The following is a 115343-nucleotide window of genomic DNA, read 5'->3' on the forward strand; positions in this document are numbered from 1 at the left end:
TGGTACTGGTGGTCCGAGCCGCCGGTGGCGCCGGCGGCGCCGTTGAACAGGAGCGGCTCACCGAAGAGCTGGGTCGCGCCGATGGTGGAGACGACCGTGGTGAACAGGATGGTGGGGCGCAGCGCGGGGACCGTCACATGGCGGAACTGCTGCCACCGCGAGGCCCCGTCGAGCGCCGCCGACTCGTACAGGTCGGCGGGGACCGCCTGCATCGCGGCGAGGTAGATCAGCGCGTTGTAGCCGGTCCAGCGCCATATGACGATGGTGGAGACGGCGAGCTGCGAGGTCCAGGTGCCGTTCTGCCAGTCGACGGGCCCGAATCCGACGAGCCCGAGCGCCCAGTTGATCATTCCGTAGTCGCGCCCGAAGAGCAGCACGAACACCAGGGTCGCGGCCGCCACGCTGGTGGCGTACGGGGTGAGCACGGCGACGCGGAAGAACATCGAGCCGCGCAGCTTGTAGTTGAGCAGGTGCGCGATGCCGAGCGCGACGAGCAGTTGCGGCACGGTGGACAGGACGCCGATGGTGAAGGTGTTGCGCAGCGCGTTCCAGAAGAAGTCGTCGGAGAGCAGCCGCGAGAAGTTGCGCAGCCCCACCCAGGTCATGTCGTTCGGCGCGGTCAGCTCGACCTGGTGCAGCGAGGCCCAGCCCGTGTAGAGGAGCGGGAAGAGGCCGAACGCCGCGAAGAACAGGAAGAAGGGCGCGACGAAGGCGTACGGGCTCCAGCGCGTGTCCCGCCGGTAGCGGCGGCTGCGGCGCGCCTCGGCGCGCTCCCGGGCGGGGGCCGTGCCCTCCTGCCCGGGAGCGGGGGAGGGCACGGCGGCCGTGGTGTCGCTCGCCATCGTCACTGGTCCAGGGCGTTGTCGATCGCCTTCACCGCTGCGTCCCAGCCCTGCTGCGGCGTCTTGCCCTTCTGTTCGACCTGGAGCATGCCGATGTCGGACAGGTTCTGCTGGATGATCTGGTCCTTCGGGCCGAGGATCTGCACCGGGGTGCCCTCGGCGGCCTTCGCGAAGATCTGTCCGATGGGCGCGCCCCCGAAGTAGGCGTGCTTGGCGTCGGCGACGGCGGGCAGCCCGTACGCCGCCTTGGCGCTGGGGAAACTGCCGCGCTTCTCGAACAGGACGGCCTGCTGCGCGGGGGCGGTCAGCCATGCCGCGAGCTTGGCGGCCTCCGCGGTGTGCTTGCCGGCGGAGGGCACGGTCAGGAATGAGCCGCCCCAGTTGGAGGGCTTGGGGGCGGCGGCCACGTCCCACTTGTCCTTGCCGGCGGCGCCCGCCTTGTCCTGGATGTAGCCGAGCATCCAGGCCGGGCAGGAGACGGTGGCGAAGGTGGCGTTGGCGAAGCCCTGGTCCCAGGTCGGCTGGAACTGCTGGAGCTTGGCGCTGAGACCGCCGGTCGCGAACGCGCTCGCCGTGTCCCAGGCCTGCTTGATCGCCGGGTTGTCCTTGTAGACGACCTTGCCGTCGGCGTCGTAGTAGCGCACCGCGCTGGACCCGGTGATCGAGTTGAGCACGCCGGAGGCGGAGTCGACGAACGCGGCGCCCGAGGGGACCTTCGCCTTGAACTGCCGCCCCACCTCCAGGTACTTGTTCCAGTCGCCCGCCCACAGCTTGCCCACGGCGTCCCGGTCGGTGGGCAGACCGGCCTTGGCGAACAGGTCCTTGCGGTAGCAGATGCCGGTCGGGCCGGTGTCGGTGCCGAGGCCCACCGTCTTGCTGTCCTTGGTGGTGGCCTCGGCCCACTTCCACGGAAGGAAGTCGTCCTTGCGCACGCCGGACGCCTTCGACAGGTCCACCAGCTTGCCGCTCTGCGTCGCGGTGACCTCGGCGATGTTGCTGACCTCGACGGCCTGGATGTCGGCGAGCCCGCTGCCGGAGCCGAGGTGGGTGAGGAGCTGCGGGTAGTAGTTCTCGTTCCGCTCGATCGAGGTTTGCTTGATCTCGATGTCGGGGTGGAGCTTCATGTACGCGTCGTAGAGCCCGGCCTCCTTCAGCCCGAAGGCGCCGAAGACGCCGACGGTCAGGGTGGTCTTCGCGCCACCGCCTCCGCCCCCGCCGGAGGAGCCGCCGGCCGCCGTGTCCTTGCCGTCGTCGGCACAGCCGGCGAGCAGGGCGGTGCCGAGCGCGGCCATGGCGGCGAGGGCCGTGAGGCGTCTGGACATACGTGTACGCGTGCGCATGTGCTTCCTCCAACTGTCGTCCGGGCCAGGCCGGTTGAGGCGGTCGGCGCGGGCGGAAGGGATGCGAAAGGTGTAGGGACCTACTACTGTGGGAGCGCTCCCAGCCGTGATGTGTTGAAGGTTCGCGGCTGTCTGTTGGACTGTCAAGGGACCGCGCAATGACAGGGGATGCCGTTCTCCGTCCGGCCGGGGCTGTTACTTTCACCGTCAGTTGCGCGAGTTGGGGAGGCAGACGTGACAACAGCTCGCACGGCCAGGGGCCGGAGCGCGGGGCGGCCCACCCTGGAAGAAGTGGCCGCGCGGGCCGGGGTCGGCCGGGGCACGGTGTCCCGGGTGATCAACGGCTCGCCCCGGGTCAGCGAGGAGACCCGCGCCGCCGTCGAGGCCGCCGTCGCCGAACTCGGCTACGTACCGAACCGGGCGGCCCGCGCGCTCGCCGCCAACCGCACCGACGCGATCGCCCTGGTCGTGCCGGAACCCGAGGCCCGCTTCTTCGCCGAGCCGTACTTCTCCGACATCGTGCGCGGGGTGGGGGCGGCCCTGGCCGACACCGACATGCAGCTCCTGCTCACGCTGGTCGGCGGCGACCGCGAACGCCGCAGGCTCGCCCAGTACCTCGCCTCGCACCGGGTCGACGGCGTGCTGCTGGTCTCGGTCCACGCCGACGACCCACTCCCCGACCTCCTGGAACAGCTCGGCATCCCCGTCGTCATCAGCGGCCGGCGCAGCGAGGACGAGCCGCTCGCCTCGGTCGACTCCGACAACTTCGAGGGCGCCCGCACCGCCGTCGCCCACCTCGTCGCCCGGGGCCGGCGCACCATAGCCACGATCGCCGGGCCCCTCGACGTGTACGGCGCCCGCCGCCGCCTGGACGGCTACCGGGCCGCCCTCGCGGAGGCACACCTGGCCGAACTCACCGCGCACGGCGACTTCACCGAGGAGGGCGGCCGCCGCGCGATGACCGAACTCCTGGCCCGCGCCCCGCACCTCGACGCGGTCTTCGCCGCATCCGACCTGATGGCCTCGGGCGCCCGCCAGGTCCTGCGCGAACACGGCCACCGCATCCCCGAGGACACGGCCCTGATCGGCTTCGACGACTCGTCGATAGCCCGCCACATGGACCCGCCCCTGACGAGCGTGCGCCAGCCGATAGAGGAGATGGGCCGCGCGATGGCCGAACTCCTCCTCGCCGAGATCACCGCCACCGAACCGTCCCGCCCGAGCCTGATCCTGCCGACGGAACTGGTGGTGCGGGCGTCGTCGTAGGAGATCCCACTCCGCGCGGAACGCTCTTCGCGGAGTGGGAAGCGCGCACGCGAAAGAGGGCCCGCTCCGTTTTCACGGAGCGGGCCCTCTTCGTTCAGGGTGAGTAACGGGACTCGAACCCGCGACATCCTGGACCACAACCAGGTGCTCTACCATCTGAGCTATACCCACCATGCATGACCGGACTGTTGTGGTCTTGGGAAGTCCCTGGGGGCTTCCCTACCGGCCGAGAAAAAGTGTACAGGGTCCGAGAGGGTGCTCGCGCACATGTTTCGCGGCACTCTCCCGGAGCCCCTGTTCGGGGCGCCGCACGGCGCACCGCGGAGGGTTACTCCGCAGGCAGGACGTGCTTTGCCGCGATGGACTTCGCCGTGTCCGAGTCCGGGCCCGGCTGCGGTACGAAGACCGCCTCGCGGTAGTAGCGGAGCTCCGCGATGGATTCGCGGATGTCCGCCAGCGCGCGGTGGTTGCCGTTCTTGTCCGGGCTGTTGAAGTAGGCCCGCGGATACCAGCGGCGGGCGAGCTCCTTCACGGAGGACACGTCCACGATCCGGTAGTGGAGGTGGGACTCCAGGCTCGGCATGTCCCGCAGCAGGAAGCCGCGGTCGGTGCCGACCGAGTTCCCGCACAGCGGCGCCTTGCCCGGCTCCTTGACGTGTTCCCGTACGTACGCGAGGACCTGCTCCTCGGCGTCGGCCAGCGTGGTGCCGCCGGCCAGCTCGTCGAGGAGCCCGGAGGCGGTGTGCATGGCGCGCACCACCTCCGGCATGGTCTCCAGCGCGGCGTCCGGGGGACGGATCACGATGTCCACCCCTTCGCCGAGTACGTTCAGCTCCGAGTCGGTGACCAGTGCGGCCACCTCGATGAGTGCGTCGTCCGCCAACGAGAGCCCGGTCATCTCGCAGTCGATCCACACCATGCGGTCGTTCATGCGTCTCACCCTACGGGGCGCTCCGCTGGCCGGGCAGACTCGGACGGCCACCGGTGTACCCGGAGGCGTACAGATCGGAGCCGGGCTTCCCCGGCTCCGGCACCGTGTGCGACGCGGAGGGACCCATCACCGCACTGGCCGCCGCCGTCCGCCTGACCTGGGGGAGCGCCTGGGACGGCACGGTCTCCGGCACCGGAGCGGGCATCGGCACCGCGACGGGACCCGCACTGGGTTCCGGCTGCGGACGCCGCGCCCGGTAGGCCGCCCGGTAGGAGGCCGGGGACGAGCCGAGCTGACGGCGGAAGTGCCCGCGCAGCGCGACGGGGGAGCGGAAGCCGCAGCGGCCCGCCACCTCGTCCACCGAGTAGTCGGACGTCTCCAGCAGGCGCTGGGCCTGCAGGACCCGCTGGGTGATCAGCCACTGGAGGGGGGCCGACCCGGTCAGCGAGCGGAAACGACGGTCGAAGGTGCGGCGGCTCATGTACGCCCGCGCGGCCAGGGTCTCCACGTCGAACTGCTCGTGGAGGTGCTCCAGCGCCCAGGCGACGACCTCGGCCAGCGGGTCGGAGCCGATCTCCTCAGGTAAAGACCTGTCGAGATAGCGCTCCTGTCCGCCGCTCCGGCGGGGCGGCACGACGAGTCTGCGGGCCAGCGCGCCGGCCGCCTCACTGCCGTGGTCCGTCCGCACGATGTGGAGACAGAGATCGATTCCGGCCGCGGTCCCGGCCGAGGTGAGGACGTCCCCGTCGTCGACGAAGAGCTCCCTCGGGTCCACATGGACCGATGGGTACCGCTTGGCCAGTGTCGGCGCGTACATCCAGTGCGTCGTCGCCGGGCGGCCGTCGAGCAGACCGGCCGCGGCGAGCACGAACGCGCCGGTGCACAGCCCGACGATCCTTGCCCCTTCCTCGTGTGCCCGGCGCAGCGCTTCGAGCGCGGCGGCGGGGGGCGGCGAGGTGATGGAACGCCACGCGGGCACCACCACTGTTCCCGCCCTGCTGATCGCCTCCAGGCCGTAGGGCGCGGTGAGTTCGAGTCCCCCTGTGGTCCGCAGGGGTCCTTCCTCACCGGCGCACACCAGCAGGCGGTAACGCGGTACTCCCGCGTCCTGACGGTCGATGCCGAACACGGAGAGCGGAATGGAACTTTCGAAGATGGGGCCGCCACTGAACAGCAGCACGGCGACGACTTCCCGGCGTCGGCGGCCGGCCAGCTTCCTTGCGGTCTCCGGTGATGCGGCAGCGGAGTCCTGGCTCATGGCGCTAAGCCCCCCTCGGTGTTCGCGGCTCCCCGTTCTTGTCGGGCTTGTCGCTCCTGCACTTTTCCCCTCGGTTTTGCACGAGTCCCCAGCCTTCGATACGCAAGATCGAATCTACTGCGTCCCGCGGTGCCGGCGTGACAAATCCGGCACCCAGCGCTATGTCGACAAGGCAACTTGGCGCGAAGCTTTCGATCACGAGCGTTTCACTCGTGAGCCCCGTAGGGGAAGTGCGCCTGCTGGGGATGGCCCGTACCCGTAGGGTGCCGGAGCCCGCATGAACCCTTTCTTCCCTGGTGGCAAGGGGGTTGGCAGGCCATTCGGCCAAGCGATCCGACACCCGGGGAAGTTGGCCGAAAACAGATGGGTCCAGTTGTGCGATCGGCTCACCCTTCGGGTGTACAGCTCCCTCCGTGACGCCCTCCGCGCTGCCCCGCGGGGGCCGCTCGGCCCCGTCGACTCCGCGCCACAACCGACCGCAGTGCCCGTTCTTCGGCGGCCGCCCGCTCGGAGTGCCGCAAGAGCAGGCGGCACACGGCCGTCACGGCCGTGAGGCCCGCCGCGGAACCGGCCGCGCCGGCGAACGAGGACCCGTAGACGACGAGCACCACGGGCACGAGCAGACAGCTGAACACCGCCCAGCGCACGACGTCCCCCGCCGGATCGCCGGAGGGACCTGTGGAGGCGGACCATACTTGTTCTGCGTTCACGGACCGGTTGGTACGTACGGTTTCAGCCGCGAGCGGCGGTCCCGGCGCCCGGTGGCGGGAGCCGGCCGGAGCGGCGGGGGCGGACGGGTGGGCGACCGGGGGAGGGGGCACGAGGGGGTGCTTCCTTGATCGGGATCGGGGTGATCGCGTGGCTAACGCGGAAGCGCCCGCTCCGGTCACTGGAAGATCATCAATATGGAGGCTTCGTCAGGCCGTGGTCAGGCCGTCCGCCAGGCCGTCGTCAGGCCGTCACCAGGGCGCCGGAGGGGGTGCCGGCGGGCGGCGCGGAACCGGCCGGGGCCGGGGTCCCGGGCGGCCCGGGGGGCCGTGCGGGGGACGGCTGTACAGGGCACCGAGCATTGCCATCCGGGGCCGCCTCGTGCATGCTCCCGGGGAACACCGAGTCGGTTCGGCGGCTCTGGGCAGGAGAGGAGTGTCGCCGTACCCTTGGGGGTATGGGGTTGGGAAGATGATTCCCGGACACGGCTCCCCCCGGACACAGCTACGCCGCCGACTCGTTGTTGCTCACCAGTCCCCGCTGTCCCTCGACTGAGGACCTCTTTCGCCGAGACACCCATGGCCGGTCACGAATTCTCCGAACCCGCGGACCGCAAGCAGGTAGCCGACCCCACGTCGGACCTCCAAGCGGCGACAGAACCACGTCATTCCTGCGATCCCGCGTTCCGTCACGGCGTCGTCGTCGGCTTCGACGGCTCGACCTCCAGTGAGCGGGCCCTCGCCTACGCCATCGGCATGGCCAAGCGCTCCGGCTCCGGGCTGATCATCGTGCACGTGGCCAACCGGCTGCCCACCACGGTGTGGGCCGGCTGCGAGCCGCCGGTCTTCGTGGATGTACCGGACCACCGCACCGAGGTCCTCGGCCTCGAACTCGCCTGTGCCGACTACCTCGCCGAGGTCCCCTGGATCCTGGTCGAGCGCGGTGGCGACATCTGCCACGAACTGGAAGAAGTCGGGCGCGAGTACGCGGCGGACGCGATCGTCGTCGGCTCCACGCACGGCCTCGTCGGGCGGATCTTCGGCTCCGTGGCGGGCCGCCTCGCGCGCCGGGCGCAGCGCCCCGTCGTCGTCATCCCGTAATCACACGGTGTCCCGGTCGAGACCGGCGCCGGGTTAGGCTGACGCGACGTCAACTCCCTTGCTCCGTGGCCGAATCTACCCATGCGTAGGGGTGGATTGTGTGCTTGTGAAGGGTAAATAAGGGTCGCTGGGAAGCAGCACAAGCGCACCTGAAGGGAGCCCGCCGTGGACAATGAAGTTCCCGCGGGAAGCATCACTTCCACCCTCGGCCACCTCGCACTCGGCCTCACCCTGCTGGCCTTCGGCATAGGCAACACGCGCGTCGTCCACGGCGTGACGGTGGCCGACTCGGTCTCCGTCGCCACCTACGTCGGCGGCATCGGCCTGTTCGTCCTCGGCGTCCTCGCCTTCCGCGACCAGGACGCGTTCACCGGCACCGCCTTCGCCGGCCTCGGTGCCTTCTGGTTCACCTGGGCGGCCGGGGCCGACACCAAGTTCTCGGCCAACGCGGCCGGCCTCTTCCTCGTCCTGTTCGCGCTGCTCGCGCTGAGCCTCGCCGCGGGCTCGACGGGCGCCGGGATCTTCCGGCAGGGCACGTACGGACTGCTCTTCCTGGCCCTGGTGCTCCTGGCGATCGGCCAGTTCGCGGGGAGTTCGTCGCTCGGCAAGGTGGCCGGCTGGGTCGCCGCGGTCGCGGGCGCCGTGGCCTGGTACGGAGCGACGGCCGCGCTCGCCAAGTGGCCGACCGCCATGCCGCGACGTGCCGCCGGCCGGGGGGTGACGGCCACCGGCTGACCGGCCGCTGCGTGCCGGTGCCGTGGGCAGCACGGGCACGCACGAGGGCGACCCCCGCCGAGGGGCAGGGGTCGCCCTTTTCCGTGCGTACGGCGCGTGCGGCGGCTCATCGGGCCGCGCGCGCCGCGTACGGGCTACTCGACCGTGACCGACTTCGCCAGGTTGCGCGGCTTGTCGATGTCGCGGCCCATCGCCAACGCCGTGTGGTACGCGAAGAGTTGGAGCGGGATGCCCATGAGGATCGGGTCGAGCTCGTCCTCGTTCTTCGGCACGACGATGGTGTGGTCGGCCTTCTCCTGGTTCTGGTGCGCGACCGCGAGGATCCGGCCGCTGCGGGCCTTGATCTCCTCCAGGGCGGCGCGGTTCTTCTCCAGGAGGTCGTCGTCGGGGACGATCGCGACCGTGGGGAGCGCCGGCTCGATCAGGGCGAGCGGGCCGTGCTTCAGCTCGGAGGCCGGGTAGGCCTCGGCGTGGATGTAGGAGATCTCCTTGAGCTTCAAGGAGGCCTCCAGGGCGACCGGGTAGCCGCGAACGCGCCCGATGAACATCATCGACTGGGCGCCCGCGTACTCCTGGGCCAGCTTCTCGATCTCCGGCTCCATGGCCAGGATCTCCTCGATCTGGCCGGGCAGCTTGCGCAGGCCCTCGATGATCCGCTTGCCGTCGGCGACCGACAGATCACGGATGCGGCCGAGGTGCAGGGCGAGCAGCGCGAAGGCGACGACCGTGTTGGTGAAGCACTTGGTGGAGACGACGCAGACCTCGGGGCCGGCGTGCACGTAGGTGCCGCCGTCCGCCTCGCGGGCGATCGCCGAGCCGACCACGTTCACGACGCCGAGGACGCGGGCGCCCTTGCGCTTGAGCTCCTGCACCGCCGCGAGCACGTCGTACGTCTCACCGGACTGCGAGACCGCGATGTACAGGGTGTCGGGGTCCACGACCGGGTTGCGGTAGCGGAACTCGGACGCCGGCTCGGCGTCCGCGGGGATGCGGGCCAGCTCCTCGATGAGGCCGGCGCCGATCATGCCCGCGTGGTACGAGGTGCCGCAGCCGAGGATCTTGATGCGGCGCACACCGCGGGCCTCGCGGGCGTCCAGGTTCAGGCCACCGAGGTGCACGGTGGAGAAGCGGTCGTCGATGCGGCCGCGCAGGACACGGTCGACGGCCTCGGCCTGCTCGCTCATCTCCTTGTGCATGTACGTGTCGTGGCCGCCCATGTCGAAGGAGGCGGCCTCCCACTCGACGGTCTCGGGGGTGGCGTTGGTGACCGTGCCCGACGTCGTGTACGTCCGGAAGTCGTCGGCCTTCAGGGTCGCCATCTCGCCGTCGTTGAGGGTGACGACCTGGCGGGTGTGGGCGATCAGGGCGGCCACGTCGGAGGCGACGAGCATCTCCTTCTCGCCGATGCCGAGGATGACCGGGGAACCGTTGCGGGCGACCACGATGCGGTCGGCGAAGTCGGCGTGCATCACGGCGATGCCGTAGGTGCCCTCGATGACCTTGAGCGCCTCGCGGACCTTCTCCTCCAGGGAGTCGGCCTGGGAGCGGGCGATCAGGTGGGTGATGACCTCGGTGTCGGTCTCGGAGGCGAAGACGACGCCCTCGGCCTCCAGCTTGCCGCGCAGGTCGGCGGCGTTGTCCACGATGCCGTTGTGGACGACGGCGACCTTGTTCTCGGGGTCGAGGTGCGGGTGCGAGTTCACGTCGGACGGGGCGCCGTGGGTGGCCCACCGGGTGTGGGCGATGCCCGTGGTGCCGGCGAAGCGCTTGGGGACGCGGGCCTCCAGGTCGCGGACACGGCCCTTGGCCTTGACCATCTTCAGCGCCCCGGACTTGGGGGTGTTGACGACCATGCCCGCGGAGTCGTAACCCCGGTACTCCAGCCGCGCCAGGCCTTCCAGCAGCAGCGGAGCGACATCACGCTTACCGATATAACCGACGATTCCGCACATAGAGTCTCTGCCCCTCCATCGACGTACAAAGTTCCGGTGTGCCCGGCCGTGCCTCAGCCGTAGACGATGCGGCGCAGCTGCCGGAGCGAGAGCTCCGGTGGCGCCACGGCGCGGTGCGGCAGCTCGGCCGCGATCCGTTCGAAGATCTCCGTGTTCACCGCGCCACCGGACTGCAGTTCACGGTGGCGCCGGCGGACGAACTCCTCGCACGTTTCGTCGAAGTACGCCAGCACATCGAGAACCACCCGGGCCGCTTCACCGCGCGGAAGCGCGGTGCTGCGCACCAGATGATCTACGAGGTCGTCGTGGGACGACGGGCTGCGGCGTTCGAGCACCCGTCGATATTGCGGGCTATCGGGGTCGTACGCAAGAATCCTGCCCGATTTCGGGCAGGATTCACATGATCACGCTCATGGTCTGGACCAGATGGGCCGCCTGGCGGGGCCATCCCGGTGGGGGACCGGCGTCCTACAGCCGCTTCAGGACGGCCTGCTTGGCCAGCGCGAACTCCTCCTCCGTCAGGATCCCGCTCTGCCGCAGCTCGCCGAGTTCCCGCAGCCGGCGCAGCAGGACGTCGTGGTCCTCGGCGGGCGCGGCGGCCGGTGCTTCGAGCGCCTTGGCCGGGGCCGCGGGCTCCAACTGCCGCCGCGGCGCGTGCGGATGGGGCATCCGCGCCACCACGGCCGAGGCGAGCAGCGCCATCAGCGGGTCCTTCTTGAAGCCGTTGAGCTCGACCGCCAGCGGGTCGTTGCCGGGGGCGAGCCGCGGCGCGTTCGGCGTGGTCACGAAGCGCAGATGGCCGTCGACCAGGCCCCGCGCGGGCTGCCAGTGGACCGCTCTGAGGTCGTCCAGATCCAGACTGACCGGCCCGGCCGCGGTCTTCTTGTCATCGGTGTGCCAGGTCCACTCCAGCCGTACCGTGCGCCCGTCGAAGCTGACCGTGGCGTCGCCCGCGCCCACCGTCATCGGCAGCGCGGGACCCGGCAGGAGATAGCGGTCGACCGGGCCCTCCGGCACCTCGTCGAGCAGCAGCGCGGTGCGCACCTCGTCCACCATGTACTCGGCCACCGCCGCCGTCCGCGTCTCCACCGTCAGGACGTACGGGTCCGAGCCGTCCGGCAGCTTGCCCGCGGTGACCTGTATGAGCGGGCACGCGCCGTCCCGCAGCCGCAGTCTGAGCCGCCCGCTCCTGCGCCCCGGCTCGTAGGCGATGCCCGCGAGTGCCTCCAGCGGCACCGCCGTCTCCCCGAGCGTCCTGCGCAGCAGACCGACCGACTTGTCGCTGCCCGGCACGATCCGCAGCGTCGAACCGTCGAACGCCCACGTGCCGTCCTTCTGGATGATTTCCGCCATGGCAGGATTCTTTCACCGCGCGATATGGCGATGATCGACTTACGGACGTCTGCCGTGCGAACCCGCCGCTGCCCACCGGCCGGTCCGCACCTTGACCCCGGACGGGGTAGCCGGGTCCCATGGGAAGTGTTCGGTTGCTCGGCCCCCACAGCTGCGTGCGCCCTTGGAAGGGAACCGCTTGTGAGACAGAGACAGCGCAGGACGTTCGCCCGGCTCTTCGGCTCCCTGGTCCTGGTGGCGGCCGCCGGGCTCACCAGTATCGGAACGTCGGCGGGCCCCGCCGCGGCCGCGGGCCCGCGCCCGCTCGGCCAGATCGTGCCCGCCCCCGCGGAGGTCGCCCCCGGCGGCTCCCCCTACACCATCGGCTCCGCCACCCGGATCAGGATCACCCCGGGCGAGCCCGAGGTCCAGCGGATCGGCGCCTACCTGGCGGGCGTCCTGCGCCCCTCCACCGGGTACGCCCTGCCGGTCACCGGCGCCGCGGGCGGCGACGGGATCCGGCTGCTGCTCGGCGCCGACGACGAGGGCCTCGGCGACGAGGGGTACCGGCTCACCTCGGGCAAGGGCTCCGTCACCGTCGCCGCCAACACCCCGGCGGGCCTCTTCCACGGCGTGCAGACCCTGCGGCAGCTGCTCCCCGCCGACATCGAGAAGAAGTCGAAGCAGGCGGGCCCCTGGAAGATCGCCGGCGGCACCATCACCGACGCGCCGCGCTACGCCTACCGGGGCGCGATGATCGACGTGTCGCGCCACTTCTTCACCGTCGCTCAGGTCGAGCGGTACATCGACCAGCTCGCCCTCTACAAGATCAACGAGCTGCATCTGCACCTCAGCGACGACCAGGGCTGGCGCATCGCCGTCGACTCCTGGCCCCGGCTCGCCACCTACGGCGGCCAGACCCAGGTCGGCGGGGGCAAGGGCGGCTACTACACCAAGGCCGATTACCGGGCGATCCTCGACCACGCCGCCTCCCGCTACATGGAGGTCGTGCCCGAGATCGACACCCCCGGACACATCAACGCGGCGCTCGCCTCCTACGCCGAGCTCAACTGCAACGGCGTCGCGCCCCCGCTCTACACCGGCACCCACGTCGGCTTCAGCTCGCTGTGCGTGCCCAAGGAGGTGACGTACGGCTTCTTCGACGACGTGGTGCGCGAGGTCGCCGCCATGACGCCGGGGCGCTACCTCCACATCGGCGGCGACGAGGCGCAGTCCACCTCGAAGGAGGACTACGACACCTTCATGACCCGGGCGCAACCCGTCGTCCACAAGTACGGCAAGACCGTGATGGCCTGGCACCAGATCGTCGACGCCACCCCGATCCCGGGCGCCGTCGCCCAGTACTGGGGCACCACGGGTGACGAGGCGAACGTGGCCGCCGCGGCGCAGGCCGGCACCAAGCTGGTCATGTCGCCGGCCAACCGCGCCTACCTCGACATGAAGTACGACGCGAACACCAAGCTCGGCACCAACTGGGCCGGCTACGTCGACGTCGACAAGTCCTACGCGTGGGATCCGGACACCTTCGTGAAGGGGGTGCCCGCCGGTGCGGTGCTCGGCGTGGAGGCGCCGATCTGGTCGGAGACGCTCAGCACCAGCGCGCAGATCGAGTACATGGCGTTCCCGAGGCTCCAGGGGGTCGCCGAGCTGGGCTGGTCTCCCGCGTCCACGCACGACTGGACGGCGTACAAGGCGCGGCTCGCGCAGCAGGGTCCCAGGATGACGGCGCTCGGCATCGGCTTCTACCGCTCACCGCTGGTGCCCTGGGTGTGATCGTCCCGCTCGACCAAGGTGCCGGGGCCCGCGAAAAGGGCCCCGGCACCGTCATGTCACCTCGGGACGAGCCGGCTCAGGCGGCCTTCTTGGCCTTCTCGATGGCCTGAGCGAGCGCGTCGACGATGGGCGCGACGCGCTCGTAGGAGTAGATCGGCTCGGTCAGGCGCGGCAGGACCTGCTGGGCCTTGACGGCGGGCAGCTGCGCCCAGGTCGGCTTGGAGCCGAGGTCGGCGGGCTGCAGGGTGCCGGTGCGGTTGTCCATGAGGATCAGGTCGGCCGGGTACTTGCCGACGTTCTCCCAGCTGAGCGACTCGAAGAAGCCCTGCGAGTCGACCTTCGGGGTGACGAACCGGACGCCCAGCTCCTGGAAGTAGCGGGTGTCGCAGCTGCGCTTGGCCTCGGAGACGTAGAAGAGGTCGGGGCTCGCGGAGCCGAGCAGCACGGTGATGCCGGGGTTGGCCTTGGTGGCGGCGCGCAGCCGCGCGGAGGCCTTCTCGAAGGCGGCCTTGGCGTCGGTGGTCCGCTTCGCGCCCAGGTCCGCGCCGAGGGACCCGGCGAGGTCCGCGCGGCGCTGGAGGGCTTGGGGCATGCTCTCGTCGGCGGCCCACAGGGCGACGCTCGGCGCCAGCTTGAGGATCTTGTCCTTGCTGTTGTCCGGCACGTACCAGAGGACGTCCTTCTGCCACATGTCCGTGATCAGCACGTCGGGCTGGAGGGCCGCGTACTTCTCGATGCTGAACTCGCCGTACACGTTGCCGATGATCTCGACCTTGCCGATGTCGAGGCCGCCGGCCTGCACATCGGGCTTGCCGTCCTTGGTCCTGGTCGGCCCGAAGACGCCCTTGACCTCGATGCCGTAGTCATGGAGGGCGGCGGCGGTGCCGGTGAAGGCGACGATGTTCTCCGGCCGCGCCTTGGTCTTCGCGGTCTGCCCGCGGTCATCGGTGAACGACCAGGCCCCGGACGCACCGGCCTTGGTGCCGCCCGCGGCCCCGCTCTCCTTGCCGCCTCCGCCACAAGCGGTCAGCGCGGCGCCTATACCGATCGCGCCGCCCATGGCCAGGAGACCGCGACGGGTGGGCAGGGACGCTCGGGCGTGGGGCATGACGTGTCCGCTTTCATACGTACGTGCCGGGGACCGGCCACCGGCTGAATGAAAGGTAAGCCTACCCTTACTCGCTCCGTGCCTCGGGGTCGGACTCGGCAGCGTGTCCAGGCGAGGCGGGGGCTCAGCCCGGCCGGGATGCGGGCTACCTCAGCAGTGGGACCTGCGGGCGCAGCGGGGCGTACGTGAAGCGGACCTTGTGCGAGGCGCTCGGCTCGTAGGTGCGCAGGCACCCGCCGCAGTGCCAGTGCCAGCGGTCCGCGGCGCCCGGCGCCGTGGTCGAGGTGTCCTTCCACAGGGGTGGACGGCTCGCACAACTGGGGCAGGTCGGGGGATTCACCCTGACAGGGTGCGGCCCCGGGCCCCCACCGCGGCGCCGACGCGAGCGGCACCACTCCATCGGGGGACCCGGGGCCCAAGGAGCGCAAACGTCAGGCGGGCAGCCCCAGTTCGCGGGCGATCAGCATGCGCTGCACCTCGCTCGTGCCCTCGCCGATCTCCAGGATCTTGGAGTCGCGCCACATGCGGGCCACCGGATACTCGTTCATGAAGCCGTAGCCGCCGAAGATCTGGGTGCCCTCACGCGCGTTGTCGACCGCGACCGTCGAGGAGTACAGCTTCGCGAGCGCCGCCTCCTTCTTGAACGGCTCGCCGTGCACCAGCCGGGACGCCGCGTCGCGCCAGCCGACCCGCGCCATGTGCGCCCGCAGTTCCATGTCGGCGATCTTGAACTGGATCGCCTGGTTCTCGCCGATCGGCCGCCCGAACGCGTGGCGCTCCTTGGCGTACTTCAGCGACTCGTCGACACAGCCCTGCGCGAGCCCCGTCGCGAGCGCCGAGATCGCGATGCGGCCCTCGTCCAGGATGCGCAGGAACTGCGCGTAGCCGCGGCCCTCCTCGCCCAGCAGGTTCGCCACCGGCACGCGGACGTCGGAGAAGGACAGCTCCCGCGTGTCCGACGCGTTCCAGCCGACCTTCGAGTACGGCGCCGCCACCGTGAAGCCCGGCGTGCCGGACGGCACGATGATCGAGGAGATCAGCGGGCGGCCGTCGTCCTTGCGGCCGGTGACCGCGGTGACGGTGACCAGGCCCGTGATGTCCGTACCGGAGTTGGTGATGAAGCACTTGGAGCCGTTGATGACCCACTCGTCGCCGTCGCGCACCGCCGTGGTGCGCGTGCCGCCCGCGTCCGAACCGCAGTCGGGCTCGGTCAGGCCGAACGCGCCGAGCATCTCGCCCGAGCACAGCTTCGGCAGCCACTGCCGCTTCTGCTCCTGCGTACCGAACCGGAACACCGGCATCGCGCCGAGCGAGACACCCGCCTCCAGGGTGATGGCCACCGAGGAGTCGACGCGCGCCAGCTCCTCCAGGGCGATGCCGAGCGCGAGGTAGTCGCCGCCCATGCCGCCGTACTCCTCGGGGAAGGGCAGCCCGAACAGGCCCATGCGGCCCATCTCGCGGACGATCTCGTACGGGAACTCGTGGCGCTCGTAGAAGTCGCCGATCTTCGGGGCGACGACGTCGTGGGCGAACTCCTCGACGGTACGGCGGAGTTCCTCGTGCTCGGAGGTGAGACGGTGGTCGAGGGGCATGGCTACGACTCCTGGTGGGAGAGGGCACGTACGGTGCGGGAGGGGCTGGGGCGGCCCAGCTGTCCGGCCATCCACACGCTGGTGGCGGTGAGCAGGCCGAGGTCGACCCCGGTGTCGATACCGAGGCCCTTGAGCATCCACACGAGGTCTTCGGTGGCGAGGTTTCCGGTCGCGGACTTCGCGTAGGGGCAGCCGCCGAGGCCGCCCGCCGACGCGTCCACGGTGCTCACTCCGTGCTGGAGCGCGGCGAGGGTGTTGGCGAGCGCCTGGCCGTAGGTGTCGTGGAAGTGCACCCCGATGGCGCCGGTCGGCACGCCCTCCTCGTTGAGCAGCGCGAGCAGGGCCTTGACCTGGCCGGGCGTGGCGACGCCGATGGTGTCGCCGAGGCTCAGCTCGTCGCAGCCCAGGTCCATGAGGGCCTTGGCGACGCGCGCCACCTGCGGCAGCGGCACCGCGCCTTCCCACGGGTCGCCGAAGCACATCGACAGATAGCCCCGCACGTGCGCCCCCTCGGCCTTCGCGCGGGTCACGACCGGCTCGAACATCGCGAGCGACTCGTCGACCGTGCGGTTCAGATTGGCCTTGGCGAACGACTCGGTGGCGCTGGCGAACACCGCGATGCGGTCGGCGCCGAGCGCGAGCGCCCGGTCGAGACCCCGCTCGTTCGGTACGAGGACGGGCAGCGCCACGCCGTCGAGGTCGCCAAGGAGCGGGAACAGGGCCTCGGCGTCGGCGAGTTGGGGCACCCACTTGGGGTGTACGAAGCTCGTCGCCTCGACGGTGGTCAGGCCGGCCGCGGCGAGCCGGTGCACGAACGCGGCCTTGACCTCGGTCGGCACGACCGACTTCTCGTTCTGCAGTCCGTCGCGCGCGCCCACCTCGTGGATGCGGACGCGGGCCGGCAGGCCGGGCGCAGGGACGGCCATCGGCAGCTCGGTCATGAGGTCTCCTCGGTGGCCGCGGCCTCGGCCGGGGTGACGACGGCCAGGACCTGGTCCATGGCCACGGTCGAGCCGGGCACGACGTCGAGCTCGGTGACCGTGCCCGCGTGCGGCGCGGAGATCACGTGCTCCATCTTCATCGCCTCGACCACCAACAGGCTCTGGCCCGCGTCCACTTCGTCGCCGACCGCGACCTTCACGACGGTGACCGTGCCCGGCATGGGCGCGGCCAGGGTGTCGGCGCCGCCGTGGCTGCGGCCGGACAGAGCGGCCTCCACGGCGTCGTGGTCGGCGACGTGCCAGCTGTCGCCGTCGCGGCCGAGCCAGGCGCCGGCGCGGTGGAAGGTGTGGGTGACGCCGTCGAGCTCCACGGTGACCCGGTCGGCGGTGACCGCCGCCCCGGCGGGCGCGGCCCGCGTGACGGGTTCGAGTCCCGTGACGCGCAGCGGGAAGGCCGGGGGCTTCGGCTCGCCGCCCATGCGCCAGCCGCTCGGCACCGAGAACGGATCGGTCCAGCCGGCGGCCGGTGCGGGCCGCAGCGCGTCCAGCCGGACGGCCGCCGCCGCCGCGTACACCTCGTCGGGCACGCCGTCGGGCACGAGCCCGTCGGCCTCCCGCTCGACCAGGCCGGTGTCCAACTCGCCCGCCACCACGGCCGGGTGGGCCAGGAGGCGGCGCAGGAACCCGGCGTTGGTGGGCACGCCGAGCGTCACCGTGCCGGCGAGCGCGGCCCGCAGCTTGCGCAGCGCGGTCGCCCGGTCCGGCCCGTACGCGATGACCTTCGACAGCATCGGGTCGTAGAGGCTGCCGACCTCGGTGCCCTCGCTCAGCCCCGAGTCGGTGCGCACTCCCTCGCCCTGCGGCTCGCGCAGCGCCAGGACCGTACCGCCGGACGGCAGGAAGCCGCGCGAGGGGTCTTCGGCGCACAGGCGGGCCTCGATGGCGTGGCCGGTGAGGGTGATGTCCTTCTGCTCGTACGGCAGGTGCTCGCCGGACGCGACCCGCAGCTGCCACTCCACCAGGTCGACGCCGGTGATCAGCTCGGTCACCGGGTGCTCGACCTGGAGGCGGGTGTTCATCTCCATGAAGTAGTACGAGGAGGGGTCGCTGCCCGGCACGATGAACTCGACCGTGCCCGCGCCCGAGTAGCCGCACGAGCGGGCCGCCTGGACGGCCGCCTCGCCCATCGCGGCGCGCGTCGCCTCGTCGAGCAGGACGCTGGGCGCCTCCTCGATGATCTTCTGGTGGCGGCGCTGGAGCGAGCACTCGCGCTCGCCGAGGTGGATCACGTTGCCGTGGTTGTCGGCGAGGACCTGGATCTCGATGTGCCGGGGCCGGTCGATCCAGCGTTCGACGAGCAGGGTGTCGTCGCCGAACGAGGCGCGGGCCTCCCGGCGGGCCGCCGCGATCTCGTCGCCGAGCAGCGCCTCGTCGCGGACCAGGCGCATGCCCTTGCCGCCGCCGCCCGCGCTCGGCTTGAGAAGCACCGGCATGCCGATCTCCCGTGCCGCGTCGGCCAGTTGGGCATCGCTCAGGCCGCTGCCCGAGGAGCCGGGCACGACCGGGACGCCGGCCCTCTGCACGGTCTCCTTGGCGCGGATCTTGTCGCCCATCAGGGAGATCGCGCCGGCGGGCGGCCCGATGAAGACCAGGCCCGCGTCGGCGCAGGCCTGGGCGAAGCCCGCGTTCTCCGCGAGGAAGCCGTAGCCCGGGTGGACGGCCTGGGCGCCGGTGCGCAGCGCCGCCTCGATGAGCCGCTCGGGGCGCAGATAGCTCTCGGAGGCGGCCGCCGGGCCGATGCGCACCGCCGTGTCCGCCTCCCGGACGTGGCGCGCGTCGGCGTCCGCGTCGCTGAAGACGGCGACCGAGCGGATGCCGAGCTGCCGCAGGGTGCGGATGACGCGGACCGCGATCTCGCCCCGGTTGGCGACGAGCACTGTCGTGAACATGGGAGCCCTCACCAGGGAAGTCGAGGTGGAAGTCGACGCGGGTGCCGTCGCAGATGTCTCAGCCGTCACGTCGGTCACATCCGGAAGACGCCGAAGGCGGGGTCGGGGAGCGGGGCGTTGGCGCAGGCCGTCAGGGCGAGGCCGAGCACCTGACGGGTGTCGACCGGGTCGATCACGCCGTCGTCCCAGAGCCGGGCCGTCGCGTAGTAGGCGTTGCCCTGCGTCTCGTACTGCTCGCGGACGGGAGCCTTGAAGGCCTCCTCGTCCTCGGCGCTCCAGTCGTCGCCCAGCTGGTCGCGCTTGACGGTCGCGAGGACGGACGCGGCCTGCTCGCCGCCCATCACCGAGATCTTCGCGTTGGGCCACATCCACAGGAAGCGGGGGCTGTAGGCCCGGCCGCACATCGAGTAGTTGCCCGCGCCGTACGAACCGCCGACGACGACCGTCAGTTTCGGCACGCGCGTGCACGCCACCGCCGTCACCATCTTCGCGCCGTGCTTGGCGATGCCGCCCGCCTCGTAGTCCCGGCCCACCATGAAGCCCGAGATGTTCTGGAGGAACACCAGCGGGATGCCGCGCTGGTCGCACAGCTCGATGAAGTGGGCGCCCTTCTGGGCGGATTCGGAGAACAGGATGCCGTTGTTGGCGACGATCCCCACCGGGTGGCCGTGGATCCGCGCGAAGCCGGTGACCAGGGTCTGGCCGAACTCCGCCTTGAACTCCTGGAAGCGCGAACCGTCGACGACCCGGGCGATCACTTCCCGCACGTCGTACGGCGTGCGCGAGTCGACCGGCACCGCGCCGTACAGACCGAACGGGTCGGCCTTCGGCTCCTCGGCCGGCTCGACCGACCACGGGAGCGCGGCCCGGCCGGGCAGGGTGGCCACGATGTTGCGGACGATCCTGAGCGCGTGCGCGTCGTCCTCGGCCAGGTGGTCGGTGACGCCGGAGACCCGCGAGTGGACCTCGCCGCCGCCGAGCTCCTCGGCCGTGACGACCTCGCCCGTCGCCGCCTTCACCAGCGGGGGACCGCCCAGGAAGATCGTGCCCTGGTTGCGGACGATCACGGCCTCGTCGCTCATCGCTGGCACGTACGCCCCGCCCGCCGTGCACGAGCCGAGCACGGCCGCGATCTGCGGGATGCCGGCGCCGGACATCCGGGCCTGGTTGTAGAAGATCCGGCCGAAGTGCTCCCGGTCGGGGAAGACCTCGTCCTGCATCGGCAGGAACGCGCCGCCCGAGTCGACCAGGTAGAGGCAGGGGAGGCGGTTCTCCAGCGCCACTTCCTGGGCGCGCAGGTGCTTCTTCACCGTCATCGGGTAGTACGTGCCGCCCTTGACCGTGGCGTCGTTGGCGACGATCACGCACTCGCGGCCGCTCACCCGGCCGATCCCGGCGATCACGCCCGCGGCCGGCGCCTGCCCGCCGTACATCCCCTCGGCGGCCAGCGGGGCCAGTTCGAGGAAGGGCGAGCCGGGGTCGAGGAGCGTGTCCACCCGGTCCCTCGGCAGCAGCTTGCCGCGCGCCACATGCCGGGCGCGGGACCGCTCACCCCCGCCGAGCCGGGCCGCGGCGAGCCTCGCCCGCAGCTCCTCGCCGAGCGCGTGGTGTGCCGCCTCGTTGGCCCGCCAGGCCTCGGAGGCGGGATCTTCCGCACTCTCCAGGACCGGTGCCTGCTGCATCGTGTCGAGCCCCCTTGCCCGTACGCGGCGATGTCAACGGATGTTAATGGCCGTTAACTCGTTTCGTTCAGGTTAACGAGCGCTAACCCCATTGTCTAGAATGACTTCTCATGAGCACCCGTACCGACGCACCGACCCGCCGCGAGCAGATCCTGCGCGAGGCCGCCCGGCTCTTCGCCGAGCGCGGCTTCCACGGCGTCGGTGTCGACGAGATAGGGGCCGCCGTCGGCATCAGCGGACCCGGCCTGTACCGCCACTTCGCGGGCAAGGACGCGATGCTGGCCGAGCTGCTCGTCGGCATCAGCGGCCGGCTCTACGACGGCGGGCGCAAGCGGGTCGCCGAGGCCGACGGCGACCCCGAGCGGCTGCTCGGCTCGCTCATCGACGGGCACATCGACTTCGCCCTCGACGACCGGGCGCTGATCACCCTGCACGACCGCGAGCTCGACCGGCTGCGCGACAGCGACCGCAAGCTGGTGCGCCAGCTCCAGCGGCAGTACGTCGAGCTGTGGGTCGCCGTGGTGAGCGAGCTGTACCCGCCGGTGCCGCAGGCGGAGGTACGGGGGGCGGTGCACGCGGTGTTCGGCCTGCTCAACTCCACCCCGCACCTCGGGTCGTACGGCACGGGGCTGCCCGGACGCGCCGGCACCGAGGCGCTCCTGCGCCGTCTGGCCCACGGCGCCTTCGCCTCCCTGGACGCGCGCTGAGCCGGTTCCGCCGCCCCGGGCGGCCCGTCCGCGGCTCGGGACGGACCGGCCGTGCGCGGCGCGGGCGGGGCAGAATGGGCGGCATGCCGATACCCAGCCGTGCCGCCCTCGTCGACCACCTAGTCCGCACCCGTATCGCCGGTGACGTCGCCACGCCCCGCGACAACAACCTCGCGCACTACCGCAGGCTCGCCAACGGCGACCGCCACTACTGGCTGGGCCTGGAGCTGGGGGAGCGCTGGACCGACGAGCAGGACGTGCTGGCGGTGATGGCCGAGCGCTGCGGCGTCGTGGACGACCCCGGGCACCGGGTGGGGCAGGACACCATCGACCCCGAGCTCACGGTGGACGGCCTCGACCGGATGGCGGCGCGGCTGCGCAAGGCCGCGGCGGGGCGGGAGCGGGTGCTGTTCGCGACCGGTCACCCGGGCGCGCTCCTGGACGTCCACAGCCGGACCGCGGCGGCGCTGCGGGCGGCGGGGTGCGACATCGTACGCATCCCGGGCGGGCTCACCGCCGACGAGGGGTATGTCGTGCAGTTCGCGGACGTGGCTGTGTTCGAGCGGGGCGCGTCGCTGTGGCACACCCACTCGCCGGAGCCGATGCGGGCGATCCTCGCGGCGCTCGACACCCCGCCGGACCTGGTCGTGGCCGACCACGGGTGGGCGGGGTGCGCGGGGCAGCACGGGGTGGATGCGATGGGGTACGCGGACTCCAACGACCCCGCGCTGTTCCTCGCGGAGGCGGAGGGGTCGCTCCAGGTGACCGTTCCCCTGGACGACCACGTCCTGGACCCCCGCTTCTACGAGCCCATGACGGCCTACCTCCTGGACGCGGCAGGCCTGACCCCCTGACCCCAGGGGCTCCGCCCCAGCCCCCCGTCCGCGCCTTGAGGCCGCTCGTCCTCAATCGCCGGACGGGCTGAGGGGGTGCGTCCGTCCGGCACCGATCCCGCTAGGGGCGCGGGGCTGTGACACGTGCGCGGCTCCGCCGCGGTGGGCGTGACACCGGGTGCCCTACTAGGGGCGCGGGGAACTGCGCGAGACGCGGGCACGGTCCGCAGACGGAGGCGGGGTGTCCTGGGGCTCCGCCCCAGACCCCGGTTCGCGCCTTGAGGGCGCTCGTCCTCAAACGCCGGACGGGCTGAGGGTGTGCGTGCCGCCCGGCATGGGATAGCTAGGGGCGCGGGGAACTGCGCGACCAGCCACGCACGGTCCGCAGACGGAGGCGGGGTTGCTGGGGCTCCGCCCCGGACCCCGTTCGCGCCCGGAAGGCGCTCGTCCTCAAACGCCGGGCGGGCTGAGGGGGGTGCGTGCCGCCCGGTATCGAGTGGCTCAGGGGCGCAGACCTACGCGCGGGGGATGCGGACCACGCCCTCCTGGATCACCGTGATCGCCAGGCGGCCGTCCTGCGTGTAGATGCGGGCCTGGCCAAGACCCCGGCCCCCCGACGCCGACGGGGACTCCTGGTCGTACAGGAGCCACTCGTCCGCCCGGAAGGGCCGGTGGAACCACATCGCGTGGTCCAGTGAGGCACCCACCACGTCCCCCACCGTCCACCCGCCCCGCCCGTGCGCGAGCAGCACCGAGTCGAGCAGCGTCATGTCGGAGACGTACGTCGCGAGGCAGACGTGCAGCAGCGGATCGTCCGCCAGCTTGCCGTTGGTGCGGAACCACACCTGCGAGCGCGGCTCACGCGGGGTGCCGACCGTGCCCCAGGGCGGCGCGTCCACGTACCGGAGGTCGACCGCCGCGCGCGCTTCGAGGAGGCGGTCCACGACACCCGGGTCGTGGAAGACGTGCGCGTGGCGCGGCAGCATCTCCGCCGCCGTCGGCAGCGACTCCGGGTCCGGCGCGGCCGGCATGTCCGCCTGGTGCTCCATGCCGTCCTCGTACCGCTGGAACGACGCCGAGAGGTGGAAGATCGGCTGGCCGTGCTGGATCGCGACGACGCGACGGGTCGTGAAGGACGCGCCGTCGCGGATGCGGTCCACCGTGTAGACGATCGGCGCACCCGGATCGCCCGCCCGCAGGAAGTACGCGTGGAGCGAGTGCGCGAGCCGCTCGGCGGGGACGGTACGCCCCGCCGCGACCAGCGCCTGCGCCGCCACCTGCCCGCCGAAGACGCGGGGGACCACCGCCGAGCGGGAGTGCCCCCGGAAGATGTCCTCCTCGATCCGCTCCAGGTCGAGCAGATCGAGGAGGCTCTCAAGTGCCTGATGCATGAAGGTAGTTGTACCCGACCGCTGTTACAGGCCCATGTTCTTGGCGATGATCGACTTCATGATCTCGCTGGTCCCGCCGTAGATCCGGTTCACGCGGTTGTCCGCGTACAGCCGGGCGATCGGGTACTCGTTCATGAAGCCGTAGCCGCCGTGCAGCTGGAGGCAGCGGTCGATGACGCGGTGCGCGACCTCGGTGCAGAACAGCTTCGCGGACGCGGCCTCGGCCGGCGTCAGCTCGCCCGCGTCCAGCGCCTCCAGGGCGCGGTCGGCGACCGCCTCGGCGGCGTCCACCTCGGCCTGGCAGGCGGCCAGCTCGAACTTGGTGTTCTGGAAGGACGCCACCGTCTTGCCGAAGACCGTGCGGTCCTGCACGTACTCCTTGGCGAACCGCACCGCCGCCTTGGCCTGGGCGTACGCGCCGAACGCGATGCCCCAGCGCTCGGAGGCGAGGTTGTGGCCGAGGTAGTAGAAGCCCTTGTTCTCCTCGCCGAGCAGGTCCTCGACGGGCACCTTGACGTCGACGAACGCCAGCTCGGCGGTGTCGGAGGTCTTCAGGCCCAGCTTGTCGAGCTTGCGGCCGACCGAGTAGCCCTCGGACTTGGTGTCCACCGCGAAGAGCGAGATGCCGTGGCGGCGGTCCTCGGCGGTGGGCGCGTCGGTGCGGGCGCAGACGATCACGCGGTCGGCGTGGACGCCACCGGTGATGAACGTCTTCGCACCGTTGAGGACGTAGTGCGAGCCGTCCTCGGAGAGCTTGGCCGTGGTCTTCATGCCCGCGAGGTCGGAGCCGGTGCCGGGCTCGGTCATCGCGAGCGCCCACATCTCCTCGCCGGTGACGAACTTCGGCAGGAAGCGCTTCTTCTGCTCGTCGGTGGCGAGCATCTTGATGTAGGGCAGGCCGAGCAGCACGTGCACGCCCGAGCCGCCGAACTGGACGCCCGCGCGGGCCGTCTCCTCGTACATCACGGCCTCGAACTTGTACGAGTCGATGCCGGCGCCGCCGAACTCCTCGTCCACGCGGATGCCGAAGATGCCGAGGTCGGCCAGCTTGGAGTAGAACTCGCGCGGCACGATGCCCGCGGCGAACCACTCGTCGTAGGCGGGCACGACCTCGGCCTCGATGAAGGCGCGCAGGGTGTCCCGGAACGCCTCGTGGTCCTCGTCGAAAACGGTACGGCGCACGGACGCCCTCCTCGGGTGGCAGTTTGGCTAAGCGCTTGCTCAGGTTGAATAACGAAGTTACCCGGCAGTCACCGGCACTGTCCAGAGTGAGCCTCGGCACTTCTGAGCGCCAGCCACAGCTCGGTGCGGACGTCCATGTCGTCGAGGTCGGCGCCGAGCAGCGCGGCGCAGCGGCCGATCCGCTGGCGCACGGTGTTGCGGTGCACCCCGAGGGCGACGGCTGTCCGGTCCCAACTGCCGTGCAGAGCGAGCCAGTTGTAGAGGGTGGTGCGCAGGGGCCGGCCGAGCGGGGCGAGCAGCTCCCGGGCGTACGCGGCCGCCTCGGCCGGGTCGACCAGCGCGGCGAACCCGGCGGGGCGGTGCCGGGCGAGCGGGACGCGGGTCGCCTCCGCGCGCTCCAGGGCGCGAGCGGCCTGGATGCCGGCGACCGCGAGCCCCTCCAGCGCGGCGGGGGCGCTGACGCCGAGGGTCCAGCCGGGGTGCGGGGCGACCTCGCGGTCGGCGGGGACGAGGGCGCGCAGGGCCGGTCCCGCCCGGTCGACGAGCGCCCCGAGACCCGGCGGGGAGCCCTCGCCCCGCCCGTGCACGACCACCCAGGGCCCCGCGCCGAGCAGCGCCCCCGCCTCCTGCGGCGCGCCCCCGAGGAGCAGCCGTACGAGCGCGGCGGAGCGCGCCGCGTCCTCGGCGGTGGGCCGTCCGGCGGTGAGCAGCGAGAGCAGCACGGCCGCGACGCCGGCGATGGTGTGGTCGCCGGGGGTGCGGTGGGGGGTCGCCACGGCGAGGGCCGTTCCTCCGGCCTCGGCCGGGGCGTAGGCGGCGAGGTGGGTGCCGTCGGCCGTGTCGGTGGCGGTCAGGGGGTGCGCCTTCGGCGCGGTGTCCCCGCCCCGCCCCTTCCCGAAAGCCTCCGGCGGACGACCGGTCGCCTCTGCCGGAGGCTTCCGGGAAGGGGTGGGGCGGGGCGGATCCGCCGCAGGCGACACCACCCGCACCAGATCCCGTACCCCCGCCAGGGGCCCCGGCTCCGCCCCCGCCGACTCCAGAACAACCCCCTCCGGGGTCAGGAGCCCGGCCCACCCCCCGAGCCGCCCCGCCAGCACCCGCAGGACCGCCCCCACCGGGTCGGGGCGGGACGCCGCGGTCGCGAGGGCGCGCTGGGCCTCGTTCACCCGGCGCAGCTCGTCCTCGCGGGCGCGGGCCATCAGGAGCCACACCGCCCGCGCGACCGCGGAGAACGTCGTCCGCGGCGGCACCTCGATCAGCGCGAGCCCGTGCCGCGCGCACGCCTCGACGAGGGCCGGCGGCACCTCCTCGTGCACCGGCGCCACCCCGAACCCCAGCGCCGCCGCCCCCGCCGCGACGACCCGGGACACGTACACCTCGGGGTCGGCGAGCTGTACCCCCGCCGTCATCAACAGCTCGCCGCCCAGCAGATACGGGTACGGGTCGGCCATCTCGGAGGTGTGCACCCAGCGGATGGAGGCGTGCGAGGGCCCTGCCAGCTGTCGGAGCCCGAGGTCGGCGCGGGCCAGCAGCGCGGCGAGGGCGATCGGCGGCGTGGGCGGTGTGGCGGGCGGCGGCACGGGCGGCGCGGTCGGTTCCGGCATGGTGGACGATCCATCCATCGGCGGCGTGAGAAGTGGAGGAAACGTACACTTCAGTGTGGCTGCCCGGCCACCTAGGGTCGTGCCGACCGGCGCACGCGGGAGAGCGGACAGGCTCCGCGCGCCGCCGGGCCCGCCGGCCCACCGGACCGGGGTGGCCACAACACGCTGAGAACGAAGGGCACTTCACATGAGCAGCAACGAAACGCCGCGCGGTCCGATCGACTCGTCCCGCATCCCGCGGTACGCCGGTCCCGCGACCTTCGCCCGGCTGCCCCGCCTCGACGAGGTCGGCGCCGCCGACGTCGCCGTGGTCGGCGTGCCCTTCGACTCCGGCGTCTCCTACCGGCCCGGCGCCCGCTTCGGCGGCAACGCCATCCGCGAGGCCTCCCGCCTGCTGCGCCCGTACAACCCGGCGCAGGACGCCTCGCCGTTCGCGCTGGCCCAGGTCGCCGACGCCGGTGACATCGCGGCCAACCCGTTCAACATCAACGAGGCCGTCGAGACGATCGAGTGCGCGGCCGACGAGCTGCTCTCCACCGGCGCCCGCCTCATGACGCTCGGCGGCGACCACACCATCGCGCTGCCGCTGCTGCGCTCGGTCGCCAAGAAGCACGGCCCGGTCGCGCTGCTCCACTTCGACGCGCACCTCGACACCTGGGACACCTACTTCGGCGCCGAGTACACCCACGGCACCCCGTTCCGCCGGGCCGTCGAGGAGGGCATCCTCGACACCGAGGCCCTCTCCCACGTCGGCACCCGCGGCCCGCTCTACGGCAAGCAGGACCTGACCGACGACGAGAAGATGGGCTTCGGCATCGTCACCTCCGCCGACGTCTACCGGCGCGGCGCCGACGAGGTCGCCGACCAGCTCCGCCAGCGCATCGGCGACCGCCCGCTCTACATCTCCATCGACATCGACTGCCTCGACCCGGCCCACGCGCCCGGCACCGGCACCCCCGAGGCCGGCGGCATGACCTCGCGCGAGCTCCTGGAGATCCTGCGCGGCCTCGCCTCCTGCAACCTGGTCTCCGCCGACGTCGTCGAGGTCGCCCCCGCCTACGACCACGCCGAGATCACCAGCGTGGCCGCCTCGCACACCGCGTACGAGCTGACCACGATCATGTCCCGCCAGATCGCCGCCTCCCGGACCGTGTGATGACCCACGACCACGACATCGTCCTGCGCCCCACCGCGGCGCAGACCGCGGCCGCGCTCGACCCGCCGAGCGGCCGCACCGGCGGTGACCTGGTCGTGGAGACGCTGGCCGGGCTCGGCGCGACCACCGTGTTCGGGCTGCCCGGCCAGCACGCGCTCGCCCTGTTCGACGCGGTGCGCCGCTCGGACCTCGCCTACGTCGGGCTCCGGGTCGAGAACAACGCGGGCTTCGCGGCCGACGCGTACGGCCGGATCACCGGCGAGGCGGCCCCGCTGCTGCTCTCGACCGGCCCCGGCGCGCTCACCTCGCTCGCCGCCCTCCAGGAGGCGGCCGCGGCCTCGTCCCCGGTCGTCGCGATCTCCAGCCAGGTCCCGCGCAAGGGGCTCGGCGGCGGGCGCCACGGCCATCTGCACGAGCTGCGCGACCAGCAGGCCTCCTTCCGCGACATCGTGAAGTCGGTCCACTGCGTGCGCGGCCAGTCGCAGATCCCCTCCGCGGTCGCGGCCGCCTGGGAGTCGGCGCTCACCGCGCCGCACGGCCCGGTCTGGGTCGAGATCCCCGAGGACGTGCTCCTCGCCGAGACCGCGCTGCCCGTCGTCACCGCGCTGGACGCCTTCCCCGAGGAACTTCCCCCGCGCCCCGAACTGACCGCCGTGGCAGCCGAGTTGCTGGCCAACGCCGAGCGCCCGGCGATCATCGCGGGCGGCGGAGTCGTCCGGGCCGACGCCGCGGGCAAGCTCCGCGCCCTCGCCGAACGCCTCGACGCGCCCGTCGTGACGACCTTCGGAGGCAAGGGCGCCTTCCCCTGGGAGCACCCGCTCTCGCTCCAGTCCTGGCTGGAGGACCGCCACACCACGGACTTCCTCGAAGACGCCGACGTCCTGCTCGTGGTGGGTTCCGGGCTCGGCGAGCTGTCGTCGAACTACCACACCTTCGCGCCGCGCGGCCGGATCATCCAGATCGAGGCCGACCTCGGCAAGCTGGAGGCCAACCACCCCGCGCTCGGCATCCACGCGGACGCCCGCATCGCGCTCCAGGCCCTGCTCGAAACCGTCGGCGAGCGTACGGATCCGGGCGCGCCCGAGCGCGTACGGGCCGTCCTGGACCGGGTGCGGGCCCGTATCGACGCCCAGGGCCTCGACGAGGAGCGGCGGATCCTCGCCGCCGTGCGCGCGGCGCTGCCCGCGGCGGCGCCCAGCTTCTGGGACATGACGATCCTCACCTACTGGGCGTGGTCGGCGTGGCCCGGAGCGATGCACTCCGCACAGGGCGCCGGCGGCCTCGGCTATGCCTTCCCCTCCGCGCTGGGCGCGGCCGTCGCCGACCCCGGCACTCCGGTCCTCGCGGTCTCCGGCGACGGCGGCGCCATGTACTCCCTCGCGGAACTCGCCGCCGCCCGGCAGTACGACCTGCCGGTCACCTGGCTCATCGTCGACGACGGCGGCTACGGCATCCTGCGCGCCTACCTGACGGACACGTTCGGTGAGCCCACGTCCGCCGCCACCGAACTGGCCCGCCCCGACTTCGTCGCCCTCGCCGAATCCTTCGGCGTCCCCGCCGTCCGCACGAGCGCGGACACCCTGACCGCCGACCTCTCCGCGGCACTGGCCGCCCCCGGCCCCTCGGTGGTCGTGCTGCCCGCCGTCCTGAAGATGTTCGCCCCGACCCACCTGTAGACGGACCCGTCCTCACGGCCCGCATTCATTGCGGCGGGATGAAATCCGCAGGCCCCCGTGTTGGGGCTTGCGGCAGGACACGTACCAACGGGAGGAATGTCGTGACGGAGGGTGCGCAACAGGGGTGGGCGCGCAGGCTGACCGGGTACGCCTGGCGGTACCGGCGCAATGTCGTGCTGGCGCTCGGCTCGTCGCTCGGCGGCATGGCCGTCATGGCGCTCGTGCCGCTGATCACCAAGGTCGTCATCGACGACGTCATCGGCGACCACACCCGCTCCCTCAGCGTCTGGACCGGGCTCCTCATAGCCTGCGCCGTCGTCGTGTACGGAATGACGTACATACGGCGGTACTACGGCGGGCGCCTCGCCCTCGACGTCCAGCACGACCTGCGCACCGAGATGTACGCGACGATCACCCGGCTCGACGGGCGGCGCCAGGACGAGCTGTCCACCGGGCAGGTCGTCGGCCGCGCCACCAGCGACCTCCAGCTGATCCAGGGCCTGCTCTTCATGCTGCCGATGACGATCGGCAACATCCTGCTCTTCGTCATCTCCATCGTGATCATGGCGTGGCTCTCGCCGCTCCTGACCCTCGTCGCCCTCGCCGTGGCGCCCGCTCTCTGGCTCATCGCCAAGCGCAGCCGCACCCGGCTCTTCCCCGCCACCTGGTACGCCCAGGGCCAGGCCGCGGCCGTCGCCGGGGTCGTCGACGGCGCCGTCTCCGGGGTCCGTGTCGTCAAGGGCTTCGGCCAGGAGGACCAGGAGACCGGCAAGCTCCGCGAGGTCGGCCGCAAGCTGTTCGCCGGCCGCCTGCGCACCATCAAGCTGAACTCCCGCTACACCCCGGCCCTCCAGGCCGTCCCCGCGCTCGGCCAGGTCGCCATGCTGGCGCTCGGCGGCTGGCTCGCCACCCGCGGCCAGATCACCCTCGGCACGTTCGTCGCGTTCTCCACCTACCTCGCCCAGCTCGTCGGGCCCGTCCGCATGCTCGCCATGGTGCTCACCGTGGGCCAGCAGGCCCGCGCCGGCGTCGAGCGCGTCCTGGAGCTGATCGACACCGAACCGTCGATGCAGGACGGCACCAAGGAGCTGGCGCCGGACGCCCCCGCCACCGTCGAATTCGACGACGTGCGCTTCGGCTACGACGACGAGCGGCCCGTCCTCGACGGGTTCTCCCTCTCGATCATGCCCGGCGAGACCGTCGCCGTGGTCGGCTCCTCCGGCTCCGGCAAGTCGACCGTCTCGCTCCTGCTGCCCCGCTTCTACGACGTCGAGCACGGCGCCGTCCTCATCGGCGGCCACGACGTGCGCGAGCTGACGCTGTCCTCGCTGCGCGCCGCCATCGGCCTCGTCCCCGAGGACTCCTTCCTCTTCTCCGACACCGTCCGCGCCAACATCGCGTACGGGAAACCGGACGCCACCCAGGACGAGATCGAGCAGGCGGCCCGCGCCGCCCAGGCCGACGGCTTCATCGCCGAACTGCCCAAGGGGTACGACACCACCGTCGGCGAACACGGCCTGACCCTCTCCGGCGGCCAGCGCCAGCGCATGGCGCTCGCCCGCGCCATCCTCACCGACCCCCGCCTGCTCGTCCTCGACGACGCGACCTCCGCCGTCGACGCCCGCGTCGAGCACGAGATCCACGAAGCCCTGAAGTCCGTCATGGCGGGCCGCACCACCCTGCTCATCGCGCACCGCCGCTCCACCCTCGCCCTCGCCGACCGCATCGCCGTCCTCGACGGCGGACGGCTCGCCGCGATCGGCACCCACGAGGAGCTCCAGCGCGACAGCGCCCTCTACCGCCGGCTGCTCACCGACCCCGACGAACTCGGCGCGGTCTCCCCGGGCCACACCCCGCCCGCCCTCCGCCCGGAGGAGGACGAGGACCACTCCGTACGCGACGAACTGGACGCGGAGTACGACGTGGAGCGCGGCATCACCCCGCCGCTCTGGGTCCGGCCGGAGAAGGCCGAATCCGCCGCGCCCGGCGGGATGCCGGCCACCCCCGAACTGCTCGCCCAGGTCGAGGCGCTGCCGCCCGCCACCGATGTGCCCGCCATCGACGAGGCGAAGGCGGTCCAGCCGGAGGAGTCGTACGGCCTGCGCCGGCTGCTGCACGGCTTCGGACTGCCCCTGCTCGTCTCGCTGCTCCTGGTCGCGATCGACGCCGGCGGCTCCCTGATCCTGCCGGTCCTCATCCGGCACGGCATCGACCAGGGCGTCACCAAGCTCGCGCTCGGCGCGGTGTGGGCGGCGTCCGGGCTCGCCCTGCTCACCGTCGCCGTGCAGTGGTTCGCCCAGACCGGCGAGACCCGCATGACCGGACGCACCGGCGAACGCGTCCTCTACACCCTGCGCCTGAAGATCTTCGCCCAGCTCCAGCGGCTCGGACTCGACTACTACGAGCGGGAGTTGACCGGGCGGATCATGACCCGCATGACGACGGACGTGGACGCGCTGTCCACGTTCCTCCAGACGGGTCTGGTCACCGCGTTCGTCTCCGTCGTCACCTTCTTCGGCATCATGGTCGCGCTGCTCGTCATCGACCTCCAGCTCGCCCTCGTCGTCTTCGCGACGCTCCCGCTGCTCGTCGTCGGCACGTACGTCTTCCGCAAGAAGAGCGTGAAGGCGTACGAACTCGCCCGCGAGCGGATCAGCGTCGTCAACGCCGACCTCCAGGAGTCGGTGTCGGGTCTGCGCATCGTGCAGGCGTTCCGGCGCGAGCACGACGGCGCCGCCCGGTTCGCCGAACGCAGCGACCACTACCGCCAGGCGCGGGTGCGCGGCCAGTGGCTGATCTCCGTGTACTTCCCGTTCGTGCAGCTCCTTTCGTCGGTGGCGGCGGCGGCCGTCCTGATCGTCGGCGCGCACCGGGTCGACGCCGGCACCCTCACCACGGGCGCGCTCGTCGCCTACCTCCTCTACATCGACCTGTTCTTCGCGCCCGTGCAGCAGCTGTCGCAGGTCTTCGACGGCTACCAGCAGGCGGCGGTCTCGCTCAAGCGCATCCAGGAACTGCTGCGCGAGGAGCCCTCCACGGCCGACGCCCGCGAGCCTCTCGACGTGCTGTCCCTGCGCGGCGAGATCGCCTTCGAGGACGTCGACTTCGCGTACGGGGCCGCCGACGACGCCGACGAACCCGAGGCGGCGCTCCGCGGGGTCGACCTGCGGATACCGGCGGGGCAGACCGTCGCCTTCGTCGGCGAGACCGGCGCGGGCAAGTCCACCCTCGTGAAGCTGGTGGCGCGCTTCTACGATCCGACGGGCGGGCGGGTCACCGCCGACGGGACGGACCTGCGCGACCTGGACATCACCGCCTACCGGCACCGGCTCGGCGTGGTCCCGCAGGAGGCGTACCTCTTCGCGGGCACGGTCCGCGACGCCATCGCGTACGGGCGCCCCGACGCGAGCGACGCGGAGGTGGAGGCGGCGGCGCGGGCGGTCGGCGCGCACGACATGATCGCGACGCTCGACGACGGGTACCTCCACGAGGTCGCCGAGCGGGGCCGCAACCTCTCCGCGGGGCAGCGGCAGCTGATCGCGCTGGCCCGCGCGGAACTCGTCGACCCCGACGTCCTCCTGCTCGACGAGGCGACGGCGGCGCTCGACCTCGCGACCGAGGCGCAGGTCAACCAGGCCACGGACCGCCTCACGGGGCGCCGCACCACGCTGGTCGTCGCCCACCGCCTGACCACCGCGGCGCGGGCGGACCGGGTCATCGTGATGGACGGGGGCCGGGTCGCGGAGGACGGCACCCACGACGAACTCCTCGCGGCGAACGGCAAGTACGCCCGCCTGTGGCACACGTTCACCGGCACGCAGCAGCAGGACGCGACCCCCCTCCCGACCCACTGACCACCGCGGTGGGCGACCGCTCGGCACGGGGTGCCCCACCAGGGGCCCAGACCCCGCGTCGCGCTCATGCTGGGCATGCCGCCGAGTTCAGCCCACCTGGGGGCGCGGGGCTGTGACACGTGCGCGGCTCCGCCGCGGCGGGCGCGACGCAGGGTGCCCTACAGGGGCGCGGGGAACTGCGCGACCAGCCCCGCACGGTCCGCAGACGTAGGCCGGGGCTGCCCGGGGCTCCGCCCCAGACCCCGTTCGCGCCTGAAGGGCGCTCGTCCTCAAACGCCGGACGGGCTGGGTGTGCCCATGCCGGGCACCCTGCCATGGGCACGCGCCGGACGGGCTGATGATGCCGATGCTGGGCGTGCCGCCAAGGTCAGCCCACCTAGGGGCGCGGGGAACTGCGCGAGACGCGGGCACGGTCCGCGGACGAAAGCCGGGGTTGCTGGGGCTTCGCCCCAGACCCCGTTTCGCGCCTTGAGGGCGCTCGTCCTCACACGCCGGACGGGCTGGGGTGGCCTGTGCTGGGCACGCTGCCCAGGCCGACCCGCCTAGGGGCGCGGGGAACTGCGCGGGTGGGGTGGGCCTCCCTGAGAACCGTCGGGCGACTTCCCGCGTCCCTCCCCACGTACGCGCACGTGGCGGAAGGATGCAAGCGTGTTCGATGGAACGCCCGGTGAGACATCCGGCGGCCGAGGCAGGCCGAACAGAAGGGCCCTGCTGGGCCCCGCCGCGGCGATCACCGCGATGGCCGCCGCCCTCACCGTGTTCGGCCCCACGGGCGGCACCGCGGACGCCGCCGCCGCATGCGCGGGCCGCCCTGTGAAGGCGGTCGGCCTCAGGGGCGGAGAGCTGCACCTGTTCAAGGGCAACGGCTACGCGTGCGCCGTGACCGTCGCCGACAGCGCCGGCGCCCGGCGCCAGATGTCCGTGACGATCCAGGCCCGCGGCGGCGCCCCGGCCGGCGACAGCGGCGTCTACACCCAGCGCGCGGGCCCGATCACGGTGTACTCCGGCACCCGCTGCGTACGCGCGACCGGAGCGATATCGGGGAGTTCGGCCCAGACGGGCTGGGTCTGCTGAGCCATTCGCGTAGACGCACACCCCGAGATCAACAGGGGCTGGCGGTCCCGGCGTTGCCCCGGCTAGGTTCGCGGGGCCACGTTCCGAGCCCACAGGGGCCCCACAGGGGAGTGTGAATGCGCAAGGCGCTCAGATGGCTGCTGTCGCTCGTCGTGCTGATAGGCACGATGACCGCGACCGCCGCCACGGCAGGGGCGGCCACCGCCGCCGAGCCGGACATCAAGGACCGCATCCTGGCGATACCCGGGATGAGTCTCATCGAAGAGAAGCCGTACGCCGGCTACCGCTACTTCGTGCTGAACTACACGCAGCCCGTCGACCACCACAACCCGTACAGCCGGGCCACCTTCAAGCAGCGGATCACCCTGCTGCACAAGGACACCGACCGGCCGACGGTGATGTACACCAGCGGCTACGACGTCTCGACGACCCCCAGCCGCAGCGAGCCGACGCAGATCGTCGACGGCAACCAGGTCTCCGTCGAGTACCGCTTCTTCCCCGAGTCCCGTCCCACGCCCACCAATTGGGCCAAGGACGACATCTGGCAGGCGGCCAGCGACCAGCACGCCATCTACCGGGCCCTGAAGCCCGTCTACGCGAAGAACTGGCTGACCACCGGCGGCTCGAAGGGCGGCATGACCGCCACGTACTACAAGCGGTTCTACCCGCGCGACATGAACGGCGTCGTCGCGTACGTGGCCCCCAACGACGTGGTGAACAACGAGGATTCGGCGTACGACCGGTTCCTGGCGAACGTCGGCACCAAGGAGTGCCGCGACAAGCTGGCGGGCGTGCAGCGCGAGGCGCTCGTGCGGCGCGGAACCCTGGAGAAGAAGTACCAGCAGTACGCGACCGAGAACGGCTACACCTTCACGACGGTGGGCTCGCTCGACAAGGCGTACGAGGCGGTCGTGCTCGACTACGTGTGGGGCTTCTGGCAGTACCACCTGCTCGCCGAGTGCGCCACGATCCCGGCGGACGCGGCGCACGCGAGCGACCAGGCGATCTGGGACTCCGTGGACAACATCTCCGGCTTCTCCTTCTACACCGACCAGGGCCTCGCGCCCTACACGGCGTACTACTACCAGGCCGGTACGCAGCTGGGCTCGCCCACCATCAAGCAGCCGTGGCTCGGCAAGCTGAGCCGCTACGGCTACCAGCCGCCGCGCAACTTCGTGCCGCGGAGCATCCCGATGCGGTTCCAGCCGGACGCGATGCGCGACGTCGACTCGTGGGTCAAGCACCACGCGGACCACATGCTGTACGTGTACGGGCAGAACGACCCGTGGGGCGCCGAGCGCTTCTCGCTGGGCTCGGGTGCGCGTGACTCCTACGTCTACACCGTCCCGGGCGGCAACCACGGCTCGAAGGTGTCCCTGCTGCCGTCGGAGCAGAAGGCGTCCGCAACGGCGTCGATCCTCCGCTGGGCAGGCCTCGACCCGGCCCCCGCGAAGCCGCAGTCGGCCTTCGACGCACGGCTGGACGCACCCCGACTGGCAAGGGAGCCGTCCCTGCGCCCGTGACCCGGGGCGCACCCTGCCGCGGCGGCCTCCCGACCGGTGGGCGCCCCATCGGCCGGGCACCGGGCCGAGGGCTCCTCAGGCCGCCGTGAGCGCCGCCAGGGCGCGGTCCATCGCGGCGTTGAAATCCTCCGGCGCCAGTGGCAGCCGGGACTTGACGTCCCGGCTCCACTGGTCGGCGAGGACCTCGGCGGAGCCCGCCTCGACGCCGTCGAGTGCCGCGTCGGCCAGCTCCGACGGCGCGATCTTGGCCACGGGCCACCCCGCGGCCATGTCGGTGTCGGCCAGGCCGAGGTGCACCGCCGTCACGAGCGTGCCCTGTTCGGCGAGCTCCAGGCGGACGCCGTTGGTCATGGCCCAGGCGGCAGCCTTGGTCAGGTGGTAGGCATTGGCGCCCGCGCCCCCGAACCACGACATGGCGGAGAGGACGTTCACGATCGCGCCTCCGCCGTTCCCGGCGAGCGTCGGCGCGAACTCCCGGATCATTCCCAGGTGGCCGAACACATTGGTCTCCAGCTCCTGCCGCACCGCGTCCAGCGCACCGGTCACCAGGTCGGTCCCCGTCTGGATCCCCGCGTTGTTGACGAGCAGCGAGACGTCCGGAGCGGCCTCGGCGGCGGCCCTGACGGATGCGGGATCGGTGATGTCGAGGGTCAGCACCTCGACCCCGGGCAGGTCCACGGACTCCGGCCGGCGGGCCGCCGCGTAGACCTTGCGGGCGCCCCGTTCGAGCAGGCGCTGGGCGAAGGCGCGGCCCAGGCCGCGGTTGGCTCCGGTGACAAGGGCAACTGAGTTGTTGATGTCCATGCCCGGTACGCTAGAACCTGACGTTGGCGTCAGAGGCAAGTGCCGGTCGTCGGGACCGCGGTGAGGGGAGTCGTCATGACCGTCACGGAGGCCGCGACCGAACGGCTGGTCCGCATCGGCGAGGTGGCGCGGGGCGCCGGCGTCTCGGTACGCGCCGTGCGCTACTACGAGCAGCAGGGACTCCTCGTCGCGGAGCGCAGCCCATCCGGCCAGCGCCTCTACCGGCAGGACGCCGTGCCCCTGGTGCGCTTCTTCCAGCAGATGTTCGCCGCCGGCCTGTCCAGCCGAAGGATCACCGAACTCCTTCCGTGCTGGGACGCCGGGCACACCGACGCCGAACAACGGGCCATGCTGCGCGCCGAGCGCGACCGCATCCAGGCCAAGGCCGACGACCTGCAGGCCGCCCTGAAACGCCTCGACGAGGTCATCGCGATCACGGACACCCACCCGTAGACGCGGCCGATTCGGACGGCGCACCAGCGATCCACGTCGGGGGTACCGGCTGGAGCGCTGGCTGGAGTGCTAGTACGACAGGCCGTGGCCGATCGGGTAGAGGTCGCGGGTCGGGTCGTCGGCTCGGGGCACGGCTACCGGGAGGCGGCCTCGGGGATGGGACCGGCCCGTCAACACCCGTGCCGCTGCGCGGAGTTCGACGTCCGTCCAGGAGTGCGTCGCGAGGGATGCTCCGAATCCGCTCAGGTACGCGATGTCGTACGGGTTGCGCAGCGCGAGGTGTACCACCGGCACACCTGTCGCGCCCAGGGCCGTCACGAGTCGGCTCTGGGCGCCACCCGGCCCCGCGTCGTACGTGCCGACGATCACCGCGTCGTGTCCCGCGCACGCCGCGACCGCCGCGTCGATCCGGGCGGGGGAGGGCGTGGTCCCCGTCGGCAACGCCGTTGTGCTGAAGCCGAGTTCGGAGAGCGCGGCCGCGAGGACGGACGTCGGCGGGCCCGTCGTGCCGGACGGCGAGTCCGGGTCCGCGCCCACGACGAGCAGCCGCTCGTGCCGCCGCCGCGACAGCGGCAGCAGACCGCCCGCGTTGGCGAGCAGCGTCGTCGTGCGCTCCGCGATCCCGTCCGCCGCGCGCAGGTGCGCCCGCGTGCCCACGATCCGGTCCACGCCCCGCGCGGACACGTACGGCCGGGCGAAGAGGCCCCGGCGCTCCTTGAGCCGCAGGATCCGCAGTACCGACGCGTCGAGCCGCGCCTCGCTCAGCTCCCCGCTCGCCACCGCCGCCCGCACCCCGCCGAACGCCACGTCCAGCTTGGGCGGATCGAGCAGCTGGTCGACGCCCGCCCCGAGTGCCAGCACCGGCACCCGGTCGTCCCCGTACTTGTCGCGTACGCCCTTCATGCCGAGCGAGTCCGTGATGACGACCCCGTCGTAGCCGAGCTGTTCGCGCAGGATGCCGGTGAGGATGGGGTGGGAGAGCGTCGCCGGGTCGTTGCTCGGGTCGAGCGCCGGGAACTGGATGTGCGCCGTCATGATCGCGTCGATCCCGGCCGCGATCGCGGCCCTGAACGGCGGCGCGTCGAGCCGCTCCCACTCCTCGCGGCTGTGCGTGATCACCGGAATTCCGGTGTGGCTGTCCACGCTCGTGTCGCCGTGCCCCGGAAAGTGCTTCGCGGTCGCGGCGACGGACGACTCCTGGTAGCCGCGCACCTCCGCCGCGACCATCCGCGCCACGGCGGACGGGTCCGCGCCGAAGGACCGTACGCCGATGACCGGGTTGGCGGGGTTGATGTTCACGTCGGCGTCGGGCGAGTAGTCCTGGCGAATGCCGATCGCGGCGAGCTCCGCGCCCGAGATCCGGCCCAGCGTGCGGGCGTCCTCCGGCGAACCGCCCGCGCCCATCGCCATCGCGCCCGGGAAGAGCGTGGCGGGCTTCCCGACCCGGCACACGGCGCCGTGCTCCTGGTCGGTGGCGATGAGCAGGGGCAGGGGTACGCGCTGGGCGAGCCCCGCGGCCTGGATGCCGTTGGAGAGGTCCGCGATCTGGTGCGGGTCACGGGTGTTGTGCGCCCAGCTGAAGTAGATGATGCCGCCCACGTGGTACGTGGCGATCAGCTCGGCGGCGTCGCGCACGCCGATCTCGCGGAGGTTGGCGTCGATGTCCGCCTGGTCGGGCGCGGTCGCGGAGGCCCCGTAGATCCGCATGACGAAGAGCTGGCCGATCTTCTCCTCGACCGACATGCGGGCGACGATCGCGCGCAACCGCCGGTCGGTGTCGCGCCGCGCTGCGATCGGGGCGGCGGCCGAAGCGGGGAGCCGGGACCCGAGGGCGGTCGCGGCGGCCAGGGCGGCGGTGGTGGTCAGGAGGCTGCGTCTTGAGGTGCGGTGCTGCACGTGCGGCTCCTTCCGGCGAAGCGGTGTTGCCGGGCGTGGAAGAAACTTCCACGCCCGAACCGTCATCCGAAAGTAAGTGCCGGTCAAGGCTTTGCGCACGACCCCCCGCCCCGGCGCGCCGCGCCCGCCCCGCATCGGGGTGTCGCTGTTGCGCGTGTCGCTGTCGCGCGGAGAACCTCACCGACCGGTGAGCCGGGACAGGTGGTCGTGGCTTGCCTGGAGGAGGCCGGGGAGGGGGGCGGCCCTGGGGTACCAGCGCTTTTCGTACTCCCAGCACAGCCAGCCGTCCGGCGGGAGCGGGGCGACGCAGGCGGGGAGGGGGAGTACGCCCGCGCCGAGGGGGAGCGGGGTGGTGTCCTCGGCGGAGGCGATGTCCTTCACCTGGGTGTAGCCGAGGTGGGGGGAGAGGTGGGTGAACGACTCCGCCGGGGTCTCGCCGCCGAGCCAGGTGTGCATGACGTCCCAGAGCGCGCCCGCGCCGACGTGGTCCACGCGGTCCAGGACGCGGGCGGCGGCTCTGCCGGTGCGGTGCGAGTCGTGGGTTTCGAGGAGGATGCGGATGCCGTGGCGGTGGGCGAGGGGGGCGGCCTCCGCGAGGCGGCGTACGGCGGTGTCGTCGGCGGTGGAGGTGCCGGTCCCGGTGTCGGTCGCGGTGTCGGGTTCGGCGCCACCGGGGAAGACGCGGATGTACTTGGCGCCCAAGTCGCTTGCCAGGTGGATGAGTTCGGGGAGGTCGGTGGTGTCGGCGGGGTCCGCTACGCGGGCGTACGCGGCGAGGGTGAGGATCTCGACGCCGGCGGCCTCGAAGAGGCGGGCGACGGCCCTGCGCTGCGCGGCGTCGAGGGCGGGGTGGACGGGTTCTTCGGGGTGGGTGCGGAGTTCCACGCCGTGGTAGCCGGAGCGTGCGGCGAGGTCGGCGACGCGGGGGAGGGGGGTGTGGGGGAGGCCGAGGGTGGAGAGGGCGAGCTGCATGGGGGCGCCTTTCCGGTGCGGGGTGCTTCCAGGGTGCGGGGTGGAGGACCGCCCGCGCAGTTCCCCGCGCCCCTGGGTGGGTTGCCCTTGGCAGGGTGCCGGGCATCGGCTCCGCCCTTGGCAGGGTGTGGCATCGGCTCCGCCCTTGCCTGGGTGCCTGGCATGGGTATCCCGCCCCTGGCAGGGTGCCTGGCATGGGTATCCCGCCCTTGGCAGGGTGCTTGGCATGGGCATCCCGCCCTTGGCAGGGTGCCTGGTCTCGGCATCTTCAGCCTGTCCGGCGTTTGAGGACGAGCGCCCTTCAGGCGCGAACGGGGTCTGGGGCGGAGCCCCAGGGGTTTGGACCTCAGCCCGTTCATAACCCCCGGAGGGTTTCGGGAAGGGGCGGGGTGGGGTGACTTCCCGGGGCGGAGCCCCAGAGGCCCGGCTTTCGTCCGCAGACCGTGCTGGGGCACCCGCGCAGTTCCCCGCGCCCCTAAAAGTAGGGCACCGGTGCCGCAGCCCCCAGCCCGCGCCCACCGCGGCGGAGCCGGGCAAAAGGCACAGCCCTGCGCCCCTAGCAGGGCACCCGGCACCGAGCCCACAGCCCCGCGCCCGCGTAGGGCACCCGGCACCGAGCCCGTCGCCCGCGCCCACCGCGGCGGTGCGTGTTTCACGGGGGCAGGATGCTCGTCGCGCGGGCCACCGTGTCGGTGAGCAGGGCCGTGCCGTCCCCCGCCCACAGGTCCTCGTTGAACAGTTCCACCTCCACCGGCCCCGCGTAGCCGACCGCGTCGAGCAGCCCGCACCACTCCGCGAAGTCGACGCACCCCTCGCCCAACTGGCCCCGCCCCGTCAGCACCCCCGCGGGCAGCGGCGTGACCCAGTCCGCCAGTTGGAACGCGTGGACGCGGCCGGACGCCGCCGCCCGCCGCACCGCCGCGGGCGCCGCGTCGTCCCACCACACGTGGTACGTGTCGACCACCACGCCCACCTGCGACGACGGGAACCGTTCCGCGAGAGCCAGGGCCTGGTCGAGCGTGGACACCACACAGCGGTCCGACGCGAACATCGGGTGCAGCGGCTCGATGGCGAGCCGCACGCCCCGCTCCCCGGCGTACGGGGCGAGCGAGGCCAGCGCGTCGGCGACCCGCTCCCTCGCGCCGGCGAGGTCCTTGGAGCCGGCCGGGAGCCCGCCCGACACGAGCACCAGCGTGTCCGTGCCGAGCGCCGCCGCCTCGTCGATAGCCGCGCGGTTGTCGGCGAGCGCCGCGGCCCGCTCGGCGGGGTCGATCGCCGTGAGGAACCCGCCCCGGCAGAGCGAGGACACCTCAAGTCCCGTGTCGCGCACGAGCTTTGCCGCCGCCTCCAGGCCGTACGCCGCCACCGGCTCGCGCCACAGGCCGACCCCGCGCACCCCGAGCCGTCCGCACGCCTGCGCCAGCTCCGGCAGGGAGAGCTGCTTCACCGTCATCTGGTTGATGCTGAAGCGGGCCGGGGGGACGGTCATGGCCGTGGTCATTGCGGGACTCCGTACACCGTCAGGAGGGACCTCATGCGGGACTCCGCCCGCCCGGGATCGGGGAACAGGCCGAGCCCGTCCGCCAGTTCGTACGCCCGCGCGAAGTGCCGCAGCGAGCGTGCCGACTGGAGGCCGCCGACCATCGTGAAGTGCGACTGGTGCCCCGCCAGCCACGCCAGGAACACCACGCCCGTCTTGTAGAAGCGGGTCGGAGGCTCGAAGAGGTGCCGGGACAGCTCGACCGTCGGGTCGAGGGCGGCACGGAACGCTTCGGTGTCGCCCTTGTCGAGCAGGCGCACCGCCTCCGCCGCCAGCGGCCCCAACGGGTCGAAGATGCCCAACAGGGCGTGACTGAAGCCCTGTTGGTCGCCCGCGATCAGCTCGGGATAGTGGAAGTCGTCGCCCGTGTAGCACCGGACGCCGGCGGGCAGGCGGCGCCGCAGCTCCACCTCGCGGCGGGCGTCGAGGAGGGACACCTTGATGCCGTCGACCTTGTCGGGGTGCGCGGCGATGACGTCGAGGAAGGTCTCCGTGGCCGCGTCCAGGCCGGGCGAGCCCCAGTAGCCGTCGAGCGCCGGGTCGAACATCGGGCCCAGCCAGTGCAGGATCACCGGCCCGGACGCCTGGCGCAGCAGCTCCCCGTACACCGCGAGGTAGTCCTCGGCGCCGCGGGCCGCCGCCGCGAGGGCGCGCGACGCCATCAGGATCGGCTGCGCCCCCGCCTCCTCGACCAGCGCGAGCTGCTCCTCGTACGCCGCCCGCACCTCGGCGAGCCCGCCCGAGGCGAGCTGGTCCGTTCCGACACCGCAGGCGATCCGTCCGTCAACCGCCTTGGCCTCGGCGGCACTTCGGCGGATCAGCTCGGCGGCGGCGGGCCAGTCGAGGCCCATGCCGCGCTGTGCCGTGTCCATCGCCTCCGCGACGCCGAGCCCGTGCGACCACAGGTGGCGGCGGAAGGCGAGCGTGGCGTCCCAGTCGACGGCGGCGGGTCCGTCGGGCGGGGCATCGGCATACGGGTCCGCGACCACGTGCGCGGCCGAGAAGACCGTACGGGAGTGGGGCGGCGGGCCCGGCGGCAGCGCGAGCGGGACCGCGCGGGGCTCGTACCGCCGGGTCGTGCCGTCGGGGCCGGGAAGGAGGAGGCTCACAGGGCGATCTCCGGCACGTCGAGACGGCGGCCCTCCGCGCAGGAGCGCAGGCCGAGTTCGGCGAGCTGCACGCCGCGCGCGCCCGCGAACAGGTCCCAGTGGTAGGGCTCGTCGAGTACGACGTGCCGCAGGAACAGCTCCCACTGCGCCTTGAACCCGTTGTCGAACGTGTCGTTGTCCGGCACCTCCTGCCACTGCGCGCGGAACGGCTCGGTGGCGGGAAGGTCGGGGTTCCACACCGGCTTCGGCGTCGAACCGCGGTGCTGGACACGGCAGGTGCGCAGGCCCGCGACGGCCGAGCCCTCCGTGCCGTCCACCTGGAACTCGACGAGCTCGTCGCGGTGGACGCGCACCGCCCACGAGGAGTTGATCTGGGCGATCGCGCCGCCCTCCAGCTGGAAGATCCCGTACGCGGCGTCGTCGGCGGTCGCCGCGTACGGCTTGCCCTGCTCGTCCCAGCGCTGCGGGATGTGGGTGGCGGTCTGCGCGGTCACGGCGGTGACCCGGCCGAACAGCTCGTGCAGGACGTACTCCCAGTGCGGGAACATGTCCACGACGATGCCGCCGCCGTCCTCGCGCCGGTAGTTCCAGGACGGGCGCTGCGCGCCCTGCCAGTCGCCCTCGAAGACCCAGTAGCCGAACTCGCCCCGCACGGACAGGATCCGGCCGAAGAATCCGCCGTCGACCAGGCGCTTCAGCTTCAGCAGACCCGGCAGGAAGAGCTTGTCCTGGACGACGCCGTGCTTGACGCCGGCCGCGCGGGCGCGCCGGGCCAGGTCGAGCGCGCCGGCGAGGCCCGTCGCGGTCGGCTTCTCGGTGTAGATGTGCTTGCCGGCCGCTATGGCCTTGCCGAGCGCCTCCTCGCGGGCGGACGTCACCTGGGCGTCGAAGTAGATGTCGACGCCCGGGTCGGCGAGCACCGCGTCCAGGTCCGTCGACCACTCGGTGAGGCCGTGCCGGTCGGCCATCGCCTTGAGCGCGTGGTCGCGCCGGCCGACCAGGACGGGCTCCGGCCACAGCGTGGTTCCGTCGCCGAGGTCGAGGCCGCCCTGTTCGCGCAGGGCGAGGAGGGAGCGTACGAGGTGCTGGCGGTAACCCATGCGTCCGGTGACGCCGTTCATGGCGATCCGCACGGTCCTGCGTGACGACGTCGTCATCCGATCCCTCCGAGTCATGCGATCACTCCGGGCTGTTTCCGGGGATAGTAAGCGCTTTCTACAGGGCAGGACGCTAGCCTGCGCACAGCGCCTCCGACAAGAGGCCGAATGCTTGAACGGCCGGGCAGTGGTTCGACCGTGGCCCCGGGACGGTTCCGGGACGCGGCGGCACGGTGCGACCTGGCCGGCCGCGGTTCCACCACCACGGCCCGAACGGTGCGGAGGCAGAGATGACAGCGACCCTGGCGGACGTGGCGGCACGGGCCCAGGTGTCCCCGGCGACCGTCTCACGCGTGCTCAACGGCAACTATCCGGTGGCGGCGGCCACGCGGGAGCGGGTGCTGCGCGCGGTCGACGAGCTCGACTACGTCCTGAACGGGCCCGCGAGTTCGCTCGCCGCGGCCACGTCCGATCTGGTCGGCATCCTGGTCAACGACATCGCCGACCCGTTCTTCGGCATCATCGCGGGGGCGGCGCAGGCCGCGATCGGCGAGGAGGGCGGGGTGCGCGGGGGGCGCGAGAAGCTCTCCGTCATCTGCAACACCGGGGGCTCGCCGGAGCGCGAACTCACCTATCTGACGCTGCTCCAGCGCCAGCGCGCGGCGGCGGTCATCGTGACGGGCGGCGCGCTGGAGGACCCCGAGCACGCGGCGGCGGTCGGCGCGAAGCTGGCGCGGCTGGCCGACGCGGGTACGCGGATCGTGCTGTGCGGGCGGCCCCCGCTGTCCGGCGACAGCGTCACGGCGACGCTCGCCTTCGACAACCGGGGCGGCGGCCGGCGCCTCGCGGAACACCTCATCGGCCTCGGCCACCGCCGGATCGGGTACGTGGCCGGGCCCACCGAGCGCACCACGACCCGGCACCGGCTCGAAGGCCACCAGGCCGCGCTCGCTGAGGCCGGGCTCCTGCTCGACCACCTGGTGGTGCACGGGTCGTACGACCGGCGTTCCGGGTACGACGCGACGCTCGAACTCCTGCGCAGGGACGGGGAGTTGACTGCCGTGGTCGCGGCGAACGACACGGTGGCGCTGGGGGCGTGTGCGGCGCTGCGGGACCGGGGGATCTCCGTGCCGGGGGACGTGTCGGTGGCGGGGTTCGGGGATCTGCCGTTCAGCGCGGACGCGGTGCCGGGGCTGACGACGGTGCGGTTGCCGTTGGCGGAGGCGGGGGCTCGGGCGGGCCGTCTCGCCCTCGCTCTCGATCCGGCTCCGCCGGGGGGGATCGCGACGGTCCACGGCGAACTGATGGTGCGGGCGTCGACCGCGGCGGTGCGGCGGGCGGGGTAGGGCTCCGGGGCGCGGCTTCGGGGGCCGTGCGGGCTTGCCCGCGCAGTTCCCCGCGCCCCTGGGTGGGCCGGCTTTGGGCAGGGTGCCCAGTCTCGGCACCCTCAGCCTGTCCGGCGTTTGAGGACGAGCGCCCTTAAGGCGCGAACGGGGTCTGGGGCGGAGCCCCAGCGACCCCCCGGACTTCGGGTGCGGACCGTGCTGGGGCGCCCGCGCAGTTCCCCGCGCCCCTGGGTGGGTTGGCCCTTGGGCGGGGTGCCTGGTGTCGGCGCCCTCGGGGCCACGGCCCAGGCGGGGGTGGCCTGGGCGGCATGCCCAGTGCGGGCCGGCTACTGGGGGGCCGGGGTCAGGGAGGTGCAGGGGCGGAGGGAGGTGAGGCGGGAGGTCACGGACTGGGCCGCCGCCCCGGACTGCGGCATGGGCACACCCCGCCCATCCACCACCGCCGGCGCGAAGCCCTGCTTCACCACCCGGCCCCGAGCGATCGTCAACGTGGCGATCCCGCTGTCGTTGGAGTGCGGATACGGCGACGTCCCGTACCAAAGCAGGTTCCCCAGGCCGTAGTTGACGTACGTCCTGCCCAGCATCCCCGACCCCAGCATCACGTGCGCGTGCGTACCGACCACCGCCGTCGCCCCCGCCGCGGACAGCTTCGCGGCGATGGACTTCTGCTCGGGCCCCGGGCAGCTCTGCCCCTCCGTACCCCAGTGCAGGTACACCACGACCACATCGGCCCGCGCCTTCGCCCGCTTCACCGCCGCGACGAGCTTCGTCGTGTCGAGCGCGGAGGCTATGCCGGGCTTCTTGGGGCCGGCCCGGAACTTGTCGTTGGTCAGGTCCATCACCTGGCTCGCCGCGACGACGGCCAGCTTCACCCCGCGGATGTCCTTGACGTACGGCTTGTACGCCTCGGCCTCGTTCGCCCCGATCCCGAGGACCGGTATCGGCGCGTGGTGCACGGCGTCGAGCGTGTCGGCGAGGCCCGCCGGGCCGTAGTCGACGGCGTGGTTGTTGGCCATCGACACCGCGTCCACCCCCGACTTCTGGAGCGCGGTCAGCGCGCTCGGCGGCGTACGGAAGTGGTACAGCTTCGGCTCGGCGGAGCCGCGCGTGGTGATCGCCGTCTCCAGGTTGACCATCGCGAAGTCGGCGCTCGCGACGGTCCTGGATATCGGGCCGAGCGCCGGGTCGGCGGGGGTCGCGTTCAGGCGGGACGCGGTCCGCTCGGTGAAGTGGACGTCGCCGCCGAACGCGAGCGTGATCGTGCCCGGCGGAAGGGACGGGGTGGGCCCGGCCGTTATGTCGACCTGCGCCTCGGGGCTCGCGGCGGACTGGGCCGCGCCCGACTGCACGGCGGCCGGAGCGCCGGACGGCGCGCCCGAGCACGCCGTGACCGCCAGCAGGACACCGAGGGCCAGCGCGGAAGCCTGAGCGGCGACGGTGTGGCGCGAGTGGGCCCTGGGGCGGGCGGGGGCGGGCATGCGCGTCAGAGTATTCGTATGGGCGTACGAGACGGCGCCGGGGGTGGGCGCGGCGGTGCAGCGGGCGCGCGGACGGGGTGTGACGCGGGCGCCCGGGTGAGGGAGGCGTACTAAGGAGGCAGGATGGGGGAAGTGATGCCAGGACGGGGCCACGATCACGATCGGAGACAGTCATGGCGGGTTTTCTCGACCGGGCCAAGGAGCAGGCGCAGAGCGCCATGCAACAGGGCAAGCAGAAGGTGGACGAGGTCCAGCAGCAGCGGGCCGGCAACGACCTCCTGAAGAAGCTCGGCGCGGCGTACTACGCGGAGCGGCACGGCGGCGGGTCGGAGGCCACGACCCAGCTGGCGCTGGCCGCCCTTGAGGCGCACATCGCGGCCCACGGCGACGCGTTCCTGCGCAGCGGCGGCGCCTGACCCAGCCGACCCCGCCCCCGCCCCGGCCCAGGCCGGCGCGGGGGCGATGCCGTCGCGGACGCGGCCGGTCTGCTGCCCGGTGGGGGTACGACCTCGGTACCCGGCCTGGGCCGGGGCGGGCACCGGCGCCCCCGGCGGCGGCGCCGATTCCCGGAGCGGGGGCCGGCCACGATCCCGCGGGCCGCCGACTCCCGGTGGGGCCGCCCCGGTGCGCGTGCGGGCTACCTCTTCGTTCCGCCGCCCAGGATCTGGCCCAGGATGTCCCCGAGGCCGCCGCCCCCGGAGGCGCCGCCCGCGCCGGGTGCCGTGCCCTGTGCGCCGGACTTCGTGGCCGCCCGCTTGGTCAGCACCGCGAGTGCCACCGGCAGGACGACCTCCAGGGCCTTCGTCACCGTGGCCGGGGGCAGTCCGGTCTTCTTGGCCACCGCGTTCGCGACCGGCCGGGCCACCTTCGCGAGCATCCCGGCCGCGAGACCGCCGCTCAGCATCCCGCCGAGGCCGCCACCGAGGGTGGCCACGCCCTGCAGGGGGGTGTCCCCGGGGGCCGGCTCGGGTTCGGCGGCTGCCGCCTCCGTGACGGCCTGGCGGACCTCGTCCTGGCCGTCCTGCGGCAGATCGCCCGAGAGTGTGGACATCGTCGTCCCCACCATGTCCCGCGCGCCCGCCGCGTCCGTGTCGAGGAGCCCGGCGATCCGCTGGAGCCCGTCGTCGCCGAGCTCGTCCAGGACGTCCTGCTGCAGGGGCCGGTCGGAAGGAGATGCGTCGTGAGTCATGGGTCGAACGCTACTTTTGCCCCGCTTCGTCGGCATGTCGAGCGTGCGGCGGGCGGGGGCCGGGCGGCCGGGAAAATTACTGCCCGCAATCGTGCAACCCTTCCGGCGTGACGGATGTCTTTAGGTAGGTCAGCGCTTCAGGGGAGGGATCCGGGGGGATTTCGAGGAGCGTTGACGGGGAGGGAAAATCAAGGGGCCCGGTCGACGGGCCGGGCCCCCTTGAACCCCTGTGGCCCCACCGTTCCCATCGACCCCGGTGCTCCCATCGCGTCCCATCGGTCCCGGTGAACCCCGCAGCCCCCTTGCGCACCCCGACTCCCTTGGTACGAAGCCGTGTTGTCCGCATTGTCAGTGCGGGGCGGTAGCGTCGGGGCATGGCGAGTCTCACGGGTACGGCGGTGGTGGAGGGCGTCCTCGAACGGATCACGTACGCCAATGAGGAGAGCGGATACACCGTCGCACGGGTCGATACCGGCCGGGGCGGCAACGACCTCCTCACGGTGGTCGGCGCGCTGCTCGGCGCGCAGCCGGGGGAGTCGCTGCGCATGGAGGGCCGCTGGGGCTCGCACCCCCAGTACGGCAAGCAGTTCACCGTCGACAACTACACGACGGTGCTGCCCGCCACCATCCAGGGCATCCGCCGCTATCTCGGCTCCGGCCTGATCAAAGGCATCGGCCCGGTCTTCGCCGACCGCATCACCCAGCACTTCGGCGCCGACACGCTCGACATCATCGAGCAGGAGCCGAAGCGCCTGATCGAGGTGCCGGGGCTCGGACCCAAGCGGACCAAGAAGATCGCGGCCGCCTGGGAGGAGCAGAAGGCGATCAAGGAGGTCATGGTCTTCCTGCAGGGCGTCGGCGTCTCCACCTCCATCGCGGTGCGCATCTACAAGAAGTACGAGGACGCCTCGATCTCCGTCGTGAAGAACCAGCCCTACCGGCTCGCCGCCGATGTCTGGGGCATCGGGTTCCTCACCGCCGACACGATCGCCCAGGCCGTCGGCATCCCGCACGACAGCCCGGAGCGCGTGAAGGCGGGCCTTCAGTACGCGCTGTCGCAATCCACCGACCAGGGGCACTGCTTCCTGCCCGAGGAGCGGCTGATCGCGGACGCGGTGAAGCTCCTCCAGGTCGACACCGGGCTCGTCATCGAGTGCCTCGCGGAGCTGATCGCCGAGGAGGGCGCCGTGCGCGAGAAGGTGCCGGGGCCCGACGGGGGCGAGCCCGTCGTCGCCGTCTACCTCGTGCCGTTCCACCGCGCTGAGCTGTCGCTAGCCGCCCAGGTGGGCCGGCTCCTGCGGACCGGCGAGGACCGGATGCCGGGCTTCGTCGGGGTGGACTGGGACAGGGCGCTCGGCTGGCTGGCCACCCGCACCGGCGCCGAGCTCGCCCCCGAGCAGCAGGAGGCCGTCAAGCTCGCCCTCACCAGCAAGGTGGCCGTGCTCACCGGAGGGCCCGGCTGCGGCAAGTCGTTCACGGTCCGCTCGGTGGTGGAGCTGGCCCGCGCCAAGAAGGCCAAGGTGGTGCTCGCCGCGCCGACCGGGCGGGCCGCCAAGCGCCTGGCCGAGCTGACCGGCGCCGAGGCCTCCACCGTGCACCGCCTGCTGGAACTGAAACCGGGCGGGGACGCGGCGTACGACAAGGACCGGCCGCTCGACGCGGACCTGGTCGTCGTCGACGAGGCCTCCATGCTCGACCTGCTCCTCGCCAACAAGCTGGTCAAGGCGGTGGCCCCCGGCGCCCATCTGCTGATGGTGGGCGACGTCGACCAGCTGCCCTCGGTCGGCGCCGGAGAGGTGCTGCGCGATCTGCTCGCCGAGGGCGGGCCCGTGCCCCGCGTGCGGCTGACGCGCATCTTCCGCCAGGCTCAGCAGTCCGGCGTCGTCACCAACGCGCACCGCATCAACTCCGGTGCTCCGCCCCTCACTTCGGGCCTCGACGACTTCTTCCTGTTCGTGGAGGACGAGACGGAGGACGCGGGCCGCCTCACCGTCGACGTGGCGGCCCGGCGCATCCCCGCGAAGTTCGGGCTCGACCCGCGCCGCGACATCCAGGTGCTGGCGCCGATGCACCGCGGCCCGGCCGGCGCGGGCGCCCTCAACGGCCTGCTCCAGCAGGCGATCACCCCGGCCCGGCCCGACCTTCCGGAGAAGAGGTTCGGCGGGCGGGTGTTCCGCGTCGGCGACAAGGTCACCCAGATCCGCAACAACTACGACAAAGGCAAGAACGGCGTCTTCAACGGCACCGTCGGCGTGGTCACCGCGCTCAACCTCGACGACCAGTGCCTGACGGTCCTGACCGACGAGGACGAGGAGGTGCCGTACGACTTCGACGAGCTGGACGAGCTGTCCCACGCCTACGCCGTGACGATCCACCGCTCCCAGGGCAGCGAGTACCCGGCCGTCGTCATCCCGGTCACCACGAGTGCGTGGATGATGCTTCAGCGCAATCTGCTCTACACGGCGGTGACCCGGGCCAGGAAGCTCGTCGTCCTGGTGGGGTCCCGCAAGGCGATCGGCCAGGCGGTCCGCACGGTTTCCGCAGGCAGGCGCTTCACCGCACTGGCCCACCGGCTGGCAGGGGGCACTTTGGTGTGAAACTCCACCCCGGACTTTCCTAACCGGGGCGAAGGGGGCAGGATGAGCAGGTTGACGGCACTGAGTGCCGTGAATAAGCCCAATGGGCGACCCCGAGTGCACTCTGCTGAGCCAAATGGGGGATGGTAGAGACAGTCAGGGCACCTCGAAGAAGAGGCACTACGTCGGTGAGGGATGACGTGAGCGAGAACGCGAACAACGCTGTAGTACTGCGGTTCGGCGATGGCGAGTACACCTACCCGGTGATCGACAGCACCGTCGGCGACAAGGGCTTCGACATCGGGAAGCTCCGAGCCCAGACCGGGCTGGTCACCCTCGACAGCGGATATGGCAACACCGCCGCCTATAAATCCGCCATTACCTACCTGGACGGTGAGCAGGGCATCCTGCGCTACCGCGGGTACCCGATCGAGCAGCTCGCGGAGCGCTCGACCTTCGTCGAGGTCGCGTACCTGCTGATCAACGGCGAGCTTCCGACCGTCGACGAGCTCTCCAGCTTCAAGGACGAGATCACCGGTCACACGCTGCTCCACGAGGACGTGAAGCGGTTCTTCGACGGCTTCCCGCGTGACGCCCACCCGATGGCGATGCTGTCGTCCGTGGTGTCCGCGCTGTCCACGTTCTACCAGGACAGCCACAACCCGTTCGACGAGAAGCAGCGCCACCTGTCCACGATCCGGCTGCTCGCCAAGCTGCCGACGATCGCGGCGTACGCGTACAAGAAGTCGATCGGCCACCCCTTCGTCTACCCGCGCAACGACCTCGGCTACGTCGAGAACTTCCTGCGCATGACGTTCTCGGTGCCGGCCCAGGAGTACGAGCTGGACCCGGTCGTCGTCTCGGCGCTGGACAAGCTGCTCATCCTGCACGCGGACCACGAGCAGAACTGTTCGACCTCCACCGTGCGTCTGGTCGGCTCCTCGCAGGCCAACATGTTCGCGTCGATCTCGGCCGGCATCAGCGCGCTGTGGGGCCCCCTGCACGGCGGCGCCAACCAGTCCGTCCTGGAGATGCTGGAAGGCATCCAGGCCAACGGCGGCGATGTCGACTCCTTCATCCGCAAGGTGAAGAACAAGGAGGACGGCGTCCGCCTGATGGGCTTCGGCCACCGGGTGTACAAGTCCTTCGACCCGCGCGCCAAGATCATCAAGGCCGCCGCGCACGACGTCCTCTCGGCCCTCGGCAAGTCCGACGAGCTGCTCGACATCGCGCTGAAGCTGGAAGAGCACGCGCTGAGCGACGACTACTTCGTCTCGCGCAACCTGTACCCGAACGTGGACTTCTACACGGGTCTGATCTACCGCGCCATGGGCTTCCCGACCGAGATGTTCACGGTCCTCTTCGCCCTCGGCCGCCTCCCGGGCTGGATCGCCCAGTGGCACGAGATGATCAAGGAGCCCGGCTCCCGCATCGGCCGCCCCCGCCAGATCTACACCGGCGAGGTGCTCCGGGACTTCGTTCCGGTTGAGGGCCGCTGAGCTGAGTTGCTGGGGGTCCGGGGGTCGTCCCCCGGGCTGACACAGCACCGGCGAGGTTCTCCGGGACTTCGTTCCGGTTGAGGGCCGCTGAGCTGAGTTGCTGGGGGTCCGGGGGTCGTCCCCCGGGCTGACGCAGCACCGGTGAGGTTCTCCGGGACTTCGTTCCGGTCGAGGGCCGCTGAGTCCAGCTGCCGGTCGACGGCGGCCGAGCCGCCCCCGGACATACGGAAAGCGCCCCGCTGCCGATCCCCCCACGGGTCGGCAGTCGGGGCGCTTCCCTGTTTCCCGGTGCGGATTCCCCCCACGGGATCCGAGCCGGGGGTCTAGGCGGTCTGCCGGGGTACGTACCTGTCGGTGGGCCGCTCAAAGCTCCCGACGTACGTGCCCCGGCCAACGCGTTGCCTGGAACGTCCCCCAAGACATTCCATGGACGTCCCCCAAGACATCCGTGGCATCGCCCACTTAGACTCCCGACCCCTCCCGATGGTTACCTCAAAACCTCTGTGATCTAGATCTCTTTGTGGAGGTCAGGTGAAGGAACGCAACCGTAGGGTGTTGGGTACCACGAACATCGGGGGGAGCGCCAGAGCCGCGCCCGCGATCACCGGATTCATCCGGTTCAACTTCTTCCCGGCGCGGGTCGCGCACGGCGGAACTACGCAAAACGGCCGGGCCGCACCCGGCCGGCGCGGAGCCGGCCGGGTGCGGCCCGACGGAGGAGCGGAGGGGGTGGAGGGGAGCCGTGCCGTCAGGCGCGGCCGACCAGTTCGTACCCGGCCTCGTCGACGGCGGCCCGTACGGCCTCCTCGTCGAGCGGGGCCGCCGAGATCACGGTGACCTCGCCGGTGGCGGCGACCGCCTTCACCGAGCCGACCCCCTCGATCTCGGAGATCTCGCCGGACACCGCGCCCTCGCAGTGGCCGCAGCTCATGCCGGAGACCCGGTAGACGGTGGTGACGGCGCCCACCTGGACGTCGGCCGCCCCGTCGCCGTGGCAGGAACCGGCGGGCGAGCAGCAGGAACCGGTCGCGGCGGCGGAGATCTCGGTCTCGGCGGTCATGGCGTTCTCCTCTTCACGGGCGTACTGATCCATGGTGCGTCGGGCGTCGACGGGTCGCGGGGGACCGTGGATGCCCTCACCCACGCAACGTTATACCCCTAGGGGGTATTAAGCGAGCCGCCACGTGGGTGGCGTCGCCCGGCTCAGCCGTCACGGCGGCCGCGGTTGCCGGGGCGTCGCGCGACCCAGGTGCGGATGGTGTCGGCGAACCAGTAGGGCTTGCCGTTCTCCACGAGGTCCGGCGCCGGAAGGAGCCCGTGTTTGCGGTAGGAGCGCACGGTGTCCGGCTGCACCCGGATGTGCGCGGCGATCTCCTTGTAGGACCAGAGTCTGCGGTCGGTCATGTGCGGCACCTCCCTGCGTACGCCGCAGCGGCGGCCGGAAGGCCGTCGGGGGAGCTGCGACGCGAACGCTTGGCGATCACTCAGCCTGTGCCCGTTGAACGACGCAGAGTGAGGCCGAGGGCGTGCCTGTCGACTGCCTGTGACGCAAGACCCGCGTAATCGAGACATGTGTGACGGGAAGGAGATCCTTGTGACGAATGCGATGAAGAGCGGTGAAGCGTAGGGAAGAGCGGCGAAGCCCAACAAAAAGATCGCCAGTGGTCATGGGTGATCACCGCCGGTCAAGAGTGTGCCGAGGCGGGCGGTCCGGCCCGCTACTTGTAGAGCGCGGGGCGCGCGGTCTGTTCCACGCGGACCCGTTCGCCCGACCGCTGGGCGCGTACCCCCGCCTCGCAGACCGTCGCCGCCGCGTACCCGTCCCAGACGCTCGCTCCCTCGGCGCGGCCCCGCCGGGTCGCGTCCACCCACGCCTGCACCTCGCGGTCGTACGCGTCGGCGAACCGGACCGTGAAGTCCTGCGGGATCGCGCCGGCCGCGCGCCCCTCGGTCCGCGTCACGAGGCCGCCGCCCTCGCCGATCGAGGCCGTGCCCCGCTCGCAGACCGCCTCGCAGCGCACCTCGTACCCGAAGCCGCAGTTGACGAAGATCTCGACGTCGACCACGGCGCCGCCGTCCGTCTCGAACAGGACGAGCTGGGGATCGCCGAGCCCCGCGGGCGCGTACGAGGAGGGGCGCGGGCGCAGCACCTGTACGGAGGTGATCTCCTGGCCGAGCAGCCAGCGGGTGGCGTCCGCCTCGTGCACCACGGAGTCGCGGATCAGCATCTCGGTGGTGAAGAAGGACGGCGACGCCGCGTTGCGGTGGCGGCAGTGCAGCATCAGGGGGCGGCCCAACTCGCCCCGCTCAAGGATCTGTTGGAGCTCCTGGTACTCGCGGTCGTACCGGCGCATGAAGCCCACCGTGGCAAGGCGGTGCCCGAGGCGCTGTTCCGCCGCCATGACGCGCAGGGCGCCGGCCGGGTCGGGGGTGAGCGGCTTCTCGCACAGGACCGGCAGGCCGCGCGCGAAGGCGTCGAGCAGGGCCGCCTCGTGGGCCGGGCCCGAGGAGGCGACGAGGACGGCGTCCACGCCGGGCGCGCTCATCGCCGCGGCCGGGTCGGTGTGCACCGAGCACCCCTCGATGCCCGCGGCGACGGCGCCCGCGCGTTCCGCGTCCAGGTCGGCGACGGCGGCCACGCGGGCGCCGCCGATCACCGAGTCGATGCGGCGCACGTGGTCGGCGCCCATGCGCCCGGTGCCGATGACGGCGATGCCGAGCGTCATGTCAGGCTCCGCAGGAACGCAGGAAGGCGCGGGTGCGCTCGGCGATCGGGCGCGGCTTGTCGGGATCGCACGGGTACATGTCCTGCTCCACGATGGCGAAGAGGTCGACGCCGAGGGCCTGGGCCGCGGCCAGGACCGGTTCGAGCGCGGGCACGCCGTGCGGCGGCTCGCACATCACGCCCCGCGCGACGGCCGGCCCGAACGGCGTTCCCTCGGCGCGGACTCGGGCCAGCACCGCCGGGTCCACCTGCTTGAGGTGGAGGTAGCCGATCCGCTCCCCGTACGTCTCGATCAGCTTGACGCTGTCGCCGCCGCAGTACGCGTAGTGCCCGGTGTCAAGACAGAGCGAGACCAGGTCGGAGTCGGTGGCGTGCAGGAACCGGGCCACGTTCTCCTCGCTGTCGATGTGGGTGTCGGCGTGCGGGTGCACCACGACGCGCAGGCCGTAGCGGTCCCGCACCTCGCGGGCCAGGCGCTCGGTCTGACCGGCGAGATCGCGCCACTGCGCGGCCGTCAGGGTGCTGTCCTCCAGGACCTCGCCGCTCTTGTCGTCGCGCCAGAACGAGGGGATCACGACGAGGTGCCGGGCGCCGGACGCCTGCGCGAGCGCGGCCACGTCCGCCACGTGCGCCCATGTCTTCTCCCACACCGCCGGGCCGTGGTGCAGCCCCGTGAAGACCGTTCCGGCCGACACCCGCAGATCGCGCAGGGCCGTCTCCTCGGCGAGGCGCGCCGGATCGGTGGGGAGATAGCCGTACGGTCCGAGTTCGATCCACCGGTAGCCGGCGCCCGCGACCTCGTCGAGGAAGCGCCGCCAGGGGACTTGGCGGGGATCGTCGGGAAACCACACGCCCCAGGAGTCGGGGGCCGAACCGATCCGGATGCGGGTCTTCGCCGTCGTCATGGGACCAGCCTTCCGAAGGCCCGGGAGAGGTGTCAAGGTCACGTCCGAATGTAAGGACAAAGATTGACAGGGTGGGAGCGGGCGGCTAGACCTGGGGCATCGGCGACCGGGCGATCCGAGGGGATGTGCATGGACGAGGCTTCGTACGGCACCGGGCGGACGGTGGCCGGATCCGAGCCCCCGTACGACGTGATCGCCATGGGGCGGATCGGCGTCGACCTCTACCCGCTGCAGACCGGCGTGTCGCTCGCGGAGGTCAGCTCCTTCGGGAAGTTCCTCGGCGGCTCGCCCTCCAATGTGGCCGTCGCCGCGGCCCGGCTCGGGCGGCGCGTCGCCCTCGTCACACGGACCGGGCGCGATCCGTTCGGCGAGTATCTCCGCACGGAGCTGGGCGAGTTCGGGGTCGATGCGCGCTGGGTCACGCCCGTCGCCGGGCTGCCCACGCCGGTCACCTTCTGCGAGGTGTTCCCGCCGGACGACTTCCCGCTCTACTTCTACCGGCTGCCCAAGGCGCCCGATCTGGAGGTGCGGGAGGAGGAGCTGGACCTCGGGGCGATCCGGGCGGCGCGGATCTTCTGGGTGACCGGGACGGGGCTGTGCGCCGAGCCCAGCCGCGCGGCGACGCTGGGCGCGCTCGGGGAGCGCGCGCACGCCGCCGGGACCGACGCCGCTCGCGGCGCCGCCGCCGGGACCGGCCCGGCTGCACCGCCCCGCCGGGCCACCGTCTTCGACCTGGACTGGCGGCCCATGTTCTGGGCGGACCCCGCCGAAGCCCGGCCCCACTACCGCGCGGCCCTCGCCCGCGCCACCGTAGCCGTCGGCAACCTCGACGAGTGCGAGGTGGCCACCGGGGAGCGGGAGCCGCTCGCCGCGGCCGAGGCGCTGCTCGCCGCCGGTGTCGAACTCGCCGTCGTCAAGCAGGGCCCCAAGGGGGTGCTCGCCCTGCACCGGGACGGGACGGTCGCGGAGGTGGCGCCGGTGCCCGTCGACGTGGTCAACGGGCTCGGCGCGGGCGACGCGTTCGGCGGTGCGCTCTGCCACGGGCTGCTCGCCGGGTGGGAGCTGGAACAGGTCATGCGGTACGCCAACGCCGCCGGCGCCATCGTCGCGTCCCGGCTCGCCTGTTCCGCCGCCATGCCCTTCCCCGCCGAGGTCGAACGCGTCCTGGAAGGCGGCCGGGTGTGAGCGCCGGCCGCGGACCGGCCGATCCCGGACCCGCCGATCCCACCCCGGCCGGCCTCGGACCCGCCGGGCTCGCGCGGATTCGGGCCCGCCACCCCGAAGCCGTCGCCGAGGCCGCCGCCCGCCGCAGGCGCAGACCGCTGCTGCGCGGCGACGGCGGGCGGCTCATGGTGATCGCCGCCGATCACCCGGCCCGCGGCGCGCTCGGTGTCGGCGGCGACGCGCTCGCCATGGCCGACCGGGGCGACCTGCTCGACCGGCTGCGCCTCGCCCTGTCGCGGCCCGGCGTCGACGGGGTGCTGGCCGGCGCCGACGTCCTGGAGGACCTGCTGCTGCTCGGCGCCCTCGACGGCAAGGTCGTCATCGGCTCCATGAACCGCGGCGGCCTCGCCGGGGCCTCCTTCGAGATGGACGACCGGTTCACCGGGCACCGACCCCAGGACCTGGCCCGGCTCGGCTTCGACGCGGGCAAACTGCTGCTCAGGATCGACTACCAGGACCCGGGCTCCCTCGACACCCTGCACGCCGCCGCCCGCGCCGTCGACTCCATGGCCGAGCGCCAACTCCCCGTGTTCGTCGAGCCGTTCATCTGCCGGCGCAGCCACGGCAAGGTGCGCAGCGATCTCTCGGCCGGCGCCGTCACCCGTTCCATCGCCATCGCCTCCGGCCTGGGCGGCACCTCCGCGTACACCTGGCTGAAGGTGCCCGTCACCGAGAACCCCGACGACATGGCGCAGGTCATGGCCACCAGCACCCTGCCCGCGGTGCTGCTCGGCGGCGACATAGGGGACGACCAGGACGCCGCGTTCGAGAAGTGGCGCGGCGCGCTCCAGCTGCCCACCGTGCAGGGGCTCGTCGCCGGGCGCTCGCTCCTCTACCCGGCCGACGGCGACGTCGCGGCGGCCGTCGACACCGCCGTCGGACTGCTGTAGCCGCAACCGCCGCCGAAGGGTAGGGATCGGGCATGGATCACCAGGAACTGTTGGTACGGGCGGGGACCTCGGCCCACGGCGCGTACACCCTCGACATCGACCCGGCGCGGGCCGGGTGGGCCTACTCCTCGCTGCGCGTGCTCGACCTGCCGCCCGGCGGCTCGCACGGCTTCGACGCCGGCGGCAGCGAGTGGCTCGTGGTGCCGCTCGCCGGCGGCTGCACGGTGCGTGTCGACGGGCTCGACCTCGAACTGGCCGGACGCGAGGGCGTGTTCGCGGGGCCCACCGACTTCGCCTATGTGCCGCGTGACGCGCACGCCCGGATCTCCTCCGGCGCGGGAGGCCGGTTCGCGCTGACAGGAGCGCGCTGCGAGCGACGGCTCCCCGCTCGCCGCGCCCCCGCGCCGGAGGTGCCCGTCGAGGCGCGCGGGTCGGGCACCACCGCCCGTGCCGTACGCAACTTCGCCGCCGCCGGCGCGTTCGCCTGCGACCGGCTCATCGCCGTCGAGGTCATCACGCCGGGCGGCAACTGGTCCTCGTACCCGCCGCACAAGCACGACGAGCACCGGCCCGGCCACGAGAGCGAGCTGGAGGAGATCTACTACTTCGCGTTCGAGCGGCCGGACGGCTACGGCTACCAGCGGATCTCGCCGTCCCGCCCCGGCGGCGCGGAGCTCCTCGCCGAGGTGCGCTCCGGCGACGCCGTCCTCGTGCCGGACGGCTGGCACGGGCCGTCGATCGCCCAGCCCGGCAACGCCATGTACTACCTGAACGTGATGGCGGGACCGGGGCCGGACCGGGAGTGGAAGATCTCCTTCCACCCCGATCACACGGAGGGATACCAGTGACCGAGGGACCAGTGACGGAGGGACACCAGTGACCGGTGCCACGCGCCGCCTCACCACCGCCCAGGCGCTGATCGCGTTCCTGGCCCGCCAGTACACCGCGTGCGACGGCGTCAACCACCGTCTGATCGCGGCGACTTGGGGGATCTTCGGGCACGGCAACGTCGCCGGGATCGGGCAGGCGCTGCTCGAAACCGGGCCGGAGGCCATGCCCTTCCACCAGGGCCGCAACGAGCAGGCCATGGTGCACGCCGCCGTCGGCTACGCCCGCCAGTCGGGCCGGCTCTCCGCGCACGCGGTGACCACCTCGATCGGGCCCGGCGCCACCAACCTGGTCACGGGCGCGGCCCTGGCCACCGTCAACCACCTGCCGGTGCTCCTGCTGCCCGGCGACACCTTCGCCACCCGCCCCGCCGACCCGGTCCTGCAACAGCTCGAAGTCCCGTACGCGGGCGACGTGTCGGTCAACGACTGCCTGCGGCCCGTCTCGCGCTACTTCGACCGCGTCGCCCGCCCCGAGGCGCTGATCCCGGCCGCCCTGAACGCGATGGGCGTCCTGGCCGACCCCGCGAATACCGGCGCCGTCACCCTCGCGCTCCCGCAGGACGTCCAGGCCGAGGCGTACGACTGGCCCGAGGAGTTCTTCCGCGAGCGGGTGTGGCCGGTGCGGTCGACCGCAGTGGACGCTTGCGAACTGAGCCTGGCGGCAAGGGAGTTGGCTGCCGCCAGGCGGCCGTTGATCGTCGTCGGCGGCGGGGTGCGGCACGCCCGCGCCCAGGGCGAGCTCGACGCCCTCGCCCGGTCCACCGGCATCCCGGTCGCGAGCACCCAGGCCGGCAAGGGCGCCCTCGACCACGACCACCCCCAGGACGTGGGGGGCATCGGCCACACCGGTACGGCCGCCGCCGACGAGCTGGCCCGCACCGCCGACGTGGTGCTCGGCGTCGGCACCCGCTGGACCGACTTCACCACCGCCTCCGCCACCCTCTTCGCCGGCCCGGACGTCCGCTTCGTCAACCTCAACATCCGGCCCGCCGACGCGCACAAGATGGGCGGCAGGCAGCTCGTCGGCGACGCCCGCGCCGGGCTGGCCGCGCTGCACGAGGCGCTGAAGGGGCACCGCGTACCGGCGGAGTACGAGGCCGAGTGCGCGCGCCTGAAGGGGGCGTGGGAGCGCCGGGTCGACGCCGCGTACACCCCGGCGTCCGACGCGGCGCGCCCCACCCAGGCCCAAGTCCTCGGCGCACTCGACACGTTGGTCACCGGGGACGACATCCTGATCAACGCGGCGGGCTCGCTCCCCGGCGACCTCCACCAGCTGTGGCGGACCCGTTCGCGCGACCAGTACCACGTCGAATACGGCTACTCCTGTATGGGCTACGAGATCCCCGCGGCCGTCGGCGTCGCCCTCGCGGCGCCCGGCCGGCCCGTCTGGGCGCTGGTCGGCGACGGTACGTATCTGATGAATCCGACCGAAATCGTCACCGCCGTGCAGGAGAACATCCCCATCAAGGTGGTGATCCTCCAGAACCATGGGTACGCCTCGATCGGCGGGCTCTCGGACGCGGTGGGGGGTGAGCGGTTCGGCACGGCGTACCGGTACCGCGGGTCGGCGGGCGCCTACGACGGCGCGCCCCTGCCGGTCGACCTCGCGGCCAACGCGGCCTCGCTCGGCATGCGGGTGCGGCGCGCCGAAACCGTGCGTGACCTGCGAGAAGCCCTCGCGTGGGCGCGCTCGGCGGACGTTCCCACATGTGTCTACGTGGAGACCGAAACGCCCGACACAGTGTCGGGCCCGCCCCCGTCCCAGGCGTGGTGGGATGTGCCCGTGGCCGAGACCGCGACCCGTCGGTCGGCGGTCACGGCCCGCGAGGAGTACGAACGGCACGTCACCGCCCGACGCCGCCATCTGTGAAGGAGCACTTGGACATGACGAAGACCGTCCACCACTGGATCGGTGGCAAGACCGTCGAAGGCACGTCGGGCAACTTCGGCCCGGTGACCGACCCGGCGACCGGCGAGGTGACCACGCGGGTCGCCTTCGCCTCGACCGAAGAGGTCGACCAGGCGGTGGCCACCGCCAAGGCGGCGTACGCGACCTGGGGCACGTCCTCGCTCGCGCAGCGCACCACCGTCCTGTTCGCGTTCCGGGCGCTGCTCGACGCGAACCGGGACGCCATCGCGGAACTGATCACCGCCGAGCACGGCAAGGTGCACTCGGACGCGCTCGGCGAGGTCGCCCGCGGTCTGGAGATCGTCGACCTGGCCTGCGGCATCACCACCCAGCTCAAGGGCGAGCTGTCCACGCAGGTCTCCAGCCGGGTGGACGTGGCCTCCATCCGCCAGCCGCTGGGCGTCGTCGCGGGCATCACGCCGTTCAACTTCCCGGCGATGGTGCCGATGTGGATGTTCCCGCTCGCCATCGCGTGCGGTAACGCCTTCATCCTGAAGCCGTCCGAGAAGGACCCGTCGGCGTCGATGAAGATCGCCGAGCTGCTCGCGGAGGCGGGGCTTCCCGACGGCGTCTTCACCGTGCTGCACGGCGACAAGGTCGCGGTCGACGCGCTCCTCGCCCACCCGGACGTGGCCGCGGTCTCCTTCGTCGGCTCGACCCCGATCGCCCGCCACATCCACACCACGGCCTCCGCCAACGGCAAGCGGGTGCAGGCGCTCGGCGGCGCGAAGAACCACATGCTGGTGCTGCCGGACGCCGACCTCGACGCCGCCGCCGACGCCGCGGTCTCGGCCGCGTACGGCTCCGCGGGCGAGCGCTGCATGGCGATCTCCGCGGTCGTCGCGGTGGGCGCGATCGGCGACGAGCTGGTGGAGAAGATCCGCGAGCGTGCCGAGAAGATCAAGATCGGCCCCGGCAACGACCCGGCCTCCGAGATGGGCCCGCTGATCACCGCGGCCCACCGCGACAAGGTGGCGTCGTACGTGAAGGGCGCGGCGGCCCAGGGCTCCACGGTCGTCCTCGACGGATCCGACCACACCGTCGACGGCTTCGAGAACGGCCACTGGATCGGCCTGTCCCTCCTCGACCACGTGCCGACCACGTCGGACGCCTACCGCGACGAGATCTTCGGCCCGGTCCTGTGCGTGCTGCGCGCCGAGACGTACGAGGAGGGCCTGGCGCTGATCAACGCGTCGCCCTTCGGCAACGGCACCGCGATCTTCACCCGCGACGGCGGCGCGGCCCGCCGCTTCCAGCTGGAGGTCGAGGCCGGCATGGTCGGCGTCAACGTGCCGATCCCGGTGCCGGTGGGCTACCACTCCTTCGGCGGCTGGAAGGACTCGCTCTTCGGCGACCACCACATCTACGGCAACGACGGCACGCACTTCTACACCCGCGGCAAGGTCGTCACCACCCGCTGGCCCGACCCGGCGGACGCCCCCACGGGCGTAGACCTGGGCTTCCCCCGCAACCACTGACCCACCCCGGCCGGCGCCCCGACCCCGCCTGCCCCTCGGACCCCCGCCGGTGTCGGCCGCCGGGGGTCTCGGCGTGCCCCATAGGTGGAAGGTACTGGTTTCTGTACAGATTTTGGTACAGCCGGAGTACGCTGGTCGCATGGCGAAAATCCCCGAGGTGGTCACGGTCAGCGATGCCCGCGTGGGTCTGTCCCGGATGCTCGCGGAGTTGGAGCACGATGGCGCAGGGGCAGAGCCAGTGCTTATCGGGGCGCACCGCAAGCCCCAAGGGGTCCTTCTCTCCGTGGAGGCGTACGAGGCCCTGACCGGCCGTGCGGCGCGGCGGACGGCCGTCGATTCGGCCACCGGGTCGCTGGCGGCCGAGGGGCTGACGACGACGGACGAGTCGGTCCACGACACGGAGGCATACGTCGCGGGGCGTATGTCCGCCGATGATCTCGTAGCGAGAGCGGTGTCCCGCCATGCCACCGCAGCCGCGAGGCGCGCCGGGTGACCGACCCCTACGTCACTCCGAGCGGTGTCCTGCGCAACCGGCTCGGAATCGACGACGCCGACTTGCTCGCTCGCGCCGAGGCGGACATCAGCCACGCCGAGCTGGTGCGACTGTCGGAGCGCCCCTTGGAGGGGGCGTACGACATGAAGCACCTGCAGGCCTTCCACGTCGCGATCTTCGGAGCGATCTACCCCTGGGCAGGTGAGCTGCGCGTGGTGGAGATCTCGAAGTACACCCCGTTCTGCCCGTCCAGGAATCTGGTCCCCTTCGGCGACGAGGTCTTCGGCAGGCTCGCATCAGGCGGCTACCTGCGCGGCCTGGGGCGGACGGAGTTCGTCGACGCTCTGGCTGACCTCTACGGCGATCTCAACGCGCTCCACCCTTTCCGTGAGGGCAACGGCCGCACCCAACGAGCCTTTCTGGCCCAGTTGGCTGCGGACGCGGGATACGAGCTGAGGTGGGCCGGTCTGGACCCGGCGGAGAACGAGCGGGCGAGCATCAAGAGCTACCTCGGCGACAACGGCCCGCTCCTGCGCATGCTGGATGCCCTGCTCGTCACCTGAAGCCAGGGACCGTACCGAACGGCTCGGGCGATCGCGCCGCGCCTCGTGTGCCGGACCCGGGCCGTCCAGGCGTCCGCGGCGTAGGACTGACATGGCCGAGCGGTGACCGCGGCAGGTGTCAGGGGGCCCGCCATCCGCGGCCGAGCGTCCCGCGCGGGGGCCGTACTCGTCCGTACCGCGGAAAGTTGTCGACGAACTTCGATGCGGACGCTACGGTTCCCGTACCGGTCGATCCTCGTGTCTTGACGCGCTCTTAACGCCGAAAAGCGGCGTCCCTCGCGGCCGGATCTTCGGATTCCGCAGGTAACCCCCTATTGACCTGCGGATCTGCGAAGGATTGCATAACGGCACCCCGGGAGCCCCGAACGACTTCACCATCCGCCCTTGGAGGCGATACCGCTCCCGCGGACCGGACACCGCACCAGTCGATCGGAACCGCACGATGACGGAAACGCTCAGCGCCCCCCATGCGCTCGCCCCCGCGACCGGACCCGCCCCCAAAGAAGCACAGAAGCTCAAGCGGTCCATCGGCGTCGTGGGCGGCACCCTGCTCACGCTGTCCTGTGTGACCCCCGCCTCCACGCTGTTCGTCGTCGTGCCGGACCTCTTCGCCACTCTGGGTACGTACACCGCCCTCACCATCGCCATCGGCTCGCTGCTCTGTATCGCCGTGGCGTTCTGCTACTCGGAGCTGGGCACCCTCATCCCCAGTGCGGGCGGCGAGTACGCCATGGTGTCGACGATGGCCGGACGGCTCGCGGGCTGGCTCGTGTTCGTGCTCTCGCTGCTCGTCGTGATGATCGTGCCGCCCGTCATCGCGATGGGCACCGCCGACTACCTCGCGCCCATCGTGCACATACCGGCGCCGGTCGCCGGCGGCGCGGTCATGCTGCTCGCCACCCTCGCCGGCCTGCTCGACCTGCGCGCCAACGCCTGGATCACCGGCATCTTCCTGGTGCTCGAAGTCATCGCGGCCGGCGTCGTCGCCGTCCTCGGCTTCGCCCACAGCCAGCGCGGCGCCTCCGCCCTCGTACACGGCACGGTCGCGGGCGACGGGCACACCACCTCGACGGTCACCGCGATGATGGTGGTCTCCGGGCTCGCCATCGCCCTCTTCATCACCCAGGGCTTCTCGACCGCCGTCTACCTCTCCGAGGAGCTGGAGCACCCCCGGCGCAACGTCGCCCGCACCGTGCTCGCCACCCTCGCCATCTCCACCGCCGTGATCCTGGTGCCCGTCATCGCCATCACGCTCGGCGCCCCCGACCTCGCGGCCCTCACCAGCGGCAACCTGAGCGACATGGTCAACGCCTGGTCGAACTCGGCGGTCGGCACCTTCGTCAGCCTCTGCGTCGCCCTCGCCATCATCAACGCGGGCATCGTCATGGTCATCCAGAACTCCCGCGTCCTGTTCGCCTCCGCCCGCGACAAGGCATGGCCCGAGCCCGTCAACCGGGGCCTGTCCCGGCTCGGCCGGTTCGGCTCCCCGTGGGTGGCGACCCTCCTCGTCGGCGTCCCCGGCGCAGCCCTGTGCTTCGTCAACCTCGACACCCTCTACGGCGTCACCGGCGTCTCCGTCACCGCCATGTACCTGCTGGTCGCCGTCGCCGCCCTGCTCTGCCGGCGCGGCGCCCACAAGCACGTCGCCGCCTGGCGGATGCCGCTGTGGCCCGCGGTGCCGGTGCTGCTCATCGCCGTACTCGCCTACATCCTCACCCAGCAGGAGACCCGGTACCTGGTGTGGACGGGCGGCATCGTCGCGGTCGCCACGCTGTACTGGGCGCTGTACCTGCGGCCCCGCCGCGACACCCGCTGGCTGGTCAGTATTCCCGAGGACGCGCAGAGCTGAGGCCCCTAGGGTGTCGTCCATGACACTTGATCATGCGACGTACTGCGACCAAATCCTGCGCCAGAGCGAAGAGTTGAGGTCCCACCTCGCGGGCGCCGACCTGACCGCGGCCGTACCGACCTGTCCCGACTGGACCCTGCGCCAGCTCGCCGTGCACGTGGGCGGCGCCCAGCGGTGGGCCACCGAGATCGTCCGTACCGAGGCGGTCGCCCCCTTCTCGCCGGACAAGGTGCCCGGCGCGGGCGGCCCCGAGGGCGACGACCCGGCCGCCCTGGACGCCTGGCTGGCCGAGGGCGCCGAGAACTGCGCCGCCCTCCTGCGCGAGGTCGGGCCCGACCGTCCGGTGTGGTCCTGGACGGGCCCGGCGACCAGCGCGTTCTGGGCGCGCCGGATGACCCACGAGACGCTGGTGCACCGCGCGGACGCGGCCGGGGCGGTCGGCGCCGCCTACACCGTGCCCGCGGAGGTGGGCGCCGACACCCTCGACGAGTGGCTCGACGTCCTCACCTTCCCCCGTGTGTTCAGGTCCGACGACACCAAGCTCGGTGCGCCCGGCCACTCCCTGCACCTGCACGCCAAGGACACCGGGGCCCAGTGGTTCATCGAGCTCGACGACACGGCGTTCACCTGGCGCCGGGCCGAAGCCGGGACCCATGAGAAGGCGACCGTCGCACTCCACGGCCCCCTCGCCGACGTGCTGCGCGTCTTCTACCGCAGGCTGCCCCTCGACACCCCGACGGTCGAGATCCTCGGCGACGGCGCCGTCCTGGACACCTGGCTGACCGCCACCTCGTTCTGACCCGGCCCCGTTCATCGGCGGGCGCCTACTCCCGACGCGGTACGGGAGCGGGCGTCCGTACTCCCCGGGTACAGCGGCCACCTCCACCCAGCGGCAGCTTCGCTTGTCCGTGCGGGCGCATACGGTTGGGGGATGGAGATCAGCATGCGCAGACGCCGGTGGCGGGTGGCCGCGGGGGCGGCCGCCCTCGCCGCGCTGGCCGGCGCCGGGGTCTGGAGCGCCGGCGGCGCTTCGGGGGCCCCCGCCGTGCACCGTGAGGACCGGGTCCTCGACATGTCCGGAGCGAAGATCGACACGTCGTTCTTCACCGCGGGCAGCCCCGACGGCAAACGGCCCGCCGTGCTGATCGGGCACGGCTTCGGCGGCAGCAAGGACGAGGTGAAGGGCCAGGCCGAACAGCTCGCGCGCGACGGGTACGCGGTCATGACCTGGTCCGCGCGCGGCTTCGGCAAGTCCACCGGCCGGATCGGGCTCAACGACCCGGAGTTCGAGGTCAAGGACGTCTCGCGGCTCATCGACTGGCTCGCGAAGCGGCCCGAGGTACGGCTCGACAAGGCGGGCGACCCGCGCGTCGGTGTGACCGGCGTGTCCTACGGCGGGGCGATCTCGCTGCTGGCCGCCGGATACGACCCGAGGGTCGACGCGATCGCCCCGGAGATGACGTACTGGAACCTGTCGGACGTCTTCTTCCCCGACGGCGTCTACAAGAAGCTCTGGGCCGGGATCTTCGTCTCCACGGCGGGCGGCTGCGAGAAGTTCCAGCCGGAGCTGTGCGCGATGTACAACCGGGTCGCGACGGCCGGGCAGCCCGATGCCGCGGCCGAGAAGCTCCTGGAGTCCAAGAGCCCCTCCGCCGTGGGCGACCGGATCAAGGTGCCCGCCCTGATCATGCAGGGCCAGACCGACTCGCTCTTCCCGCTCGACCAGGCCGACGCCATGGCCGGGCGCATCGCCGCCAACGGCGCCCCGGTCTCCGTCGACTGGATCGCGGGCGGACACGACGGCGGCGACCGCGAGAGCGGACGCACCCAGGCCCGCGTCACCCAGTGGTTCGACCGCTACCTCAGGGGCGACAAGAGCGCCGCCACCGGCCCCGCCTTCCGCGTCACCCGCACCGGAGGCATCAACTCCACTGATGGATCGGCCCAGTTGAGGGGCGCCTCCACCGGCGGCTACCCGGGCCTGGAGAGCGGACGCCGGACGATCGCGCTGACCGGCCGCGAGCAGGGCTTCGACAATCCGCCCGGCGGCGCGCCGCCCGCGATCTCCGCGGTCCCCGGCCTCGGCGCGGGCCTCACGGGCCTCTCCTCGCTCGGCGTCGGCCTCTCCCTCGACTTCCCCGGCCAGTACGCCAAGTTCGACTCGGCGCCGCTGACCACCGGCCTCCATGTCACCGGCGCACCGACCGTCAAGCTCAAGGTGGCGTCGAGCACCGACACCGCGGTCCTGTTCGGGAAGGTGTACGACGTCGGCCCCGACGGCAAGCAGCAGGTGCTGCCGTCCCAACTCGTCGCGCCCGTACGGGTCGACGGCGCGAAGGGCGGCAGGAGCGTCGAGCTGACCCTGCCCGCCGTCGACCACAACGTCGAGGCCGGCCACCGGCTGCGCCTGGTCGTCGCCGCCACCGACCTCGGCTTCGCCTCCCCGGCCGCGCCCGCCGCGTACACCGTCTCCCTGGACGGCGGCGCCCTGAGCGTGCCCACCGTGCCGGCCCTGCGCACCGCGTCGGCGGGGCTCGCCTGGTGGGTGTGGGGGCTGCCGCTGATCGGGTTCCTCGTGGGCGGCGCCCTGCTCGTGACCCGGCGCACGCACACCCCCGCCCCCGATCCCGAGCTCGCCCAAGTGCCGCTCCACATCACTGACTTGACCAAGAAATACGCCAGGTCCAGCGACCGGTACGCCGTACGGGAGCTCTCCTTCCGGGTGGAGAAGGGCCAGGTGCTCGGGCTGCTCGGGCCCAACGGCGCCGGCAAGACCACCACCCTGCGCATGCTCATGGGCCTCATCCGGCCCGACGGCGGCGAGATCCGCGTGTTCGGGCACGCCATCCGGCCGGGCTCGCCGGTGCTGTCCCGGGTCGGCGCGTTCGTCGAGGGCGCCGGCTTCCTGCCGCACCTGTCGGGCCGCGAGAACCTGGAGCTGTACTGGGCGGCGACCGGCCGCCCCGCCGGGGACTCCCGCATCGAGGAGGCCCTGGAGATCGCGGGCCTGGGCGACGCCCTCCAGCGCGCGGTACGGACGTACTCGCAGGGCATGCGCCAGCGCCTCGCCATCGCCCAGGCCATGCTCGGCATGCCGGACCTGCTGATCCTCGACGAGCCGACCAACGGGCTCGACCCGCCGCAGATCCGCGAGATGCGGGACGTGATGATCCGGTACGCCGAGGGCGGCCGCACCGTGATCGTCTCCAGCCACCTCCTGTCCGAGGTCGAGCAGTCCTGCACGCATCTGGTCGTCATGGACCGCGGCCGTCTCGTCCAGGCCGGCCCGGTCGCCGAGATCACCGGCGCGAGCGACACCCTGCTCGTCACCACCGCCGAAGCGGTCCCCGCGGCCGTCGTCGACAAGGTGGGCGCCCTGTCCGGCATCGGCTCGGCGCTCCGCACCGACGAGGGGCTCCTGGTCCGCCTCGACGGGGCGACCACCACCGAGCTGATCGCCGAACTCCTGCGTCTGGACGTGCAGGTGACCGGAGTCGGCCCGCACCGCCGCCTGGAGGACGCCTTCCTCACCCTGATCGGAGGGTCCGCGTGAGCACCCTGACAGAGCCCCCGGCCACCGGATCCCCGGCCGCCGAGACCGCACCCGGCTACCGGCCTGGCCGCACGCTGCCGTTGCGCGTCGAGGCGCTGCGGCAGCTCAAGCGCCGGCGCACCCTGGTGATGGGGGCGGTGCTCGCCGCGCTGCCCTTCGTGCTGATCGTGGCGTTCGCCATCGGCGGCACCCCGAGCAGCCGCAACGGCCGGGTCACCCTGATGGACACGGCGACCGCGTCCGGCGCCAACTTCGCCGCGACCTGCCTGTTCGTCTCGGCGGGCTTCCTGCTGGTGGTGCCGGTCGCCCTCTTCTGCGGTGACACCGTCGCTTCGGAGGCAGGCTGGTCCTCACTGCGCTATCTGCTCGCGGCGCCCGTGCCCCGGGCCAGGCTGCTGTGGTCGAAGCTGGTGGTGGCGCTCGGGTTCAGCGCGGCGGCGATCGTGCTGCTGCCCCTGGTGGCGCTCGCGGCGGGGACCGCGTTCTACGGCTGGGGGCCGCTGGAGATCCCCACCGGCGGCTCGCTCGGCGCGGGCCAGGCGCTGCCCCGTCTCGCCGCGGCGGTCGCCTTCGTCTTCGTGTCCCAGCTGGTCACCGCGGCGCTCGCGTTCTGGCTCTCCACCCGCACCGACGCGCCGCTCGGCGCGGTCGGCGGGGCGGTCGGCCTGACCATCGTCGGCAACGTCCTCGACGCGGTGACGGCGCTCGGCGACTGGCGGGACTTCCTGCCCGCGCACTGGCAGTTCGCCTGGGCCGACGCGCTCCAGCCGCACCTGGAGTGGGGCGGCATGGTGCGGGGCTCGGCGGTCTCCGTCGCGTACGCGCTCGTCCTGTTCGCGCTGGCCTTCCGGGGGTTCGCCCGCAAGGACATCGTGTCGTAGGACCCGGGTCCCGGGGAACACCGGCCGCCTTCGCACCACCCGGAGTACGGGGGTGCGGAGGCGGCCGAGGTCTTACGGGGCGAGGCGCTGATCAGGCCGCGAGGAGCTTCTCGTACCCGACGAGCCGCACGCACGCGGTCAGGCCGAGGATCGCCTGCTCCAGCTCTGCCAGGCCCGGGTAGCTGGGCGCGATGCGGATCGTGGCGTCCCGCGGGTCGTCGCCGTACGGGTGCGTCGCACCGGCCGGGGTCAGCACGACGCCCGCCGCGCCGGCCCGCGCCACGACCTCCTTGGCGCAGCCCTCGGGCACTTCGAGGGTGACGAAGTAACCGCCCTTGGGGACGGTCCAGGTCGCGAGGCCGGTGCCGCCCAGCTCGCTCTCCAGGATGCGCTGCACGGTCTCGAACTTCGGCTGGAGCAGTGCGCGCTGGCGCTCCATGTGGGCGCGCACACCGTCCGCGTCGCGCAGGAAGAGCACGTGGCGCAGCTGGTTGACCTTGTCGGGGCCGATCGAGCGCTTGGAGTTGTTGGCGAGCAGCCACTGCACGTTGGCGGGCGAGGAGCCGAAGAAGGCGACGCCCGCGCCCGCGGCCGTGATCTTCGAGGTGGAGCCGAAGACGAAGGCCCGGTCGGCGTGGCCGGCCTCGGCGCAGGCGCCGAGCAGGTCGGCGATCTCGGTGGGCTCGTCGGTGAGGTGGTGGGCGACGTAGGCGTTGTCCCAGAAGATCCGGAAGTCGGGCGCCGCGGTCTCCATCCGGGCGAGCCGGGCCACCGTCTCGTCGCTGTAGCTGACACCGCTGGGGTTGCTGTACTTCGGCACGCACCAGATGCCCTTGATGCCCGCGTCCTCGGCGACCAGGCGCTCGACGACGTCCATGTCCGGACCGGCGTCGGTCATCGGGACCGGGATCATCTCGATGCCGAACCGCTCGCAGAGCGCGAAGTGCCGGTCGTAGCCGGGGACCGGGCACAGGAACGCGAGGCGCTCCTGGTCGACCCAGTGGGACTCGGCGCCGGGCACGACGCTGAGCATCGCGTGCACCAGACAGTCGTGCATCAGCTCCAGGCTGGAGTTGCCCGCGGCGAGCAGCTGCCCCGCCGGCACCTGGAGCACCTCGGCGAAGATCTCGCGGAGCTCCATGAGGCCCTGGAGGCCGCCGTAATTGCGCACGTCGGTGCCGTCGGCGGAGGTGAAGCGGCCGCCGGGCAGGCTGAGCAGGTCCTCGGAGAGGTCGAGCTGCTCGGGCGCGGGCTTGCCCCGGGTGAGGTCGAGCTTGAGACCACGGGCGGCCAGGGCCTCGTAGTCCTTCCGGGCCTGGTCGAGCAGCCCGGCCAGGGCGTCGGAGCTCAGCTCGGTGGTCATGGTGTTTCCTCTCGCGGGGCCGCACACGCGCGGAACGGCCAGGGGGTGGGTGCGCCGTGTCGAGCTTACAAACCCTCCCCTGAGCACCGGACGACCGGGCCCTTTAAGTGGGGAGTGTTCCCCGGTTATGGTGGGGGAGACGGCGGTGGAGCGGGGCTCCGCTGTCGGTTCGGCATGGGCGCCCGCTGCGGAGGCGCCCTGGGACCAGGGGGGCGCGGTGGCAGGGCGTGGCGAGCGGATGGCCGACTGGGCGGACGGGCGGGTGGGGCTGCACCGGGCCGCCAGGGGCACCATGCGCAAGATCTTTCCGGACCACTGGTCGTTCATGCTCGGCGAGATCTGCCTCTACAGCTTCGTCGTCATCATCCTGACCGGTGTCTGGCTCACCCTGTTCTTCAAGCCGAGCATGACGGAGGTCGTCTACGACGGCGCGTACGTACCGCTCCACGGGCAGCGCGTGTCCGAGGCGTTCGACTCCACGATGCACATCAGCTTCGAGGTGCGCGGCGGGCTGCTGATCCGGCAGATCCACCACTGGGCGGCGCTCGTCTTCATCGCGGGGATGTTCACGCACATGATGCGGGTGTTCTTCACCGGCGCCTTCCGCAAGCCCCGCGAGGTCAACTGGCTCTTCGGGTTCGGCCTGCTGTTCCTCGGCATGCTGGACGGCTTCTTCGGCTACTCGCTCCCCGACGACCTGCTCTCCGGCACCGGCATCCGCTTCATCGAGGGCGTCATCCTGGCGGTGCCGGTGGTCGGGACGTACCTCCAGATGTTCCTGTTCGGCGGCGAGTTCCCCGGCACCGACATCGTGCCGCGCTTCTACAGCCTGCACGTGCTGCTCATCCCGGGGATCATGCTGGGGCTGCTGGTGGCCCATCTGATCCTGGTCTTCTTCCACAAGCACACCCAGTTCGCGGGTCCCGGGCGCACCAACGAGAACGTCGTCGGGATGCCGCTCATGCCGGTGTACCTGGCGAAGGCCGGCGGCTTCTTCTTCCTCGTCTTCGGCGTCATCGCGGCCGTCGCGGCGATCGCCTCGATCAACCCGATCTGGGCGTTCGGCCCGTACCGCCCCGACCAGGTCTCCACGGGCGCCCAGCCCGACTGGTACATGGGGTTCGCGGAGGGGCTGATCCGGGTGATGCCCGGCTGGGAGGTCACCGTGGGCGGCCACACCCTCGTCCTCGGCGTCCTCGTCCCCTTCCTCCTCTTCCCGGCCGTCCTCGGCCTGATCGCGGTCTACCCCTTCGTGGAGGCGTGGATCACCCGGGACACGCGCGAGCGCCACCTCCTGGACCGGCCGCGCAACGCGCCCGTACGCACCGCGCTCGGCGCGGCCTGGATCAGCCTGTACCTCGTCACGCTGGTCGGCGGCGGCAACGACCTGTTCGCCACGCACCTCCACCTCTCGCTCAACGTGATGACGTGGACGGTGCGGATCGGGTTCTTCGTGGTGCCGGTGCTGGTCTTCGAGGTCGCGCGCCGCTGGTGCCTGGGCCTCCAGCGGCGCGACCGCGACCTGGTCCTGCACGGCAGGGAGACCGGCCTCGTGAAGAAGCTGCCGCACGGGGAGTACGTCGAGCTGCACGAGCCCCTGTCGGCGGCGCGGCTGCACACGCTCACCGCGCACGAGCAGCCCCGGCCGGCCGCCGCCGGGCGCGGCTCGCTGCGGGCCAGGCTCTCGCGCGCGTACTTCGGCGAGGGCGGACAGGTCGCGAAGGCGACGCCGGGGGAGCGCGAGGGGCTGGCGGGTGCGCACGGCGGGGGCGGCGAACAGGCCGGGGGCGAGCGTGCCGGGCGTGGAGGCTCGGGGCGGTGAGCGGGGTGGGGAGGTCCTCGCTCCCTCGCGCTTCCGCGCGCGGGGCGTCCCGCAGCGCTGTCGAGGTCGGTCAACTTGCCTCCGCCAAGCGGCTGTTGGTGACCACGCGTGACGGGGGTGCGGCCGGTGCGGCGAGGACCGATGCCGTGTGGGTGATCCGGGACGGCCCGGCCCTCGGCATCCTCGTACCGACGTCCTCCCCGCTGGCGGGCCGGCTGCGCGCGGGGTCGCGGGTCTTGGTCGGCGCCGGTGCCGGGACGCTGTGGGTGCGTCCGGTGTTCCTGGACGCCGAGGGGAGCGTGCGCTACCGGGTCGCGCTCATCGACAAGTACGGTCTGGCCGCCGTGGTACGTCTCGCCCACAGCCGACTGCGCCACGGCCTCGCGGGCACGGTGGGCGTACGCCTGCCGGCCGGCGCGGACGGGCGCCGCCTGATCGGCCCCGACTGGCGGCCGAGCGGGACGTACAGCCTGAACTGAACGACACGAACCACCGCCCCGGCAGCACGGGGGACTGCCGGGGCGGTCCGGGGCGGGGCAGATGCGGCGGGCCGCCGGGGCCGTGCCTGGCGCGGGAGGCAGGCCCCCCGGGAGGCGCCGCACCCGCCGGGGGCCGGGGCATTCGCTCGGGGAAAGGGGGATCGGCCTGCTGGGATAGGGTCGGGGGCCATGGTTTCGCAGGAGAGCAAGAAGAACCCGCCGCTGCGGCGCGACGCCCGGCGCAATCGGGACCTCCTGGTCGCGGCGGCCAGGGAACTCTTCGCGGAGCAGGGGATCAACGTCCCGCTCGACGAGATCGCCAAGCGTGCGGGCGTGGGCAACGCCACCCTCTACCGGCGCTTCCCGACCCGCGGCGACCTGGTCGAAGCGGTCTTCCACGACGACCTGACCGCGGTGATGGCCGCCGGCGAACGCGCCCGCGCGGCCGACGGCGCGTGGGGCGCGCTGACCGCGTATCTGGAGGGCGTCTGCGCGCTGCTCGCCCGCGACCGGGGTGTCGGCGACCTGATGACCACCGGCATCGAGGGCGCGCCGACCCTGGACGCGATCCACCTCCACAACCACACGACGGTGAGCGGGCTGATGCGCCGCGCCGCCGAGGACGGCGAACTGCGCACGGACGTCGTGACGGAGGACCTCCTGTTCGCCCTCAGCGCCCTCGGCAGCTCCCTCCCCGCGATCGAAGCGGTCCGCCCCGGCTCCTGGCGCCGCCACCTGGCCCTCCTCCTGGACGGCTTCCGCGCCACGGCCCAGCGCCCCCTGCCCGAACCGGCCCTGACCGCCGAGGAGACGCAGGACGTCTACCGCCACCTGGGCGGCGAACCACCCACGCCGTGAGGCGGACGCCGCCCCCCGGATCGCGGATGGTCCCGGCCGGGCGGGGCAGGGGTCCGGTATGGGTGAGGACGTGGTGGTGCAGGGCCGGGGGGCGGGGTATCGGTGTGCGTTCGTGCTGGGGGGTGGCGGGGCGCTGGGGGCCTATGAGGTGGGGATGCTCAGGGCGCTGGTCGCGGCCGGCGTGCGGCCGGATCTCGTGGTGGGGACGTCGGTGGGGGCGATCAACGGCGCGGCGTTCGCGGCCGAGCCGACCGCCGGGTCCGTCGAGCGGCTGGGGGAACTGTGGGGCAGCCTCGGGCGTTCCGGGGTGTTCTCGGGGTCGGTGCTGCGGCGGCTGCGGCTCGCCGCGCGCAACCGCACGCACCTCTACGCGTCCGAGCCGCTGAGCGAGCTCCTGGAGACCCGGCTGCCGGCGAAGAACTTCGAGGACCTCGCCGTGCCCTTCGAGTGCGTCGCGGCCGGGATCGAGAGCGCGTCCGAGCACTGGTTCACGCGGGGGCCGCTGGTCCCGGCGGTGCTCGCGTCCTGCGCGGTGCCGGGGCTGCTGCCGCCCGTGGAGATCGACGGGGAGCACTTCCTCGACGGCGGCCTCATCAACAGCATCCCCGTGGGCCGGGCCGTCGCGGCGGGGGCCCGCACCGTGTACGTCCTGCAAGTCGGGCGCGTGGAGCGGCCGTTGAAGGCACCGCGGGCGCCGTGGGAGGTGGCCTCGGTGGCCTTCGAGATAGCCCGGCGCCATCGTTTCACCCGCGACATGGCGGACCTGCCGCCCGGGGTCGAGGTGCACGTGCTGCCCACGGGCGCCTCGTCCGACCGGGGCGAGGACATCGCCGGGCGCAGGTTCCGCCACCGCGACTTCGGGCGCTCCTGGCAGCGGATGGAGTGCGCGTACGAAGCGTCGGCCGCCTATCTGGAGGCGGCGGGCAAGCCCGCGCCCCGCACGGACGACGGCGCTCCATGAGCCGCGCGGCCGGCGTGCGCGATGTCGCCAGACGGTGCGTCACCGTGCCCGCGTTCGTCGCCCTGGTCCCGCTCGCCCTCGCGCTGCTGCTCGTGACGGTGGCGCTCGCCCCGCTGTCGCTGCTCGCCGGCCGGCGCGGACGCGCCTGGCAGCCGCAGCGCCTGGCCCTCTACGCCGTCGTGTACCTCCTCGCCGACCTCACCGGGGTGGGCGCCGCGCTCGTCGTGCGGCTGCGCTGCCTGGGCGGCGGCGCGGCACGGCGGGAGCGTCTGGTGACGCTCAACTACCGGCTCCTCGCCCGGCTCCTCGGCTTCCTCGTGGGCTGCTCCCGGCGGATCTTCGCGCTGAGCGTGGAGGTCGACCCGCCGCTCCCGCGGCCCGGCGCCCGGCCGCCGGACGGCATGGTCGTCCTCGCCCGCCACGCGGGGCCCGGGGACTCCATCCTGCTGGTCCACGGCCTCCTGTGCGGGGCGGGCCTGCGCCCCCAGGTCGTCCTCAAGGAGTTCCTGCGCTGGGACCCCTGCATGGACCTGGTGCTCAGCTGCCTGCCGCACTGCTTCGTCCCGCGGCATGCCGACACCGACGGGCGTACGCCGGACGCCATCGGCGCCCTCGCGGCCGGGCTGCGCCCGGGTGACGCGCTCGTGCTGTTCCCCGAGGGCGGCAATTTCACCGAGCGGCGCCGAAGCCGGTCCATCCGCTGGCTCGTCCGCACCGGCCAGCTGCGGAGGGCGGCCCGCGCGCGGCGCCAGCACCACGTCCTGCCGCCGCGGACGGCGGGCCCGCTGGCCGCGCTGAGCGGGGCGCGCGACGCCGGGGCGGCCGTCGTGTTCGTCGCGCACACCGGGCTCGACCACATCGACTCGCCGTCGCGCCTGTGGAGTTCGATCCCGCTGCGCCGCCCGGTGCGCGCCACGTGGTGGAGCGTGCCCGGCCGGGCGATACCGACCGGGCCGGAGGCCCGCGAGCCGTGGCTGACCGGCCAGTGGGCGCGCGTGGACGCGTGGATCGGCCGGCAGGGGAGCGAGAGCGCGCCGCCCCGCACCGCGCCGCCCCGCACCGCTCCCTCCTGACAGGACACCCGGGTCGTACGTCACTGACCTGGCCCGAAATCGACGCGCGAGCCCCACGCCGCCGCGCGCACCGGCCCCCGCACCGGCCGCGCACCGCCTCCCGCCCGGCCCCCGTCCGGCGAATGGTCCGGAGAGCGGCAGGGAGAGTGGTCTGGAGCGCGACCTGACCCGTTCGCAGACTTGGGGCACAGCCGTTCGGAGTCCGCGCGCAGTCGTGTGCGGACCCAGCGAAAGCCGAGACGGGGGTCACTGTGGCGGCGTTGCCCACCACCATGCCCGGCGGACCAGAACGTCCGCCTTCCGTGATCGTGGGCTACGGTCACGCGGGCAGAGATCTGCACCATGCGGCGCTGCGCACCCTGCACGGGGCGGACCGCACGGTCTTCGTGGTCGACCCCGCGCTGCGGGAGGCGCCCCCGGGAGTCCGCCTGCTCCCGTCGCTGCGGGCCGTGGCCGAATGCGGTCCGGTGGCGCAGACGGTCTTCCACGTCACCACCCCGCCCGGCGCCCACGTCGCCTGCGTCGAGCGGCTCGTGGCGCTCGGGGCCCGGCGCGTCATCCTGGAGAAGCCGATCGCCCCGACCGCCGAGGAGAGCGCGCGGCTGCGCGGACCGGCCGGACTCGCCACGATCCTGCCGGTCAGCGTCTGGCCGAACAGCCGGGTGACCCGCGAGGTGCGGAGCATCATCGCCTCGGGCGAGATCGGCGAGCCCGTGGCCCTGTTCATGGAGCAGAGCAAGCCCCGGTTCGGCCGCACCTCCTCGTCCGACGCGCACCACACCGCGTTCGAGGTGGAGCTGCCCCACCAGGTGCTCCTCGCCCTCCACCTGGCCGGGCCGCGCGCGCGGATGCTGTCCTCGACGACCTGGGCCATGCCGCTGCCGGACCGGGTGATTCCCGGGATGGGCGGCGCCGTGCTGCGCCTGGAACACGAGAACGGCACCGTCAGCACCCTGCTGAGCGACCTCACCTCCCCGGCCCGGCGCCGGCATCTGCGCGTGACCGGCACCCGGGGGGAGATCGCCGCCGACTTCCCGGTCGGCGCCGACGACCCGTTCGGGCAGATACGGATCTCCGGCAGGCCCGGCCGCACCGTGGTCGAGGACGCGCCGCTGACCCGGTTCGTCGAGGCCGCGTACGCCTGCTTCACCGGCGAAGGGCCGCCGCCCCCGGCCGGGCTCGACCTGCACCAGCGGGCCATCGGCCTGCTGGAGCAGGCCCGCGAAAGGGCCGTGCCGGCGGCCTTCGAAGAGGCGGTGGCGGGATGAGGATCGCGATCGTCGAACCGCGCTCGGCCGGCCATCAACTCGTCGACCGGTCAGCCGAGTTGGGGTACGACACCATCGTCCTGACCGCGGGCCACGGGGAGCGCCGGGTGCCGGACGCGCAGCTGGCCCGTGCGAGCCAGGTGGAGTCCGTCGACACCAACGACGAGGCGGCCACGCTCGCGCGGCTGCGCAAGCTGCACGAGCAGCGGCCCCTCGACGCCGTCGTGCCGGGCTTCGAGCACTACGTGCCGCTCGCCGCGACCGCCGCCGCCGGCCTGGGGCTGCGGGGTCTCTCCGCCGCCACCGCCCTCGCGCTGCGGCACAAGCACGTGATGCGGGACGTCCTCGCGGCCCACGGAATCGACCAGCCCGGCCATGTGCTCGTCACGGACGAGGCGGAGCTCGCCGCGGCGACCGCCGCCGTGGGCCTGCCCTGCGTGATCAAGCCCGTCGACCAGTCCGGCAGCCTCAACGTCCGCAAGGTCGCGACCCCGGCCGAGGCGCGCGAGGCGTTCCGCAGGATCCACGGGTACGGCGTCGGCTATCTCGACCGGGCGGGGCTGCCCCTGGTGCTGGTCGAGGAGTACGTGCCCGGCGCCGAGTTCAGTGTCGAGGGGTACGTCGACGACGGCGCCGTGGTGGTGCTCGGCATCACCGAGAAGCAACTCGGCCCGGAGCCCTGGTTCGTGGAGGTCGGCCACCTCCTCCCGGCCCGGCTCGACCCCGGCACCGCCCGTACCGTCGAGCGGTACACCGTCGACGTGGTCCGCGCGCTCGGCCTCGAACTCGGTCCGTTCCACGCCGAACTGAGGCTCTCCGACCGGGGACCGCTCCTGATGGAGGTCGCGGCCCGGCTGCCCGGCGACCGCATCCCCGACCTGCTCAGGCTGGCCACCGGGGCCGACCTCTACGCGATCACCCTGGCCTCGTACCTGGGCCTGCCCGGCCCGCCCGAGCCGTCCGGGCCCGGCACCGGGCACGCGGGCATCCGCTTCTTCCTGCGGCCCGGACTCGACAGCTACCGGCGGATGGAGATCGCCCCCGAGCTGCACGCCGACCCCCGGCTGCGGGAGATCGGCGCGCTCGTCGCGCCGGGACGGGCGGTGCCCGCGCAGGGCAGCTCGGCCAGCCGCCTCGGCTACGCCCTCGCCGCCACGACGAGCTACCGGGCCACCACCGAAGCGCTCGACGCGGCGGAACTCGGAACGCGCTTCGCGTAGCCGCGTCCCTCGTTGTCCCTCACTTGTCCCCCACGGAATCGGAGCACGCCATGGGACGCCACGTCCTGATCCTGAACCGCTGGAACAACCGGTTCGCCGAGTACCACCGCTACCTCGACCACCGCGTGGACCGGGTGAGCTACGTGACCACGGCGGCCGGCGCCGGCCCCCTCGACGCGGCGCTCGCCGAGGAGATCACGGTGGTGGCCGATCTCGGCGACCGGGCCGCGGTCGCCGCGGCGGCCGCCGAACTCGCCGACCGGCACGGCCCGTTCACGCACGTCCTGGCGCTCTCGGAGTTCGACCTCGAACTCGGCGCCGAACTGCGCGAGCGCCTCGGAGTCCCCGGCAAGCGCCCGGAGGAGGTGCGCCTCGTGCGGGACAAGGTCGTCATGAAGGCCGCGGTCGCCGCCGCGGGACTGCGCGTGCCGGCCAACCGCGCCGTCGAGAACGCCGACGACGTACGGGCGTTCGCCGCCGGGGCCGGCTTCCCCTTCGTCCTGAAGCCGCGCGGTGGCGCGGACAGCCAGGGCGTGCACGTGCTCCAGACCGTCGAGGCGATGGAACGCGCCCTGGCGGAGGAGGAGTTGACCGGGTTCCAGTGCGAGGAGTTCATCGACGGAAACCTCTACCAGGTGGACGGCGTGGTCTCCGGCGGCGTCCTGCGGACCCTCCGCAGCTGGCGGTGCATCGGCTCCTGCCTCGACTTCGCCGAAGGCTCGCCGTTCGGGTCCGTCGCCAACGACGACGCCGCGTTCGAGTCCCGCGTCGTCGAGTTCACCGAAGGTGTACTCGCGGCCCTCGACCTGACCGACGAGGTGTTCCACCTGGAGGTCTTCCGTAGCGCCGGCACGGACGAACTGGTCTTCCTGGAGATCGGCGCGCGGGCCGGCGGCGGGCAGGTCAGGTTCGTCTGGGAGGAGGTGTACGGGCTCGACCTGATCGAGGCGTCCGTCCACGTCCAGCTGGGCATCGAGCGGACGTACCCGAAGGCGGAGATCGGCGGCGAGGTCGCCGGATACCTGATGATGCCCGAACCGCCGGTCCGCCCCGCCGTGGTGCACCGCGTGGCCCCGCTCACCGGCGCCGTCCCCGAGCTCTACGCCGAGACGCTGCCCCCGGCCGGCACGGTCCTCGACGGCAACGGCGGCGCCGTGCACACCGCCGGCACCTTCCGCTTCCGGGCGGCGACGGCCGAGCAGGTGCGGGCCGCCATCGAGACCGCCGTGAAGCTGTACGAGATGGACTGGTCGCCCGCGGAGGGCACCGATGGCTGAGCCCGCCCGCGCCCCCCGGACGCTCTGGGGGCACGCCGACTTCCTGCGGCTGTGGGGCGGCCAGACCGTCGCCCTGTTCGGCACCCAGATCACCCTGCTCGCACTGCCGTTGACGGCGATGCAGCTCCTCGACGCCTCCGCGGGACAGCTCGGACTGCTGAACGCCCTCGAATACCTGCCGGTCGCCTGCGTCACCCTCCTCGCGGGCGTGCTCGCCGACCGGGTGCGCCGCCGCCCGCTGCTGATCGCGGCCAACCTGGGGCGGGCCCTGGTGCTCGCCCTCGTCCCTGTGGTCGCCTGGACGGGCCATCTGTCGATGGTCCTGCTCTACGTGGTGGCCTTCACGACGGGCCTGTTCACGGCGCAGTTCGACGTGGCGTACCAGGCGTTCCTGCCCACTCTGATCGAGAAGCGGCTGCTGGTCGAGGGCAACAGCAAGCTCCAGTCGAGCCAGTCCATCGCCCAGACCGCAGGGCAGGGAATGAGCGGCGTGCTGATCCAGCTGCTCACCGCTCCCGTGGCGGTGGTGGTCAACTCGGTCGGCTATCTGGTCTCGGTCGCCTCGCTGCTGACCATCCGCACCCCCGAGCCGGTGCGGACCGGCCCGCGGCGCAGCATCCGGGCCGAGCTCATGGAGGGGCTGCGCGTCACGCTCGCCCACCCGGTCCTGCGGGTCGTGATGGTCGAGTCGGCCTGGTTCAACCTGATGTGGGACGTGGTGCTCGTGGTGATGCCGATCTACGGCATCCGCTCGCTGCACCTCGGCGCGGCCGGCCTCGGCCTGGTGATAGCGGCGGGCAGCGTCGGCGCCTTCGCCGGCTCACTGGTCGCCGGACGGCTCGGCCTGCGCCTCGGGACCGGGCGGGCGATGGCGGTCGGCATGATGATCGCCAGCGTGGCGCTGCTCCTGCTGCCCGCGGCGGCCGGCTCGAAGCCGCTGGTGGTGACGCTCCTGACGGCGGGATACGTGATCAACGGCTTCGGCATCACCGTCTTCAACGTGCACTCGGTGGCGCTGCGCCAGGCGCTGGTGCCGATCGAGCTGACCGGCCGGGTCAGCGCCACCTACCGCTTCGCGGCGTTCGCGGTGATCCCGGTCGGCGGCTTCACGGGCGGTCTGCTCGCCGAATGGCTGGGCCCGCGCGCCGCGTTGGCGGTCACGGTGGCGGGTCTGGTGATCGGCGCGGTGGCCTTCCTCGGCTCCCGCGTGGTGCGGCAGGCCGACGCGCACACCGTCGAGCCGATGGAGGAGCGGGCGCTGGTCACCGCGGGCGACCCGGCTCAGGCGCGCTGACCCCGTACAGGACGGCCGCCCCGATCACCAGCGCCCCGATCACCGAGGTCGGGGCCAGGTGGCTGGTGCCGAGCAGCGGTCCCAGCAGGACGGCGGTGAGCGGGACGACCCCGGCGAACAGGCCGGCCCGGTCGACACCGAGCAGTCCGATGCCCGCGTACCAGAGGAAGAAGGCGAGCGCGGTGACGACCAGGGTGAGGTAGCCGAGGGCCAGCCATTCGGCGGCCGTGGGCTGTTGCAGGGCGCCCGCGCCCTCCGTCACCGCGGCGGCCACCGCGAGCATCGGCGCGGCGGCCAGGCAGGCGAAGGCCGAGAGGCGCCGGGGGCCGAGCGCCGGCAGCAGGCCGACGGCCAGCAGGGAGAAGCAGCATTCGCAGGCGAGCGCGCCCAGCGCGTACAGCAGGCCGGTGAGCGAGCCGTGGCCGAAGGCCTGGATCACGCAGACCCCGGCGGTGGTGACGAGCGCGGAGAACGCGATCCGGGCCGAGGGCCGCTGCGCGGAGCCGAGCGGCCCGGCGACGGCGAGGACGACCGGGGCCGCGCCGACCACCGCCCCCACCGTCGACGGGTCGGCCCGCTGGACCGCTTCGAGGAGGCAGACGTTGAAGCCGGCCATGCCGGTGGCGGCCAGTAACGCGATCCTGGCCCACTGGCGCGGAGTGAGCCGGACACCGGGGGCCGAAGCGCCGCGGCGGGCGAGCAGCAGAAGGAGCCCGGCGACCACATAGCGCCATGCCTGGCCGGAAAGCAGCGGATATTCGGTGAGCACCGGACTCACGGCCGCCGAACTGCCGACCGCCACCATGGCGGTGGCGGCGCAGATACTTCCGCGTGCCGTGCTTGCGTCAAGGGACATGGAAGAAAGTTAACGGCGGGTTGCCGAGTTGACGCGCAGTCCAATCCGGGTCCGGATCACCGGACCAATTCAATCCAATGGAATGTTGGAATTCAGAGAGCGGGACAGATGTTCGTCAAGATCTGTGGTTTGAGTACGGCGCCCGATATCGCGGCCGCCGTCGACGCCGGTGCCGACGCGATCGGCTTCGTATTCACGGAAAGTCCACGCCAGGTCGGTGCCGACGTGGTCCGGCGGCTGGTCGACGAGGTGCCGGACGGCGTGCTGACGGTGGGCGTGTTCCGGGACGAGCCGCTCGCACACGTCCGCGAGACGGTGCGCGCCGCCGGGATCGGGGCGGTGCAGCTGCACGGCACGCACCCGCCGGCGGCCTTCGCCGCGCTGCGGGAGCTGGGTCTCACGCTGGTGCGTGCCACCGCGGCGGCCTCGGCCGCGGGCGCCGCCTGCGGGGAGTTCGGCGAGGACCTCCTGATCCTGGACTCGCCGAGCCCGGGTTCGGGGGAGCCGTGGGACTGGTCCGCGCTGGGCGCCGCCCCGCCCGCCGGCCGGTGGATGCTGGCCGGCGGCCTCGGCCCCGGCAATGTGCGCGAGGCGATCGGGGCGGCACGCCCGTGGGGCGTGGACGTGTCGAGCGGGGTCGAGGCGCGCAGAGGCGTCAAGGACCCCGCTCTCATCGAGGAGTTCGTCCGCCGCGCCAAGGCGTGACGGAGGTCAGCCGGCGGCGTAGGCGGCGCTCCACCGGGGGTCGAGGGAGCGGTTGCGCGAGGAGCGCTGTTCTTCGATGGCGTCCCTGATGACGTACATCGACTCGGCGATGCCGGCCAGCGGCAGGGTGGAGTAGCCGATGACCAGGGCGGGCGGGCGGCTGCCGGGGCCGAACTGGTAGCGCGAGCCGCCGTGGACCAGGACCGAGCGCTCCAGGGCGGCCGCGGTCACCGCCGACTCGTCGATGCCGTCCGGGAGCCGGAGATAGGCGTGGAGTCCGGCGGACGAGCCGATCACGCGGGCCAGCGGCAGATGGAGTTCGACGGCCTGCGTGAACGCCTCGCGCCGTGAGCGGTACCGGGACCGCACCCGGCGCAGATGCCGGTCGAGCATGCCGCTGGTGATGAGCTCGGCGAAGGCGCACTGCGTGATGCCGTCGGAGCCGAGGTCGTGCTGGGACCTGACCCGGGTGAGCAGGGTGGCGAAGTGCTCGGGGATGACCAGCCAGCCGAGCCTGAGGCCCGGCACCAGGATCTTGCTGGCGGTGCCGGCGTAGACGACCCGGCTCGGGGCGAGCCCCTGGAGTGCGGACGGCCGGTCCCGGGGGTCGAACCAGAACTCGCCGTCGTAGTCGTCCTCGATGATCACGCCGTCGACCTCCTCCGCCCAGCGGACGAGGGCCGCCCGGCGCGCCGGGCTCATCGAGATGCCGGTCGGGAACTGGTGGGCGGGCGTCACGAGCACCGCGCGGGCGCCGCTCGCGGCCAGCTCCGCGACGTCGATGCCCTCCTCGTCGACACGGACCGGCACGGTGCGCATGCCGCTCTCCTCGATGTACCTGCGCTGGCCGTTGTGCCCGGGGTCCTCGACCGCGAGCCGGTGGATGCCCAGCTTGGGCAGCGACTTGCAGAGCAGGGAGAGCCCCTGGGCGAAGCCGGCGGTCACCATCACCGTCTCCGTGCCGGCCCGCACGCCCCGCATCCGGCCGAGGTATCCGGCGAGGGATTCACGCAGCGCGGGCAGCCCGGCCACCGCGGGATAGTCCAGTTCTTCCGGGCCCGCCACGGCAAGGACGGTCTTGTAACAGGCCAGCCATTCCACGCGGGGAAAATTGGTCACGTTGGCCCGGCCGGTCCTGAGGTCCCAGGTGACGGGGGACACCGGTTCGGGTTCGCGCAGGGCCTCGCCCAGCATCGGATCGGTCATGACCGTCCTGTCGGCGACCCGCGTCCCCGATCCCTGAAGACACGTCAGGAATCCCTCGGCGGTGAGCTGCTCGTACGCCTCGACCGCCACGCTCCGCGAGACGCCGAGGTCACTGGCGAGCTGCCGGGTGGAAGGAAGTCGGGTCCCGGGGTGCAGGACGCGCTCCGTGATGCAGCCTTTTATCGCGGATTTGATCTGCTTCGTCAAAGACTCGTTTGAATCACGGTCTACCTCGATAGAGATGTGCCAGGTCACGCGTCCAAAACCCCCCCGGATAGAGACGCATCGGCGACTGTCGCCGTCGGCACATTAAACACACAATTTGGGATCGAATCCAGTTATGTGAGACCGGAACAAACCGCCCCGTGCGGAGTATTCACCTCAATTCGGCATGCTGATCTTCGCCGGCCGGCCCTCCGCGCCGGCCCGGCTCCCTCTGGTCTGCTCCGCGACGCCACAAATGGTCTGGGTGCGCTTCGTAGCCAGCTGGTCGACTGGAGTCACCGCACACCGATCCGCTAGCTGGACTGAGGGAACGAAGACATGACGAGTTTGTCTGCCCCCGCTCTCGCCGTCGCAAGGACGGGCACGGCCCAGGACGCCGAAGCCCTGGCGTTCGCGTCGAGGGTCGAGGACCGCACCATCAAGGTCGGGATCGTGGGTCTCGGCTACACCGGTCTCCCCCTGGCACTGGGCTTCGCCGACGCCGGGTTCCACGTGGTCGGCGTCGACATCGACCCCGTCAAGGTGGAGTCCGTCAACCGCTCCGAGTCCTACCTGCCCGACCTCACGGACATCGAACTGCAGGACGTGGCCGACCGGTTGACGGCCGTGCCCGACCCGTCGGCGCTGCACGACGCCGATGTGGTGATGATCTGCGTACCGACGCCCGTCACCCCCGAGCAGACCGCCGACCTGGCGTACGTGTCGACCGCGGTGGACAGCGTGCTGCCGTACCTGCGGGCCGGGAGCCTCGTGGTGCTCCAGTCCACCGTGCCGGCCGGCACCACCGCCGAGATCGGCCGGAAGATCACCGAACGCACCGGGCTGATACCCGGCGAGGACCTCTACCTGGCCATGGCCCCCGAGCGGGTGGACCCGGCCAACACCAACGGCTGGACGCTCCTGAACACCCCGAAACTGGTCGGCGGCGTGGGCGCCGAGTCCACCCGGCGGGCCCAGCTGCTCCTGGAGCAGGTGTGCCGCACGGTGGTGCCGGTCTCCAGCCCCGATGTCGCGGAGCTGTCGAAGGTGTACGAGAACACCTTCCGGCTCATCAACATCGCCCTCTCCCTCGAACTCTCGGACCTCTGCCACAAGTTGGGGCTCCCGGTGCGCGAGGTCATCGACGCCGCCGCGACCAAGCCGTTCGGATTCCTCGCGCACTACCCGGGCCCCGGCGTCGGCGGCGAGTGCATCCCCGTCGACCCGCTGTTCCTCAGCGAGCGGGCCCGGCGCGAGGGGCTCACCCTCGGCCTCGTGGAGACCGCACACCGAAGGATCTCCGACCGGCCCGGTCAAGTCGTCGCCCGAGTAGGTGAGTTGCTCGCCGCACGGGGGCGGGAACTGAAGGGCGCGCGGGTCCTGCTCGTCGGCGTGAGCTACAAGGCGGGTGTCTCCGACCTCCGCAACGCCCCGGCCGTGGACATCGTGCGCGGACTGCGCGCGCGGGGCGCCGAGGTCTCGTACGTCGACCCCATGGTCCCCGGCCTCGAAGTGGACGGCCTGCCCGTGGCCGCCGCCACCTGGGGGCGCGAGCAGCTCGCCGCCCAGGACTGCGTGGTCCTGGTCACCCCGCACGGCCGGCTCGCCTCCGAACCCGCCTGGTCCGCCGCTCCGCTGGTCCTCGACACCCGGGGCGAGCTGGCGCCCGCCGCCAACGTCGAGGTGCTCTGATGGGCCACGGCTCCCGGACGGTCCTCACGTCCGCGACCAAACAGCTGGTGCTCGGCCGCGACCTGGACGCCGAGGCCGCCGGTGCCGCCGTGTCCGTCCTGCTCGCCGGGGACACCGACCCGCTGGACGCCGCCGCCTTCCTGACCGCGATGGCCGCCAAGCACCCGTCGGCGACCGAGGTCGCCGCCACCGTGCGCGTCATCCTGGCGGCGGCCCGGCCGGTGCAGTGGCCGGGGCCCGCCGTCGACGTGGTCGGCAGCGGGGGCGACGGCAGCGACTCGGTGAACATCTCCACCATCGCGGCCCTGATCGCCGCCGCGGCCGGCGCGACCGTCGCCAAGGCGGGCAACCGCGCCGCCACCAGCAGGTGCGGCAGCGCCGACGTACTGGAGGCGCTCGGCATCCCGATCGAGCCCCTCGACCAGGTGCCGGCGCTGCTGGCCCGGCACCGGTTCGCCTTCCTGTTCTCGCAGGCCGTCCACCCGGTGGTCGGCCGACTCGCCCCCGTACGGCGCCGGTTGGGGTTCCGTACGCTCTTCAACCTGGTCGGCCCGCTCGCCAACCCGGTCCCGCTCGGCGGCCGTCTGATCGGCGCCGCCGACCACCGGGACCAGGAGATCCTGGCGCAGGCCGCCGCCGAACTCGGCATGCGGCGGACCTGGATCGTGCACGGCCACGGCGGCCTGGACGAGCTGTCCACCTCCGGCCCCAACCGGGTCCTGACGGTGGACGGCGACACGGCCGCCGAGACCAAGCTCGACCCGGCCGACCTCGGGCTGCGCCCCGCCTCGCGCGAGGACCTCAAGGGCGGCGACACCGCGGCCAACGCGGCGGCGGCGCTGCGGATCCTGGCCGGCGACGCGCCCGCACCCCTCCTCGACACCTGCCTGTACAACGCGGCCGTCGTGCTGCACCTGGCGGAGCTCGCCCCCGGCCTCGACGCCGGCCTCGGCCTCGCCCGCTTGGCGACCTCCGACGGCTCGGCCCTTGCGCTGGTCCGCGCGCTCGCCGCCACCCCCGCCGCCTGAACCCGTACACACCCCGTATGCGAACCGTATGCAGAGCCATACGGAAGAAGGAGCAGCTCCCGTGCACCTCGATGAGATCGTCGCTCGCAAGCGCGAGGACTGGAGCCGGACCGTCGGCACCCCCGTGCCGGGCGAACGCCCGACGCCCGCCGTGCCGGGCACCTTCGCCGACGCGCTGCGCGGCCCGGACGTCTCGGTGATCGCGGAGGTCAAGCCCAAGTCGCCGTCCAAGGGCGAACTGCTGCCGCTGGACCGCGCCCTCGACACCGCCCGCACCTACGCCGCCGCCGGCGCGTCCGCCGTCTCCGTCCTCGCCGACACCGCGTTCTTCGGCGGCTCGCCGGAGCTCGTCGCCTCCATCGCGGCCGACCCGAGGGTCACCGTCCCCGTGCTCTACAAGGACTTCCTCGTCGACACGCGGCAGGTCGAACTCGCCCACCGGACGGGCGCGGACGCCGTCCTGCTGATCGTCCGCGCGGTGGACGACGCCCTCCTGAAGGACCTCCTCCAGACCGCCGCCGGGCTCGGCCTCGACGCCCTGGTGGAGACCTTCACCGCACCCGAGATCGAGCGGGCCCTCGCGGCCGGCGCACACCTGGTCGGCATCAACAACCGTGACCTGCAGACCTTCTCGGTCGATCTGGAGAACTCCGCGAAGCTGCGCACCCTGATCCCGGCGGGTGTCCTCACCGTCAGCGAGAGCGGCATCGGCGGCCGGGGCGACATGGAGCGGATCGCCGGGCACGGCTTCGACGGCGTACTCGTCGGCGAGAACCTGCTCAGCGCCGCCGACACCGGCGCGGCCGTGGGCGAACTGCTCGGCGTCCGCACCGGAGAGGTGACCCGATGACCGGCCGATTCGGCGACTACGGCGGCCAGTTCGTGGCGGAGACCCTCGTCGGCCCGCTGGAAGAGCTGTGGAACACCTACCTGGAAGCACGCCAGGACTCCGCCTTCGAAGCGGAGCTGAACGGCCTGCTCGCCACCTTCGTGGGCCGCCCCACGCCCATCACCAGGCTGCGCCGCCTCGGCATCGAGCCGCACGGCGTGACGATCTGGCTCAAGCGCGAGGACCTCACCCACACCGGCGCCCACAAGATCAACAACGCCATCGGCCAGGCCCTGCTCGCCTCCCGCCTCGGCAAGCGCCGCATCATCGCCGAGACCGGCGCCGGACAGCACGGCGTCGCCGTCGCCGCCGCCTGCGCCTACCTCGGCCTGGACGCCACCATCTACATGGGTCGCGTCGACGCCGAGCGCCAGCTCCCCAACCTCCAGCGCATGCGTCTGCTCGGCGCGGAGGTCCGCCTCGTCGACCAGGGGACCGCCACCCTCAAGGACGCGGTGAACGAGGCGATCCGCGAGTGGATCACCCACCCCGACACCACGCACTACCTGCTCGGCTCGGTCGTGGGCCCGCACCCCTTCCCCAGCATCGTCCGCGACTTCCAGTCGGTGATCGGCCGCGAGGCCCGCGAGCAGTTCCTCGCCGCGTCGGGCCGGCTGCCCGACGCCGTCATCGCCTGCGTCGGCGGCGGCTCCAACTCCATCGGCGTGTTCAGCGGGTTCCTCGACGACCCCGTACGCCTCATCGGCGTCCAGGCGGCAGGCGACGGCAGCGGCTCGCTCGGACACCACGCCGCGCCGCTGATCTACGGCGAGCCCGGCGTGCTCCAGGGCATGCGCACCTATCTGCTCCAGGACGACGACGGACAGGTGCTGCTCACCCACAGCATCGCCCCCGGCCTCGACTACCCGGGCGCGGGTCCGGAGCACAGCCACCTCAAGGACAGCGGACGGGTCGAGTACCTGACCGCGTCCGACGACGAAGCCCTCGACGCCTTCCAGGAGCTGGCGCGTTCCGAGGGGATCGTGCCGGCCCTGGAGTCCTCGCACGCGGTCGCCGCGGCGCTGCGCGTGGCCCCCACCTTCGCCCGCGGCAGCCAGCTGCTCGTCAACCTGTCGGGGCGCGGCGACAAGGACCTCACCTCCGCCATGGCGGCGATCGGACAGCGAAAGGAGCAGACCGGTGGAGCGGCTTGAGAAGACCTTCGCCCGTGCGTCGGAGCGGGGCGAGACCGTGCTGGTCGCGTACCTCACGGCCGGTTATCCGGCCCTGGCCGAGACGGGGCCGCTGATCGAGGCGGTCTGTTCGGCGGGCGCCGACATCATCGAACTCGGGGTGCCCTTCTCCGACCCGCTCGGCGACGGCCCGCTGATCCAGCAGACCACCCACGCCGCCCTCGAACGCGGCGTCACCGCCGCCGCCGTCCTGGAGATCGTGGCCGGCGCCCGCGAGAACGGCGTCGACGTGCCCATCATGCTGATGGGGTACTGCAACCCGTTCCTGCGCTACGGCCTGGAGCAGCTCTACGCCGACGCCGCGGCGGCCGGCGCGGACGGCTTCATCGTCCCCGACCTGCCCGCCCACGAGGCGGACGACTGGCTCAGCGCCGCCCGGACCCACGACCTCGGCCAGGTCTTCTTCTCCGCCCCCGGAAGCAGCCCCGAGCGGCTGCGGGCCACCGCCGAGCGCTCGCGCGGCTTCCTGTACGCCCTCGCCGCCAACGGCGTCACGGGCATCCGCGAGGAGCTTGACCCGGGCATCGACGCCTATCTGAGCCGGGTCGGCGAGGCGACGGGCAGCACCCTGCCGGTCTGCGTCGGCTTCGGGATCTCCCGGCCCCGGCACATCACCGCCCTGCGCGGCCGGGCCGCGGGCGTCATCGTGGGCAGCGCGCTGCTGCGGGCGATCGGCGACGAGGCGACCCCCGCCCGGCGCATCCTCGCGGCCAGCGAGCTGATCGGCGAACTCAAGGCGGCCTGCCGATGAGCACCTCGACGCAGGGCGCGCGCCCGGCGGAGCGGCCGTCCACCGAAGCGCCGTCCGCCGCGGCACCGATCCCCTTCTTCACCGGCGCCGAGTCGATCCGCCGCGGCTGGGCGGGGCTGGAGGCCCGGCTGCGCGAGGTCGCCGCCGCAGGCCGCTTCACCTTCGGGGCGCTCGGCCGGGAGCTGGAGGAGCGGATCGCGGCCCTGACCGGGGCCAAGCACGCCATCGCGGTCGGCAACGGCACCGACGCGCTGATCATCCTGCTGCGCGCCGCCGGCGTCGGCCCGGGGGACGAGGTGATCGTCCCGGCGTACACCTTCTTCGCCTCCGCGTCGGCCGTCCTGCACGTCGGCGCCGAGCCGGTCCTCGTGGACGTGCTGCCCGGCTCGTACGCCATGGACCCGGCGGCGGCCCGCGCGGCGGTCACCGAGCGCACCAAGGCGATCATGCCGGTGCACCTGTTCTCGCAGATGGCGGACATGCGCACGCTCCGCGACCTGGCCGACGAGCACGGTCTGCTGCTCCTCGAAGACAGCGCCGAGGGCATCGGCATGGTCATGGGCGGCCGGCACGCGGGCCTCTGGGGCAGCGGCGGGGTGCTCTCCTTCTTCCCCACCAAGACCCTCGGCGCGCTCGGCGACGCCGGCATGGTCCTCACCGACGACGACGCCGTCGCCGAACGCGCCCGGCGGCTGCGCAGCCACGGCCAGCAGGTGGACGGCAGTTACGAGTACCTGGAACTCGGCTACAACAGCCGGCTCGACGAGATCCAGTCGGCGGTCCTGCTCACCCGCCTGGAGACCCTGTCCGCCGACATCGAGCGCCGGGCCGAACTCGCGGCCCGCTACGACGAGGGCCTCGCCCCGCTGGCCCCGGCCGTCCGGATCCCCTTCATGGCCGAGACGGCCGAGCCCGGCAACGCCGTCTGGTACGTCTACCTCATCGAGAGCGACCACCGCGACGAGCTGGTCGACCACCTGGCCGCGCACGGGGTGGGCACCGAGGTCTACTACCCGCGCCCGCTGACCGAGCAGCCCGCGCTCGCCCATCTGCCCGGCGCCCAGCACCCGGTGCCGGTCGCCACGGCCGCCGCCCGGCGCGCGGTGGGCCTGCCGCTCTACCCGGACCTGACCGACGACCAGGTCGACCGCGTGTGCGAGCTCGTGCACCGGTTCCACAAGGAGCACGCGTGACGACGACCCTTCCCCCCGCCCCCGGCGTGCCGTACTTCGACTGGTCGAGCCGCTACGAGGGCTGGACCGACCACGTACTCACCGCCGTCCGCGAGGCCGCGGAATCCGACGAGTTCATCCTCAAGTCCCGGGTGGCCGCGCTCGAAGCGCGGGTCGCCGAGCGGACCGGCGCCGCCCACGCCGTCGCGGTGGCGAGCGGCACCGGCGCGCTCACCGTGATCCTCGCCGCCCTCGGCCTCGGCCCCGGCGACGAGGTCGTGACCCCCGCCTTCTCGTTCATCTCGACCGCCAGCACCGTCGCCCTGCGCGGCGCCCGCCCGGTCTTCGCGGACGTCGACTACGACACCGCCTGCCTCGACCTCGGCGCCGCCGAGGCCGCCGTCACCGGCAACACCCGCGCCCTGCTGCCCGCCTACCTCTTCACCACCCACCCCGACATGGCGGGCCTCGCCGAACTCGCCGGGCGCCGCTCGCTCGCCCTGGTGGAGGACAGCGCGGTCGGCCTGGGCGCCACGGTCGACGGCCTTCCGGCGGGGCGGCACGGCACGGCCGGGGTCTTCTCCTTCTTCCCCGCCAAGCCGATCGGCGGCGCGGGCGACGCGGGCATGGTCGTCACCGACGACGACGCCCTGGCCCGTGACGTACGGATGCTGCGCAACCACGGCCAGGACCTGAACGTGCGCTTCCTGCACCACAAGGTCGGCTTCAACGCGCGCATGGACGAGATCACCGCCGCGTTCCTGCTGCGACGGCTGCCGCGCCTCGACGAGTTCCTCACCGTTCGCAGGGAACTCGCCCAGGAGTACAACGACCGCCTCGCGCCGCTCGCGCCGGACCTGCTGACCCCGCCGGGCGGCTACGGCGACCGCGCCGTCTACACCTACGTGGTGCGCGCCCGGCGCCGCGAGGAGCTCAAGGAGTTCCTCGCGGGGGAGGGCATCGAGACCGTGGTCTATTACCCGAAGCCCCTGCACCTCCAGCCCGCCTTCGCCCATCTCGGCCACCAGGAGGGCGACTTCCCGGTCGCCGAGCGGCTCGCCCGCGAATGCCTGGCCCTGCCGCTCCACCCCGGCATGCGGCCCGGGGCCGTGGCCCAGGTCGCCGACGCGATCGAGCGCTTCTACCGGGGTGCCAGGTGAGCTGGACCGACCGGGCCTGCGGCATCGGCGACGAGGCCGCCCCCGGCCTCACCGAACAGCTGGCCATCCACCGCGAACTGGGCCTCGGCGCCATCGAGTTGCGTACGGTAGACGGCCGCGGGCTGCACGAGCTGACCGCCGACGCGCTCGCCGAGGTCGCCGAGCGGGTCCGGGCGGCCGGGCTCGTGGTGCCGGTGGTGGACACCCCGATCGGGAACTGGTCCACCACGGTCGCCACCGGCCTCGACGCGGAGCTGTCGGTCCTCGCCGGCTCCGCCGCGGCCGCCCACGCCCTGGGCAGCCGGTGGCTGCGGGTGATGTCCTACCCGAACGACGGGCGCCCCGAAGCGGAATGGGCCGCCGAGTCGCTCCGCCGCATGGCCGTCCTGACGCGCGAGGCCGAGCGGCTCGACGTGCGGCTGCTGCACGAGAACTGCCAGGGCTGGGCCGGCCGGGGCCCCGACGAGACGCTGCGCCTGCTCGACCACGTGGCCAGCCCGGCGCTGCGGCTCGTCTTCGACATCGGCAACGGGCTCGCCTACGGGTACGAGGCGACCGAGTTCCTCGGCAAGGTGCTGCCCTGGGTCGACCACGTCCACATCAAGGACGGGCACCGCACGCCGGACGGCGCGGTCTTCACCCTGCCGGGCCGTGGCGAGGTCGAAGTAGCCGACTGCGTACGCCAGTTGGAGCAGGCCGGATACCGGGGCCGCTACAGCCTGGAGCCGCACGTCGCGCACATTCCGCACCTGGCGGCCACCGCGGGCGCCGCCGAACTCGCCGCGGGGTACCGGGCCTGCGCGCTCGCCTTCCGCGAGATCTGGGAGACGATCCCCCATGACTGACCCGACCGGAGGGCCGTTCGGGCCGTCCGAGACGGAGTGGCTCCTCGACCTGATGGCCGTCCCCTCGGTGTCGCCCTTCGAGGGCGGCAAGGCCGAACTGACCCGTGACGCCCAGCGGGTGTTCCTGGACGGCGCGCTCGCCCGGGGCTTCACCGAGGTCCTGCACGCCGGGCCGCCGGCCGCCTTCCTCACCGGGGCCGACGTTCCCGCGCCGGTCCGCGCGGCCGTCCTGGCCGACCCGGAGGGCTTCCTCGCCGCCCAGCCGAGCGCCGTGGTGCGGATGGGGCGGCCCGCCGCGCCGGAACACCGGCTGATCGTCAACTTCCACGTCGACACCGTCGGCCCGCACATCGACCCGCGGATCGCCGACGGCGTCCTGTACGGGCGCGGCGCGGTCGACGACAAGGGGCCCGGCATCGCGGCCGCCGCCGGGATCGCGGCCGCGTTCGCCGCCGAACCCTGGCTCGCCGGCACGATCGAGGCCCAGCTCGCCTCCGTACCCGGCGAAGAGGGCGGCGCGATGGGCACGTACGGCACCCGCTGGCTGGTCGACAGCGGGCTGACCGGGCGCCTGATGCTGTTCGCCGAACCCACCGGCGGCCGGGTGATGGACGCCTGCACGGCGGCGATGACCCCCCGCATCCGGGTGGCGGGCTCCGACAGCACCGACGACCACCCGGCCGGCGGCCACAACGCCACCGTCGCGCTGGGCTTCCTCGCCGACTTCCTGGTACGCCGACTCGGGCCGCGCGCACAGGAGTTGGGCGCGAAGCTCTGTGTGGCGGGGCTGCGCACCGGCGACGCGCACAACCGGGTCTACGGCACCGGCGAGCTCCTGATGAACATCGCCTACCAGGACAGGCGCCAAGCGGTGCTGCTGGAGCGGGAGTTGGAGGACCTGCTCCGGCAGGCGCGCGCGGAGTTCGCGGCGGCCCACGCGGGCAGCGCGCTCACCGAGCGGCTCGTCGCCGACTGGGACGAGGTGATCCGCTTCGACTGGCTCAAGCGCGGCCTGCCCGTCCTGGACAACCGCGACCAGAAGATGGAGGCGCTGCTCGGCGCGGCCGGCTTCCCCCGGCACGACGGCCTCGCCGACGGATCGGCCTTCACCTGCGACGCCATCTGGGCCGGCGGACCCGGCCGCTACGTCGCGGTCTGCGGCCCCGGCGGCCTCGACACCCACGGCGCGCACACCCCCGGCGAGTTCCTTGAACTCGCCGAACTCGCCCGCTACGCACGGCAGATCAAGGACCTCGTCGTCCGCTTCGGCACCCATATCGCTACTCAGGAGGCAGAGAGATGACCGTCAGGATTCCGCTGGAGACCCTGCGAGGCTTCGCGCGGGAGGCGCTGCGGCGCTCCGGACTCGACGAGAAGGCGGCGGCGGCCGCCGCGGAGGTCGTGGTCTACGCCGACGAGCACGGCTTCACCACGCACGGCAGCAACGCCCTCGCCGGCATCTACGCGCCCCGCCTGCTGGACGGCCGGATCAACGCGAACGCCGTCCCCCGTACCGTCACCGAGACCGCGTCGAGCGCCGTGATCGACGGCGACCGGGGCCTCGGCCTCGTCACCACCACGCTCGCCACCGACCTGGCGGTCGACAAGGCGCGCGGGACCGGCATAGCCATGGTCGCGGTCCGCAACAGCAGCCACTTCGGCAGCGCCGGGTACTACGCCCACCGCGCCACCCAGGCCGGCCTCATCGCCATCGCGATGACCAACTGCGGCGCCCAGGGCGTCGCCCCGCCGCTCGGCGGCCTGACCCGGATGCTCGGCACCAACCCCCTCGCGGTGGCCGCCCCCGCGCCCGGCGGAGCGCCCTTCGTGCTCGACATGAGCGCCACCACGGTCGCCACCGGCAAGATCCGGGCCGCCCAGCGCGAGGGCCGGTCGGTCCCCGAGGGCTGGCTGACGGCCCCCGACGGCACCGCCGTCACCGACCCCGACGCGTTCTTCGACGGCAAGGCCGACGTCACCTGGCTGGGCGGCTCTGCGGCCACCGGCGGAGCCAAGGGCTACGGCCTCGCGCTCCTGGTCGACCTGCTGTGCGGCCCGCTGGCGGGCGCGAGCCACGGTCCGACGCCGGACCTGCTCGTCGACGGCGACGAGCGGCCCGACACCGACATCGGCCACACCGTGATCGCCATCGACCCGGCCGCCTTCGGCGCGGCCGAGTCGTTCGGCCGGGGTGCCCGTGAGCTGCTCGACACCGTGAGCGCCTGCCCGCCGGCCGTGCCCGGCGGATCCGTCACCTACCCCGGCGCCCCCGAGGCCGCAAGGGCCGAGGAGTCCCGGCGCGACGGCGTCGCCCTGCCGGACCACGTGGCCGCGGGCCTCGTCGCCCTCGCCGAGCGGCTCGACCTCGCCACCCCGGCGGAGCTGCGCCCGGAGGTGGCGACCGGATGAGGATCGGCATCATCGGCCTGGGCGTCATCTCCCCGTACTTCCTGCGCGCCGTCGACGAGGACGACCAGCTCGAACTCACCGCGGCGTGCGACCTCGACCGGGCGAAGCTGGACCGACTCCCGGCCGGCGTGGCCACGTTCACCGACCACCGCGAGCTGATCGCGTCCGGTCTGGTCGACGGCGTGGTCGTGACCCTCCCCAACGACCTGCACGCCCCGGTGGTGGCCGCCGCGCTCACCGCTGGGATCCACGTCGCCTGCGAGAAGCCGCTGACCGTGGCCGCCGCGGACGCCCGCGAGCTGGCCGCGATCGCCGAGCGCACGGGCAGCACCCTGTTCACGGCGTTCCACCGCCGCTACAACAGCCATGTCCTCGCTCTGGCCGCGCGGTTGCCGGACCGTACGCGGATCGAGCGGGTCGTCGGCCGCTACCACGAGCGGATCGAGGAGCACACCGGAAACGACCGCTGGTACCTCGACCGGGACCGCTGCGGCGGCGGCTGTGTGATCGACAACGGGCCCAACGCGCTCGACGCGCTGCGCCAGGTGGTCGGGGAGCTGACGCTCACCGACGCGACCATCGGCGACGTCCGCGGCGGCGTCGAGTTCTGCGCCGAGCTGGAACTGCGCACCGGGGACGGCATCCCCGTCACCGTCGAGCTGGACTGGGCGCTGCCCACCGGCGAGGTCAAGGACATCACCGTCCACCTCAAGGACGGCAGCACGGTCCACGCCGACATGCTGGCGGGCTACGAGGGGTTCAAGTCCTCGCTGGACCACGAGTACCGGGGCATCATGGCCGACTTCCGCTCGGCGGTCGCCGCGGGCCCCGCCCGGATCGACGACGGGCCCGTCGTGGTGGAGCTGGTCGAGCAGGCGTACCGGACGGCGCGGAGCAAGGAGCGCCGGCTGCGGATGCCCGCCAAGGAACCGGTCGGCGCGCACCTCGTCAAGCTGCTGTTCCACCGCCGCGACGACCGGGGGATGAGCCTGTCGCCCTGGGGCTCGCGCTGTGTGCGCGCGGGCGACGTCCACGAACTGGTGACCACCACCGACCACCCGTCGGCGCCCGGGGACCGGATCGACGCGGTGGGATTCCTCGGCTTCGCGGAATTCACCCGCGCCACCGTGCTGGAGCGGGGCGATCAACTCTGGCTCGGTGAAAGGCTGATAGGCGTCGTCGTCGGCTTCGACGAGTGCCATGCTCCCAATCACTACAACGTCCTGATCCACAGCGACCGGCTGCTCACCGCCGAGGACCTCGACCTCTCGGCCGGCGACCTGGTCGTCTTCAAGGAGTCCACATGACGGACAGCACCACGTCCCTCGCGCCCCCGCACCCCATCGCCGTCGACGACGAGGCCGCCGCCGCGTTCCCGGGCGTCGAGGTGCTCGCCACCATCGCGGAGGTGACGGCCGACGGCCTCGACGAAGCGGCCGACGCGCTCTGGCTCGCCCAGCACGGCGCATGGCACGAGCAGTCCCGTGGCGCCATCCGCAACCACCCGCGCGTGGCGGCCTACCGGCAGCTGTCGAAGCTGATCGGCCAGGACCCGGACCGTCAGCCGCCGTCCATCCAGGCCCTGATCGACCGGGGCCTGCGCGCCAAGCCGGCCGGCGCGTGGCCCCGGATCAACCCGGTGGTCGACGCGGTGAACGCGGTGGCCGTCACCGACCTGGCGGCGCTCGGCGTCTTCGACGCGGACCGGGTGACCGGAGCGGTACGGTTGGCCGTCAGCCGGGGCGGCGAGGACTTCCTCGCCCTCGGTGCGGACGACTCCGTCGCACTGGAGCCGGGCCGCCTGATCCTGGCCGACGAGGCCCGCGTCCTCTCCCTGTTCGCCCACCGCGACGGCGTCCACCAGTCGGTGACGGCGGCGACCCGCCGGGTGATCCTGCTGGGCTGCGTCGTCCCCGGCATCGACGCGGAGTCGGTGTCGGCCGCGCTGACGCGGGCGGCGAGGCTGATCACGGGCTGAACGCACCGCCCGAATCCGGCCGTCTCCGTACCCGCCCCCGGTACCCACCGGGGGCGGGTACGGCGTTTACGCGGGTGCTACCACCGGCTCGCTACGGTGCTCCGACCAGCAAAAAGGCCCTCCCGAAGGAGGGCCGTGACGCTGTGGCGCGGTTGCGCCCCCGGCAGGACTCGAACCTGCGGCCAAGCGCTTAGAAGGCGCCTGCTCTATCCACTGAGCTACGGGGGCCGGGTGGGGCCTCGGCGGCCTGGAGCCCCGGGCGGGCAGGGGTGCTGGTCCGGGACTGGTCCCGGGCCGGTGACCTTGCCGGGGACAAGGATAGGGCTCCTGTCACCTCGTCCCGGTTGCTTCACCTGCGTGGCACGATGTGGAGGTTCGGTGAAGCGAACCGATAATCGCAGGCGGGTGCGAATCATGCAGCGCTTTTGACGCTCGCGGCGCAGGGTGTTGTGCACTCGTTATGCCTGCGTCCCACTCATCCCATGTGTCCCCTGTGTCCGTTCGGCGCGTCCCGGTGGCGTACGGACGCGCGCGGAAAGTAGCCATACGCTTCAAAAAGCCGCCAAAATTGGGCATTCTTCGCATGTGGTGACCTTGGACGTACGGCCTCAGCTCATCGACGCACTCTCCGCCCTGCGCGACAGTGTCGCCGCCGTGCGCCTCCCGCTGCCCCTGCCGGGGGCGCCACGCGCCCGGCAGACCCGCAGCGAGCTGCTCGCACAGCTCGACGACTATCTGCTGCCACGGCTCCGCGATCCCGAAGCCCCGCTGCTCGCCGTCATCGGCGGCTCCACCGGCGCCGGAAAGTCCACCCTCGTCAACTCCCTTGTGGGCAGGCGGGTCAGCCAGGCGGGTGTGCTGCGCCCCACCACCCGTACGCCCGTGCTCGTCTGCCACCCCGACGACAAGGAGTGGTTCTCCGGGGTGCGGGTGCTGCCCGGCCTCACCCGCGTATGGCTGCCGCAGCAGCACGAGGACGCCGAGGTCGACGACCTGCCCTGCGGGGACGACGACGGATCGGTACGCGTGGAGACCGCCGCCACCCTGCCGCGCGGGCTCGCCCTGCTCGACGCCCCCGACATCGACTCGCTCGTCGTGGGCAACCGCATCCTGGCCGCCGAACTCATCTGCGCCGCCGACGTCTGGGTCATGGTCACCACCGCCTCCCGCTACGCCGACGCCGTCCCCTGGCATCTGCTGCGTACCGCGAAGGAGTACGACGCCACCCTCGTCACCGTGCTCGACCGGGTGCCCCACCAGGTGCTCGCCGAAGTCTCCCGCCAGTACGGCGCCTTGCTCACCCGCGCCGGGCTCGGCGATGTGCCGCGGTTCACCGTGCCCGAACTCCCCGAATCCGCGGGCGCCTCGCACGGACTCCTGCCCTCCACCGCCGTCGCCGCGCTGCGCACCTGGCTCACCCACCGCAGCCAGGACCCCGCCGCCCGTCAGCAGGCCGTCGCCCGCACCGCGTCCGGCGCGATCGAGTCGCTCAACGCCCGCATGCCGGAGCTGGCTTCGGCCGTCGCCGCCCAGTACGCCGCCGCCGTACGCCTCACCGGCGCGGTCGAGGACGCGTACGGCAAGGAAGGCGCCCGGGTGCGGCGCCGGCTCCAGGCGGGCGAGGTGCTCGCGGGGGACGCCCTCACCCGCTGGCGCGCCCACCCCGGCGGCGCGTCCTCCGCCGAACTGCTCGACGCCCTCGTGGACAGCCTCGCCGAACTGCTGCGCTGCGCGGCGGCCGCCGCCGACGAACGGGTCAGGGAGGCGTGGGCGCGCGAACCGGCGGCGGCCCGCCTCGCCGACGGCGTACGCCACGAGGACCCCGAGGACCGCATCGGGCTCGCCGTGCGGCGCTGGCGGCGGGTGCTCGAGGAGCTGGCCGAGGACGAAGTGCGGGAAATGGAACGCTCGGTGGCGCCCGACCCCGAGTCCGTCGCGGCGCTGCTCGCCGCCGCCCTGCTCGGTGGCCGCCGGGCGCGCCGGGCCGGTGAGCGGCTCGCCGAGCGGATCGGCGCGCAGGGCGCGCTGCGCCTGCGCGACAAGGGCAGTGAACTCGTCGCCACCTACATCGACCAGGTGCTCGGCGCCGAGCGGGAGCGGCGGCTCGCGCCGCTCGACGCCCTCGAGGTGACGCCCGAGCCGCAGGCCGGCCTGATCGCCGCCCTGTCCGTAGTGCAGAAGGAGAGGAAGGCCGCATGACGCAGGAGGCCGAGGACCGCTGGGCCGACGGGCTGATCGCGCGGCGCGCCGCCGAGCCCGGCGAGATGACGCCCGCCGTCGAGGAGGGCGAGCAGGGCGAGGAGGCGCAGGACGCCGCGTTCGAACCCATCGGCGGCCCCTACGTCGGAGCCGTGCGCGGACGCCTGGACGCGCTGCGCGAACTGGTCGGCCTCTCCCGTACGCGGCTCGACGCGCAGGCGCTCGCGGAGGCCGGGCGGGTGCTCGACGAGGCGTCCGCGCGCCAGCGACTGTCCGCGCGGCACACCGTCGTCGCCATCGCGGGCGCCACCGGGAGCGGCAAGTCGACCCTCTTCAACGCCCTTGCCAGAAGCCAGATCTCGGACACCGGACTGCGCCGCCCGACCACCGGGGCGCCCATCGCGTGCAGCTGGACCGACGGCGCCGCCGGCCTGCTCGACCGGCTCGGCATCCCCGGCAGGCTGCGCCGCCGGCCGCTCGACGGCGCGGGCGGCGCCCTGGAGGGCCTCGTCCTGGTCGACCTCCCCGACCTGGACTCGGCGGTCGTCTCGCACCGCCAGGCGGCCGATCGCGTCCTCGCCCTGGTCGACGCGGTCGTATGGGTCGTGGACCCCGAGAAGTACGCCGACGCCGTCCTGCACGAGCGGTACCTGCGCCCCCTGGCCGGACACGCGGAGGTCAGCTTCGTCGTCCTCAACCAGGTGGACCGGCTGCCCGGCGACGCCGCCGACCTGGTCCTCGACGATCTGCGCCGGCTGCTCGACGAGGACGGCATGGCGCTCGGCGAACACGGCGAGCCCGGCGCCTCGGTGCTCGCGCTCTCCGCGCTGACCGGCCAGGGCGTCGGCGAACTGCGCGAACAGCTCGGCCGTTTCGTGCAGGAGCGCGGCGCCGCCGCCCGCAGGCTCGCCGCCGACGTGGACGCCGCCGCCGCCGAACTGCGTCCGCTGTACGTCGCGGACGGCAGGCCGGGGCTGGGCGAGCGGGCCCGCGACGAGTTCGCGGACCGCCTCGCGGCGGCGGTGGGCGCCACCGCCGCGGGCGAGGCCGCCGAACGCGAGTGGCGCCGCAACGCCCAGCGCGCGTGCGGCACGCCCTGGCTGCGGCTGTGGCGCTGGTACGACCAGATCCGGGTCCCGGCCATCCAGCGGCCGCGCTCGGACGCCCAGATCGAGGAGCAGGTCACCGCACGCCAGCGCGTCGAACAGGCCGTCCGTACCGTCGCCGACCACGCCACGGCGGGGCTTCCCGCCCCGTGGGCGCAGGCGGTGCGCGAGGCGGCGGTCCGGGGCGCCGACGGGCTGCCGGAGGCGCTCGACGAACTCGCGGTGCGGGAGGAACTGGAGCGCGGGACCTCGCCGCGTCCGCCCTGGTGGCCGGCGGCCGTGCTGGCCCAGATGGCCATGACGGCCATTCAGATCGTGGGCGGGCTCTGGCTGCTGGGCCAGATCGTCGGGATCCTTCAGCCCGGCCTCATCGTGCCCGCGCTGATCATGCTGGGCGGCGTCGTCGGCGGCCCGCTGGTGGAGTGGGCGTGCGCGGTGGCGGCGCGCGGGCCGGGCCGGCGCTACGGGCAGGACGCCGAGCGCAGGCTCCGGGAGGCCGCGGCGGCCTGCGGCCGGGCCAAGGTCCTCGACCCGCTCGCCGCGGAACTGCTCCGCTACCGCGAGGTGCGGGAGCAGTACGCGGCGGTGGTGGGGGCGGGGGCGCGGCGGTGAGCGGCCCGCCGGGGTGAGCGGGCTTCACGGGGTGAGCGGCCCGCCGGGGTGAGCGGGTTTTCCACAATCCGGCGGTCGTCCACAGGCCGCAGCACGGACTCCCCGTCCGGTCCAGCATGGAGATCGACAGCGCAAGGGTTCGATCGACGGCCGGACCGGGCGGGGTTCTTCTCTGTCGTGCCGGCGTCGGGGATACGGGGGCAGGGGCAGTGAACGAGACGATGGTGACGCTGGTCGGCAACGCGGCCACACAGGTGGAGTGGCGGGACTCGGCGACGGGCGGCGCGGCGAGGTTCCGCCTCGCGGTGACCGCGCGCCGCTTCGACCGGGAGAAGCAGGCGTGGGTCGACGGGGCCACCAGCTTCTACACGGTGTGGGCGGCGCGCACCCTCGGGAAGAACCTGACGGGTTCGGTCGCGATCGGCGAACCGTTGCTGGTGCACGGCCGGTTGAAGGTCCGCGCCGAAGAGCGGCAGGACGGTACGCGCTGGTTCTCGGCGGACGTCGACGCGGTGGCGATCGGGCACGACATGACGCGGGGGACGACGGCGTTCCGGCGGGTGTTCAAGGGGGAGGCGGTCGCGGTCGGGCGCGACGAACGAGCCGGTTTCCAGGGGGAGGTGGGCGGCTCGGCACCGGCGGATTCGGCCGGGGGCGGCCCCGGTCCCGGCGCTGCGGGGCCGGTCGACGGGGGTGCGGGGCCGGTCAGTGGGGGTGCGCCGGTGGTATGGGAGTCGGTTTCGGCCACTGTTTCGGACGCGGCCCCGATGGGCGTCTAGACGGCGGGACTTGGGGGATCGGGGGTGCGGAGGAGGGCCGCCGGGGAGAGACGCCGAAGCGCCGGTGGAGCGGTGCCTGCGGCCCGGTGGAGCGGGGCGTTGCCCCGAAACTCCCCATCTGTGCCGGGGATTTGTCGACACGATGAGCTGGCACACGTGTTCCGCGATAACGATTGCGAATCGGAATGGTTATCTGATGTCATCACCGCGAAACGTCGGCTTCCGGATCCCTAGGATTCCCGCGTACTCACGGGGCACTTGAGTCTGCCGGCGAGGCACTTCCCCCACGCGCACCCCTCGTGCACGCGCACCACATGCGAAAGCGCCTCGCCCGAAGGGGAATTCTGTGTTTTCAGCCGTTCACGGGCCTTCTGCCCGCAAGCGGGGTGCACTGCGCCTCGCCACCGTCACTGCTGTGTCGGGCCTCGTCGCGGTCGGTGCGATAGCCGGTGCGGGCACGTCCTTCGCGGACACGCCGGACCAGCAGGGTCAGGGCGGTGCCTCCGCCACCATCCAGGGCCTGGAGCCCGGCTCGTTCGCCGACGCGTTCATCATCGGTGACCACGGCAAGAGGCAGAAGGTCTCGGCCGGCCTGTTCCGGATGAACGTGGACGGCGGCGGTACGTTGCGCACGTACTGCATCGACATCCACAACCCGACGCAGCACGAGGCCAAGTACCGCGAGACGCCGTGGAGCGGCACCTCGCTGGCGAACAACAAGGATGCCGGCAAGATCCGCTGGATCCTCGAGAACTCCTACCCGCAGAAGAACGACCTCGGCCAGCTGGCCGCGGCCGCGGGCATCAAGGGGAAGCTGAACAACGCCGAGGCCGCGGCGGCCACCCAGGCAGCCATTTGGCACTACTCGGACGGCGCCACCGTCGAGGTCAAGAACAAGGTCGGTGAGCAGCTCGCCGAGTGGCTGGTCAGCAGCGCACAGGTCGTTGAGGAGCCCAAGGCCTCCCTGACCCTCGACAACGCGTCGGTCGCGGGCAAGGCCGGTTCGAAGCTCGGCCCGATCATCGTCCACACCAACGCCGGCAAGGTGACGGTCACCCCGTCCGAGGAGCTCAAGGGCGCGGGCGTCAAGGTGATCGACAAGGCAGGGAAGAGCCTCTCCGCCGCCACCAACAGCAGCGAGCTGTACTTCGACGTCCCGGCGGGCGCCCAGCCCGGTGCCGGTACCGTGCGCCTCTCGGCCACCACGCAGGTGCCGGTCGGCCGCGCGTTCGCCAGTGACTCCAAGAGCCAGACGCAGATCCTGGCCGGCTCCAGCGACTCGACGGTCAACGCCGAAGCCAAGGTGACCTGGGCCGAGCAGGGTGCGATGCCCGCCGTGACGGTCAAGAAGGACTGCGCCAAGGGCGGCGTGGACATCACCGTCACCAACAAGGGCGACAAGGCCTACCCGGTGACCGTCGGCGGCAAGACCCTCGGATCCGTCAAGCCCGGTGAGTCCAAGACCCTCCTGTTCCCCGTCGCCGAGGATCAGAAGTACGACTTCACCCTTGCCGGCCAGCACTTCTCCGGCGTCCTCGACTGCAAGACGGCCGGCACCGGCACCCCGTCGCCCGCCCCGTCCACCCCGTCCTCCAAGCCCAGCCCGGCCTCGGCCGGCGGCAGCTCCACCGGCACCACCGGCGGCACCAACCTCGCCGAGACCGGCAGCTCCAGCTCCACCCCGATGATCGCCGGCGCGGCTGTCGCGCTGGTCCTGGTCGGCGGCGGCGCGGTGTTCTTCCTCCGCAAGAAGAAGACGGCCGGTCAGTAGGCACCAGCCCGCCCCGTCAGCAGGCAGAAGCCGGCGGCCCACGCAAGTGAGCCCGCGGTGACCACCCGCCGACGACCGACGGCCCCGGTACGCAGCTGCGTACCGGGGCCGTCGCGGTTGCTCCGGCACGCGGCGGGGACGCTCACCGACCGGCGACCACAGCGCGTCACCACCCGGCTACCCCGGGGGCCGCTGCGCGGCCGGATAGCGGGGCCGGGGTGGAACCCGTTTCCTCCGAAGGGTGGACCCCTGGCAAGATGGGGTGTATCTGCCCACAGCCCGATTCACACTGCCGGACGGTTTCTCTTGGCTGAGTACATCTACACCATGCGCAAGACGCGCAAGGCGCACGGCGACAAGGTGATCCTTGACGACGTCACGCTGAGCTTCCTGCCCGGCGCGAAGATCGGTGTGGTCGGTCCTAACGGTGCCGGTAAGTCCACCGTTCTCAAGATCATGGCGGGCCTTGAGCAGCCCTCCAACGGTGACGCCTTCCTGTCGCCCGGTTACAGCGTCGGCATCCTCATGCAGGAGCCCCAGCTCGACGAGGCGAAGACGGTCCTGGAGAACGTGCAGGACGGCGCCGCCGAGATCATGGGCAAGCTCAAGCGCTTCAACGAGGTCGCCGAGCTCATGGCGACGGACTACTCGGACGCGCTGCTGGACGAGATGGGCAAGCTCCAGGAGGACCTTGACCACGCCAACGCCTGGGACCTCGACGCCCAGCTGGAGCAGGCCATGGACGCGCTGGGCTGCCCGCCCGGCGACTGGCCCGTCGTCAACCTCTCCGGCGGCGAGAAGCGCCGCGTGGCGCTCTGCAAGCTGCTCATCGAGGCCCCGGACCTGCTCCTCCTCGACGAGCCCACCAACCACCTCGACGCCGAGTCGGTGAACTGGCTGGAGCAGCACCTCTCGAAGTACGCGGGCGCCGTGGTCGCCGTCACCCACGACCGGTACTTCCTGAACAACGTCGCCGAGTGGATCCTCGAACTCGACCGCGGCCGCGCGATCCCCTACGAGGGCAACTACTCCACGTACCTCGACAAGAAGTCGGCCCGCCTCAAGGTCGAGGGCCGCAAGGACGAGAAGCGCCAGAAGCGGCTCAAGGAAGAGCTGGAGTGGGTGCGGTCCAACGCCAAGGGGCGTCAGACCAAGTCCAAGGCGCGCCTCGCCCGTTACGAGGAGATGGCCGCCGAGGCCGACAAGATGCGGAAGCTGGACTTCGAGGAGATCCAGATCCCGCCGGGCCCGCGCCTCGGGTCCATCGTCGTCGAGGTCGAGAACCTCTCCAAGGCGTTCGGCGACAAGGTCCTCATCGACGACCTGAGCTTCACGCTCCCGCGCAACGGCATCGTCGGCATCATCGGCCCCAACGGCGCCGGCAAGACCACGCTGTTCAAGATGCTCCAGGGTCTTGAGACGCCGGACAACGGCTCCATCAAGATCGGCGAGACCGTCAAGATCTCGTACGTCGACCAGAGCCGCGCCAACATCGACCCGAAGAAGACGCTGTGGGCCGTCGTCTCCGACGAGCTCGACTACATCAACGTCGGCCAGGTCGAGATGCCGTCGCGCGCCTACGTCAGCGCGTTCGGATTCAAGGGCCCGGACCAGCAGAAGCCCGCCGGTGTGCTCTCCGGTGGTGAGCGCAACCGCCTCAACCTGGCGCTCACGCTCAAGGAGGGCGGCAACCTGCTGCTCCTCGACGAGCCCACCAACGACCTCGACGTCGAGACGCTGTCCTCGCTGGAGAACGCGCTCCTGGAGTTCCCCGGTGCCGCCGTCGTGATCTCCCACGACCGCTGGTTCCTGGACCGGGTGGCCACCCACATCCTCGCCTACGAGGGCGAGTCCAAGTGGTACTGGTTCGAGGGCAACTTCGAGTCGTACGAGAAGAACAAGGTCGAGCGCCTCGGTGCGGACGCGGCCCGGCCGCACCGCGCCACGTACAAGAAGCTCACGCGAGGCTGAGTCCAGTGAGCCGTCATATCTACCGCTGCCCGATGCGCTGGTCGGACATGGATGCCTTCGGGCACGTCAACAATGTGGTCTTCCTCCGCTACTTGGAGGAAGCCCGCATCGACTTCATGTTCCGGCTGGCGCCGGGTGACGGGTCGCCGTCGTTCCAGGGCGGGTCCGTCGTGGCCCGGCATGAGATCGACTACAAGCGGCCCCTGGTGCACCGGCACGAGCCGGTGACCATCGAGTCGTGGGTGACGAAGATCGGGGCGGCGTCCCTGACCATCGCGTACGAGATCAAGGACCCGGAGGAGGGTGGGCAGGTGTACGTCACCGCGTCGACCGTCGTCGTGCCCTTCGATCTCGCGGCGGGCCGGCCGCGGCGGATCACCGCCGAGGAGAAGGCCTTCCTGAAGGGGTACCTCGACGACGGCGCGTCCGCCGGCGGCGCGTCCGAGGGTGCGTCCTCCGTCGACGGCGCGTCCACCGGCGGGCAGGAGCGGGCCGCGGCATGAGCGCGGTGCTCCGGTTCGACGACGCGAGGGAGGTGGCGGATCTCGCCGCCTTCCTGGGACGGCTGATCCACTACGACCGTGCCGCCGCGGTCCGCCTCCAGGCGGGCGGCGGGGCGCTGGCCGTCTTCGGCCGGCCGCCCTCCTTCGAGGTGCTGGCGATCCGCACGGCCCGCCTCTGCGACGACGCGGTCGCGCTGGACGTGACCGTCTCCGCGGGTGAACTCCTGGAATCCCTGGACGAGCCGGCGTGCGCGGCGGGTGTTCCCTCGGCCGTCACCGGGCCCCCGTGGGCCGGGGTGCTGCCGCCGCGCGGTGGCTGGCAGCCGGTGCCGGGGCTGCCGGAGCCGGAACGGATGCGGGGCGCGGTCGCGGCCGCGGTCGCCGAATTCCGGGCCAGGGACGCGGCGTTGCCCGAGGAGAGGCGTACCAGCGCCGAGCGTGAGCTGATCGGGCGCGAGATCTGGTCCCGCACGCTCGGCTCGACCGACCTGCCGCTGCGGGCCGTCCACGCGGCGCAGTCCCTCGGCTTCCTGCGCCCGGTCCGCGCGCTCGCCTCGGCGGGCGCCCCGTCCGCCCCCGAGCCGGCCGCCCTCTTCGCCTCCGGCCCCTGGCTCCGCCTGCGCACCCCGTACGGCTCCATCGCCCTGCGCCGCGCGGGCGTCGTCGGCCTCTCCGTAACCCCGGCGTAGCCGGCAGCCAGGGCCGGGGCTCCGTGCCGCCCCTGAAGGCCCAACGGTGTTGAGCTGGCCCGGCATCGATCCCGCCGCCAATCGCCGGACGGGCTGAGGATGTGCATGCCGCCCGGCGTGGAGTAGCTTCCTCAAACGCCGGACGGGCTGGGGATGCGCGTGCCGCCCGGCATGGAGTAGTCGGGGGCGCGGGGAACTGCGCGACCAGCCAGGCACGGTCCGCACCCGAAGGCGGGGTTGCCTGGGGCTCCGCCCCAGACCCCGTTTCGGGCCTGAACGGCCCTCGTCCTCAATCGCCGGACGGGCTGGGGATGTGCGTGCCGCCCGGCATGGAGTAGTCGGGGGCGCGGGGAACTGCGCGACCAGCCAGGCACGGTCCGCACTCGGAGGCGGGGTTGCTGGGGCTCCGCCCCAGGCCCCGTTCGCGCCTTGAGGGCGCTCGTCCTCAATCGCCGGACGGGCTGAGGTGGTTGCACTGGGCATGCTGCCAAGGCCGGCCCACCTGGGGGCGCGACGCCCCCGCCCAGCGCGCCTCACCGCTCGCCCCCGGAGGGCCACCGCTCGTCCGCCCACACCTGGATGTGGTCCGTCTCCAGTTCCAGGGCCACCCGGTGTTCCATGTTCAGTGCGCGGGTGTACTCCGCCGGGAGTTGCAGGCGGCCCGCTCGGTCGAGCATCGCGTATTCGCGGGCCACCAGGGACTCCTCGCCCGTCGCCGCGTCGATCTGGGTGCGGCGCAGCACCTCCGTCGAGGTGCGGCCGTCGCGGATGGCCACCGTGCGGCGGACCTCGCCCGCCACCGCCTGGTCGTGGGTGACGATCACGATCGTCGTGCCCAGCTCCTCGTTGGCCTTGCGGAACGCCCCGAAGATCTGCTCGCCGGTCGCCGAGTCGAGTTCGCCCGTCGGCTCGTCGGCGAGGAGCACCGAGGGGCTGTTGGCGAGGGCCACCGCGATCGCGACGCGCTGCTGCTCGCCGCCCGACATCTGGTGGGGCCTGCGGTCGCGGCAGTGCGCGACCTCCAGCATGGTCAGGAGCGCGTCGGCCCGTTCGGCCTTCTTCCGTTTGGCGAGCCCGCCGTGCAACTGCATGGGCAGGGCCACGTTCTGTACCGCCGTGAGGTACGGCAGCAGGTTGCGGGCGGTCTGCTGCCAGACGAAGCCCACCACGTCGCGGCGGTAGCCGAGGCGGGCCCCCGCGTCCATGGCGAGCAGGTCGCGCCCCGCCACCCGGGCCGCTCCGGCCGTCGGCACGTCGAGGCCCGCCAGGATGTTCATCAGCGTCGACTTGCCGCTGCCCGACGCCCCGACCAGTGCCATCAACTCGCCCTCGGCGACGAGGAGATCGAGCCCCTGCAGGGCCTGGACCTCCACGCCGTCGGTGGTGAAGACGCGGACCAGCCGGTCGCAGGCGATCAGCGCGTCGTGGCCGTAGGCCGGCCGGTCGCGGTGGGCGGTCGCCCGGCGCTCCAGGTCGTCGAGCGATGGGGGCGATGTCGTCATCGAGCGTCTCCTGCCCTGAGTTCGGTGATGGATCCACGGCGGCCGCTCCACCACGCCTGCGCCGCCGCCACGCCCGTCGCGAGGAGCAGCACGCACCCGGCGGGCAGTGCGAGCGACACCGGGTCGGCGCGCAGCCGGGCGCCGACCGGTGCCAGGCCGCTGGTGGTGGCCAGTGCCAGGCCCGTGAGGTCGATGCCGGGCGCGAGCAGGGCGATCGACGCCCAGCCGGTGAGGGCGCCGCCCGCCGCCGCGAGGAACGCCGACGGCAGCGATTCGAGGACGAGGAGCGTACGGCCCTGGCGCCGGGTGAGGCCCATGGTGCGCAGCCGTGCGAGCAGCGCGGACCGTTCGGGGGCGCCGCGCAGCAGCGCGAGGAGCAGGGCGAGCGCGGCATAGCCGGCGCCCGCCGCGACGGCCGCGCCGTAGACGCGCCCCGCGCCGGTCTGGAGCGGGGAGTCGGTGAACTCCTGCCGCGCCTCGGAGCGCAGCCGCACCCCGGCTTGGCTGCCCCGGACGGTCTCGCGCAGCGCCTTCGCGTCGATGGAGCCACCGCCGACCAGCAGCGATGTGGGGTCCTGGGCGGGGAGGGCGGCCGCGTCGACCAAGAGGTAGTCGACGCCGGGTGCGGCCGCCGAGCCGTCCTGGGCGGCGCTCACGCGGACGGTCACGTCACGGCCGGCGACCCGCAGTCTGACCGGCTCCTTGCCGAGGTGCCGGGCGACGGCCGGCGAGGCGAGGGCGGGCAGGACCGTCGAGCCCGGTACCGCCGTGAGCCGGGCGGCGTCGACACCGAGCGCGGTGCCGGCGGTCAGCCGGGCGTACGAGTCGGGCTCCACCCCGGCGACGGCCACCTTGGTGCCCCCGGGCAGGGCGACCTCGTACTCCGTGTGCACCGGCGACACGCCCCGCACGCCCGGCACCCGCGCCACCCGCCCCGCCAGGTCCTTCGGCAGGGACACGGCGTCGACGCGGGCGTCGGTGCCCGTCCGGTAGAGCGCGGCCAGGTCGCGGGCGTCGGCGGTGCCGGCGAGGACCGATCCGCCGAACGCGGCCGTCGACAGCGCCGTGAGCAGCGCCAGCAGTGGCAGCGCGCCGCCGCCGGAGGCGCGTCCGGCGCGGGCCAGCGACAGGAAGCCGACGACGCCGCGCAGCCGGGCCGCGGGACGGGCCGCCCAGCGCAGCGGCAGCGGATGGAGCCGGATGAGGACCAGCGCGGCGATCACCCCGACGAGCACCGGCGCCGCGCTGATCAGCCCGTCGGCGGCGTCGCCCGCTGTGCCGCGGCGGCGCAGCGCGAACACCGCGCCCACCGCGAGCACGAGCAGCGTCAGCTCGGCGACGGTGCGCCGCGCGGAGGGCTTCTCCCGTACGAGGTCGGTGCGTTCGGCGGCGGAGCGGACCGTGCGGTGGGCCGCCACGGCGCGCAGCGGCAGGGCGAGACAGCCGAGCAGCGCGACCGCGCCCGCCGCGGCGAGCGCGGGGCCGAGCCGGCCGTTGGGTACGACGAGGACGGCGAGGAGCAGACCGAGGCCGGCGGCGGGGATCACCACGACCGCGTTCTCCGTGAGGAGCCGCCCGGCGATCTGGCGCAGTGAGCCGCCCCGGGCGCGCAGCAGGGCGAGTTCGGCGGCGCGGCGGGCCGAGGCGAGGCCGCCCGCCATCAGCAGTACCACCGCCGCGACGGTCGCGGTGCCGAACCCGGCGACCGCGACGACCGGGCTGATCGAGTCGCGCATCGCGCCGTAGGAGGTGAGCACGGGGGCGAGCTCGGTGTAGAGGTTGAGGGGAAGGCCGCTCCGGGTCCGGATCGACGACAGGGCGGGCCCGGCCTGCAGGCTCGCGACGGCCGCCTTCAGGCCGTCGAGGCTCCGGGCGCTCAACGCGCCCGAAAGCGGGCCGAGTTGGGCGTAGATCTCGGGCTTGCTGTTGGTGGCGAGCAGGGCCGGCGCGGCGTCCGGCGCGAGCAGCAGGCCGCCGTGCCAGAACTGCGGGGGGTCGCCGCCGGACGACGGCACGGACTCCAGTTGGGGGGTGCGCAGGAACGGCTGCACGGACCAGTAGCCGGCGTCCGGCCGCAGCGGTTCCACGATGCCGGTCACCGTCAGGCCGAGGCGCGGCCCGCTGATCCGGTCCACGTGCAGCACCGAACCCGTCGTGATGTGCAGGGTTTTGGCGGTAGCCGCGGTGACGGCGACCTCGGCCGTGGCCGACCGCTGGTCGGCGCGCCCGGTCGGCAGCCGGCCCGCCACGAGCCGTGCGTGGGCGGCCAGACCGGACTGGGCGGCCACGGTGAACCGCGGCGCGAGCCCGCTGGGCCGCGGCAGATACGGCTCGTCGGACTCCAGGTTCTGCCCGGTCCGCAGCCCGTACGCCGCCTGCGCCAGATCGGCCGTGAGCGGGGCCGGCACGTTCGTGGCCGCCGTGTCGAAGTGCTCCTTCAGCCGGGCGGGCGCGACCATCGCGGCCCGCTGCTCGTCGCTCTCGCCGAGCCCCGGCGCACCCGCAGTGAACTGCAGGGCGGTGCGGGCGGGCGAAGCCGTCGCCACGGTCCTGCGCAGCCCGTCGTCCTCGTACGTGTCGACGCCGCGCGGGTAGGCGGCGGCCGGCCACGCCGTCATCAGGACCAGCAGGGCGAGCGCGGCCGCGGCGCCCGGAGCGGTCCGCAGGCGGGTGCGCACCCAGGGTGTGACTGCCGTGCCGGTCATGTCAGTTGCCCCCTTGGACGCGGAGTGTGACGGCCGGGTCGGTGCGCCGCAGGGCGATCGCCGCCACGATGAGCAGCGGCACCGCGGCGACCCCGGCGAGCAGCAGCGCCACCCGGCCCGCGGGCAGCTCGACGACGACACCCGGCACCGGCTGGGCGGCCTGGTCGGTCAGGACGATCAGCGGCACCACCGCCCGGGTGAGGACTTCGCCCAGGACGAGCCCGGCGGTCAGCGCGACCGCGACGAGGACGCCCTGCTCGGCGGCGATCAGCCGGGCGAGCTGGCGGCGCGGGGTGCCGAGCGCGCGCAGCACCCCGAACTCCTGGCCGCGTTCGCGCAGCGACCCGGCCGCGCTCACCGAGAAGCCGACCGCGGCGAGCGCGGCGGCGACGAGCGACACGGCGGCGAGCGCCGACTGGGGCCCCGCGCCCAGCGGGTCGTCGCTGAGCCGGCGCGCGATGTCCGCGCGGGCCACGATCTGCGCCGGGTCGGTGTCCGGACGGGCCCCGAGCGCCGCCGCGGCCTCCCCGGCCCGGCCCGGCGCGGTGGTCAGCCACCACTCGGTGGCGGACAGGCCGGAGGCCGGGTCGGTGTGCTGGAGGACCCGGCCGGCGGCCCGCAGGTCGAGCAGGAGGCCACCGCCGTCGACGGCGGGGGAGGCCTGCGCCGCGCCGGCCGCGCCGCTTCCGGTGGTCGGGAGCTGTCCGACGCGGGCCACGAGCTTCACCTTCACGTCCCGGCCCGCCAGCGACACGTCGACGGTCTGGCCCACCTTGCTGCCGCTGGACGCGAGGAACCGGTCGTCGGCGACGGCCGCCGGCACGGGCGGCGCGGCCTGCGTCGCGGTGAGACGGAGGGTGCGGACGGTGGGCTGCGGGGTCTGTGTCACCCACGACGGCGCGGTGTCCTGGTCCTCCTTGCCCCCGGTCCACCGGGCGGCGGGCGGCACGGCGACCGTACGGTCGATGCCGTCGGGGCCGGCGGCGTGCAGCCCGTCCAGGGCGATCCCGCCGGGGCCGACCGCGCCGGGCGGCACCTGGACGACCACGTCGAGCCCGGTCAGGAGCAGGGGGCCCGCGGGGTGTCCGGAGGGCCGTCCCGCGGCGGCGGACACGTCGAGGTCGAGGCCGTGCGCCCGGCCGTCGGCGGGCAGCGGGCCGAGGCCGAACTGGTAGCGCATCCCGTAGCGGTCCTCCAGGGTCGCCGTCACGGTGCCGGGCGGCGTGGCCGACGACGTGTCGCCGGTCAGCCGCGCGTCGAGGCGGATCCGTCCGGTGTTCTCGGGGAAGGCGGCGCCGGCCGGGGTCTCCCGCGCCGGGGCGAGCAGGGCGAGCAGATCGTGGGCCGAGCGGCCCGCGAGGTCCTCGCGCAGCAGGAAGCCGTGGGCGTCCCGGGTGTCGAGGGCGAGCACGGTCGCCGACCGGCCGCCGCTCAGCGGCACCGACTCGCGTGCCGCGGGGGCCACGGCGGTGACGCCGGGGACCGTGTCGTACGAACCGGCCTGGCCGAAGGGGGTGATGGCCGAGCCGAACACCCGGATGTCGGTACCCGCGCGGAAGTCGGCCTGGTCGCTCTGCGAGCGGTTCCAGGTGGCGGACTGCCCGAGGGTGAGCAGGCCCATCGCGACCGCGAGGATCAGGAGCAGTACGGGGCCCGCGCCGCGCAGCGGGCGGCGGCTGAACTGCCAGCCCGCGAGCGCCATCGGCAGCCCGCGCCCGCCCGCGGCCCGCCGTTCGGCGAGCCGGGCGGCCGGCGGCAGCAGCCGCAGGACCAGGACGGTCCCGGCGAGCAGGGCGAGCGCGGGCGCCGCCACCAGGAGCGGATCGATGCCGAGGCTGCCCGACGCGTCGGTGTTGAGCGCGCCGGAACCCGATGCGGAGGTCTGCCGGTCGAGTTGCCAGTAGGCGACGCCCGCGATCACCAGGAGCCCGATGTCGGCGCCCGCGCGGACCGGAGCGGGCAGCGCGCCGGCCCGGCCGCCGCGGCGCAGCGGGCCCGCCGGGAGCGCGGGGGCCACCACCGCGACGGCGCAGCCGAGCGCCACGAGCACGGCGACCAGCCACACCGTGCCGGTGAGCGAGGTGTCCAGCGGGAGGCCGGCCCGCGCGAGCGCGCCCCGAGCGGCGAGCAGCCGGGTCAGCGGGCCCGCGAGGAGCGGGGCGATCAGCGCGGCCGGCACCGCGAGCATGAGGGCCTCGGCGGCGGCGAGCCCGATGATCTGGCGCCGCGATCCGCCGCGGGCGCGCAGGAGTTCGGTCTCACCCGCCCGCTCGCTGCTCAGCAGCCGGGCCACCAGGAGCAGCGCGTACCCGGCGAGCAGGACGAGCTGGAGCGCCACGATCAGCAGGGTGGAGCGGGAGACCAGCAGGGAGCGCTCGGCCTGGTCGAGCAGCGCGGGCAGCGACGTCTCCGCGGTGGCGCCGCCCGCGAACACGGGTTGCTTCACCAGGGACTTGGGGCCCTCGGTGGCGGCCGTGCGGAGCTGCGCGATCCGGCCGACGGTGATCCGCGAGAAGTCGGCCGAGGCCAGCCAGGCGCTGGTCCCCGCGCTGACCCGCCCGCCGTCGAGCACCGAGGTGTCGGCGAGCAGCGGGCCGTACGTGGTGAAGTCGAGCTTGCGCACACCGCGACCGCCCAGCTCGTCGAGGCGCCAGTACGCGTCCGAGACGTCCTGCGCCCGGTAGACGCCGGTGATCCGCACGGTGACGCCGGGGCCGCCGAGCCGGTCGGTGAGGGCGAGCGTGGCGCCGGGGCGCAGGCCGAGCCGGCCCGCCGCGGACTCGGGCAGCGCCACCGGGAGTTCGGCGCCGCGTCCCGCGGCGGGCGCGGTGGGCCAGCTGCCCGCGGTGAGCCGGACCCGCGAGCGGTCGATCGCGGCGAACAGCGTGAGGTCGGGGTTGCCCGCGCGGGCGTACGCGGACTGCACGGAGCGCGGCAGGGCGTAGGGCCCGGACTGGGTGAACTCCCGTGTGGTGACGGGCAGTCGGTCGAAGACGGCGCCGGCGCCGGTGCGTACCGCCTCGGCGGCCGCCGGGCGCTGCTCCGGCCGCACATCGGACCGGACGGCGAGCGCGGCCGGTGCGGCGGAGCGGGTGGCGAGGGTGTGGCGCAGCGCCGCGTCCGACACCGACCCGGAGAACGAGGTCAGCGCCGCCAGGACCGAGGTCGTGAGCAGCACGGCGAGCAGCGCCGCCATGAGCAGCAGACGATGTGCGCGGACGCGCAGAAAGACAAACCCCGGCACACGGCCCCCCTCGGGCTTTTCGGCCATCCCCCCGACATAGGTCGGGATGCTGTCAGGGGGCGCGGGGTCGGGGAAACCGCTTACGGAGCGATCTTGCCCTTTCGTGATCGGAATGCGACCACAGATGACCGAGTTCCGGTCGGGAGGGCACGCTTCGCGGGTGTATTCGGGCAACCGGGCAGCGGGGGACCCCGATTGGCGTGCCCGGCCCCGGCCGGGCTCCGGCCGAGGCCCGCGTTCGGCCGCGGTGGGCTCAGCCCTCGGAGTTGACCATCGACGCGGCTGCGTACGTCAGGTAGTTCCAGAGGGTCTGCTCGTGCTCGGGGGAGAGGCCCAGCTCGTCGACGGCCGTACGCATGTGACGCAGCCAGGCGTCGTGCGCGGCCCGGTCCACCGTGAACGGAGCGTGCCGCATCCGCAGGCGCGGGTGGCCCCGGCCGTCGCTGTAGGTGCGGGGGCCGCCCCAGTACTGCATCAGGAACAGGGCGAGCCGCTCCTCGGCGGGGCCCAGGTCCTCCTCCGGGTACATCGGGCGCAGCAGCGGGTCGTCGGCGACGCCCCGGTAGAAGAGGTGGACGAGCCGGCGGAAGGTCGCCTCGCCGCCGACCTGCTCGTAGAACGTCTGCTCCTGGAGCGTGCCGCGCGGAATCTCGGTCACGTTGAACACCCTCGCAATGTCATTCGGGCCTGCCCCGGGACGCGACCCGGGGTCCAGGGGCCGTCCCCCGGTGAATGCAGCACCCTTCCATGGTCTCAGACCCGGTGGCCGAGGACCGGGGACGTAGGCACAGTGGAGCCATGAGCACGGACCTGGCGTTGCGGCGGGCCCTGGTGCGGGAGATCGCGGCCGGCGGCGCACTCGGCGACCCGGCGCTGCGGGCCGCCTTCGAGGACGTGCCGCGCCATCTGTTCGTGCCGTACTACTACGAGGGCGCGCCCGGCGGCCACGTACGGCTGTGGGGCGAGGACCCCGACCCCGGGCGGCGGGCCCGCTGGCTGACCGGGGCCTACGCGGACGCACCGCTGGGCACCCGGATGCGCGACGGCGACCTCGTCTCCTCCAGCAGCCAGCCCTCCCTGATGGCCCGCATGCTTCAGGCCCTGGAGCTCGACGACGGCGACCGGGTCCTGGAGATCGGCGCGGGCACCGGGTACAACGCCGCGCTCCTGTGCCACCGGCTCGGCGAGGACCGGGTGACCACCGTCGACCTGGAGCCCGAGATCACCGAGGCCGCGCGCGCCCATCTGGCGACCGCCGGATACCGGCCGGCCGTGATCACCGGGGACGGGGCGCGCGGCGCCCCCGCGCGGGCGCCCTTCGACAAGATCGTGGCGACCTGCACGGTGGGCTCGGTGCCCCACGACTGGCTCGCGCAGTGCCGGCCCGCCGCGCTGGTCCTGACCCCGCTCGCCACCGGCCTCATCCGGCTGCGGGTGACACGGCCGGGCCGCGCCGAGGGTCGCTTCCTGCACACCCCGGCCTACTTCGTGCCGCTGCGCGGGTCCGCCCCGGGCGCCCTGCCGGGACCGCCCGTGGAGGGTCCGGCCCGCGACGCCGCCTCGAACGAGCTGTTCCGCTTCCTGCTGCAGCTCACGGCGGGCAGCCTCGACCCGTACGCGGCGTACGAGCTGTGGCGCCGCGAGGAGCGTCCGCGGCGGGAGCGGTTCGGGGTGACGGTCGAGGACGGCGCGCAGTGGGCGTGGCTCGAC

General features: G+C 72.8%; 93 protein-coding genes and 2 tRNA genes (2 of these 95 only partly in view). 57 read left to right on the forward strand and 38 right to left on the reverse strand.

All coding sequences use genetic code 11. From position 1 onward, the window contains the following. Together OOJ98_RS03230 and OOJ98_RS03235 are read right to left on the reverse strand one after the other, a co-directional pair. A protein-coding gene (locus OOJ98_RS03230; RefSeq protein ID WP_267053076.1) for a carbohydrate ABC transporter permease crosses the window boundary here: on the reverse strand, positions 1-842 show its 5' portion. The gene continues 154 nt to the left of window position 1, outside the view; 842 of the gene's 996 nt are visible here — the first part of the coding sequence; its start codon is at positions 840-842; the stop codon falls past the left edge of the window. Between the two features lie 2 nt (positions 843-844). Further along, positions 845-2164: an extracellular solute-binding protein gene (locus tag OOJ98_RS03235; protein WP_267053077.1), complete on the reverse strand. Its 1320-nt coding sequence runs from the start codon at positions 2162-2164 to the stop codon at positions 845-847. Positions 2165-2416: 252 nt separating this feature from the next. On the opposite strand from OOJ98_RS03235, the gene OOJ98_RS03240 reads away from it, so the two are divergent. After that, positions 2417-3448, forward strand: coding sequence for a LacI family DNA-binding transcriptional regulator (locus OOJ98_RS03240; protein WP_267053078.1), 1032 nt, complete (start codon positions 2417-2419; stop codon positions 3446-3448). Between the two features lie 98 nt (positions 3449-3546). Here OOJ98_RS03240 and OOJ98_RS03245 read toward each other — a convergent pair. The 4 genes from OOJ98_RS03245 to OOJ98_RS03260 form a co-directional block, all read right to left on the reverse strand. After that, a tRNA-His gene (locus tag OOJ98_RS03245) sits at positions 3547-3619 on the reverse strand. Positions 3620-3776: 157 nt separating this feature from the next. Then, entirely contained in the window at positions 3777-4379 is a 603-nt protein-coding gene (gene orn / locus OOJ98_RS03250) for an oligoribonuclease (RefSeq protein ID WP_267053079.1), read from the reverse strand. Between the two features lie 10 nt (positions 4380-4389). Further along, positions 4390-5637 carry a helix-turn-helix domain-containing protein gene (locus tag OOJ98_RS03255; RefSeq protein ID WP_267053080.1) on the reverse strand — a complete coding sequence of 416 codons (1248 nt, stop codon included), beginning with the start codon at positions 5635-5637 and terminating at the stop codon, positions 4390-4392. A 386-nt stretch (positions 5638-6023) separates the two neighbouring features. Further along, on the reverse strand, positions 6024-6347 hold the full coding sequence (locus tag OOJ98_RS03260) for a hypothetical protein (RefSeq protein WP_267053081.1): 324 nt from the start codon (positions 6345-6347) through the stop codon (positions 6024-6026). 576 nt (positions 6348-6923) lie between these two features. On the opposite strand from OOJ98_RS03260, the gene OOJ98_RS03265 reads away from it, so the two are divergent. Both OOJ98_RS03265 and OOJ98_RS03270 read left to right on the forward strand, forming a co-directional pair. Next, positions 6924-7445, forward strand: a complete 522-nt coding sequence (locus tag OOJ98_RS03265; RefSeq protein WP_114036721.1) for a universal stress protein — start codon at positions 6924-6926, stop codon at positions 7443-7445. A gap of 165 nt (positions 7446-7610) precedes the next feature. Next, positions 7611-8180, forward strand: a complete 570-nt coding sequence (locus tag OOJ98_RS03270; RefSeq protein ID WP_267053082.1) for a GPR1/FUN34/YaaH family transporter — start codon at positions 7611-7613, stop codon at positions 8178-8180. 134 nt (positions 8181-8314) lie between these two features. Here OOJ98_RS03270 and glmS read toward each other — a convergent pair whose 3' ends face one another. From glmS to OOJ98_RS03285, 3 genes are all read right to left on the reverse strand, one after another. Continuing rightward, positions 8315-10132 (reverse strand): glutamine--fructose-6-phosphate transaminase (isomerizing), encoded by a 1818-nt coding sequence (gene glmS, locus OOJ98_RS03275; protein WP_267053083.1) that lies wholly within the window; start codon positions 10130-10132, stop codon positions 8315-8317. A 53-nt stretch (positions 10133-10185) separates the two neighbouring features. Beyond that, positions 10186-10467: a hypothetical protein gene (locus OOJ98_RS03280; RefSeq protein WP_267053084.1), complete on the reverse strand. Its 282-nt coding sequence runs from the start codon at positions 10465-10467 to the stop codon at positions 10186-10188. A 133-nt stretch (positions 10468-10600) separates the two neighbouring features. Continuing rightward, positions 10601-11485 carry a DUF4429 domain-containing protein gene (locus OOJ98_RS03285; protein ID WP_267053085.1) on the reverse strand — a complete coding sequence of 295 codons (885 nt, stop codon included), beginning with the start codon at positions 11483-11485 and terminating at the stop codon, positions 10601-10603. A gap of 180 nt (positions 11486-11665) precedes the next feature. On the opposite strand from OOJ98_RS03285, the gene OOJ98_RS03290 reads away from it, so the two are divergent. After that, positions 11666-13258 (forward strand): beta-N-acetylhexosaminidase, encoded by a 1593-nt coding sequence (locus OOJ98_RS03290; protein ID WP_267053086.1) that lies wholly within the window; start codon positions 11666-11668, stop codon positions 13256-13258. A 76-nt stretch (positions 13259-13334) separates the two neighbouring features. Here OOJ98_RS03290 and OOJ98_RS03295 read toward each other — a convergent pair whose 3' ends face one another. The 6 genes from OOJ98_RS03295 to OOJ98_RS03320 all read right to left on the reverse strand — a co-directional run bounded on the left by OOJ98_RS03295 (position 13335) and on the right by OOJ98_RS03320 (position 20530). Next, on the reverse strand, positions 13335-14366 hold the full coding sequence (locus OOJ98_RS03295) for an ABC transporter substrate-binding protein (protein WP_267053087.1): 1032 nt from the start codon (positions 14364-14366) through the stop codon (positions 13335-13337). Between the two features lie 145 nt (positions 14367-14511). Next, a complete protein-coding gene (locus OOJ98_RS03300; RefSeq protein WP_267053088.1) occupies positions 14512-14706 on the reverse strand; it encodes a hypothetical protein in 195 nt (64 codons plus the stop codon). 91 nt (positions 14707-14797) lie between these two features. Beyond that, a complete protein-coding gene (locus OOJ98_RS03305) occupies positions 14798-15958 on the reverse strand; it encodes an acyl-CoA dehydrogenase family protein (RefSeq protein WP_267053089.1) in 1161 nt (386 codons plus the stop codon). 2 nt (positions 15959-15960) lie between these two features. Continuing rightward, positions 15961-16899: a hydroxymethylglutaryl-CoA lyase gene (locus OOJ98_RS03310; protein WP_267053090.1), complete on the reverse strand. Its 939-nt coding sequence runs from the start codon at positions 16897-16899 to the stop codon at positions 15961-15963. Continuing rightward, positions 16896-18848, reverse strand: a complete 1953-nt coding sequence (locus OOJ98_RS03315) for an acetyl/propionyl/methylcrotonyl-CoA carboxylase subunit alpha (protein WP_267053091.1) — start codon at positions 18846-18848, stop codon at positions 16896-16898. The genes OOJ98_RS03310 and OOJ98_RS03315 overlap by 4 nt, the downstream gene beginning before the upstream one ends. A 74-nt stretch (positions 18849-18922) precedes the next feature. After that, positions 18923-20530 carry a carboxyl transferase domain-containing protein gene (locus tag OOJ98_RS03320; protein WP_267053092.1) on the reverse strand — a complete coding sequence of 536 codons (1608 nt, stop codon included), beginning with the start codon at positions 20528-20530 and terminating at the stop codon, positions 18923-18925. Between the two features lie 110 nt (positions 20531-20640). Here OOJ98_RS03320 and OOJ98_RS03325 point away from each other — a divergent pair, with 110 nt between their 5' ends. Next, positions 20641-21237, forward strand: coding sequence for a TetR/AcrR family transcriptional regulator (locus OOJ98_RS03325; RefSeq protein WP_267053093.1), 597 nt, complete (start codon positions 20641-20643; stop codon positions 21235-21237). 83 nt (positions 21238-21320) lie between these two features. Next, the gene (locus OOJ98_RS03330) at positions 21321-22091 is read left to right on the forward strand and encodes a phosphatase (protein WP_267053094.1); all 771 of its coding nucleotides are present in this window, start codon (positions 21321-21323) and stop codon (positions 22089-22091) included. Positions 22092-22585: 494 nt separating this feature from the next. Here OOJ98_RS03330 and tesB read toward each other — a convergent pair whose 3' ends face one another. From tesB to OOJ98_RS03345, 3 genes are all read right to left on the reverse strand, one after another. Continuing rightward, on the reverse strand, positions 22586-23461 hold the full coding sequence (gene tesB / locus OOJ98_RS03335) for an acyl-CoA thioesterase II (RefSeq protein ID WP_267053095.1): 876 nt from the start codon (positions 23459-23461) through the stop codon (positions 22586-22588). Positions 23462-23485: 24 nt separating this feature from the next. After that, a complete protein-coding gene (locus OOJ98_RS03340) occupies positions 23486-24643 on the reverse strand; it encodes an acyl-CoA dehydrogenase family protein (RefSeq protein WP_267053096.1) in 1158 nt (385 codons plus the stop codon). 68 nt (positions 24644-24711) lie between these two features. Continuing rightward, the gene (locus OOJ98_RS03345) at positions 24712-26247 is read right to left on the reverse strand and encodes a PucR family transcriptional regulator (protein ID WP_267053097.1); all 1536 of its coding nucleotides are present in this window, start codon (positions 26245-26247) and stop codon (positions 24712-24714) included. Between the two features lie 187 nt (positions 26248-26434). On the opposite strand from OOJ98_RS03345, the gene speB reads away from it, so the two are divergent. The 5 genes from speB (at position 26435) to OOJ98_RS03370 (ending at position 35530) form a co-directional block, all read left to right on the forward strand. Further along, positions 26435-27403, forward strand: a complete 969-nt coding sequence (gene speB, locus OOJ98_RS03350; RefSeq protein WP_267053098.1) for an agmatinase — start codon at positions 26435-26437, stop codon at positions 27401-27403. Then, on the forward strand, positions 27403-29079 hold the full coding sequence (locus OOJ98_RS03355) for a thiamine pyrophosphate-binding protein (protein WP_267053099.1): 1677 nt from the start codon (positions 27403-27405) through the stop codon (positions 29077-29079). Before speB ends, OOJ98_RS03355 begins: the two co-directional genes overlap by 1 nt. Positions 29080-29180: 101 nt before the next feature. Further along, entirely contained in the window at positions 29181-32933 is a 3753-nt protein-coding gene (locus OOJ98_RS03360) for an ABC transporter ATP-binding protein (RefSeq protein WP_267053100.1), read from the forward strand. A gap of 648 nt (positions 32934-33581) precedes the next feature. Beyond that, entirely contained in the window at positions 33582-34007 is a 426-nt protein-coding gene (locus tag OOJ98_RS03365) for a hypothetical protein (RefSeq protein ID WP_267053101.1), read from the forward strand. Positions 34008-34123: 116 nt separating this feature from the next. Beyond that, positions 34124-35530, forward strand: a complete 1407-nt coding sequence (locus tag OOJ98_RS03370; protein WP_267053102.1) for a S28 family serine protease — start codon at positions 34124-34126, stop codon at positions 35528-35530. Between the two features lie 75 nt (positions 35531-35605). On the opposite strand, the gene OOJ98_RS03375 is transcribed toward OOJ98_RS03370, so the two are convergent. Then, entirely contained in the window at positions 35606-36334 is a 729-nt protein-coding gene (locus OOJ98_RS03375) for an SDR family oxidoreductase (protein WP_267053103.1), read from the reverse strand. A gap of 75 nt (positions 36335-36409) precedes the next feature. Here OOJ98_RS03375 and OOJ98_RS03380 point away from each other — a divergent pair, with 75 nt between their 5' ends. Further along, entirely contained in the window at positions 36410-36787 is a 378-nt protein-coding gene (locus OOJ98_RS03380) for a MerR family transcriptional regulator (protein ID WP_267053104.1), read from the forward strand. A gap of 69 nt (positions 36788-36856) precedes the next feature. Here the strand turns inward: OOJ98_RS03380 and OOJ98_RS03385 are convergent, their stop codons facing one another. The 5 genes from OOJ98_RS03385 to OOJ98_RS03405 form a co-directional block, all read right to left on the reverse strand. Further along, on the reverse strand, positions 36857-38683 hold the full coding sequence (locus OOJ98_RS03385; protein WP_267053105.1) for a glycoside hydrolase family 3 protein: 1827 nt from the start codon (positions 38681-38683) through the stop codon (positions 36857-36859). 177 nt (positions 38684-38860) lie between these two features. Then, on the reverse strand, positions 38861-39655 hold the full coding sequence (locus OOJ98_RS03390; RefSeq protein WP_267053106.1) for a sugar phosphate isomerase/epimerase: 795 nt from the start codon (positions 39653-39655) through the stop codon (positions 38861-38863). Between the two features lie 652 nt (positions 39656-40307). After that, positions 40308-41156 (reverse strand): sugar phosphate isomerase/epimerase, encoded by an 849-nt coding sequence (locus tag OOJ98_RS03395; RefSeq protein WP_267053107.1) that lies wholly within the window; start codon positions 41154-41156, stop codon positions 40308-40310. Then, complete coding sequence (locus tag OOJ98_RS03400) at positions 41153-42304, reverse strand: dihydrodipicolinate synthase family protein (RefSeq protein ID WP_267053108.1); 1152 nt, start codon at positions 42302-42304, stop codon at positions 41153-41155. The genes OOJ98_RS03395 and OOJ98_RS03400 overlap by 4 nt, the downstream gene beginning before the upstream one ends. Next, positions 42301-43461, reverse strand: coding sequence for a Gfo/Idh/MocA family protein (locus OOJ98_RS03405; protein WP_267053109.1), 1161 nt, complete (start codon positions 43459-43461; stop codon positions 42301-42303). Before OOJ98_RS03405 ends, OOJ98_RS03400 begins: the two co-directional genes overlap by 4 nt. 230 nt (positions 43462-43691) lie before the next feature. Between OOJ98_RS03405 and OOJ98_RS03410 the strand changes: the two genes are divergently transcribed. Next, the gene (locus OOJ98_RS03410; protein WP_267053110.1) at positions 43692-44747 is read left to right on the forward strand and encodes a LacI family DNA-binding transcriptional regulator; all 1056 of its coding nucleotides are present in this window, start codon (positions 43692-43694) and stop codon (positions 44745-44747) included. 326 nt (positions 44748-45073) lie between these two features. On the opposite strand, the gene OOJ98_RS03415 is transcribed toward OOJ98_RS03410, so the two are convergent. Further along, a complete protein-coding gene (locus OOJ98_RS03415) occupies positions 45074-46225 on the reverse strand; it encodes a CapA family protein (protein WP_267053111.1) in 1152 nt (383 codons plus the stop codon). Between the two features lie 173 nt (positions 46226-46398). Between OOJ98_RS03415 and OOJ98_RS03420 the strand changes: the two genes are divergently transcribed. Beyond that, the gene (locus tag OOJ98_RS03420) at positions 46399-46641 is read left to right on the forward strand and encodes a hypothetical protein (RefSeq protein WP_267053112.1); all 243 of its coding nucleotides are present in this window, start codon (positions 46399-46401) and stop codon (positions 46639-46641) included. Positions 46642-46862: 221 nt separating this feature from the next. Here the strand turns inward: OOJ98_RS03420 and OOJ98_RS03425 are convergent, their stop codons facing one another. Next, positions 46863-47414, reverse strand: a complete 552-nt coding sequence (locus tag OOJ98_RS03425) for a DUF937 domain-containing protein (RefSeq protein ID WP_267053113.1) — start codon at positions 47412-47414, stop codon at positions 46863-46865. A gap of 374 nt (positions 47415-47788) precedes the next feature. Between OOJ98_RS03425 and OOJ98_RS03430 the strand changes: the two genes are divergently transcribed. Continuing rightward, the gene (locus OOJ98_RS03430; protein ID WP_267053114.1) at positions 47789-50011 is read left to right on the forward strand and encodes an ATP-dependent RecD-like DNA helicase; all 2223 of its coding nucleotides are present in this window, start codon (positions 47789-47791) and stop codon (positions 50009-50011) included. A gap of 179 nt (positions 50012-50190) precedes the next feature. Beyond that, on the forward strand, positions 50191-51489 hold the full coding sequence (locus OOJ98_RS03435) for a citrate synthase (RefSeq protein WP_267053115.1): 1299 nt from the start codon (positions 50191-50193) through the stop codon (positions 51487-51489). 748 nt (positions 51490-52237) lie between these two features. Here the strand turns inward: OOJ98_RS03435 and OOJ98_RS03440 are convergent. The 4 genes from OOJ98_RS03440 to OOJ98_RS03455 form a co-directional block, all read right to left on the reverse strand. Beyond that, complete coding sequence (locus OOJ98_RS03440) at positions 52238-52549, reverse strand: heavy-metal-associated domain-containing protein (RefSeq protein WP_267053116.1); 312 nt, start codon at positions 52547-52549, stop codon at positions 52238-52240. 143 nt (positions 52550-52692) lie between these two features. Then, positions 52693-52893, reverse strand: coding sequence for an AlpA family transcriptional regulator (locus OOJ98_RS03445; RefSeq protein WP_267053117.1), 201 nt, complete (start codon positions 52891-52893; stop codon positions 52693-52695). A gap of 314 nt (positions 52894-53207) precedes the next feature. After that, positions 53208-54215 (reverse strand): Gfo/Idh/MocA family protein, encoded by a 1008-nt coding sequence (locus OOJ98_RS03450; protein WP_267053118.1) that lies wholly within the window; start codon positions 54213-54215, stop codon positions 53208-53210. 1 nt (position 54216) lies between these two features. Next, positions 54217-55119: a sugar phosphate isomerase/epimerase gene (locus tag OOJ98_RS03455; RefSeq protein ID WP_267053119.1), complete on the reverse strand. Its 903-nt coding sequence runs from the start codon at positions 55117-55119 to the stop codon at positions 54217-54219. 129 nt (positions 55120-55248) lie between these two features. Here OOJ98_RS03455 and iolC point away from each other — a divergent pair, with 129 nt between their 5' ends. From iolC to OOJ98_RS03510, 11 genes are all read left to right on the forward strand, one after another. Then, positions 55249-56304, forward strand: a complete 1056-nt coding sequence (gene iolC, locus OOJ98_RS03460; RefSeq protein ID WP_267053120.1) for a 5-dehydro-2-deoxygluconokinase — start codon at positions 55249-55251, stop codon at positions 56302-56304. A gap of 77 nt (positions 56305-56381) precedes the next feature. Next, a complete protein-coding gene (locus OOJ98_RS03465; protein ID WP_267055493.1) occupies positions 56382-57233 on the forward strand; it encodes a deoxyribose-phosphate aldolase in 852 nt (283 codons plus the stop codon). Between the two features lie 32 nt (positions 57234-57265). Beyond that, positions 57266-58081 (forward strand): 5-deoxy-glucuronate isomerase, encoded by an 816-nt coding sequence (iolB, locus tag OOJ98_RS03470; RefSeq protein ID WP_267053121.1) that lies wholly within the window; start codon positions 57266-57268, stop codon positions 58079-58081. 28 nt (positions 58082-58109) lie between these two features. Beyond that, positions 58110-59993 (forward strand): 3D-(3,5/4)-trihydroxycyclohexane-1,2-dione acylhydrolase (decyclizing), encoded by a 1884-nt coding sequence (iolD, locus tag OOJ98_RS03475; protein WP_267053122.1) that lies wholly within the window; start codon positions 58110-58112, stop codon positions 59991-59993. 14 nt (positions 59994-60007) lie between these two features. Next, on the forward strand, positions 60008-61510 hold the full coding sequence (locus OOJ98_RS03480) for a CoA-acylating methylmalonate-semialdehyde dehydrogenase (protein ID WP_267053123.1): 1503 nt from the start codon (positions 60008-60010) through the stop codon (positions 61508-61510). 139 nt (positions 61511-61649) lie between these two features. Beyond that, entirely contained in the window at positions 61650-62003 is a 354-nt protein-coding gene (locus OOJ98_RS03485) for a type II toxin-antitoxin system Phd/YefM family antitoxin (RefSeq protein ID WP_267053124.1), read from the forward strand. After that, complete coding sequence (locus OOJ98_RS03490; RefSeq protein ID WP_267053125.1) at positions 62000-62566, forward strand: Fic family protein; 567 nt, start codon at positions 62000-62002, stop codon at positions 62564-62566. Before OOJ98_RS03485 ends, OOJ98_RS03490 begins: the two co-directional genes overlap by 4 nt. 442 nt (positions 62567-63008) lie before the next feature. Beyond that, the gene (locus OOJ98_RS03495) at positions 63009-64415 is read left to right on the forward strand and encodes an APC family permease (protein ID WP_267053126.1); all 1407 of its coding nucleotides are present in this window, start codon (positions 63009-63011) and stop codon (positions 64413-64415) included. Positions 64416-64434: 19 nt separating this feature from the next. Next, positions 64435-65214, forward strand: a complete 780-nt coding sequence (locus OOJ98_RS03500; RefSeq protein ID WP_267053127.1) for a maleylpyruvate isomerase family mycothiol-dependent enzyme — start codon at positions 64435-64437, stop codon at positions 65212-65214. Positions 65215-65358: 144 nt separating this feature from the next. Further along, entirely contained in the window at positions 65359-67968 is a 2610-nt protein-coding gene (locus OOJ98_RS03505) for an alpha/beta fold hydrolase (RefSeq protein WP_267055494.1), read from the forward strand. Further along, on the forward strand, positions 67965-68849 hold the full coding sequence (locus tag OOJ98_RS03510) for an ABC transporter permease (RefSeq protein WP_267053128.1): 885 nt from the start codon (positions 67965-67967) through the stop codon (positions 68847-68849). Before OOJ98_RS03505 ends, OOJ98_RS03510 begins: the two co-directional genes overlap by 4 nt. 91 nt (positions 68850-68940) lie before the next feature. Here OOJ98_RS03510 and OOJ98_RS03515 read toward each other — a convergent pair whose 3' ends face one another. Further along, positions 68941-70212, reverse strand: coding sequence for an aminotransferase class I/II-fold pyridoxal phosphate-dependent enzyme (locus OOJ98_RS03515; protein WP_267053129.1), 1272 nt, complete (start codon positions 70210-70212; stop codon positions 68941-68943). Positions 70213-70450: 238 nt separating this feature from the next. Here OOJ98_RS03515 and OOJ98_RS03520 point away from each other — a divergent pair, with 238 nt between their 5' ends. The 9 genes from OOJ98_RS03520 (at position 70451) to OOJ98_RS03560 (ending at position 80464) form a co-directional block, all read left to right on the forward strand. After that, entirely contained in the window at positions 70451-72034 is a 1584-nt protein-coding gene (locus OOJ98_RS03520) for a cytochrome bc complex cytochrome b subunit (protein WP_267055495.1), read from the forward strand. A 98-nt stretch (positions 72035-72132) separates the two neighbouring features. Beyond that, complete coding sequence (locus tag OOJ98_RS03525) at positions 72133-72513, forward strand: PPOX class F420-dependent oxidoreductase (protein ID WP_267053130.1); 381 nt, start codon at positions 72133-72135, stop codon at positions 72511-72513. A 189-nt stretch (positions 72514-72702) separates the two neighbouring features. Beyond that, the gene (locus tag OOJ98_RS03530; protein WP_267053131.1) at positions 72703-73371 is read left to right on the forward strand and encodes a TetR/AcrR family transcriptional regulator; all 669 of its coding nucleotides are present in this window, start codon (positions 72703-72705) and stop codon (positions 73369-73371) included. Between the two features lie 58 nt (positions 73372-73429). Beyond that, positions 73430-74332, forward strand: coding sequence for a patatin-like phospholipase family protein (locus OOJ98_RS03535; protein ID WP_267053132.1), 903 nt, complete (start codon positions 73430-73432; stop codon positions 74330-74332). After that, a complete protein-coding gene (locus OOJ98_RS03540) occupies positions 74329-75405 on the forward strand; it encodes a 1-acyl-sn-glycerol-3-phosphate acyltransferase (RefSeq protein WP_267053133.1) in 1077 nt (358 codons plus the stop codon). Before OOJ98_RS03535 ends, OOJ98_RS03540 begins: the two co-directional genes overlap by 4 nt. A 302-nt stretch (positions 75406-75707) precedes the next feature. Further along, positions 75708-76673, forward strand: coding sequence for a Gfo/Idh/MocA family protein (locus OOJ98_RS03545; protein WP_267053134.1), 966 nt, complete (start codon positions 75708-75710; stop codon positions 76671-76673). Further along, a complete protein-coding gene (locus OOJ98_RS03550; protein ID WP_267053135.1) occupies positions 76670-77893 on the forward strand; it encodes an acetyl-CoA carboxylase biotin carboxylase subunit family protein in 1224 nt (407 codons plus the stop codon). Before OOJ98_RS03545 ends, OOJ98_RS03550 begins: the two co-directional genes overlap by 4 nt. Before the next feature lie 50 nt (positions 77894-77943). Further along, positions 77944-79170, forward strand: a complete 1227-nt coding sequence (locus OOJ98_RS03555) for an acetyl-CoA carboxylase biotin carboxylase subunit family protein (RefSeq protein WP_267053136.1) — start codon at positions 77944-77946, stop codon at positions 79168-79170. Continuing rightward, a complete protein-coding gene (locus tag OOJ98_RS03560) occupies positions 79163-80464 on the forward strand; it encodes an MFS transporter (RefSeq protein ID WP_267053137.1) in 1302 nt (433 codons plus the stop codon). The genes OOJ98_RS03555 and OOJ98_RS03560 overlap by 8 nt, the downstream gene beginning before the upstream one ends. Here the strand turns inward: OOJ98_RS03560 and OOJ98_RS03565 are convergent. After that, positions 80433-81320, reverse strand: a complete 888-nt coding sequence (locus tag OOJ98_RS03565; protein ID WP_267053138.1) for a DMT family transporter — start codon at positions 81318-81320, stop codon at positions 80433-80435. The two genes, OOJ98_RS03560 and OOJ98_RS03565, sit on opposite strands and share 32 nt — an antisense overlap. A gap of 108 nt (positions 81321-81428) precedes the next feature. On the opposite strand from OOJ98_RS03565, the gene OOJ98_RS03570 reads away from it, so the two are divergent. Then, on the forward strand, positions 81429-82025 hold the full coding sequence (locus OOJ98_RS03570; RefSeq protein ID WP_267053139.1) for a phosphoribosylanthranilate isomerase: 597 nt from the start codon (positions 81429-81431) through the stop codon (positions 82023-82025). A gap of 6 nt (positions 82026-82031) precedes the next feature. On the opposite strand, the gene OOJ98_RS03575 is transcribed toward OOJ98_RS03570, so the two are convergent. Next, positions 82032-83438, reverse strand: coding sequence for a PLP-dependent aminotransferase family protein (locus OOJ98_RS03575; protein ID WP_267053140.1), 1407 nt, complete (start codon positions 83436-83438; stop codon positions 82032-82034). A 336-nt stretch (positions 83439-83774) separates the two neighbouring features. Here OOJ98_RS03575 and OOJ98_RS03580 point away from each other — a divergent pair, with 336 nt between their 5' ends. The 12 genes from OOJ98_RS03580 to OOJ98_RS03635 all read left to right on the forward strand — a co-directional run bounded on the left by OOJ98_RS03580 (position 83775) and on the right by OOJ98_RS03635 (position 96552). Continuing rightward, positions 83775-85127: a nucleotide sugar dehydrogenase gene (locus tag OOJ98_RS03580; RefSeq protein WP_267053141.1), complete on the forward strand. Its 1353-nt coding sequence runs from the start codon at positions 83775-83777 to the stop codon at positions 85125-85127. Continuing rightward, positions 85127-86155, forward strand: coding sequence for an anthranilate phosphoribosyltransferase (gene trpD / locus OOJ98_RS03585; RefSeq protein ID WP_267053142.1), 1029 nt, complete (start codon positions 85127-85129; stop codon positions 86153-86155). The genes OOJ98_RS03580 and trpD overlap by 1 nt, the downstream gene beginning before the upstream one ends. Before the next feature lie 61 nt (positions 86156-86216). After that, entirely contained in the window at positions 86217-87005 is a 789-nt protein-coding gene (locus tag OOJ98_RS03590) for an indole-3-glycerol phosphate synthase TrpC (protein WP_267053143.1), read from the forward strand. Then, positions 87002-88198 carry a tryptophan synthase subunit beta gene (gene trpB / locus OOJ98_RS03595; RefSeq protein WP_267053144.1) on the forward strand — a complete coding sequence of 399 codons (1197 nt, stop codon included), beginning with the start codon at positions 87002-87004 and terminating at the stop codon, positions 88196-88198. Before OOJ98_RS03590 ends, trpB begins: the two co-directional genes overlap by 4 nt. Next, positions 88185-88988: a tryptophan synthase subunit alpha gene (trpA, locus tag OOJ98_RS03600; protein ID WP_267053145.1), complete on the forward strand. Its 804-nt coding sequence runs from the start codon at positions 88185-88187 to the stop codon at positions 88986-88988. The genes trpB and trpA overlap by 14 nt, the downstream gene beginning before the upstream one ends. After that, a complete protein-coding gene (locus OOJ98_RS03605; RefSeq protein WP_267053146.1) occupies positions 88985-90181 on the forward strand; it encodes a DegT/DnrJ/EryC1/StrS aminotransferase family protein in 1197 nt (398 codons plus the stop codon). Before trpA ends, OOJ98_RS03605 begins: the two co-directional genes overlap by 4 nt. Continuing rightward, positions 90178-91320, forward strand: coding sequence for a DegT/DnrJ/EryC1/StrS aminotransferase family protein (locus OOJ98_RS03610; RefSeq protein ID WP_267053147.1), 1143 nt, complete (start codon positions 90178-90180; stop codon positions 91318-91320). The genes OOJ98_RS03605 and OOJ98_RS03610 overlap by 4 nt, the downstream gene beginning before the upstream one ends. Continuing rightward, the gene (locus tag OOJ98_RS03615) at positions 91317-92165 is read left to right on the forward strand and encodes a sugar phosphate isomerase/epimerase (protein WP_267053148.1); all 849 of its coding nucleotides are present in this window, start codon (positions 91317-91319) and stop codon (positions 92163-92165) included. Before OOJ98_RS03610 ends, OOJ98_RS03615 begins: the two co-directional genes overlap by 4 nt. After that, complete coding sequence (locus tag OOJ98_RS03620) at positions 92158-93468, forward strand: M20/M25/M40 family metallo-hydrolase (protein ID WP_267053149.1); 1311 nt, start codon at positions 92158-92160, stop codon at positions 93466-93468. The genes OOJ98_RS03615 and OOJ98_RS03620 overlap by 8 nt, the downstream gene beginning before the upstream one ends. Next, positions 93465-94574, forward strand: coding sequence for an Ldh family oxidoreductase (locus OOJ98_RS03625; protein ID WP_267053150.1), 1110 nt, complete (start codon positions 93465-93467; stop codon positions 94572-94574). Before OOJ98_RS03620 ends, OOJ98_RS03625 begins: the two co-directional genes overlap by 4 nt. Further along, entirely contained in the window at positions 94571-95881 is a 1311-nt protein-coding gene (locus OOJ98_RS03630; protein WP_267053151.1) for a Gfo/Idh/MocA family protein, read from the forward strand. The genes OOJ98_RS03625 and OOJ98_RS03630 overlap by 4 nt, the downstream gene beginning before the upstream one ends. After that, complete coding sequence (locus OOJ98_RS03635) at positions 95878-96552, forward strand: phenylalanine--tRNA ligase beta subunit-related protein (protein ID WP_267053152.1); 675 nt, start codon at positions 95878-95880, stop codon at positions 96550-96552. Before OOJ98_RS03630 ends, OOJ98_RS03635 begins: the two co-directional genes overlap by 4 nt. Positions 96553-96707: 155 nt before the next feature. Here the strand turns inward: OOJ98_RS03635 and OOJ98_RS03640 are convergent. Then, positions 96708-96780: transfer RNA gene (locus OOJ98_RS03640), tRNA-Arg, on the reverse strand. Between the two features lie 366 nt (positions 96781-97146). Between OOJ98_RS03640 and OOJ98_RS03645 the strand changes: the two genes are divergently transcribed. The 7 genes from OOJ98_RS03645 to OOJ98_RS03675 all read left to right on the forward strand — a co-directional run bounded on the left by OOJ98_RS03645 (position 97147) and on the right by OOJ98_RS03675 (position 106182). Continuing rightward, positions 97147-98751, forward strand: coding sequence for a dynamin family protein (locus tag OOJ98_RS03645; protein ID WP_267055496.1), 1605 nt, complete (start codon positions 97147-97149; stop codon positions 98749-98751). Further along, the gene (locus OOJ98_RS03650; RefSeq protein WP_267053153.1) at positions 98748-100469 is read left to right on the forward strand and encodes a GTPase; all 1722 of its coding nucleotides are present in this window, start codon (positions 98748-98750) and stop codon (positions 100467-100469) included. The genes OOJ98_RS03645 and OOJ98_RS03650 overlap by 4 nt, the downstream gene beginning before the upstream one ends. Before the next feature lie 209 nt (positions 100470-100678). After that, the gene (locus OOJ98_RS03655) at positions 100679-101248 is read left to right on the forward strand and encodes a single-stranded DNA-binding protein (RefSeq protein ID WP_267053154.1); all 570 of its coding nucleotides are present in this window, start codon (positions 100679-100681) and stop codon (positions 101246-101248) included. A 415-nt stretch (positions 101249-101663) separates the two neighbouring features. Next, positions 101664-103019, forward strand: coding sequence for a thioester domain-containing protein (locus tag OOJ98_RS03660; protein WP_267053155.1), 1356 nt, complete (start codon positions 101664-101666; stop codon positions 103017-103019). Positions 103020-103325: 306 nt separating this feature from the next. Beyond that, on the forward strand, positions 103326-104990 hold the full coding sequence (gene ettA / locus OOJ98_RS03665) for an energy-dependent translational throttle protein EttA (protein WP_267053156.1): 1665 nt from the start codon (positions 103326-103328) through the stop codon (positions 104988-104990). A gap of 5 nt (positions 104991-104995) precedes the next feature. Next, positions 104996-105493 (forward strand): thioesterase family protein, encoded by a 498-nt coding sequence (locus tag OOJ98_RS03670; RefSeq protein ID WP_267053157.1) that lies wholly within the window; start codon positions 104996-104998, stop codon positions 105491-105493. After that, complete coding sequence (locus tag OOJ98_RS03675) at positions 105490-106182, forward strand: hypothetical protein (RefSeq protein WP_267053158.1); 693 nt, start codon at positions 105490-105492, stop codon at positions 106180-106182. Before OOJ98_RS03670 ends, OOJ98_RS03675 begins: the two co-directional genes overlap by 4 nt. A gap of 533 nt (positions 106183-106715) precedes the next feature. Here the strand turns inward: OOJ98_RS03675 and OOJ98_RS03680 are convergent. From OOJ98_RS03680 to OOJ98_RS03695, 4 genes are all read right to left on the reverse strand, one after another. Then, complete coding sequence (locus tag OOJ98_RS03680) at positions 106716-107684, reverse strand: ABC transporter ATP-binding protein (protein WP_267053159.1); 969 nt, start codon at positions 107682-107684, stop codon at positions 106716-106718. Then, the gene (locus OOJ98_RS03685; protein WP_267053160.1) at positions 107681-110389 is read right to left on the reverse strand and encodes an ABC transporter permease; all 2709 of its coding nucleotides are present in this window, start codon (positions 110387-110389) and stop codon (positions 107681-107683) included. Before OOJ98_RS03685 ends, OOJ98_RS03680 begins: the two co-directional genes overlap by 4 nt. Before the next feature lies 1 nt (position 110390). Then, positions 110391-113633: an ABC transporter permease gene (locus OOJ98_RS03690; protein ID WP_267053161.1), complete on the reverse strand. Its 3243-nt coding sequence runs from the start codon at positions 113631-113633 to the stop codon at positions 110391-110393. Positions 113634-113886: 253 nt separating this feature from the next. Next, positions 113887-114291 carry a globin gene (locus OOJ98_RS03695; protein WP_267053162.1) on the reverse strand — a complete coding sequence of 135 codons (405 nt, stop codon included), beginning with the start codon at positions 114289-114291 and terminating at the stop codon, positions 113887-113889. A 140-nt stretch (positions 114292-114431) separates the two neighbouring features. On the opposite strand from OOJ98_RS03695, the gene OOJ98_RS03700 reads away from it, so the two are divergent. Continuing rightward, positions 114432-115343, forward strand: the 5' portion of a protein-coding gene (locus tag OOJ98_RS03700) for a methyltransferase domain-containing protein (protein WP_267053163.1). The gene runs 63 nt beyond the window's last position; 912 of the gene's 975 nt are visible here — the first part of the coding sequence; the start codon lies at positions 114432-114434; its stop codon lies beyond the right edge, outside the window.

Source organism: Streptomyces sp. NBC_00083 (genome assembly GCF_026343295.1).
Taxonomy (GTDB): domain Bacteria; phylum Actinomycetota; class Actinomycetes; order Streptomycetales; family Streptomycetaceae; genus Streptomyces.

Coding starts and splice junctions, on each gene's coding strand:
- speB (WP_267053098.1), top strand. CDS start 26,435: ATGAGCAGCAACGAAACGCCGCGCGGTCCGATCGACTCGTCCCGCATC.
- OOJ98_RS03685 (WP_267053160.1), bottom strand. CDS start 110,389: ATGACCGGCACGGCAGTCACACCCTGGGTGCGCACCCGCCTGCGGACC.
- OOJ98_RS03520 (WP_267055495.1), top strand. CDS start 70,451: ATGGCCGACTGGGCGGACGGGCGGGTGGGGCTGCACCGGGCCGCCAGG.
- OOJ98_RS03680 (WP_267053159.1), bottom strand. CDS start 107,684: ATGACGACATCGCCCCCATCGCTCGACGACCTGGAGCGCCGGGCGACC.
- OOJ98_RS03305 (WP_267053089.1), bottom strand. CDS start 15,958: ATGCCCCTCGACCACCGTCTCACCTCCGAGCACGAGGAACTCCGCCGT.
- OOJ98_RS03440 (WP_267053116.1), bottom strand. CDS start 52,549: ATGACCGCCGAGACCGAGATCTCCGCCGCCGCGACCGGTTCCTGCTGC.
- OOJ98_RS03560 (WP_267053137.1), top strand. CDS start 79,163: ATGGCTGAGCCCGCCCGCGCCCCCCGGACGCTCTGGGGGCACGCCGAC.
- OOJ98_RS03410 (WP_267053110.1), top strand. CDS start 43,692: ATGACAGCGACCCTGGCGGACGTGGCGGCACGGGCCCAGGTGTCCCCG.
- OOJ98_RS03330 (WP_267053094.1), top strand. CDS start 21,321: ATGCCGATACCCAGCCGTGCCGCCCTCGTCGACCACCTAGTCCGCACC.
- trpD (WP_267053142.1), top strand. CDS start 85,127: ATGGGCCACGGCTCCCGGACGGTCCTCACGTCCGCGACCAAACAGCTG.
- OOJ98_RS03320 (WP_267053092.1), bottom strand. CDS start 20,530: ATGCAGCAGGCACCGGTCCTGGAGAGTGCGGAAGATCCCGCCTCCGAG.
- OOJ98_RS03540 (WP_267053133.1), top strand. CDS start 74,329: ATGAGCCGCGCGGCCGGCGTGCGCGATGTCGCCAGACGGTGCGTCACC.
- OOJ98_RS03625 (WP_267053150.1), top strand. CDS start 93,465: ATGACCGTCAGGATTCCGCTGGAGACCCTGCGAGGCTTCGCGCGGGAG.
- OOJ98_RS03505 (WP_267055494.1), top strand. CDS start 65,359: ATGCGCAGACGCCGGTGGCGGGTGGCCGCGGGGGCGGCCGCCCTCGCC.
- OOJ98_RS03675 (WP_267053158.1), top strand. CDS start 105,490: ATGAGCGCGGTGCTCCGGTTCGACGACGCGAGGGAGGTGGCGGATCTC.
- OOJ98_RS03315 (WP_267053091.1), bottom strand. CDS start 18,848: ATGTTCACGACAGTGCTCGTCGCCAACCGGGGCGAGATCGCGGTCCGC.
- glmS (WP_267053083.1), bottom strand. CDS start 10,132: ATGTGCGGAATCGTCGGTTATATCGGTAAGCGTGATGTCGCTCCGCTG.
- OOJ98_RS03620 (WP_267053149.1), top strand. CDS start 92,158: ATGACTGACCCGACCGGAGGGCCGTTCGGGCCGTCCGAGACGGAGTGG.
- OOJ98_RS03480 (WP_267053123.1), top strand. CDS start 60,008: ATGACGAAGACCGTCCACCACTGGATCGGTGGCAAGACCGTCGAAGGC.
- iolC (WP_267053120.1), top strand. CDS start 55,249: ATGGACGAGGCTTCGTACGGCACCGGGCGGACGGTGGCCGGATCCGAG.
- OOJ98_RS03310 (WP_267053090.1), bottom strand. CDS start 16,899: ATGACCGAGCTGCCGATGGCCGTCCCTGCGCCCGGCCTGCCGGCCCGC.
- OOJ98_RS03650 (WP_267053153.1), top strand. CDS start 98,748: ATGACGCAGGAGGCCGAGGACCGCTGGGCCGACGGGCTGATCGCGCGG.
- OOJ98_RS03395 (WP_267053107.1), bottom strand. CDS start 41,156: ATGACCACGGCCATGACCGTCCCCCCGGCCCGCTTCAGCATCAACCAG.
- OOJ98_RS03530 (WP_267053131.1), top strand. CDS start 72,703: ATGGTTTCGCAGGAGAGCAAGAAGAACCCGCCGCTGCGGCGCGACGCC.
- iolB (WP_267053121.1), top strand. CDS start 57,266: ATGGATCACCAGGAACTGTTGGTACGGGCGGGGACCTCGGCCCACGGC.
- OOJ98_RS03570 (WP_267053139.1), top strand. CDS start 81,429: ATGTTCGTCAAGATCTGTGGTTTGAGTACGGCGCCCGATATCGCGGCC.
- OOJ98_RS03445 (WP_267053117.1), bottom strand. CDS start 52,893: ATGACCGACCGCAGACTCTGGTCCTACAAGGAGATCGCCGCGCACATC.
- OOJ98_RS03430 (WP_267053114.1), top strand. CDS start 47,789: ATGGCGAGTCTCACGGGTACGGCGGTGGTGGAGGGCGTCCTCGAACGG.
- OOJ98_RS03635 (WP_267053152.1), top strand. CDS start 95,878: ATGACGGACAGCACCACGTCCCTCGCGCCCCCGCACCCCATCGCCGTC.
- OOJ98_RS03500 (WP_267053127.1), top strand. CDS start 64,435: ATGACACTTGATCATGCGACGTACTGCGACCAAATCCTGCGCCAGAGC.
- OOJ98_RS03345 (WP_267053097.1), bottom strand. CDS start 26,247: ATGCCGGAACCGACCGCGCCGCCCGTGCCGCCGCCCGCCACACCGCCC.
- OOJ98_RS03580 (WP_267053141.1), top strand. CDS start 83,775: ATGACGAGTTTGTCTGCCCCCGCTCTCGCCGTCGCAAGGACGGGCACG.
- OOJ98_RS03380 (WP_267053104.1), top strand. CDS start 36,410: ATGACCGTCACGGAGGCCGCGACCGAACGGCTGGTCCGCATCGGCGAG.
- OOJ98_RS03370 (WP_267053102.1), top strand. CDS start 34,124: ATGCGCAAGGCGCTCAGATGGCTGCTGTCGCTCGTCGTGCTGATAGGC.
- OOJ98_RS03515 (WP_267053129.1), bottom strand. CDS start 70,212: ATGACCACCGAGCTGAGCTCCGACGCCCTGGCCGGGCTGCTCGACCAG.
- OOJ98_RS03405 (WP_267053109.1), bottom strand. CDS start 43,461: ATGACGACGTCGTCACGCAGGACCGTGCGGATCGCCATGAACGGCGTC.
- OOJ98_RS03265 (WP_114036721.1), top strand. CDS start 6,924: ATGGCCGGTCACGAATTCTCCGAACCCGCGGACCGCAAGCAGGTAGCC.
- OOJ98_RS03325 (WP_267053093.1), top strand. CDS start 20,641: ATGAGCACCCGTACCGACGCACCGACCCGCCGCGAGCAGATCCTGCGC.
- OOJ98_RS03605 (WP_267053146.1), top strand. CDS start 88,985: ATGAGCACCTCGACGCAGGGCGCGCGCCCGGCGGAGCGGCCGTCCACC.
- OOJ98_RS03285 (WP_267053085.1), bottom strand. CDS start 11,485: ATGGCGGAAATCATCCAGAAGGACGGCACGTGGGCGTTCGACGGTTCG.
- OOJ98_RS03495 (WP_267053126.1), top strand. CDS start 63,009: ATGACGGAAACGCTCAGCGCCCCCCATGCGCTCGCCCCCGCGACCGGA.
- OOJ98_RS03295 (WP_267053087.1), bottom strand. CDS start 14,366: ATGCCCCACGCCCGAGCGTCCCTGCCCACCCGTCGCGGTCTCCTGGCC.
- OOJ98_RS03485 (WP_267053124.1), top strand. CDS start 61,650: ATGGCGAAAATCCCCGAGGTGGTCACGGTCAGCGATGCCCGCGTGGGT.
- OOJ98_RS03535 (WP_267053132.1), top strand. CDS start 73,430: ATGGGTGAGGACGTGGTGGTGCAGGGCCGGGGGGCGGGGTATCGGTGT.
- OOJ98_RS03450 (WP_267053118.1), bottom strand. CDS start 54,215: ATGACGCTCGGCATCGCCGTCATCGGCACCGGGCGCATGGGCGCCGAC.
- OOJ98_RS03420 (WP_267053112.1), top strand. CDS start 46,399: ATGGCGGGTTTTCTCGACCGGGCCAAGGAGCAGGCGCAGAGCGCCATG.
- OOJ98_RS03425 (WP_267053113.1), bottom strand. CDS start 47,414: ATGACTCACGACGCATCTCCTTCCGACCGGCCCCTGCAGCAGGACGTC.
- OOJ98_RS03555 (WP_267053136.1), top strand. CDS start 77,944: ATGGGACGCCACGTCCTGATCCTGAACCGCTGGAACAACCGGTTCGCC.
- OOJ98_RS03390 (WP_267053106.1), bottom strand. CDS start 39,655: ATGCAGCTCGCCCTCTCCACCCTCGGCCTCCCCCACACCCCCCTCCCC.
- OOJ98_RS03355 (WP_267053099.1), top strand. CDS start 27,403: ATGACCCACGACCACGACATCGTCCTGCGCCCCACCGCGGCGCAGACC.
- OOJ98_RS03455 (WP_267053119.1), bottom strand. CDS start 55,119: ATGACGACGGCGAAGACCCGCATCCGGATCGGTTCGGCCCCCGACTCC.
- OOJ98_RS03235 (WP_267053077.1), bottom strand. CDS start 2,164: ATGTCCAGACGCCTCACGGCCCTCGCCGCCATGGCCGCGCTCGGCACC.
- OOJ98_RS03255 (WP_267053080.1), bottom strand. CDS start 5,637: ATGAGCCAGGACTCCGCTGCCGCATCACCGGAGACCGCAAGGAAGCTG.
- OOJ98_RS03630 (WP_267053151.1), top strand. CDS start 94,571: ATGAGGATCGGCATCATCGGCCTGGGCGTCATCTCCCCGTACTTCCTG.
- orn (WP_267053079.1), bottom strand. CDS start 4,379: ATGAACGACCGCATGGTGTGGATCGACTGCGAGATGACCGGGCTCTCG.
- OOJ98_RS03375 (WP_267053103.1), bottom strand. CDS start 36,334: ATGGACATCAACAACTCAGTTGCCCTTGTCACCGGAGCCAACCGCGGC.
- OOJ98_RS03565 (WP_267053138.1), bottom strand. CDS start 81,320: ATGTCCCTTGACGCAAGCACGGCACGCGGAAGTATCTGCGCCGCCACC.
- tesB (WP_267053095.1), bottom strand. CDS start 23,461: ATGCATCAGGCACTTGAGAGCCTCCTCGATCTGCTCGACCTGGAGCGG.
- OOJ98_RS03550 (WP_267053135.1), top strand. CDS start 76,670: ATGAGGATCGCGATCGTCGAACCGCGCTCGGCCGGCCATCAACTCGTC.
- trpB (WP_267053144.1), top strand. CDS start 87,002: ATGACCGGCCGATTCGGCGACTACGGCGGCCAGTTCGTGGCGGAGACC.
- OOJ98_RS03415 (WP_267053111.1), bottom strand. CDS start 46,225: ATGCCCGCCCCCGCCCGCCCCAGGGCCCACTCGCGCCACACCGTCGCC.